Raw genomic sequence first — 114,875 nt, 5'->3', positions numbered from 1 at the left:
CATCGAGGCATGGCCGCGCGTCCCGCACGGCCAGGACTGGAAGACGGGCGTGTGCCGGGCCCTCGGCTGGCCCACGGACAACACGGGCGCCGTGTGGCAGGCGATCCTGGCCCGGGTGGGCTCCTACAAGGACCTCGAACCGGAACTGCTGGGCCGGGTGGAGGAACTGATCGACTTCGTGACGGCCCCGTAGCCGGGCACCCCCGCCCCCGGTCCGGTCCCGTCCCCTCAGTCCACCAGGTCCCTGACCACCGCGTCCGCCAGCAACCGCCCCCGCAGCGTCAGCACGGCCCGGCCGTCCTCGTACGGGCCGGTCTCCAGCAGCCCCTCCCCCAGCGCCCGCCGCGCGGCCGCCAGCCCCTGCTCCTTCAGCAGCGACAGCGGCACCCCCTCCCGCAGCCGCAGCTCCAGCAGGATCCGCTCCACCCGGCGGTCCTCGTCCGTCAGGACCTCACGCCCTGCCCCCGGGGAGCGTCCCGACGCCAGCGCCGCCGCGTACGCCCCCGGATGCTTGACGTTCCACCAGCGCACGCCGCCCACGTGCGCGTGCGCGCCCGGTCCCGCACCCCACCAGTCGGCGCCCCGCCAGTACAGCTCGTTGTGCAGGCAGCGGGCGGCCTCGGAGGTGGCCCAGTTGGACACCTCGTACCAGTCGAAGCCCGCCGCGGACAGCATCTCCTCGGCGATCAGATAGCGGTCCGCGTGAACGTCGTCGTCGGTCATCGGGACCTCGCCCCGGCGGATCCGGCGGGCCAGCTGCGTGCCCTCCTCGACGATCAGCGCGTACGCCGACACATGGTCGGGGCCGGCCCCGAGCGCCGCGTCCAGCGAGGCCCGCCAGTCGTCGTCGGACTCGCCCGGCGTGCCGTAGATCAGATCCAGGTTGACGTGCTCGAAGCCGGCCGCGCGGGCCTCCGCGACACACGCCTCGGGGCGCCCCGGGGTGTGCGTGCGGTCCAGGACGCGCAGTACGTGCTGCCGGGCGCTCTGCATGCCGAAGGAGACCCGGTTGAAGCCGCCCTCACGCAGGGCCGCCAGATACGCCGGGTCGACGGACTCCGGGTTCGCCTCCGTCGTGACCTCCGCGTCGGCGGCCAGACCGAACTCGTCGCGGATCGCGCCCAGCATCCGTACCAGATCACCAGCGGCCAGCAGCGTCGGCGTGCCCCCGCCCACGAACACCGTGCGGACCTCGCGCGGATCGTCGCCCAGGACCTTGCGGGCCAGCCGGATCTCGTCGATCAGGGTGTCCGCGTAGTTGTCGCGGGAGGCGAGGACACCGCCGGTGCCGCGCAGCTCGGTCGCCGTGTACGTGTTGAAGTCGCAGTAGCCGCAGCGGGTGGCGCAGTAGGGGACGTGCAGATAGAACCCGAGAGGGCGGCCGGCGGCACCGGCCAGCGCGTGCGCCGGGAGCGCGCCGTCGTCGGGGACCGGCTCGCCGTCGGGAAGTGCGGAAGGCATGTCCTCCATTGTCCCGTACGGCGCCGGTTACTCCGCCTGGAGGACCAGCAGCGCCAGATCGTCCTCCGGCTGCCCGCCGCCGAACTCGTGCACGAGCCGTCTGATCCGCTCGGCGATCAGCTCTGCGCTCAGGCCCGTGCAGCCCGCGAGGGCCCGCGCGAGCCCGTCGCCGTCGTCGAACTGCCGGGAGCCCGAGCGGCGCTCGGTGACCCCGTCGGTCACGCACAGCAGGCTGTCGCCGGGCCCGAGCTCGATGGTCTCGCTGGTGTACGTCTCGTCCTCCACGACCCCGAGCAGGGTCTGCGGCCGGGCGGCGGTGCGGACCGCGCCGTCGGGGCCGAGGAGCAGCGGCAGCGGATGCCCGGCGGAGGCGAGGGTGCAGCGGACGCCGCCCGCTTCGAGGGGGGTGAGTTCGCCGTAGAGGAGCGAGAGGAAACGGGTCTGCGGGCCGTCGCCGGGCGGCACACGGCCGCCGGCGGCGACCAGGGCGCGGGCGGCGGCGTCGGCGGCCTCGGTGGCGTCGTCGAGGAGGAGCTGGTTGAGCCGGTCGAGGACGTCGGCGACCCGGTACCCCTCCCGGGCCAGCAGCCGCAGCCAGGGCCGGGCCAGGCCGATGACCACGGCGGCCTCGGGGCCCTTGCCCTGGACGTCGCCGACGGCGAAGCACCAGCGGCCGTCACCGGCCGGGAACAGGTCGTAGAAGTCACCGCTGGGGCCGCCCTTGTCACAGGGCTCGTAGACGAGCGCGCTGCGCACGCCCGGGATCTCGGCGACCGCACCCGGCAGCAGCCCCCGCTGCAGGACGGCGCTGATGGTGGCCTGGCGGGCGTACTGGCGGGCCGCGCCGATCGCGAGGGCGACCCGGCGGCCGAAGTCCTCGACCAGGCCGGTGATCTCGTCGGGGAAACCGGCCGGGCCGGAGCGTCCGATCACCAGCGTGCCGAGCGGGCGGCCGCCCGCGATCAGCCGGTAGGAGAGCGCCGAGCCGCAAGCGCCCTGCGGGCCGAGCGCCTCCCCGGGCCAGGGATACGGCTCGGGCCCGGACCGTAAGCCGTCCTTCACGCACGGCGGGTCCTTCTCCAGGGCGCGGCGCAGTTCCTCGATGCGGTTCTCACTGCCGTGCCAGACCCGGGCCAGCCGCGGCCCGCCCGCGCCGTTCGCGTCGCCCCAGCCGCCGGACCGCACGGTCGACTCGTCCTCCAGCCACACCGCGCACCAGTCGGCCAGCCGCGGCACGATCAGCTGGCCGGCGAGCGCGGCCACCAGGTTCTCGTCGAGCTGCCCGGCGAGCAGGTCGGAGGCCTCGGCGAGGAAGGACAGCACGCCTCTGTCCAGCCAGTCCCGGTCCCGGTCGGGGCGCTGGGGCTCGGGCGCGAGGATCTCGGCCACCTTCAGCTCCTGCTCGTCGGGGAGCGTGCCGCCGTGCCCGGTCAGACGCGCCCACACCGTCTTCGCGCCGATCCGGTAGGTGACCCCCCAGGACTCGGCGAGCGAGGCGACCAGACGCAGCCCACGCCCGTACTCCGGGGTCTCGTACGGCGTCTCGCCCGGGTGGTCGCGCGGGGCGCGGGAGGGATGGCGGTCGGTGACCTCGACGACGAACGCCGTCTCCTCCCGTGCCTCCTCCAGCCACCAGTCGACCTCGACGTCGGTGCCGGCGTGCACGACGGCGTTGGTGACGAGTTCACTGACGACCACCATGGCGTCCTCGGCGACCCGCTGTCCCGGCTCCAGCAGGCCGCAGTCGGTCCACTCGTCGAGGCAGGCGCGCACCAGCGCGCGGGCGGAACCCGGCGCGAGGGGGCTCCCGGGCAGGGTCGCGCGCCCCTGCGCGTACGCGCCCGCGCTCTCGTGCGCGGACGCCTCGTCGCGCGCAGGCGCCTCACGGACCCGGGAGACGGTCTCCCGTTGCGTGGGTATGGCCCCCATGTCCAGCTCCCCGAGCAGTTCGGACGAATACATCCCGATCGATGCGGACAGAGTGACAGACTGGCTGCGCCCATAAGCACCGAGTTACCGAAGTGGGCCGCCATGAGTGAGAACAGTGCTACGCGTGTGCTCGAAGACGGACAGAAACCGGAACAACTCCGAGCATCCGAACTGCGCCCTCTGCTCGCCGCGATGACCGCCGCCCGCGACGGCGACTTCACCAAAGTGCCCGAGACCGGCGAGGGGATGGTCGCCGAACTCACCGCGGTCTTCAACCAGATCATGGACCGCGGCGTTCACTTCAACACCGAAGTGCAGCGCGTGAAACGCGATCTGGTGCGCCACGGCCGCCTCGACGAACGGCTGTCGGCCAGCCCCGGCCAGGGCGCCTGGACGTCCCGCGTCGACGACGTCAACCAGGTACTCGACGCCCTGGTCGCCCCCGCGGCGAACGCCACACGCGTCCTGGACGCGGTGGCCGGCGGCGATCTCACCCAACGGGTCGATCTGCACGACGGCAGCCGCCAGTTGCGCGGCGATCTGCGCAGACTGGGCCGCGCGGTGAACAAGATGGTCGACCAGCTGTCCCTGTTCACCGGCGAGGTGACCCGGGTCGCGCGCGAGGTCGGCACCGAGGGGCGGCTCGGCGGCCGGGCCAAGGTGCAGCGCCTGTCCGGCAGCTGGCGGGACGTGACCGAGGCCGTCAACACCATGGCGTCCCGGCTGACCGCCCAGGTCCGCGACATCGCCCTGGTGACGACGGCCGTGGCCCGGGGTGACCTGACCCGCACGGTGACCGTCGAGGCGACCGGTGAACTGCTGGAACTGAAGCTCACCGTCAACACCATGGTCGACCAGCTGTCCGCGTTCGCGGACGAGGTGACCAGGGTCGCGCGCGAGGTCGGCACGGAGGGCCAGCTGGGCGGCCGGGCCCAGGTGCGGGGCGTCTCCGGCGTCTGGAAGGGCCTCACCGACAACGTCAACTTCATGGCGTCGAACCTGACCTCACAGGTCCGCAACATCGCCCAGGTGACGACAGCCGTCGCCAACGGCGACCTCTCGCAGAAGATCACGGTCGACGCCAAGGGCGAGATTCTCGAACTGAAGTCGACGATCAACACGATGGTCGACCAGCTGTCGGCGTTCGCCGACGAAGTCACCCGCGTCGCCCGCGAAGTCGGCACCGAAGGAAACCTCGGCGGCCGGGCGCAGGTCAGAGGCGTGTCCGGCGTCTGGAAAGACCTCACCGACAACGTCAACTTCATGGCGGACAACCTGACGAGCCAGGTCCGCAACATCGCACTCGTCTCCACGGCCGTCGCCCAGGGCGACCTCGGCAAGAAAATCACCGTGGAGGCGAAAGGCGAGATCCTCGAACTGAAATCAACCATCAACACGATGGTCGACCAGCTGTCGGCGTTCGCCGACGAAGTCACCCGCGTCGCCCGCGAAGTCGGCACTGAAGGAAACCTCGGCGGTCAGGCACAGGTCAGAGGCGTCTCCGGCGTCTGGAAAGACCTCACCGACAACGTCAACTTCATGGCGCTCAACCTGACCTCACAGGTCCGCAACATCGCCCAGGTGACGACAGCCGTCGCCAACGGCGACCTCTCCAAGAAAATCACCGTCGACGCACGCGGCGAGATCCTCGAGCTGAAGGACACCGTCAACACGATGGTGGAGCAGCTGCGGGCCTTCGCCGACGAGGTGACCCGGGTGGCCCGCGAGGTCGGCACCGACGGCCGGCTCGGCGGCCGCGCCCAGGTGCTCGGCGTCTCCGGCGTCTGGCGGGACCTGACCGACAACGTCAACTACATGGCCGACAACCTCACCTCACAGGTGCGCAACATCGCCCAGGTGGCGACGGCCGTGGCCCAGGGCGACCTGTCGAAGAAGATCGACGTGGACGCGCGCGGCGAGATCCTCGAACTGAAGACGACGATCAACACGATGGTCGACACCCTGTCGTCGTTCTCGTCCGAGGTGACCCGCGTGGCCCGCGAGGTGGGCTCCGAAGGACAACTCGGCGGCCAGGCGCGCGTGGAGGGCGTGTACGGCACCTGGAAGCGCCTGACGACCAACGTCAACGAACTCGCCCTCAACCTCACCACCCAGGTCCGCGCGATCGCCGAGGTCGCCTCGGCCGTCGCACAGGGCGACATGTCCCGGTCGATCACCGTGGAGACGCAGGGCGAGGTCGCCGAGCTGAAGGACAACATCAACCTGATGGTGGCCAACCTGCGCGAGACGACCCGCGCGAAGGACTGGCTGGAGTCCAATCTGGCCCGGCTCGCCGCGCTGATGCAGGGCCACCGGGACCTGATGGAGGTCGCCGACCTGATCCTGCGCGAACTGACCCCGCTGGTGAACGCCCAGTACGGCGCGTTCTTCCTGGCCGACCCGGACGAGGACGGCGCGGCCGTGCGCACGGCCGTAGCGGCGAAAGGCATGGCGTTCATCGCCGGCTACGGCTCCGCACAGGGCGCGATCGTGGAGACCGGCGGCCTGCCGGTGCACGGCCTGGTCCGCCAGGCGGCCCGCGAGAAGACACGGATCCTCGTCGAGGAGGCACCGCCGGACTACATCAAGATCAACAGCGGTCTCGGCGAAGCGGCGCCGACGACGATCGTCATCATCCCGATCCTCTTCGAGGACAAACTCCTCGGCGTGATCGAACTGGCCTCCTTCTCCCGCTTCTCCGACGTCCACCTGGCCTTCTTCGACCAGTTCGTCAACACCATCGGCGTGGCCATCAACACGATCATCGCCAACTCCCGCACGGAATCCCTGCTCGGCGAGTCACAACGGCTGGCGATGCAGCTCCAGGAACGTTCGGACGAACTTCAGAAACAACAGGCGGAACTTCAGCGCTCGAACGCGGAACTGGAGGAAAAAGCCGCTCTCCTGGCGACTTCTTCCCAGTACAAGTCGGAGTTCCTGGCCAACATGTCCCACGAACTGCGCACTCCGCTGAACTCCTTGCTGATCCTGGCCCGGCTGCTGTCCGACAACCCTGACGGCCGTCTCTCCGACCAGGAGGTCCAGTTCGCGACGACGATCCACCGCTCGGGCTCCGACCTCCTCCAGCTCATCAACGACATCCTGGACCTGTCGAAGATCGAGGCCGGCCGGATGGACGTACGCCCCAAACGCCTGCCTCTGATCAAACTCCTCGACTACGTCCACGCCACCTTCCGCCCGCTGACCCTGGACCGGGGTCTGGCCTTCGAGGTCGCGGTCGGCGAGGACGTACCGCGCGAGATGTACTCCGACGAACAGCGCCTCCAGCAGATCCTGCGCAACCTGCTCTCCAACGCGATCAAGTTCACCGCCAAGGGACGGGTGGAACTGCGGGTCGACCGGGTGAAGGACCCCGACCAGCACTACGTCCGCGGCAGCGACGAGGTGATCGCCTTCGAGGTGACGGACACCGGCATCGGCATCGCCGCCGAGAAACTCCCGGTGATCTTCGAGGCGTTCCAGCAGGCCGACGGCACCACGAACCGCAAGTACGGCGGCACCGGCCTCGGCCTGTCCATCAGCCGCGAGATCGCGGGCCTGCTCGGCGGCCGTATCGTCGCGGCGAGCGAACAGGGCAAGGGCTCGACGTTCACGCTGTACGTCCCCGTCGTCAGCCCCGGCCACACGGCGGCCGGTCCCACCCCGGAGGACCACGCCCTGCCGGTCCCCGGCCCCGCCCCGGCCACCACCCCCGACACCGACGACTCCTGGCCGGCTCCGGCCAAGCTGGAGGCGTGGCAGTCCGGCCGCGCCGGCCAGATCCTGCCCGGCCGGCGCGTCCTGATCATCGACGACGACATCCGCAACGTCTTCGCGCTCACCCACGTTCTGGGCCGCGTCGGCATGCCCGTGCTCTACGCGGAGAACGGCCGGGAAGGCATCGAGACCCTCGAACGCAACCCGGACGTCGAACTGGTCCTGATGGACATCATGATGCCGGAGATGGACGGCTACGAGACCATCGCAGCCATCCGCCGCGCCCCCCGCTGGACCGGCCTGCCGATCGTCGCGCTGACGGCGAAGGTGATGCCCGGCGACCGTGAGAAGTCCATCGCACGCGGCGCCAACGACTACGTACCCAAACCCGTGGACGTCGACCGGCTGCTCACCGTCGTCTGCGCACTCCTGGACCCCGACAGCACGGAAGGCGGCGAGCCCGCCGACAAGGAACGGACGGGGCGATGATCGCTGACGAGCGGGCCGGCATCCTCCTGGTCGACGACATGGAGGACAACCTGATCGCGCTGGAGGCCGTGCTGGGATCCCTGAACGAGCCGATAGTACGCGCGCGTTCCGGCGAGGAGGCGATGAAGGCCCTGCTGCGCCGCCGCTTCGCCGTGGTCCTCCTCGACATCCGCATGCCGGGCATGGACGGCTTCGAAACAGCCGCGAACATCAAACGCCTCGACCAGACGAAGGACGTCCCGATCATCTTCCTGACGGGAGCGGAGGAGGACGCCGGGTACGCGTTCCGCGGCTACGCGACAGGCGCGGCGGACTATCTGACGAAGCCCTTCGACCCGTGGGTGCTGCGGGCGAAGGTCAACGTGTTTTTGGAGCTGCACCGGAAAAACCAGCAGTTGCAGGCTCTGCTGACGCGAGAACAGGCGGATTTCAGCGAGTTGAGCAAGCGACTGGCCGTCCTGGAGGACCACTTGTCGGGAGACGGTCCGCTGGACACGGCGGCGCTGCGGGCCGAAGTCGGTGAGCTACGTCAGCTGATCCGGCCGCAGGGGCGCGGGGGACCGCGCGAGCAGTCCCCACGCACCAGCACCTGACGACGAAACCCCTACGCCTCGCGCGTCCCCGCGTACATGTCGTCGATCAAGTGCTTGTACTCCCGCTCCACAACCGGCCTCTTCACCTTCAGGCTCGGCGTGATCTCCCCGTGCTCCACATCCAGGTCCCGGGGCAGCAGCCGGAACTTCTTGATGGTCTGCCAGCGCTGCAGCCCCTCGTTGAGCTCCTTGACGTATCCGTCGACCATCTCGACGGTCGCCGGCGCGGCCACCACCTCGGCGTAGGACCTGCCGTCCAGGCCGTTCTCCTTGGCCCATTCCAGGACCGCGACCTCGTCGAGGGCGATCAGGGCCGTGCAGTAGTTCCGGTCGGCGCCGTGGACGAGGATGTTGGAGACGTACGGGCAGACCGCCTTGAACTGTCCCTCGACCTCGGCGGGCGCGATGTACTTGCCGCCGGACGTCTTGATGAGGTCCTTCTTGCGGTCGGTGATCCGCAGATAGCCGTCGGGGGACAGCTCACCGATGTCACCGGTGTGGAACCACCCGTCGGCTTCGAGGACCTCCGCGGTCTTCTCGGGCAGCCCGTGGTAGCCCTGCATGATGCCGGGGCCGCGGAGCAGGATCTCCCCGTCGTCGGCGATCCGCACCTCGCAGCCGGGCAGCGGCTTGCCGACCGTACCGGTGCGATAGGCCTCGCCGGGGTTCACGAAGGACGCGGCGGAGGACTCCGTCAGACCGTAGCCCTCGAGGATGTGCACACCGGCGCCGGCGAAGAAGTAGCCGATCTCGGGGGCCAGCGCGGCGGACCCGGAGACACAGGCCCGCAGCCGCCCGCCGAAGGCCTCCCGCAGCTTGGAGTAGACGAGCCCGTCGGCGACCTTGTGCTTGGCGGTGAGCGCGAAGGGCGCGGTGGCGGAGCCGGTGCGGCGGAAGTTGTCCTGGGTGGCCTTGGCGTACTCGCGGGCGACGTCGGCCGCCCACTGGAAGATCTTGTACTTGGCCGCACCGCCGGCACGGGCCTTCGCGGCGACACCGTTGTAGACCTTCTCGAAGATGCGCGGCACGGCAGCCATGTACGTCGGCTGCACGACCGGCAGATTCTCGATGATCTTGTCGACGCGGCCGTCGACGGCGGTGACATGGCCGACCTCGATCTGCCCGGAGGTGAGCACCTTGCCGAAGACATGGGCGAGCGGCAGCCACAGGTACTGCACGTCGTCGGCGCTGATCAGCCCGGTCGCGGCGATCGCCTTCGCCATGTACGACCAGTTGTCCTGCGGCAGCCGTACGCCCTTGGGGCGGCCGGTGGTGCCGGAGGTGTAGATGAGCGTGGCGAGCTGGTCCTTGGTGATCGCGCCGACGCGTTCCTTGATCAGCTCGGGGTGCTTCTCCAGGTACTTGGCACCGCGCTCCTCCAGCTCGGCGAGGGTGAGAACCCAGTCGCCCGTCTCCACGCCGGCCGGGTCGATGACGACGACATGGGTGAGTTCGGGCAGCTCGGCGCGCTTCTCGACGGCCTTGGCGACCTGTGCCGCGTCCTCCGCGATCAGCACCCGGCTGCCGGAGTCGGAGAGGATGAACGCCGATTCCTCGGCATTGGTCTGCGGATAGACGGTCGTGGTGGCCGCTCCGGCGCACAGGATGCCGAGGTCGGCGAGGATCCACTCGACGCGGGTGGAGGCGGCGAGGGCGACCCGCTGCTCGGGCTGGATGCCGAGTTCGATGAGACCGGCCGCGATCGCGTAGACGCGTTCGGCCGCCTGCGCCCAGCTCAGCGACTTCCAGTCGTCCGGGCCCTGACCGGAGGCGGCGGGCACCGGGTACCGGTAGGCCTCGGCGTCCGGTGTGGCCGCCACACGCTCCAGGAAGAGGGCCGCCACGGACGGCGGACGGTTCTCGATCAGTGTCTGCGTGTCGCTCACGACATCCTCCGGGGGCCCGCGACGGTGCGGCTGGCTCAGTGCGGCTGGGTTTACTCACGGTGCGGTTCGCACTACTTGTTTAACTCGCGAGTAACTATCGAGCAGGGATCAGAGTAAGCCGCGACCGGCCTGTACGTAAGGGGCTTCGGCCTGTCTGTTTCCCCGCATGTTCCACACAGAGCGACCCTACGCACGCGTAGGGGTCCGCCGCGCTTTCGCACGGCAGACCCCTGTTGCACCCGTTTTGCGGCCATAGCCGACTGTTACCGGCGGTTACTTCTTGCTCTTGGTCGATCCCGCGCTGTCATCACTGCTGAGGACGGCGATGAAGGCCTCCTGCGGAACCTCCACGGAACCCACCATCTTCATGCGCTTCTTGCCTTCCTTCTGCTTCTCCAGCAGCTTGCGCTTACGGGAGATGTCACCGCCGTAGCACTTGGCCAGGACGTCCTTGCGGATGGCGCGGATGGTCTCGCGGGCGATCACCCGGGAGCCGATGGCGGCCTGGATGGGCACCTCGAAGGCCTGCCTGGGGATGAGCTCGCGCAGCTTGGCGACGAGCCGCACCCCGTACGCGTACGCCGCGTCCTTGTGCGTGATCGCCGAGAAGGCGTCCACCTTGTCGCCGTGCAGCAGGATGTCGACCTTGACCAGGCTGGACGTCTGCTCGCCGGTGGGCTCGTAGTCCAGCGACGCGTAACCACGCGTCTTCGACTTCAACTGGTCGAAGAAGTCGAAGACGATCTCCGCGAGCGGCAGCGTGTACCGGATCTCGACGCGGTCCTCGGACAGGTAGTCCATGCCGAGCAGGGTGCCGCGCCGGGTCTGGCACAGCTCCATGATCGAGCCGATGAACTCGCTGGGCGCCAGGATGGTGGCGCGCACGACCGGCTCGTACACCTCGCCGATCTTCCCCTCGGGGAACTCGCTCGGGTTGGTGACCGTGTGCTCGCTGCCGTCCTCCATGACGACGCGGTAGACCACGTTCGGGGCCGTCGCGATCAGGTCGAGCCCGAACTCGCGCTCCAGCCGCTCCCGGATCACGTCCAGGTGCAGCAGGCCGAGGAAGCCGACACGGAAACCGAAGCCGAGGGCGGCGGAGGTCTCCGGCTCGTAGACGAGCGCGGCGTCGTTGAGCTGCAGCTTGTCGAGGGCCTCGCGCAGCTCGGGATAGTCGGAGCCGTCCAGCGGATACAGACCGGAGAAGACCATCGGCTTCGGGTCCTTGTAGCCGCCGAGCGCCTCCGTGGCGCCCTTGTGCTGGCTGGTGACGGTGTCACCGACCTTGGACTGCCGGACGTCCTTCACACCGGTGATCAGATAGCCCACCTCGCCGACGCCGAGGCCGTCGGCGCCCAGCATCTCGGGCGAGTTCGTACCGATCTCCAGCAGCTCGTGGGTGGCGCCCGTCGACATCATCTTGATGCGCTCGCGCTTGTTGAGCTGGCCGTCGATGACACGGACGTAGGTGACGACACCACGGTAGGAGTCGTAGACCGAGTCGAAGATCATCGCGCGGGCGGGCGCGTCGGCGACGCCGACCGGCGCCGGGATCTCCTCGACGACCTTGTTCAGCAGGGCGTCGACGCCCACACCGGTCTTGGCGGAGACCCGCAGCACGTCGTCCGGTTCGCAGCCGACCAGGTTCGCCAGTTCCTCGGCGAACTTCTCCGGCTGTGCGGCCGGCAGGTCGATCTTGTTGAGCACGGGGATGATCGCGAGGTCGTTCTCCATCGCCAGGTAGAGGTTGGCGAGGGTCTGCGCCTCGATGCCCTGGGCGGCGTCGACGAGGAGGACGGTCCCCTCGCAGGCCGCCAGCGACCGCGAGACCTCGTAGGTGAAGTCGACGTGCCCCGGGGTGTCGATCATGTTGAGGATGTGCGTGCTGCCCTGGTCGGGGCCCTCGGTGGGGGCCCAGGGCAGACGCACCGCCTGGGACTTGATCGTGATGCCGCGTTCGCGCTCGATGTCCATCCGGTCGAGGTACTGAGCACGCATCTGCCGCTGCTCGACCACACCGGTCAGCTGGAGCATCCGGTCGGCGAGCGTGGACTTGCCGTGGTCGATGTGCGCGATGATGCAGAAATTGCGGATCAGAGCCGGGGCGGTACGGCTCGGCTCGGGCACATTGTTAGGGGTCGCGGGCACGCAGGGTCCTGTCTCTTGAGGCGCCTTATGCCTCGGGTCGGATCGATACGTAGCCTCCATGGTCCCATGGCGGGGGACCGGGGACCGGTTTGGGCGGTTCCCCGCCCCGCTGCTAGTCTGGGCAGCTGTGTCTCATGCCCTCTCAGCGCGAGGCACGTCTTCGAGAAATCATCGGTACGGGATCTGCACGGTCCCGCACCAGAACCTGAAAAGGCTCTTTCGTGGCGAACATCAAGTCCCAGATCAAGCGGATCAAGACCAACGAGAAGGCTCGTCAGCGCAACAAGGCTGTCAAGTCCTCCCTCAAGACCGCGATCCGCAAGGCCCGCGAGGCCGCTGCCGCGGGTGACGTCGAGAAGGCCACCGAGTACCAGCGCGCCGCGTCGCGTGCACTCGACAAGGCCGTCTCGAAGGGCGTCATCCACAAGAACCAAGCCGCCAACAAGAAGTCGGCGCTCGCTTCCAAGGTCGCGTCTCTCCAGGGCTGACACTTGATACGACGCCGGAAGGATCCGGGCGGGCCCTCTCTCATCCGCCCCCGACCGGCCCCCAGAGCCTGTTCGCGGCCTGCGTTCGCCACGCGGGAACGGGCTCGAAAAGCTTGAACCGAGGCCCCGGCATTCCACCCTTCCCCAGGGCGGCCGCCGGGGCTTTCGGCATTCCGGGCCAACCCGTCCTCCAGCGGCTGGCCCGGCCTGTTACCCCCGGCCTTTACCCCCGGCCTCGCGACCGCGCCGCCCGCGCGATGGTCACCACGGCCTTCTCCAGGGCGTACTCGGGATCGTCCCCGCCGCCCTTGACGCCCGCATCGGCCTCGGCGACCGCCCGCAGCGCCACCGCCACCCCGTCGGGCGTCCAGCCCCGCATCTGCTGCCGTACCCGGTCGATCTTCCACGGCGGCATCCCGAGCTCCCGCGCGAGATCCGCGGGCCGGCCGCCCCGCGCCCCCGACAGCTTCCCGATCGCCCGCACCCCCTGCGCGAGCGCACTGGTGATCAGGACCGGGGCGACCCCGGTCGCCAGCGACCAGCGCAACGCCTCCAGCGCCTCCGCCGTACGCCCTTCCACGGCCCGGTCGGCGACGGTGAAGCTCGACGCCTCGGCCCGCCCGGTGTAGTACCGCCCGACGACGGCCTCGTCGATGGTGCCCTCGACGTCGGCGGCGAGCTGGGTCACGGCGGAGGCCAGCTCCCGCAGGTCGCTGCCGATGGCGTCGACGAGCGCCTGGCAGGCCTCGGGGGTGGCCGAGTGTCCCAGCGCACGGAACTCGCTCCGGGTGAACGCGAGCCGGTCCGCCGGCTTGGTCATCTTCGGGCAGGCGACCTCCCGCGCCCCCGCCTTGCGCGCCGCGTCCAGCAGCCCCTTGCCCTTGACCCCGCCCGCGTGCAGCAGCACCAGGGTGATCTCCTCGGCGGGCGCCCCGAGGTACGCCTTCACGTCCTTGATCGTGTCGGCGGACAGGTCCTGCGCGTTGCGTACGACCACGACCTTGCGCTCCGCGAAGAGCGACGGGCTGGTCAGCTCGGCGAGTGTGCCGGGCTGCAACTGGTCCGGGGTCAGATCCCGCACGTCCGTGTCGGCGTCGGCGGCCCGGGCGGCCGCCACCACCTGCTGCACGGCGCGGTCGAGCAGCAGCTCCTCCTGCCCCACGGCGAGCGTCAGCGGGGCGAGCGGATCGTCATCAGCGGTCTTCTTTGCCATCGCGCCAAGCATCCCACGGCCCACTGACAGCGCGGCCGCGCCGCCTGCCGAGGCATCCGCAGCCGCTACGGTTCCTCCCGCCAGCCCTCCCACTCCCCCGCGAACTCGTCCAGCTCCGCCGGGTCCAGCCGCCCCTCCGCGTCCCTCAGCAGCACCAGCCACTGCGCGTCCTCGGCGTCGTCCTCCCCCGCCAGCGCGTCCCGCACCAGCCGCGGCTCCTCACCGGTCCCGAAGCGCTCCCCGAGCGCCTCGGCGGCTTCCTCCGCCGCATCCCGGTCCGGCAGCACCAGCACATGTCTCACATCGCTCACGGCACCATTCTCGGCTACCGCCGCCGGCCCGGACGAGCCGGAGCGGCCCGCTCAGCCCTTGGGCACGATCTGCACGTCGAGGTCGACGCGGATGGTCGGCCCGACGACCGCGATCCCGCGCGCCAGCATCGTCTGCCAGCTCACGGTGAAGTCGTCCCGGTGCAGTTCGGTCGTGGCCCGGCAGGCCGCCCGCACCTCGCCCTCCATGCCGTTGCCGAGCCCGAGGTACTCCGTGTCGAGGGTGACCGTCCGCGTCACGCCGTGCAGGGACAGTGCCCCGGTGACGGCCCATCTGGTGCCGCCCCGGTGCACGAACCGGTCACCGTAGAACTCCAGCGTCGGAAACCGCAGCACGTCCAGGAAGTCCGCCGACCGCAGATGGTCGTCCCGCATCCGCACGCCCGTGTCGATGGTCGCGGCGTCGATCACGACGTGCAGGGCGGACCGCTCCACCGGCTCGGCGATCCGCACCGCGCCCGCGAACGAGTTGAACCGCCCGTGGATCCGGGCCAGTCCGATGTGCCTGGCGGTGAAGGCGATCGAGGAATGCGTCGGCTCGATCGCCCATTCCCCGGGCGCCGGCAGTTCCGGCGGCTGGGCGGCCTGGAGGGTCACGTCTCCGAGCGAGGCGAGGCAGTTCTCGTCGACCCGCGCGGTGGCCCGGTACGGCGTGAACCCCTCGGCGGACACCGCGAGCCGGTACTCCCCGGCCGGCACGGTCGTCACGAACGACCCGTAGGGATCCGCGCCCCCGCTGACCACCGTGCGCCCCATGGTGTCGCTGACCGCGAACTCGGCGTTCGTCACCGGCTCGTTGACCGGATCGAGCACCCGGCAGCTCAGGACCCCTGCGTCGGGCGGCGTCTGCACCGCCGCGAGGGGACTCGTCCGCTGCACCCGGTTCGTTCGGTTTCCCCTCAAGCCGCCGAACATCCACGCCACCCCTGTACGCCTCGCCACCGTCCGTTGCCGAAGAAACATTCGATCACTGATGAGGCTTTCGGGGCAACACAGGCCCACATCGCGGGAATCTGGCAGATGAGCCTGAACTACCCATGAGTAGCATGCTACGCGCCGGTAATAACGTGTTCTCCCGTGACGCCTGAATTAGCCATTCTGGTTGGTGTTCCGCCGATTTCGCACAGCGGGCACACGGTCCAGCGTGATCCCGAACCGCTCCCGGTAGACCCCCAGAACCTCCTCGTCGCGCTCCAACTCCCGTACCTCACGCGCCCCGCCCGCCGCCGTCACCGTCAGCGTCCGCCCGCTGAGCGTGATCCGCCCGCCGTCCTCGGTGACCCGGGAACACACCAGCGACTGCGTGAAGTGGGACGACGGCGAAGTGCTGTGCCACCACGCCCCGGCCGTGAAGTCCCCGAGCACCCGCGGCCGGACCTCCAGCCGGTACTGCGGCCTCCCGTCCCGCAGCACGTCCAGGTCCCCGGCCGCCGCACCCGTTCGTCCCCCGGCACCCGCCGCGTCCGGCCCGGCCCCGGTGATCCGGAACGTGCCGCCCGGGTCCACCTGCTCACCCCGCTCCGCGAACGCCAGCGGGTAGTGGCTGTGCGTCCCGAACCCGACGTCGGCGAGCCACTCGCCCCCGTCCACCGTCCCGACCCGCAGCGCGAGATGGTCGTACGGGATCCCCAGCCGCCCCTGATCCCCGTACACCCGCCCCGCCAGCAGCGTCACCTCGAAACCGAGCGCGGCCAGCAACGCCGAGAAGGCGCCGTTGAGTTCGTAGCAGAACCCGCCCCGGCCCGCGCCCACCACCTTGTCCACCAGCCGCTTCTCCTCCAGCACGATCTCCTCGCCGAGGTGGATCGACAGGTTCTCGAAGGGCACGGCCCGCAGATGCCTCAGCTGCAGATCCCGCAGGGCCTCAGCGGTGGGCCGGGCCGGGCGGGCGGCCCCGAGCCGGTGGAGGTAGGCGTCGGTCTGCGTGGAGTTCACCGAGTTCATGCCCTCAGTCTCGCGCCACCGCCAGCTCTCCCGCCTCCCGTCCCGTACGGCCGCCGGTCACGGCGAGCGCCCCGTCCCGGTCGGTCCGCAGCACCACCGCCCCGGCAGCCCTGAGCCGCGCCACCGTGTCCGGCGCCGGGTGCCCGTACGGGTTGTCCGCCCCGCACGAGATGAGCGCGACCCTGGGCGCCACCAGTCGCAACAGTTGCGGATCCTGATACGCGGAGCCGTGATGAGCCACTTTCAGAACGTCCACCCGGCCCAGTCCGGCGGCCGCCGGTGATCTCAGCAGCTCCTGCTGGGCCGGGGGTTCGAGGTCTCCGAGCAGCAGCATCCGCAGTCCGGCCGAGCGGACCAGCAGGGCGACACTGGCGTCGTTCGGGCCGTCCGGTTCCGGTGCCGGGTCCGGGGGCGGCCACAGCACCTGCCAGTCCAGCCCGCCGGTGCTGCGCCGCTCCCCGGCGACCGCGCGCGTGACCGGGATCCGGTGTTCGGCCGCCTCCCTCCGTACGAACTCGGCCTGTTCCGCCGGTTCCTCGAACCCGGTCGTCTCGATCTGCGCGACGGTCCGCCCGCGCAGCACCCCGGGCAGCCCGCCGACATGGTCGGCATGGAAGTGGGTCAGGACGACGAGCGGGACCCGGGTGATGCCGAGTTCCCGCAGGCAGTGGTCGACCAGCGTCGGGTCGGGCCCGGCGTCCACCACCACGCCCGTGCCCGCGCCCGCCGCGAGCACCGTCGCGTCGCCCTGCCCGACGTCGCACATCGCCAGTCGCCAGCCGGGCGGCGGCCAGCCCGTGATCACCCGGGTCAGCGGTGCCGGCCGTACCACCAGCAGCACGAGCAGCACCCCGAGCGCCCCGCACCACCACGGATGCCGCAGCAACCGCCGCCCCAGCGGTACGACGACCACCGTGAATCCGGCCAGCAGCAGCGCCCCCGCCCAGCTCCCGGGCCAGTCCACGCCCGCGCCCGGCAGCGCGGCCCCGGTCCGGGCGATCCCCGCGATCCACCCGGCCGGCCAGCCCGCGCACCACGCCAGCACCTTGGCCAACGGCATCGCCACCGGGGCCGCCGCGAGCGCCGCGAACCCCAGCACCGTGGCCGGCGCGACGGCGATCTCGGCCAGCAGATTGCACGGCACCGCCACCAGACTCACCCGCGCCGACAGCACCGCGACCACCGGCGCGCACACCGCCTGCGCGGCGGCAGCGGCGCCCAGGCCCTCGGCCAGCCGCTCCGGCACCCCGCGCCGTCGCAGCGCCTCGCTCCAGCCGGGCGCCAGCACCAGCAGCGCCCCGGTGGCCAGCACGGACAGCAGGAAGCCGTAACTGCGTGCCAGCCACGGGTCGTACAGCACCAGCAGCAGAACCGCCGTCGCCAGCGCCGGGATCAGGGACCTGCGGCGGCCGGTCGCCAGGGCGAGCAGGGCGACGGCTCCGCAGGCCGCGGCCCGCAGCACGCTGGGGTCCGGCCGGCACACGACGACGAAGCCGAGGGTGAGCGCTGACGCGAACAGCGCGGTCGATCGCAGCGACAGCCCCAGGCGCGGGGCGAGGCCCCGCCGCTCGACCTGCTGGGCCAGTCCCGGCGGTCCGACGAGCAGGGCGAGCAGGATGGTGAGGTTGCTGCCCGAGACCGCGAGGGTGTGCGCCAGATCGGTCTCCTCGAAGGCCTCGTCCAGTTCGGGCGTGATCCGCGAGGTGTCCCCGACGACCAGTCCGGGCAGCAGTGCCCGCGCGTCCTCGGGCAGCCCCTCGGTCGCCTCCCGCAGTCCGGCCCGCAACCGCCCGGCCAGCCGCTGCGGCCCACTCGCCTCGCCCACCACCACCGGCGCGGGACGCTCCCGCACCCGCAGCATCGCCGCGGTCCGGTCCCCGCCGGCCGTCGCCGGCGCCAGCCGCCCGCTCACCCGCAGCCGCGTGGAGGGCAGCAGCCCGAGCCACTGCGCGCGGCCGCCGCCACCGGGCGCCCGCACCCCCGGGTCGACGGCCATCAGCACCGGCGAGCGCGTCGTCACCGCCGTCCCGTCACCGCTCTCCACCCGCCGTACCTCGCCGCGCACCAGCACGGCGGCCGGCGTGGCGTGGTCCCCCTGCACGCGCGGCCTGCTGACCCACGGGTCGCCCGTGAGCTCCACCTCGACCGTCACGGTCGCGTAGGCGCGGGCCAGCCCGGGCACCGGCCCCCGGCGCACATCCGCCCCGTGCAGCCCCGCGGAGGCGGCGGCCCCGGCGACACAGAGAAGCAGCGCACCGACGGAGGCGTTCCGCCAAGTCGGCCGCAGCGGCGGGGAGTTGCTGGTCACCGTCGCCGGCCGGAGGGCCGGGGAGGTGTCGGTCACCGTCCCTGGCCGGCGGCCCGCGCGGCTGCGCCAGAGCAGGATCAGGCCGGCGACCAGGCAGGCGACGGCGGTCCCGGCCGTCCACCCCGGCGGTGCGTCCAGGGTCAGTGCCGCCGTCGCCCAGGCGGCCAGCGCGGGCGGCACCAGCCGCAGGTCGGCCGCCGTGTCCTGCCGGGGGTGCGCGGTCCCCAGCCGCCTGCCCGAGCCGGCATGCACGGACCGGCGTACGGGCGCGGATCCCGGCGGGCCCTGGCCGGTCGCGGGGCTCATGGCCGTACCAGATCCCGCAGGTCGGAGAAGCGGCGGTCGCCGATGCCCTTGACCTGGCGGAGTTCGTCGACCGAGCGGAAACCGACGTGCTCGGTCCGGTAGTCGACGATGTGCTGCGCCAGCACCGGGCCGACTCCGGGCAGGGCGTCGAGCTGCTCCACGGTCGCCGTGTTCAGGGAGACCGGTGCGGCCGGGCCGGTGCCCGTCGCGGCACCCTCCGCGACCTGTCCCGGGGCGGCCGGCGGGGCGGGGCCCCCGACGACGATCTGTTCGCCGTCCACCAGGAAACGGGCGCGGTTGAGTCCGCCGGTGTCCGTACCGGGCCGAACCCCGCCCGCCGCCCGCAGCGCGTCGGTCACCCGGGACCCGGCCGGCAGGGAGTGGACCCCCGGCTCACGCACCTTCCCGGTGACGTCCACGACGATCTCGCCGCCCGGCCCCGCCGGCCCGGCGGGCGCCGCTGCGGTACCGGTGCCCGCGGCCGGAACCTTCTCCTCGCCCCCCTCGTACGGCGCCTCGGCACGCACCACCTCCGGCGCGCTCACCGATTCGGTCCGGCCCGTCCAGAAGTGCTGCACGGCCAGGGCCCCGGCCACGACGAGGACCACCCCGAGGGCCACCGCGCCCCGGCGTTCCAACCCGCAGCGGGTCGCCAGCCACACCGGCATCCGCTCCCGCACGGCGAGCCCGACCCGGGCCCGCAGCCTGGGGAGCGCGGGTTCGCGCAGGGCCGTGGTCTCGCCGGCGAGCGCACGGGCCGAGGACACCACGGCCGCCGCCGTGGACAGTGCGGCCGCGGCGGTACGCACCCCGGACGCGGCGGCGCGCACCCCGGAGGTGGCCGCCGTCAGTCCGGAGGTGGCCGCCGTCGGTCCTGAGGTGGCCGCGGTCAGTCCGGCCGCCGCACCGGTGCCGGTCACCGTTCCGGCGTGCGGGGGTCCGTGTCCCGGCTCCGGCCTGGTGACTCCCCGTTCGCCGAAGAGGAGTTCCGCCCGGCGGCGCAGTTCTTCCGCCGGGGCCGGGCGGTGGCGGGTGCGGACCCGGACCGGGGACCGGCGGTGCCGGGTACGGCCGTCGGAAGTGGGGCCCCGGCCCGGGCCACTGGTCGCGTGTGTCTCGTGTGAGCGTGATCGAAGTGCCATGCGACGAGGATGGGGCTTTCCGCCGACTCGCGATGATCTTGCTCAAGTTCCGTGGATCACGGCCCGGTTGTGGATAACTTCGCCACCCACACGAGTGAAACCGGCGGGGCTGCCGCCCGCGGATCCACAGGTCACCGCGGTGAGACGACCGCCCCGAGCAGCCCGGGTCCGGTGTGCGCGCCGATGACCGCACCGACCTCGCTCACATGCAGCTCGACCAGCCCCGGGACCCGCGCCCGCAGCCGGTCGGCGAGGGCCGCGGCCCGTTCGGGGGCGGCGAGATGGTGAACGGCGATGTCCACCTCGGCACCGCCCGCCCGGTCGGCGGCGAGTTCCTCAAGGCGGGCGATGGCGCGGGACGCCGTCCGCACCTTCTCCAGGGGCTCGACGCGGCCGCCGTCCAGCTGGAGCAGGGGCTTCACGGCGAGCGCGGAGCCCAGCAGGGCCTGCGCCGCTCCGATGCGGCCGCCGCGGCGCAGATAGTCGAGGGTGTCGACGTAGAAGTACGCGGTCGTGCCGGCGGCCCGTTTCTCCGCCGCCGTGACGGCCTCGTCTGCGGTGCCGCCCGCCTCGGCGGCCTCGGCCGCCGCGAGCGCGCAGAAACCGAGCGCCATCGCGACCATCCCGGTGTCCACCACCCGCACCGGGACGGGTGCTTCGCGGGCCGCGATGACCGCCGCGTCGTAGGTGCCCGACAGTTCGGCGGACAGGTGGAGCGAGACGATACCGGTGGCACCGGACTCGGCGACCTTGCGGTACGTTTCGGCGAACTCCTCGGGGCTGGGCCGCGACGTGGTGACCGAGCGCCGCTTCTGCAGAGCCTGGGCCAGGGAACGGGTCGAGATCTCGGTGCCCTCTTCGAACACCCGGTCGCCGAGGACCACGGTCAGGGGCACCGCGGTGATGCCGTGGCGCTCCATCGTCCGCGGCGGCAGGTAGGCCGTTGAATCGGTGACGATCGCGACATGGCGGGACATGAGCTGGAGGTTACCTGGCGTAGCCCAGGGGCGGCAGCCCGCCCCCGCCCGCCCCGACCAGGACCGGCCGTATCAAGTGGTGCTCTCCGGCCGGGGCTTCTTCTGCCAGGGGTAAACCTGACGCCGCCCGGGCGGGGTGATCGCGGGCTGCGCCGGGTCTCCGTCCGGGGCGGACCGGGGTGCCTCGGGCCAGGTCTGGCGGTCGCCCCGACCGGCGGCGGCCTCGGGCCACGGCGGGGTTTCGGGCGCGGGGGCAGGACGCGACCAGTGCCGCAGGGCGTCGGCCTCGACGCCGATCTGCGTGCTCAAGGTGTCCAGATCGTCGTCGGCGAACCGGTGGGCGCGGTCACGCGCTGCCCACCGCAACGCGTCCGCGGACTCGGTGATGCGCGTGGTGCGCCGGCGCAGTTCGGGCAGCCGCGCGGCGAGCGTGGTCCGGTCCGGCTCGGACTCCAGGCGCCGGAGCTCGCCGTCCAGTTCGTGTCCGTGCGCACTGAGCCGCTGGAAGAGGCCGAGGGACTCCTTCAGCGACTCGTCCTCGGCGACGCCCGCGTCCAGCGCGTCCTGGGTGGCCCGCATCGAGGTGCGCAGGGTGAGCCGCAGCTGGGCGAGCTCGGCCGCCGGGCCGATCTGGACCATGGACTTGGCGCGCAGCGTGTGGTCCTCGACCGTCCGCCGGGCCTGCGTGATCGTACGGTCCACACCGCGCTTGGCGGCGCCGACCGCCTTGAACGTGACGTACGCCCCGCCCGCGACGAAGAGCAGGAAGAGCACGGCGAATACGGCGATCACAGCTTCCACGGTGCTCCTCCTCCGCTGACGGCCACCCGACCGCCTCCGAGCACGGCAGGGGGCGGCCGCCCTCTTCAACGGTAAACGCAAAGGGCAGGCCCGGAGTTCCAGAAAGACCCCGAACCTGCCCTTAGGGGACCGCCCGGAGGCGGCCCGTGGCCGTTACGCCGTGACGATGTTCACCAGCTTCGGCGCGCGGACGATCACCTTGCGGATGCCCGCGCCGTCCAGCGCCGCCACGACCTTCTCGTCGGCCAGCGCCGCCTTCTCCAGCTCCTCGTCGGAGATCGCCGGCGGCACCTCCAGACGGGCCTTGACCTTGCCCTTGATCTGCACGACGCAGGTCACGGTCTCGTCCACGACGTAGTCCGGGTCGGCGACCGGGAAGTCCCGGTGCACGACCGAGTCGCTGTGCCCCAGCTTGCGCCACAGCTCCTCGGCGACGTGCGGGGCCAGCGGCGCGATCATCAGCACCAGAGGCTCGGCGACCGTACGCGGCACCGAGCCGCCCGCCTTGGTCAGGTGGTTGTTCAGCTCGGTGACCTTGGCGATGGCGGTGTTGAAGCGCAGGCCCTCCAGGTCCTGGCGGACGCCGTCGATCGCCTTGTGCAGAGCACGCAGCGTGGCCTCGTCGGCATCGGCGTCGGTGACGGTGGCCTCACCGGTCGCCTCGTCGACGATGACGCGCCACAGCCGCTGCAGCAGCCGGAACTGGCCGACCACCGCGCGCGTGTCCCACGGCCGGGAGACGTCCAGCGGACCCATCGCCATCTCGTACAGGCGCAGCGTGTCGGCACCGTACTCGGCGCAGATCTCGTCCGGAGTCACCGCGTTCTTCAGGGACTTGCCCATCTTGCCCAGCAGCCGGGTGACCTTCTCGCCCTGGTAGTAGTAGGCACCGTCCTGCTCCTCGACCTCGGCTGCGGGCACCGGGAAGCCGCGGCCGTCGCGGTAGACGTAGGCCTGGATCATGCCCTGGTTGAACAGCTTGTGGAACGGCTCAACGGACGAGACGTGCCCCAGGTCGTACAGGACCTTCGACCAGAAACGGGCGTACAGCAGGTGCAGCACCGCGTGCTCGGCGCCGCCGACGTACAGGTCGACACCGCCGTGCGGCATGCCCTGGCGGGGACCCATCCAGTACCGCTCGATCTCCGGATCGACCAGCTGCTGGTCGTTGTGCGGGTCCAGGTAGCGCAGCTCGTACCAGCAGGAACCGGCCCAGTTGGGCATGGTGTTGGTCTCGCGGCGGTACTTCCTCGGCCCGTCGCCCAGGTCCAGGGTGACGTTGACCCATTCCTCGTTGCGCGACAGCGGCGTCTCGGGCTGGGTGTCCGCGTCCTCCGGGTCGAAGGTGCGCGGCGAGTAGTCCTCGACCTCCGGCAGCTCCAGCGGCAGCATCGACTCGGGCAGCGCGTGGGCGACGCCGTCCTCGTCGTAGACGATCGGGAAGGGCTCGCCCCAGTAGCGCTGGCGGCTGAACAGCCAGTCGCGCAGCCGGAAGTTGACGGTGCCCTCGCCGATGCCCTTGCGGGCCAGCCACTCGGTGATGCGGGCCTTGGCCTCGGCGACCGGCAGACCGTCCAGCTTGATGTCGTCGTTGGAAGAGTTGATGATCTCCGCGTCGTAGGAGCCGAAGGCGTCCTCCCACGTCGAGGTGTCGGTGCCGCGGCCGTCGGTCGGTTCGACGATGCAGACGATCGGCAGCTCGAAGGCGCGCGCGAACTCGAAGTCGCGCTGGTCACCGGCCGGGACGGCCATGATCGCGCCGGTGCCGTAGCCCATCAGCACGTAGTCGGCGACGAACACCGGGATCTTGTCGCCGTTGACCGGGTTGGTCGCGTACGCGCCCGTGAAAACGCCGGTCTTGTCCTTGGCCTCGGCCTGCCGCTCCACATCGGACTTGGCGCCGGCCTGCGCGCGGTACGCGGCCACGGCCTCGGCGGGCGTCGCGTGGCCGCCGGTCCACACGCCGTGGGTGCCCTCGGGCCAGGCGGCCGGGACGAACTTGTCGACCAGCGGGTGCTCGGGTGCCAGCACCATGTAGGTCGCGCCGAACAGGGTGTCGGGGCGCGTGGTGAAGACGGTGATCTTCTCGCCGTCGATCGGGAAGTCGACGCGGGCGCCCTCGCTGCGGCCGATCCAGTTGCGCTGCTGCAGCTTGATGGCCTCGGGCCAGTCCAGCTCGTTCAGGTCGTCCAGCAGCCGGTCGGCGTAGGCGGTGATGCGCATGTTCCACTGGCGCAGCTTGGCCTTGAAGACGGGGAAGTTGCCGCGCTCGGAGCGTCCGTCGGCGGTGACCTCCTCGTTGGCCAGCACGGTGCCCAGCCCAGGGCACCAGTTGACCGGCGCGTCCGAGGCGTAGGCCAGGCGGAACTCGCCCAGCACGTCGCCGCGCTCGGTTGCGGTCAGTTCGTTCCACGCGCGCGTGTGGCCCGGTACGGCTCGCTCACCGGACTCGAACTGGGCGATCAGCTCGGAGATCGGGCGGGCCTTGTTCGCCTCGTCGTCGTACCAGGAGTTGAAGATCTGCAGGAAGATCCACTGGGTCCACTTGTAGTAGTCCGGGTCGATCGTGGCGAACGACCGGCGCTTGTCGTGGCCCAGGCCCAGCCGGCGCAGCTGGGCCTTCATGTTCTCGATGTTGGACTCGGTGGACACCCGCGGGTGCGTGCCGGTCTGCACGGCGTACTGCTCGGCGGGCAGGCCGAAGGCGTCGAAGCCCAGGGTGTGCAGGACGTTGTGGCCGTTCATCCGCTGGAAGCGGGCGAACACGTCCGTGGCGATGTAGCCCAGGGGGTGGCCGACGTGCAGTCCCGCCCCGGACGGGTACGGGAACATGTCCATGATGAACTTCTTGGGCCTGGCGACCACCTCGGGGTCGCCGGCCAGGTCGCCCTTGGGATTCGGCGCCGCGTACGTGCCGTCGGCGTCCCAGAAGTCCTGCCAGCGTGCCTCGATCTCGGCCGCCAGGGCGGCCGTGTAGCGGTGCGGCGCGGCCTCCGCCGACGTGGCGGCGGCAGCGGGGTTCGTCTCGCTCATGATCCTCAAAGCTCCATCGATCGTCTCTGCCTGCGGCTGTGACTTGCTAGAAACGAAAAATCCCCTCGCACAGGAGGGGACGCCGCGCCGATGCCGACCGGCCGTTTGTTCCGGCGGTCGGGACTGATCAGCGCGGCCCGCTAAGCAGAAGGCGTACGGCACGCATGGCGTCAGGGTACCGCAGCACTTGAGCAAGCCGCGACGCGCTTACGTATCAACGGTTGACACGTACGTCTAAGGCGACAACCGGGACGAGAGTTGAACCAGGTTCAAAACTTACTTCGCGTAACAACCACTAAGGGACACCACAAGGCCCGCATTGCCCTTTGATAACAACGCAATAACTCAAACCTCGTACTGATCGGTATGGCGCCACTTAGGCTGCGGCACCGGGACCGCTTTCCCGAACTGCTCGGAGTTGCCCCCATGAACCCTCGTCGTAGTAACAGCTCGCTCCCCAAGCCAGGCCGCTCGGCCTGGGGGGTGGCGTCCGCTGTCGTTCTGTTGCTCATACCCGTGGTCGTGCTGACCGGAGGCAGCCAGTTCCAATCGTTCCTGAACTTCGGCGCGGGCGTGCTCTCGCTCGTCTCGCTGAGCTGCTCGGTGATCTGGGGCCTGGTCGCACAGGACCGCATCTTCCTCAACACCCGCCAGCGGATCGTCGGCCAGGCGGTGCACCGGACGACCGCAGTCGCCTCGATCGCGTTCCTGCTGGTGCACATCGTCACGAAGATCGCTCTCGATCACACCGTGGTGATCGCCGCGATCATCCCGTTCTCGCTCGGCGTCACCGGAAGCGCCGGACTGATCGGGCTCGGTTCGCTGGCCGGACTGCTGATGATCTTCGTGGGTGTCACCGGCGCCCTGCGGAGCAATTTCGCCGCCCCGGCCGTGGTGGCGGCCCGCTGGCGGGCCATGCACATGCTGGCCTACCCGGCCTGGTGCGCCGCGCTGATCCACGGCCTGTTCGCGGGCCGCGCGGCGAAGCCCTTCTTCATGATCTCGTACGAGCTGTGCCTGGTCGGCGTTATGGGCGCGCTGGCGCTGCGCGCCGCCCCGCGCCCGTTCAAGCGCAAGGTCGCCGACCGTCTCGTCTCCATCCTGGGCAGCTCGGAGCGCCCCGACCTGGACGAGCTGGACGCCAGCCGCGCCCGGGTGGGCGAGTCCGGCCTGCCGGGCTACGACGGCGGGCGTGAACGCGAACGCGAGCCGAGGCCCTCGCGAGCCGACGCCGGGGCCACGCAGTCCAACCCGCTGTTCCCGACCGGGATGCCGACCCCCGAGCCGGCCTCCGGCTTCGCGGCCGCCTACCGGGCCACCTCCACGCCCGGACAGCCCCAGCCCCAGTCGCAGTCGCCGTTCGCGGCAGGTCAGACCGCACGCATGGAGCGGCTGGACCTCCAGGCCACCGAAGCCTTCCCGCGCGTGGACGGCCCCGGCAGCACCTCGGGCACCTGGCCGGTCCCGTCCCCGCCGCCGGTCGGCGAAGCGCCCCCCTCGGCGTACGACCCACTCCAGGACACCGGATACAACATCCCGGTCTATGGCAATCCGGGCGTCGGCGGACCGGGCGGACGTGATGTGTACGACACGGGTGAGACGAACCCCGGCTACGGCACGTACAACTCGAACGACACGTACAACAGCGGTCCCGCCAACGAACCAGCGCCCGGCGCGTCCTTCGACGCACCGGGTTCGGGCGAACCTTGGAACACGCCTTCCGGAGGCTATAGGTGAACGAGGCCCTGCCCGACGTCCCAGAAGTCCGCGTGGTCGGCCTTCCGCAGCTCACGTCGGGCTTCGACCTTGTCGAAAGACTCGATCTGCCCATGCACCTCAAGGTGCACGGGCCGCTTGAGCCCTTGGGCGGGGAGCAGCTCGCGCAGCTCTCCGAACGCATCAACCTGAAGGGCCGCGGCGGCGCGGGCTTCCCCTTCCACAAAAAGCTGCGCTCGGTCGCCGAAGCGGCGATCAAGCGCGGTGTCCGGCCGGTGGTCGTCGTCAACGGCAGCGAGGACGAGCCGGCCTGCCGCAAGGACACGGTGCTGATCAACCGTGCCCCGCATCTGATCCTCGACGGCGCGCTGCTGTGCGCCGAGGCGCTGGGTGCCCGCACGCTCGTGGTGGGGGTCACCCGGGAGTCCACACAGCGCTCCATGGAGCAGGCGCTCGCCGAACGCGGTCTGAGCACCGGCCGCCGTTCGGCCCTGAAGGCGTTCGTCCAGCGCAACCCGGTGCGGATGGTCACCGGCGCGGCGGCGTCGCTGGTCCGCTCGATCGACGGCGGCCCGGCGATCCCGCCCGGCCGCAAGACCAGCGCCTCCCAGAACGGCGTCGGAGGCGCGCCCACGCTGCTGTCGAACGCGGAGACGTTCGCGCAGCTGGCGATCGCCGCCCGTATCGGCCCGGAGCGTTACGGCAACACCGGTCTGTACGACGAGCCGGGCACCGTCATGCTGACGGTCTCCGGCGCGGTCGCCCGTCCCATGGTGATCGAGGTGCCCACGGGTGTGCCGCTGCGCTACGTCCTGCAGTTGGCCGGCGCCCCGCCGGTGCCGCAGGGTGTGCTGACCGGCGGCTACCACGGCAAGTGGATCGACGCGGCGACGGTCAACGAGGCGATCGTCTCCCGCAACTCCCTGGACGCGGTGGGAGGTGCGCTGGGCGCCGGCGCGATCCTGCCGATCACGCAGGACACCTGTCCGCTGGGCGAGTCGCTGCGGGTCGCCCAGTGGCTGGCGGAGGAGAGCGCGGGACAGTGCGGTCCCTGCTACCTCGGCCTGCCGGCGGCCGCGCGCGGCATGGAGGACATCCTCAACGGCGGCGGACCGGCCGCTCTGGAGGCGCTCAAGCAGGTCGCGAAGAACGTGAAGCGGCGCGGCGCGTGCTCGCACCCGGACGGCTCCGCGATGTTCCTGGAGTCGACGATCAAGGCGTTCACCGACGACCTGGCCGCGCATGTCCTCGGAAACGGCTGCGGACGGCCCGTGGAAGGCGTTCTGCCGCTCTTCGAGGACGGCAAGCTCCCCACCGGCATCCCGGGCGGCGGAGAGCCCGAGGAGACCAGTGGCAGCCGTCAGAAGATCTACGTCGACTGGACGCTGTGCCGGGGCCACGGTCTGTGCGCGGACATCCTCCCGGAGGTCTTCGAACTGGGCGCGGACGGTTTCCCGACGGTGGCTCAGGCGAAGGTGCCGCGGTTCGCGGAGGCCAAGGCGCTGCGCGCGGTGCGCCGCTGCCCGGCGCTCGCGCTGCGTCTCGAGGAGGACACCCGCTCCCAGGCGCCGGCCAAGAACCTTCCGGTTCTCTCGCAGGGCCGCGGCCGCCGGGCCCTCGGCCGCTGACCGCACCAGCATCACGTGTAAGGCGGGCCACCCGGTCGGGTGGCCCGCCTTACACGTGGCACGAGTTTTCCCGGCGCCCGTCTCCGATGTTTCCGAATGTTTCCCAACAACGTCGAAGGCGGACCATCCATCCGGACGGTCCGCCTTCGACTTCTGTGGAGCTAAGGAGAATTGAACTCCTGACCTCCTGCATGCCATGCAGGCGCTCTACCAACTGAGCTATAGCCCCGCGTTTCGCTCCGCCGGGTTTCCCTGGCGGCGACGCCAACATTACACGGTCGACAGGGTGCACCACCAAATCGTTTCCGTTCTGTACGGATACGGACGCTAGTGTCGGACTTCGTGACCGTGATCGTGTTCTCCGAGACCCGGCGCCGGGTGCCGGCGGCCCTGGGGACGTGCCTCTTGTCGTTCACGGCATTCTGGGCGGCTCAGCGGGCCGCTCACGTGTCGATGATCGACCTGATGGTCTACCGGGCGGAGGGGGCGACCGTCCTCGCGGGCGGCGACCTCTACGCGCTGCGTACGACGGCCGCTCATCTGCCGTCCACCTACCCGCCGTTCGCGGCGCTGCTGTTCACCCCGCTGACGCTGCCGGACGTCCCGACCATGCGGACGCTGGCGACGGCCGGGAACCTCGTTCTCCTGGTGGTGTTCGTCGCGCTTTCGCTGCGGCTCGCCGGGCACGCGCGCGTGGAGGGCGTGCTGTGGGTCGCGGCGGCGGCGGTGTGGTGCGAGCCGGTGTGGACGACCGTGCGCTACGGGCAGGTCAATCTGCTGCTGGCCGTGCTGGTCCTGTGGGATCTGTCACGTCCTCCGGCCGAACGGCCGGGCCGCTGGGCGGGGGTGGGCGTCGGGCTCGCGGCCGCGGTCAAGCTGACGCCCGCCCTGTTCGCGGTGTTCCTGCTCGCCACGGGCCTGATGGCACGCCGCAGCGGCCGGGACGGGGGGCCGTGGCTGCGGCACGCGCGCGGGGCGGCCGCCGCCTTCGCGGGGGCGACCCTGCTGGCGGCGGCCGTCCTGCCGTACGACTCGTGGCGGTTCTGGACCGGCATGGTGTTCCGGACGGGGCGGGTGGGGCGGGCCGAGGAGACCGCGAATCAGGCCCTGCGCGGCGTTCTGGCGCGCTTGCTGCACACTCCTGAGCCGGGAGCGCTCTGGACCGCCGCAGCGGCCCTGACGGCCGTCCTGGGGCTCTCGGTGGCGGTCGCCGCGGAGCTGCGCGGCAGGCGGGGCTGGGCGGTGGCCGGGTGCGCGGTGACCGCGCTGCTGATCAGTCCTGTGTCCTGGTCGCACCACTGGGTGTGGTGCGTGCCCGTGGTGCTGCTGCTGTGGACGCGCGGGCACCGGGCGGCGGCCGCCGGCACCCTGCTGGTCTTCTGCTCGTACGCCCTGTGGTGGGTGCCACACCGGCACGGACGGCCCGAACTGCATCAGAACGCCGTCGACTTGACGTTGTCGGCGCTCTACGCGGTCAGCGGACTGCTGTTCCTGGCGCTCGCCCGGACATCGTTGCCGAAGCCGGGCGCCGCTCAGGCCGTGACGAACGAGTAGAACCGCTTGAGCGTGCAGTGCTCCTCGAGAAGACGGCCGTAGATCGGCTCGCCCTCCAGTTCACGGTAGGTCTCGATCGGGTCGCCTTTTATGATCAGCGCCCGAGCGCATTCCTCGCACCAGTACTGGTAGTCGGGGTTGATCGGCTCCATGTCGCGGACGATCGGGGTACCGCTCCCGCACCAGTCGCACTTTCGCCTGTGTGCACCCATCGATCAGCTCCAGCTGTGGCCGCAGGCCGTGCACACGTAGGAGATCCCGCCGTTGTCGCCCAGCACTTGGGCCACATGTACGGAACCGCAGGAAGGGCAGAGCAGCCGGGTGATCGTATCCCGTATCAACGCCGCACCGAGGAGGTGGCCGCCCTCCTCAAGGATGCTCGCAGGCATCGCTACTCCCTCCCGTCGGGCCGCGCCCCCTTCCGGCCGTTTGATTCTGCCACGGCCGGACCAATACGGTCAGCGACGCCTCAGTACCAGTCCGGACACGGCACCCGCGGCCGCCGTCGCGGCGAGCGTCCATGCGCAGGCTGACAGCGCCTCCGCAGAGGTATACGCCCCCGGCGCCCCAAGTGACTCAAGCCGGTTCAAGAACAGTGTGCCGAATGCGGCGACGCCGATGAGCTGGCCGAGCTGGGTGACGGTCGCCAGGAGGCCACTGGCGTCCGCCGCGTCCTCGGGGCGCACGGTTGCGAGCGCGCCCGTGAGTGTCGGACTGAAGGCGAGCGCGAGCCCCACACCCACGCCGGCGTACGCCGCGTAGAGCTGCGCGCCCCCGTCGCCGCCGTCGTGGAAGGCCAGCCCGACGCCGGCGACGGACAGCGCCGTCAGCGCGAAACCGGCCGGGGTCAGCGCCCGCTGCCAGGAGGCGGGCCACCTGCGCCAGGTCAGAGCGACCGCACCGAAGACGACGGCGGTCGGCGCGAAGGTGAGTCCGGCACGCAGCGCGCCGTAGCCGAGGCCGCCCTGAACGTGCAGGGTGAGGGCGAAGAGGAGTCCGGCGTTGACGGCCATCACGGCGAGGATGCGGAAGACGGCCAGGCCCATGCCGGGGTGGCGCAGCACCCGGGGTGCGACGATCGGGGCGCCCCCGCGCCGGGCGAGCCGGGACTCGTAACCGCAGAACAGTGCGAACAGGAGCACGGCGGCCGCCAGGGACAGCCAGGACCACAGCGGCCAGTCCTCCTCCTGGCCGAGCACCAGCGGAACCGTCAGCAGCGACACGGCGGCCCCCAGCAGGACCAGGCCGGGCAGGTCCAGGCCGCGCGCCCGCTCCGGTCCGGATCCGGCGCCCGCCGGCAGGACGCGCCTGCCGAGGACGAGGAGTACGGCGCCGACCGGCACGTTGACGAGGAACACCGGCCGCCAGCCGGTGCCGAACATGTCCGCGCTGACCAGGACGCCGCCGATGGTCTGGCCGGCCGCGGCGCCGACCGCGAGGACCGCCGAGTAGGCGCCGAGCGCCCGGATGCGGGCCTCGCCGGTGAAGGTGCGCTGGATGATGCTGAGGACCTGCGGGATCATCAGCGCCGAACCGGCGCCCTGCACCAGCCGGAACACGATCAGCTCGGTGGCCCCCTGCGCCAGGCCGCAGGCCAGGGAGGCCGTCGTGAACAGCGCGAGTCCGGCGAGGTGGACCCGGCCGTGGCCGAGCCGGTCGCCGAGGCGGGCGCCGGTGATCAGCAGCACGGAGTAGGTGATGGCGTAGCCGGCCACGACCAGTTGCAGGTCGGCGCCGGAGGCGTGCAGTTCGGAACCGATGGTGGGGGCCGCGACGTTCACGATGAAGACGTCCAGCACGGCCATGAACAGAGCCGCGAGAACGACCGCGAGGAGCAGCCGGGGCCGGTTGTCAGTGCCGGGTGCTTCACTTTTCGCAGGGGTTCGAGCGGGTGCGGGACCGGATCCCGTCCGGGATGTCGTCGTCATGCGTCCGAGCGTGGCCAGGGGCCGGTACGGGTGCCGAGAGCCCGCCGATGCTGGTACTGGCAGCACCTGGCAGAGGGCGGGTGCGGCGCCCACGATGGAGGACGTGACGACGGGGGACGTGACGATGAGGACGACAGCACACCGCCGCAGGCCGGAGCTGGCGGCGTTCCTGCGCAGCAGGCGGGCCCGGGTGACACCGGCCGACGTGGGGATGGCGCCGGGGCTGCGGCGGCGTACTCCGGGGCTGCGCCGGGAGGAGGTCGCCCAGCTCTCGGGCGTGGGGGTGACCTGGTACACGTGGCTGGAGCAGGGCCGGCCGATCAACGCGTCGCCGCAGGTGCTGGACGCGGTGGCGCGGACGCTGCGGCTGGATGCTCCGGAGCGGGAGCATCTGTACCGGCTGGCGGAGGTGCCGTACGCGGCGGCGCCGGAGGGTCTGTCCCAGTCGGTCGGCGCGGAGGTGCAGGGCATCATCGACGCCCTCGATCCGCTGCCCGCGGTGGTGTACACGTCGCGGTACGACGTGCTGGCCACCAATCCCGCCTACCGGGACCTGTTCCTGGTGCCGGAGACGGTGCGGATCGGTGTGCCGAATGTTCTGTGGACGTTGTTCACGGTGTCGGAGGAGGCCTGCCCGGTGGTGCACCTGGAGCGTGAACTGCCGGTGATGGTGGCGACCCTGCGCTCCTGTTACGGCAGACATGTCGGCGAGCCGGCCTGGGAGGAGTTCATACGGGCGTTGTCCGGGGCGAGTGCGTACTTCGCCCGGTTGTGGGCGAGCGGTGCGGTGGCGCAGCCGGGGCCGCGGGTGAAGACGTTCCGTCATGAGGCGGTGGGCGAGCTGCGGATGACGTCGCAGTCGCTGTCGATCGACGGGATACCGGAGTCCCGGATCGTCGTCTACACGCCGGAGGACGAAAGGACGCGGGAGCAGGTCGCGTTGCTGCGGGAGCGCAGGCAGCGGCTGTGGCCGGTGTCCGGCCCCGAGGCCGCCGAGATCATCCGGGAGTGGAACACACGAAATCCCGCCCTCTGAAAAGAGGACGGGATTCTCTCACCGATCTTTGACAACTCGACAGTGTCTGGAGTGTCGATCTGTGGAGCTAAGGAGAATTGAACTCCTGACCTCCTGCATGCCATGCAGGCGCTCTACCAACTGAGCTATAGCCCCTCGTGTTCTTCCCGTCTTTCCGCTCGGCGGGGCGAACAAGAAGAACTTTAGCCTGCGACCTGCCGGAAAGTGAAATCCGGGTCCGGGGGCGGGACGGGCGGCCGCAGGACCGTCGGCCGACGGCCGATAAGGGCTCTCAGTCGTCGTCGCCGAGGACGGGCTCCGGGAGGGTGCCCGCGTTGTGCTCCAGGAGCCGCCAGCCGCGGGCGCCTTCGCCGAGCACGGACCAGCAGCAGTTGGTGAGGCCGCCGAGGCTCTCCCAGTGCTGGGACTCCAGGCCGAGGAGGCGGCCGATGGTGGTGCGGATGGTCCCACCGTGGCTGACCACCACGAGGGTGCCGTCCTCGGGGAGCTTCTCGGCGTGCCGGAGCACGACGGGAGCGGCCCGGTCGGCGACCTCGGTCTCCAGTTCGCCGCCGCCGCGGCGGACCGGCTCGCCGCGCTTCCAGGCGGCGTACTCGTCGCCGTGGCGGGCGATGATCTCCTCGTGGGTGAGGCCCTGCCACACGCCCGCGTAGGTCTCGCGCAGCGCCTCGTCGCGGATCACGTCGAGGCCGGTGAGCTCGGCGAGCTGGGCGGCCGTGTCGGCGGCCCGCCGCAGGTCGGAGGAGACGATCGTGTCGGGACTCAGGGAGGCGAGCAGGCGGGCCGCGCGGCGGGCCTGGCCGATGCCGGTCTCGGTGAGCTCGACGTCGGTGGAGCCCTGGAAGCGGCGCTCCACGTTCCAGAGGGTCTGGCCGTGCCGCCACAGGATGATGCGGCGGCCGCGGCCCGTGCGGTCGGTGACCTCGCCCGTGGCGCTCATCACCACTCCCCGCCCGGTTCGCCGGCGTCGTCGGCGGCCTGCAGCTCTGCGTGGGCCGCGGCCTTGCCGCGGGTGGCCTTGGCGTCGGCGGGCAGCTCGATCTCGGGGCAGTCCTTCCACAGCCGCTCCAGGGCGTAGAAGACGCGCTCCTCGCTGTGCTGGACGTGGACGACGATGTCGACGTAGTCGAGCAGGATCCAGCGGGCGTCGCGGTCGCCCTCGCGGCGTACCGGCTTGGCGCCGAGTTCCTTCTGGAGGCGCTCCTCGATCTCGTCGACGATCGACTTGACCTGGCGGTCGTTGGGCGCGGAGGCCAGCAGGAAGGCGTCCGTGATCGACAGGACGTCGCTGACGTCGTAGGCGATGACGTCGTGGGCGAGCTTGTCGGCGGCCGCCTGGGCGGCGGCGGTGATGAGCTCGAGGGAACGGTCGGTGGCGGTCACTACTTGGCTTTCCGTCGGCGGTCGTTTGACCTCAAGGGTCTCACGGACCGCCGGGCGCACCCCACGTGATTACCGCGTCACGTGGGGTGCGGGGGCTCAGGACGAGGACGGCTTGTAGTCCTGGCCGAGGACGACCGAGACGTCGGCGCCCGAGCCGACCGTGCCCTTGGCGACGGCTCCGGTGCCCAGGCCGAGGGTCTTGGCGACCTCGGTGGCGTTCTCCTTGTCGGCGGCGTCGGAGTACAGCACCTTGGAGGTGGCCTGGGTGCCGGAGGCCGTACCGCCTTCCAGGAAGGTGTAGCCGCCGTTGACGAGGACCACGCGGGCCTTGTCGGTGTTGTCCTTGGCGCCGCTGGCGTTCTGGACGGAGACCCGGACCGCGGCGTCCGCGGAGGGGCTCTTGGCGGTGCCGCCGAGGATGTCCTTGACCACGCTGGAGCTGGTCTGGGCGCTGAGGGTGCCGTCGCTCTGCACGGGCAGCAGGGCGGTCTTGTAGTCGCCGCCCTTGGCGAGGTCGGCGAGCTTGGCGAGGAAGGTGCCGAGGTCCTTGTCGGTCAGCGAGGGGTCGAGGATCTGCGCGAGGGTCTGCACGGTGACCGTGGCCGCCGAGGAGTCGGAGGACATCTTGCGCAGCACGCCCTGCATGACCTGCCCGAACCGCTCCAGCTGGGCGTTCTGGGCCTCGCCGGAGGCGCGGTAGGTGGCGTAGGCGACGGCGGCCTTGCCGCTGAGGGTCTGGTCCTTGCCCTTGCGGACCAGGGGCGCCTCGCTCTTCTTCTTGGCGTCCGGGTCGGGGACGTCGGCGTTGGTGTCGATGTCGATGTTGCCGACGAGTTCGACGAGGTTCTGCAGGTAGGGGGTGTCCAGGCGCCAGGTGCCCTCGATGTTGGTGCCGAGGACGGTGTCGAGCTGGTCGCGGGTCCCGGAGGAGCCGTCGTCGCCGACGGACTTGGCGAGGGTCGTGGTGGTGCCGTCGTCGTCGGTCATGGCGAGCGAGTTGGGCAGCAGGACGGTGGTGCCCTGCTTGGTGGTGGTGTTGTCGACGAGAAGCGCGGTCGAGGTGCCGCCGCCGCTGGTGTTGTGCAGGTGGACGACGACCACGTCGCGTTTCTGGGCGGCCGCGGACGTCGTCGTGCCGCCCTTGGAGCCGGAGGAGGACAGACCCGGCAGCTTTCCGGCGTACCAGAGGTAGCCGGCGCCGCCGACGGCGACCAGAACGAGGACGACGACCAGGGCGATCGTGCGGCTGCGGGCGCGACGCTTGGCCTCTTCGCGGCGCTCGGTGCGGTTCTCGGTGAAGTTCAGCCAGTCGATGACGTCCTCGGAGTCACCGTCCGGGACCTCGACGAACGCGAACTGCTCGGTGTGGTAGTCCCGTTCGTCCCCCGGGGCCTGCCGGGGCCCGGCGGGTTCCCCGACAGGCCCGGCCTGCTGCGGGATGTGCGCGGTCTGCTCGGCGACCCGGGGCTGCCTGCCGCTGGTGGCGGCCTGCCCGTAGGGGTCGTAGGCGGCCTGGCCGCCGGTGCCGTACGGGTCGTAGGCGGGCGTGACCGGCTGCTGCCCGGTGTCGTGAACGGGGGGGACGGGGGCCTGCTGCCCGGTCTCGTACGACGGCGGGCCCTGCCGGCCGGGGTCGTACGGCTGCGTGCCCTGCCGGCCGTCTCCGGCGTACGGGTCGTAGCCGTAGCCCTGTCCGGCGTACGGGTCGTACGTCTGCTGTTGTTGTGCCGGGATCTGGCGGTACACCGGCTGCCCGTACTCGTCGTAGCCGACGAGTTCGTACTGGTCGCTTCCGTAGCCCGCGTCGTATCGGTCGTTCACCGGTGCCCCTCTCGGCTCACTCGCCGCGGTACAGCTCGCGCTTGTCGATGTAGCGCACGACTCCGTCCGGCACCATGTACCAGATGGGGTCGCTCTTGGCGACTCTCGCACGGCAGTCTGTGGAGGAGATGGCGAGCGCGGGAACCTCCACCAGCGAGACGCCGCCCTCCGGGAGACCGCGGTCGGTCAGCTGGTGGCCTGGCCGGGTGCAGCCGATGAAGTGGGCCAGGGAGAAGAGTTCCTCCGAGTCCCGCCAGGTGAGGATCTGGCCCAGGGCGTCGGCGCCGGTGATGAAGAAGAGGTCGGCGTCGGGGTTGAGGGCGCGCAGGTCGCGCAGGGTGTCGACGGTGTAGGTGGGGCCGCCGCGGTCGATGTCGATACGGCTGACGGAGAACTGCGGGTTCTCCGCGGTCGCGATCACCGTCATCAGGTAGCGGTCCTCGGCCGGTGAGACCTTGCGGTGGGTCTTCTGCCACGGCTGCCCGGTCGGCACGAACACCACCTCGTCGAGGTGGAACTGGGCGGCGACCTCGCTGGCCGCCACGAGGTGCCCGTGGTGGATCGGGTCGAACGTCCCGCCCATCACACCGAGCCGGCGTTTGCCGGTGTGCGCGGGGCCCGCCGGGGTGTACCGCGGGGTCGTCACCGTGTCCTCGGCGGCATCGGCCGCGTCATTCGCCGGACCGGTAGGCATGTCCTGCTCTCCCATGCGTGCAGACCCTACCGGCCCGGCCCGTGGGCCCCGTCCCGAGGACGGGTGCCGGGCTCGGCCGCCGGCTCAGCGGTCGCGGTTGAAACGGGTGGTGATCCACAGCAGGAGCAGCAGGATGATGAACGCGCTGCCACCGGTGACGAGCGGGTTGAGGCTGTTGTGGTTGCCGCCGTGCTCCTCGCCCTCGGCGGCGAGGGTGACCAACTGGGCAGCGGCGCTGTGAAGATTCATCATCTGCGGCAGGACCTATCGCGTGTGGACGGGATAAAGACGTCGGCCCATCGTATGCGGGCGGCCCGGCGACGATCACGCCGACTCCTCCGTTGAGCCGACTCCTCGGGTCCGCCGGGCCGGCTCCTCGGTCACGCCGGCTCCGTCGGCCGCACCGGGCGGGGAACGATCCCGGCGGCTCAGTCGTCCTTCTGTCTGTACCCGCGCAGCAGGAACCAGGCGGTCAGCGCGCAGCCCAGGAACATGACGATCAGAACGACCCGCAGCAGGTCGCCCGAGCCCTGTTGCTGGGCGGCGGTCGCGGCCTGGGTGAGCCAGGCGGCTCGGGGGTTGTGCTCCATGAGGCACTCCTTCGGCTGTACTGCCCGTCCACGGTATCTCCGCCTAGGCTGGGCCCTGCTTCGGGGGCACGGTGGGCACACTCACGCACATGGGGGATGACATGTCCGACGACGGCCACGAGCGGAACGGGCACGAGCGGGTGCCGAGCAGGCAGCGCAGGCGGTTCCCGGGGATCTCCTCGCGCGCGTACGAGCATCCGGCCGACCGTTCGGCCCTGGTGGCGCTGCGCAAGCTGAGCGGCTTCGACACGGTCTTCAAGGCGCTCAGCGGGCTGCTTCCGGAGCGGAGCCTGAGGCTGCTGTTCCTGTCCGACTCGGTCCGTGTGTCGGACCAGCAGTTCGCACACCTGAACGACATGTTGCGGGACGCCTGTTACGTCCTGGACCTGGAGAAGGTCCCGCCGATGTACGTCAACCAGGACCCGCAGCCCAACGCGATGTGCATCGGCCTGGACGAGCCGATCATCGTCGTCACCACCGGGCTCGTCGAGCTGCTCGACGAGGAGGAGATGCGTGCGGTCGTCGGGCACGAGGTGGGGCACGCGCTGTCCGGGCATTCGGTGTACCGCACGATCCTGCTGTTCCTGACAACCCTGGCGCTGCGGGTCGCCTGGATCCCGCTGGGCAATCTCGCGATCATGGCGATCGTGACGGCGCTGCGGGAGTGGTTCCGCAAGTCGGAGCTGTCCGCCGACCGGGCGGGGCTGCTGGTGGGGCAGGATCCGCGGGCCTCGATGCGCGGCCTGATGAAGATCGCGGGCGGCAACCATCTGCACGAGATGAACGTGGACGCGTTCCTGCAGCAGGCCGAGGAGTACGAGGCCGGGGGCGATCTGCGCGACTCGGTGCTGAAGATCCTGAACGTGCTGCCGCGCTCGCACCCGTTCACCGCGGTCCGTGCGGCCGAGCTGAAGAAGTGGGCCGAGTCCCGCGACTACCAGCGGATCATGGACGGTCACTATCCGCGGCGGGACGGGGACAAGGACACCTCGGTCAGCGACTCGTTCAAGGAGTCGGCGGCGAGCTACGCGAGCGATGTGAAGAGCTCCAAGGACCCGCTGATGAAGCTGGTCTCGGACATAGCGGGCGGGGCCGGCGGCCTGGGCGGCCGGGTCAAGCGCGGCTTCGACGGGTTCACGAGCCCGGCGCCCCGCAAGGACGCTGCTTCTAAGGACGCTCCCCCGCAGGACACCCCGCCGCAGGACGGTCCCGCGCAGGAGACTCCCCCGCGGGACGAGGAGTAGCGGGGGCTCGTCAGACCTTGGGTTCGGCCCCGGCGGCCAGCGTCCCGCACAGGGCGGTGGCGCTGTCCGTGGCGTACGGGTTGGTGCCCGCCGGGCCGCCCGCCCTGGCGCTCTCGCCGGCCAGCAGCGGGTGCAGGTGGTCGGCGGAGTCCCCGGAGCAGGACAGCGGGCCGGCCTGGACGTAGGAGACGACCAGCTGGGCCTGGCGCAGGCGCAGGTCGTCCCGGTCGAAGCGGAAGGTCAGCTCGCGGCGGACGGTGAACAGGGAGACCTGGGAGCCGGCCGGGGCGCCGGTGGCGCGCAGCGCGTAGACGACGGTGTGGTCGGCGGTGACCTCCAGGGTGGCCGAGTCGGTCTCGGTGGCCTGCATGCTGCCCTGGATGCGGATCTTCGGATCGGCGAGCTCGGTGCGGGTGGGGTCGAAGCGGACCAGCCATCCGGTGGGCGCGTGCCGGCCGTCCGCCGCGGGGTGGTCGAGGCTCTGGTCGAACTGGTCGAGCTGCCCGGGGTCGAGCAGCACCCGCGCGGGCCGCACCTCGCTGCTGTCGAGGACCTCGGGGTAGAGCGCGGAGCGGACGATGTAGTCCTTGGCCGTGGTCAGGGCGGTGACGACCTGGCTGTCGGAGAAGTGCGCGGTGCTGCGGGCAGGCGGCAGCGGTATCCCCTCGGCGCCGACCTCGTACTGTGCGGCGGGGCTGTGCGCGAACAGGGTCTCGGCATCCGCGGCGCCGGGCACCTTGCCCTGCGGGGCGAGCGGGACGACGGTCATCCGCAGGGGTTCGACGGGCCGCTGGGCCTCCTGGGTGCCGTAGGGGTGGCGGACGCCCATGTAGATCGCGGTGCCGAAGGCGACGAGGATCAGCAGGACGAGGATCAGGGCCTGCCGGGTGAGGCCCCGGCGCAGGGGCGGGCGGCGGCGTACGGCGGGCGCGTGGTCGGCCATGCGTTCGCGCGCGGAGGATTCCTGGAGGCGGGCAGCGCGAACGAACGATTCGTCGAAGACGACGGATCGGTATTCGTCCTCTCCACCCACGGGGCCGCCCTCGGGTGTCCCCTCAGGTGGGTCCACAGGCCCGCCCATACTCTCAGAGTAGGTCTCGGAAGCCTCAGGTAAACGCCCAGCTACACGACAACTTCTGACAGGTTCTCACCAGAACGGGCAATCGCCGCTCAAGGGGTGCGCGGGACCGCGGAGACCGCCGACTGGGCGGGCTGGGAGTACTCGGCGGACGCGGAGGGTGCCGCCGCGGTGCCCTGTTCCAGGCCGGTGGAGGGGGGCCTGGGCACCTGGTCGCGGCTGCCGCCCGAGGAGGCGCCGCGGTAGACCGCCGCGAAGGCCAGCGCGACCATGCCGATGCCCATGACGACGGCGAGCACCCAGGCGACGGGACGGTGCCAGCGGACGTGCTTGCCGTACGTCCCCGCAGCGCCGTACCGGTCTTCGAGTGTGTCGGGGTCGTCCAGGTCGTCGAGGTCGGCGCCGTGGCCGAAATCGGGGCCGTCGGGACCATAGCCGTCGTCGTAGCGCTCGCCTCTGCCATGGGCGCGGCGGGCCTCGGCCTCGGAGGCCTCGGCTCTGGCCTGTGCGGCGGCAAGGAGGCGTTCGACCGCGGTCGGCTCGTGGATCACGGCCGCCTTCACGAAGGCCTCGTCGAAGACCACGGCGTCGAACTCTTCGTCCGACATCCCGCGGTCATGGTCGTCGTCGGGCTCCCAGCCGTCAGGGAACGGCGTGCCCCCCACGTCCTCCGGCACGGATCCAGAGTAGACCTGGGGGGTCAATTTGGGCAGACGGTATGGAAATTCATAGGCCCTGTGAGACGCCTCTCACGCCTGCGCGGGGCCCCTGTACGCCCTTCCGCGCGCCCCCACGCCGTGGGGCGTGCGCGGCTGGGCCGTACGGGTGTCAGCGGCGGATGTGCCCGTCACCGGTGACGATGTACTTGGTGCTGGTCAGCTCCGGCAGGCCCATGGGGCCGCGGGCGTGCAGCTTCTGGGTGGAGATGCCGATCTCGGCGCCGAAGCCGAACTGGCCGCCGTCGGTGAAGCGGGTGGAGGCGTTCACGGCGACCGTGGTGGAGTCGACCAGCTGCGTGAAGCGGCGGGCGGCCTGCTGGGAGGTGGTGACGATCGCCTCGGTGTGCCCCGAGGTCCACAGCCGGATGTGCTCGACGGCCCGGTCGAGGGAGTCGACGACGGCGGCGGCGATGTCGTACGACAGGTACTCGGTCTCCCAGTCCTCCGGGACGGCCTCGACGACGGTCGCCTTGGAGTCCTTGGCGTAGGCCAGCACGCGTTCGTCGGCGTGGACGGTGACGCCGGCCCCGGCGAGGGCGTCCAGGGCGCGCGGCAGGAACTCGGGGGCGATGTCCTGGTGGACGAGGAGGGTCTCGGCGGAGTTGCAGACGCTGACCCGCTGCGCCTTGGAGTTGATCAGGATGTCGATCGCCATGTCGATGTCCGCGTGCGCATCGACGTAGACATGGCAGTTTCCGGTGCCGGTCTCGATGACGGGGACCTTGGACTCCATGACGACGGTCTGGATGAGGGAGGCGCCGCCGCGCGGGATGAGGACGTCGACGAGGCCGCGGGCACGCATCAGCTCGTGGACGGACTCGCGCCCTTCGCCGGGCACCAGCTGGACGGCGTCGGCGGGCAGCCCGGCGCCGCCGACGGCGTCGCGCAGGACGCGGACGAGGGCGATGTTGGACTCGTAGGCGGACGCGGAGCCGCGCAGCAGGACGGCGTTTCCGGACTTCAGACAGAGGGCGGCCGCGTCGACCGTGACGTTCGGGCGGGCCTCGTAGATGATGCCGACGACGCCGAGCGGGACACGGACCTGGCGCAGGTCGATGCCGTTGGGGAGGGTGGAGCCGCGGACCACCTCGCCGACCGGATCGGGCAGCTTCGCGACGTCACGGACGTCGGAGGCGATGGCACGGACCCGCTCCGGGGTGAGGGTGAGGCGGTCGACGACGGATTCGCTGGTGCCGTTCTCGCGGGCCTTGGCGACGTCCTTGGCGTTGGCCTCGACGATCTCGCTCGTACGGACCTCCAGGGCGTCCGCGATGGCGAGCAGCGCGTCGTCCTTCACGGCACGCGGCAGCGGCGCGAGGTCGGCGGCGGCTGCCTTGGCACGGTAGGCGGCCTGGGTGACCGGGGACATGGCGTCGTACGGCGAAAGCGTGGTCATGGGGGAAGGGTAGTGCGCGCCGGCGTCCCGTCCAGGCGTCATCCCATACCGCGAGACGGGATCAAAAGGGGGCAATAGCGGTCATGGTCAGAACGGGTGGATACCGACCGGTGTCGCCGGTGGCGGACCGTAGCCCTCGGCGATCCGCTGGTGGTAGGTGGTGCGGTCGATGACCTCCAGGCCGACGATCTCCCAGGCGGGCAGGCCGGCGGTCTGGCGGTGCTCGCCCCACAGGCGCAGCGCGACGGCGGCGGCGTCGTGGAGGTCGCGGGCCTCTTCCCAGTAGCGGATCTCGGCGTGGTCGCAGGCGTAGCGGCTGGTGAGGAGGAACGGGTGGTCGTGGGCCAGTTGTTCGAGTCCGCGGCGCAGTTCCGGCAGGGGGACCTCGGCACCGCAGACGCTGAGGGTGACGTGCCACAGACGGGGCAGGTCCTTCGGCTCCTCGTAGGTGTCCCCGGCCGCGACGCTCGTCAGAGCACCGCGGGACGCCGCAGCCCCAGGGCGCACTCGTCTCACGACGGCCTCCTTCAGCTGTGCTCGTGCGGAACGTGGTCCTGAGACAAAGTTGAGCAGGCCGCAAGGGTTCGTGTGGCGGTTTTACGGAACGTCCCCCACCGGGGGCCGTCGTTACGCCCCGTTTTTACGGGTGCAGGATCACCAGGTCGTCCCTGTGTACGACCTCGCGTTCGTACGCCGGGCCCAGCTCGCGCGCCAGCTCCCTGGTCGAACGCCCGATCAGCTGGGGGATCTCCTTGGCGTCGAAGCTGACGAGTCCGCGGGCGACCGCGCGTCCTTCGGTGTCGCGCAGCTCGACCGGGTCGCCCGCGGCGAACTCGCCCTCGACGGCGGCGATCCCGGCGGGCAGCAGCGATTTCCGGCCTTCGACGACGGCACGGACGGCGCCGTCGTCGAGGGTGAGCGAGCCCTGCGGGGTGGAGGCGTGCTGGAGCCACAGGAGGCGCTCTGCGGACCGTTTGCCGGTGGGGTGGAAGTAGGTGCCGGTGTCGCCGCCGGAGAGCGCGTCGGCGGCGCGCACGGCGCTGGTGAGGACGACGGGGATGCCCGCGGCGGCGGCGATCCGGGCGGCCTCCACTTTGGTGACCATGCCGCCGGTGCCGACGCCGGCCTTCCCGGCGCTGCCGATCTCGACGCCCGCGAGGTCCTCCGGGCCCTTCACCTCCGCTATCCGCGAGGTGCCGGGCCTGCCGGGGTCGCCGTCGTAGACGCCGTCGACGTCGGAGAGCAGGACCAGGAGGTCGGCGTGGACGAGGTGGGCGACGAGGGCGGCAAGGCGGTCGTTGTCGCCGAAACGGATCTCGTCGGTGGCGACGGTGTCGTTCTCGTTGACGACCGGCAGGGCGCCCATCGCGAGGAGTTTGTCGAGGGTGCGGGAGGCGTTGCGGTGGTGGGCGCGGCGGCTCATGTCGTCGGAGGTGAGCAGGACCTGGCCGACGCGGACGCCGTAGCGGGCGAAGGAGGCGGTGTAGCGGGCGACGAGCAGGCCCTGGCCGACGCTGGCGGCGGCCTGCTGGCGGGCGAGGTCCCTGGGGCGGCGGCGCAGCCCGAGCGGGGCGAGTCCGGCGGCGATCGCTCCCGAGGAGACGAGGACGACCTCCTTCTCTCCTCCGCTGCGGCTCTTGGCAAGGACGTCGACGAGCGCGTCGACCCGGTCGGCGTCCAGGCCGCCGGAGGCGGTGGTCAGTGAGGAGGAACCCACCTTGACGACGATCCTGCGGGCCTCGCTCACGGCCTGCCTTGCGCTTGCCACGTCCTGTCCCCACTTCCTTGCGCGTGGCAGCAATCTACGCGAAGCGGATGTGCCGGGGACGCGGCCGTCCAGCCCCCGGACAGGAGCACGCGCGGGCGTTGCGTAACTGCTCCCTCACGCCCCGCTCACGGCAAAAAGGTTGCACTGACTGCTTATAGAAATTGAAGCAAACGCAAAGTTAATTTGAAGTTTGTGTCATCTAAAGTTCGCAGCGTGAAGCGCATCCTCCTCAGATCGGGCAAGAGTCCCTACGACGTCGTCACCGTCGAGGAGGCCCTGCACCGGGACGTCATAGCCACCAACTCCGGCAACCTGATCTTCAGTGATGCCGCGCACAAGATTCTCGAGACACCGGACACCGAGGTCGTCTCGAACGGCATGCCCTCCGACGTCTCCGCCGCCGCACGCATCAACGACGAGTACGACGCCTTCGTCATCCCGCTCGCCAACGCCTTCCGCCCGTCCTTCGAAAGCGCGTTGAAGCGGATGACCCGGCTGATCTCGAAGCTGAGAATCCCGGTTGTCGTGCTCGGTGTCGGCGCGCAGACCGGAGTCGGCTACAACCCGGACCGGCTGAAGCGCATCGAGCCGACCGTGCGGGAGTTCTGCGCGGCGGTGCTGGAGCGCAGTGCGTCGATCGGTGTCCGGGGCGAGTTCACCGAGCAGTACCTGAGAAACATGGGCTTCAAGGACATCGAGGTCATCGGCTGTCCTTCGCTGTTCCTGTACGGCGACCGGCTCCCGGTGCACAAGAGGGCGCTGGAGTTGACGCCGGATTCGCGGATCGCGATCAACGGTTCGCACAGCGCGGTACGCACGCAGGGCCTGGACCGGATCATCACGCGCACCCACGAGCGCTACCCGCATCTGCGGTTCGTCGGCCAGAACCTGAGTGACGCGCGGCAGTTGCACTGGCGGGACCTGTCGGACCCGAACGCCGCGGTGACCGCGATGCCGACCCACCCGGACCATCCGATGTTCCGTGAGGACAAGGTGCGGGTCTACGTCGACCCGGTCACCTGGATCGATGATCTGCGGTCTTTCGACTTCTCCTTCGGTTCACGCATCCACGGCAACATCGCGGCGCTGCTCGCCGGCACGCCGGCCACCGTGCTGTGCGGTGACTCGCGGACGCTGGAGCTGTGCCGTTACTTCGAGATCCCGCACCTGCGGCTGGACCAGGCGGTCGAGGATCCCGATTCGGCGGACCCGGCGAAGCTGTACGCGGAGGCGGACTTCGGCGGGCTGGTCGGCGGCCACCGGGAGCGCTTCGAGCGGTTCACCGGGTTCCTCGACCGGAACGGTCTGGAGAACACCTTCACACACGGCGACGGCGGTGCGGCCTTCGAGGAGCGGATGCGCGCGCTGGCGTTCCCGGCGGGCATCCGCCCCTGGAACGAGGCGGATCTCGCCTCGCTCACCTCACGGTTCGGCTGGCTGCACAGCCGTATCGACGAACTGGCGCTGGACAACGTCAGGCTGCAGAAGGAACTGGCGCGCGCGGGGACCCGCGCCAAGGCGACGGTCGTCGTGCCGCCGCCCTCGGTCTACCGGCGGGCCCGGCGCGCCGTGGGCAAGCCGATCCGGCGGGCGCTGGGGACGGGCCAGTAGGCCGGCCGGCCTGACGGGGCGCCCGGCGCCCGGTCAGGCCGCCGCCGCTTTGACTTCCCGTGTCGGCAGCGATCTGCGGAGCCTGCGCAGGGCGCGCCGCAGGAAGGTGTTGGCCGCGTCCTCCCGGTAGCCCGCGACGGCGCGGGCCTCGCGGGCCTCGGCGAGGTAGATCCAGTCGGGAACGCCTGCCGTCCTGGAGCGGAAGTGCGGGTAGGAGAAATAGACGCGGGTGCCGCGCTTCTCCAGGAGGGCCCCGGCCTGCTTCTTGGCGCGTACGAACTCGACGACGTCCAGGAGGAGGTCGGGGCGCTGTACGGCTACCAGGTGGAGTCGCAGCCGTTCGTGGACCCTGAGGCGGCGGGCGATCTCCGGATTCCAGTGGGCGTCCATCAGCGGCTTGGCCAGCTCCAGCTTCTTCCGGCGCACTTCGTCGCTGTCCTTGAGGAACTTGGGACCGAACTGCGGGAGCAGGGTGACCAGGAACGGCCGGACCATGAGCGTGTCGCGACGCGGTCCGGCCGGGACCATGTCGGCGATCAGGTTCATCAGGGCGCGTGCGGAGTCGAAGCGGAGGGTGTAGCTGCCGCTCTTGGTGACGTGTTTGCCGTCCTCGCGGCCGACCAGGTAGTAGCAGGGGTAGTCGGCGACCACGGAGACGCCGTCTGCGCGCAGATAGGCCTCCATGGTGAACAGCGCGTCCTCGCCGGTCCACAGGGACTCGTCGAAACGCATGCCGTGCTGTTCGAGAAGTGCGCGGCGGAACAGCTTCTGCGCGCTGAGCGTGAACTTGATGTTGGACGAGAAGACGTCGGTGCGGTCGAGCGTCCGGCCCCACATGGACCGCGGGGGTGTGCGGTTGATCCCCTCGACCTTGCCGAGGACGACGTCCGTGTTGTTCTCGTCGGCCATGGCGACCATGCGGGCGAGGGCCTCGGGGCCGAGCCGGTCGTCGGCGTCCAGGAAGAAGACATAGCGGCCGGCGGCCTTGGCGAGGCCGACGTTACGGGGGCCGCTGGGGCCGCCCGAGTTCTCCTGGCGGATCACGGTGACCGGCATGGCCGCACGGTCCGCGAACTCCTCCAGGCACTCCCCCGTGCCGTCGGTGGACCCGTCGTCGACGGCGATGACCTCCATGCGTGCCGGGTCGAGGGTCTGGCGCTCCACGGAGGCCAGGCATTCGACGAGATACGGCATCGCTTCGTACGCCCCGATGATCACAGTCACATCAGGCTGCGCAACGACGGTCACGTTTCCCCCTAGTCAATGGTGCGTTCCCCCTGCGTCACCTCGATCGCAACGTGTTAGATGACCGGTCGGCACAACCGGTTGCCTTGGGGCACACTTCGAGTGGCGCATGTCACATGACGAGCAGCAAGCCGTGCGGTGTACAGCGGGTTACATCGGACAGTACGGACGTGCGGTAAGAGCTGCTCACCGGAAACCGCGAAGTATCGGTAAGAAGAAACGGCATAAATGGCTAAGCAGAGGTAAGAAGTCGCGCCCCGGGGGAACGTGGAGGGGGCTCGGTCCCGGGAGAACTTCCCGGGACCGAGCCCCCTCGACGTCGTGGTGCGAGCGGTCAGCCGGTGATGGTGCCCTCGGCCTCGCCGGCGGCCTTCAGCGGGTCTCCGGGCAGCACCTCGGCGAGTTCGGCCGCCTCGGGGTCACCGGCCGCGATCCGGGCCTCCTGGCCCAGGTTGCGGACCTCGGCCTTGCGGGCGAGCGCGGCGACCGCGGCGTTGAACTGCTCGATGGAGGTCGGCTCGTCCGGTCCCAGCAGATACTGCTTGAGCTCGTCCCGTTCCAGGGCCAGCGGATCGGCCGACGGATCGCGTACGGCGTCCAGCAGGGCGTCCAGTTCCTTGGCGCTGTTGGAGAGGATCACCGCGGCGCGTACGGCGGTGTTCGCCCGCTTGAACTCCTCCACGCCGACTTCGGCGGAGTCGGTGACGGCGTACGGCTTGCCGCTCGCGATGAAGTCGGAGACGACGCTGGAGATGTCGGAGACCATCGCGTCGGAGACGTTGAAGCAGTCGTACAGGCGTGGTTCGGCGCCGGTGACGACCCGGTGCTCGTGGTCGGGGAAGGACCGCCAGTGGGCGTCGTTCCACTCGGCGCGCAGCCGGGCGATCTCCTCGTGCTTCTTCAGGTCGACGACGTCGTCCCGGCTGGCCTCGGCCTCGTCGCGCTTCTCGCCGCCGGTGCCGGTCAGCTCGGCCAGGCGGGTCTCGATACGGGTCAGCTCGGCCCGCGCCGCCGTCTGGGCGGCCGTCTCGGCGGTGAAACGGGGGTCGGCGGCCCGCTGGGCGGCGGCCTTCTCGACGAGGGCGATGACGCGCCGGTGGGCGGCGCCGGCCTCGGCGCTGACGGTGCCGGTGAAGGGGTGCGGCTTGTAGAGGACGCGGACCGGCGGGTCGGCCTTGACCAGCTTCTTCACGATGTTCTCGCCGGCGAGCACGAGGGAGGTGTTGCCGGGGTTGCCGTCCCAGCCCTCCCAGGTGGGCGCGTAGAGGACGGTGGGGCAGCCTTCCTCGGCGGCGGCGCCCGGCCGGCTCTGGATGGGGGCCAGCTGCGGGCGGCCGACCTCGACGATGTCGTCGTCGCGGACACCGACGTCGGCGATGGCGTAACGGTCGCGGCCCGCGCGGCCGGCGGTCCACACCTCGTCGTAGACCTTGCTGAAGGGGTTGACGCTGGCCAGCTTGTCGCTGTCGCCGTGGCCGATGAAGACGTGCTTCATGGTGGGGACGCGCAGCAGGTGGATGTTCTTGCCGACGTTGGCCGCGTAGAGGGCGACACGGACCGTGGAGAGGTCGAGGTTCATCAGGTGCACACCGCCGGGCACACAGATGACGGGGGCGGTGGTCGGGGCGAGGTTCTGCAGGATGACCCGCTCGCGCAGCAGGACCAGCGGACGGGAGTCCAGCTGTTCCATGGTCTCCAGCCACATGTTGACCTGGTAGGCGGAGTCCTTGGAGCCGGAGAAGTACAGCACGGTCTCGGGCTTGTAGCGGCCCAGCCAGTCGTCGACGGCGGCCAGCACGGTGTCCGCGTTCGGCGGGGTCTTGCGGCCGCGTACGTACGGCATCAGCACCAGTACGTACCCGCAGCCCAGGGCGAGAGTGATCCCGATGCCGACGAAGCCGGCGACGGCGTCGTCCGTCATCGCCGAGACCAGCAGGCCCACGACGGCCGCGAGGTCGAGGTGGAGCATCTTCTCGGCGGAGCGGTCGAGCAGACCGCGCGGCGGGGCGTCCGGGATGCGGATGCGGGACTTCAGGTCGACGTTGCGGGTGGCGACGGGCATCCGGCGGCGGTTGCGGATCAGGGTGACCAGTGCGCCGTGCGGGGCCTGCAGGCCGTAGAAGGCGATGAAGCAGGCGATCGCGCCGTAGAAGATCAGGTCGTTCGACAGGGACATCCGGGCCAGCAGCAGGATCAGCAGCAGCTGCCGGATCAGGAAGCGGATCGACAGACCGGCCCGGACCTTGCTCAGGCGGTTGATGAGGTAACTGCCCTTGCGGTGCAGGTAGTGGTCCGCCAGGTACGTGACGGCGGCCGCGGCCGCGAAGGCGTAAACGCTCGGGACGAGCGCGGCGATCATGAGTACGGGGAAGCCCAGCATCATGAGTGCCGCCGCGGCCAGCTCGGCCGCGCTGCCCACCCGGGCGACGCGAATAGCGGTGGATATCACGGAGAACCTTTTGCTGACAAAAAGGCCGGAATTAGACCTTGCGGACGATCTGGGGAGGTTGTCGACAGGGAGTTTTTACGGTTCAGGCCCCTGTGATTGCTCCGCGAACGCGCAGCCACAGAGGCCTGAATTACAGATGACTAATGAAGGTCGATTATGCCACGCCGGCCTGTCGGTCCAGGACACTGGCCAGCGCCTGCTCGAAGCCGGTGGCCAGGCCTGCGGGGGCCGTCGGGTCCTGCTGGCGGACGTCGATGACATGGCCGGTGAGTTCGGACAGCAGCACGTCGAGGGAGGTGCGGGCGACGGCCTCGGAGGAGAGCAGCGAGCCCGTCGGCTCCTGGCCGAACGCCTTGGTGCGCATCGGGGTGGCGGTGCGCTCGGGGTTGACGCAGTTGACGCGGATGGCGTCGCCGGCCCACTCGTCGGACAGGGCCTGGGTGAGGTTCACCATGGCGGCCTTGGTCGAGGAGTAGAGGCTGTACTCGGCGCGGCCGCGGGTGTAGCTGCTGGAGGTGTAGAGCAGCAGCTGGCCGTTGGTCTCGGCGAGGTACTTGTAGCTGGAGCGGGCGATCTGCACCGGGGCCAGGTAGTTGACCTTCAGCGCCTCCTCGATGGTGGCGTTGTCGGTCTCGGCGAGCTTGCCGATGCGCAGCACGCCGGCCGTGTTGACGACGTAGTCGATCCGGCCGGTCTCGGCGTACGCCTTGGAGAGCGCGTCGTCGACCTCCTCCGGGTTCTCCACGTGGGTGCCGGTGGTGGAGCGGCCCAGCGCGTAAACGTTCGCGCCGTAGGACTCGGCGAGTTCGGCGATGTCCTTGCCGATGCCGTAGGAACCGCCGAAGATCACCGCGGTCTTGCCGGTGAGCAGTTCGCGGTAGGCGTCCTCGTCCTTCTGCTCGGGTGCGGCCGTGGAGCCGAGCTGGAAGAGCTTGTCGGCGATGAAGACGTCGACGGGCTGGGTGACCTTCATGTTGTACTCGTCGCCGGCGACCACGTGGATCGGGACGTCCGGCAGGTACTTGAGGACGACGGAGCAGTCGTCGGTGGCCTGGAAGTTGGGGTCGCCGTCGGCGACCTCGTAGGCCCGCTTGATCGTGGACAGCTTGAACGCCTGCGGGGTCTGGCCGCGGCGCAGCCGGGAGCGGTCCGGGATCTCGGTGATGAACTCGCCGTCCTCGCCGTGCGTCCGCGTGACGATGATGGTGTCGGCGGACGGGATGGCGACGTCGACGGCCTGGTAGCGCTCCAGGGCGGTCACGCAGTCGTCGATGACGCGCCGGGACAGCAGGGGGCGTACGGCGTCGTGGAAGAGGACGTTGAGGTCCTCGCCGTCGGCCAGGCCCTCGCCGAGCGCCTCGATGGCACGCTCGGTGGTCTCGTTCCGCGTGTTGCCGCCCTCGATGATCTTCTTGACCTTTGTGAACCCGGCCTTGGCGACGATCTTCTCGACGTCCGAAACATAGCCCGGCGCCATCAGCACGATGATGTCGTCGATCGAGACGGCCTTCTCGAAGGTGGTCAGGGTGTGCTCGATGACTGCCTTGCCGGCGATCTTCAGCAACTGCTTGGGGATCGACAGACCCACCCGCTGGCCGGTGCCACCGGCCAGGATGACTGCGGTGGTTCGGGGCTTGGCTATGTGCTGGGACACAGGTGACCTACCTTGGGGCATCAGGGAACTTGGAAATGGTCCCACTTCCGGTAACCGCAGTGCAAGGTGAGTGCCGCCCACTGCATATGTGCCCGCAACCTTTCATTCACCTTGCATCGCTGGTGATGGGCGTCGCCTGTCGGATGTCCAAGGAAGTTCCGTGAATTTGCTGTGAGTAACTACACAGGACATTCCGATTGCTGTGCGTGACCGCATGACACGTCTCAGCAGGCCTAAGCCGTGCCACACGGACGGCTTAGCACAGCTAAGCCGTCCACACGCAGGACGGCTCAGCGCCGTCGCAGCTTCTTGAGGCATCGGTGCCCCAGTACCCGTACGAGTTCCTTCGACGATGTCTGGTGCACTGTGCGGGCTTTGGCCTCGGCGGTGTGACGCACTGGTGCCGCGGCCGCCGCGGCGAGTGCGCCGTAGAGGGCCTGGGCGGCGACCTCCGGTGCGATGCGGGCCTCGGTGGCGGCCGGGCCGGGGGCCGGTTCGCGCTGCTTGGGTATGGCGGAGAGCAGGGACGCGTCGCCGATGACGCGGACGCCCATGGCGCCGATGCGTTCCACCATCTCGGCGCCGATGCGGCCGGCGGCCTCGACGGCCCAGTCGGGGGTAGAGATCTTCACGTCCTCGGCGGTGGGGCTGCACGTGTTCTTCATATGCATGACGGCGCCGTTGCGGACGAGCTTGGAATAGAGCTCGTCGGGCAGTCCATTGCCGCGGAATTCCACGTTGAGCTTTCGCAGCATTTCGGTCTCGGCGAGGGTGAGGGAGCGGTTCGCCGCGTCCGGGACGGGCCGCAGGAGGTTTTCGGGCAGTCCGAGCAGCGCTTCGAAGGTGCGCATCAGGCTGTCGCGGTCCCGGTCGTCGGCCACGACGACGGTGATCCGGTCGGCGCCGACCGCGCGGATCCAGCGTTCGACGAGCCGGTCGTGCCGGTGCCGGCGCCAGAAGCTGGGGTTGGGCTTCTCGTAGGGGGCCTTGCGCAGCATGTGATCCAGCCACTCCTCGTACCCCATGCGCAGCCCGTTCTGCACGTACTGCTGCCACTGCGAGGGCATGATCCGGGCGATCGGGCGCAGGGTGACGAGGACGTGCACGCGGTCGCCGCCGAGCTGCTCGACGATGCGGGCGACGGTCTCGTCGTCAGGGGCGTCGGCGAAGAACTCGCTGCTGATCACCGAGGTCCGGGATCCGGTGGCCTCGACCTGCTTGAGCAGCCGTGTCCAGTGCTTCTCGGTGGGCACGGTGTCGCCCATCATCGCGGGCCGGGCGCAGGCGGCGAGGGCGGCTTCCATGGGGTGCCGGCTGGTCGCCGGGAACTCCACGCCGTGCTCGGGCAGCTTGTCCTTCGCGGCGAAGAGGGCGCCCTGGATGGCCGTGGTGCCGGTTTTGTGCGGCCCGATGTGCAGCAGGCGGGTGCCGGCGGGCAGGGCGGCAAGGGGACCAGTGGGGCCCATGGGGCTCATGGGGGCCTTGTCCACCGGGGCTTCGCTTTTCGTACAGTCCGTCTCCATGGTTAATGGAAGGTAAGACGTTTACCTTAGGTTCACCTGAGAGGAGCCTGGGACACAGATGAGTCCCAGGCTCCTGTCACACAGACTTCACTCTCACACGACCTGTACGCCGGCTTCGTCCGCCTCGACGCGCAGGGTCGCGAAGGTGCTGGCGGTGGCCTGCGGCTTGACGACGGTGTCGACGATCCGCACGCGCGCGTCGATGCCGTCGCGGCGGATGTCGAAGAGGTGGTAGCCGCGGTGGGCGTCGATGACCTTCCAGTGCGGGTTGTCGGGCTTCAGCGGGTCGAACTGGGCGTGGAAGGCGGCCTGGTCCTGGTCGCCGTTGCTGGAGATGGAGGTGCCGACGAACTCGGCGCCGACCACGTCCGACGACGGGTCGGCGAAGTCCTGTTTCAGGTCGCTGATCATCGTGAGGTGCCGGTCGCCGCTGAGCACGACGGGGTTGCGGATCGAGGCGAACTCGTCCAGCAGGGCGTTGCGTTCGGCCTGGTAGCCGTCCCAGGCGTCGTAGTACCAGAGTTTTCCGTCGCCGGGCAGGATGTCGGTCTCGGCCATCATGATCTGCGAGGCGATCAGGTTCCAGCGGGCCGGTGAGCGGTGCAGTCCGTCGAGGAGCCACCGCTTCTGCCCGGCGCCGAGCATGGTGAGGGAGGGGTCCTCGGCGGCCGCCTGGCTGGTGACCTGGTCGCTGCGGAACTGCCGGGTGTCGAGGACGTTGAGCCGGGCCAGCCGGCCGAAGTCCAGGCGGCGGTACATCTGGATGTGCGGTCCGTCCGGGATCGCGGTGGCCCGGACCGGCATGTGCTCGTAGGAGGCCTGGAAGGCGGCGGTCAGCCGGGCGACGAACGCGTCGTGGGACTGCTTGTCGGGGTCCTGCGGGACCTGGCCGGCCCAGTCGTTGTCGACCTCGTGGTCGTCGAAGGTGACCACCCAGGGCGCGTTCGCGTGCATCGCGGCGAGGTCGGGGTCGCTGCGGTACTGGGCGTAGCGGTTGCGGTACTGCGCCAGGGTGTACGGCTCTCCGGTGCCTTCGTGGCGGCGGGGGCCGGCCGAGGAGGGCGTGGACTCGTAGATGTAGTCGCCGACGAAGAGGACGACGTCGGGGTCCTGGGCGAGCATGTCGGCGTACGGGGTGAAGTAGCCGTGCTGCCAGTTCTGGCAGGAGGCCAGGGCCACGCGCAGGGAGCCGCCCCTGGCGTGCGGGTGGGGCGCGGTGCGGGTGCGGCCCGTCGGGGAGATCCGGCCGCCGGCGCGGAAGCGGTACCAGTAGGAGCGGCCGGGGCGCAGTCCTCGTACATCCACGTGAACGCTGTGCCCGTACTCGGGCCGGGCGTGGGCGGTGCCGCGGCGGACGGTCTTGCGGAAGCGTTCGTCCTCGGCGATCTCCCAGGCGACGGGGACGACGGCGTCGGGCATGCCGCCGCCGTCGAGGGGAGCCGGGGCGAGTCGGGTCCAGAGCACGATGCCGTCGGGAAGCGGGTCGCCGGAGGCGACACCGAGGCTGAACACACCGTCCGGCAACGGGGTTTCGGCCGCCTGGGCGGAGGCCGGCAGCCAGAGCTGGGCGGAGGCGGCGGCACCGAGGACGGCGGCACCGGCGGTCAGAAAGCGGCGTCGGTCGGGCGATGGTGCTCCGGTCATGCGCGGACTCCCTTGCCACAGTGGCCTCTTGAACGGTCTGACCTTCGGAAACTCCCACGGTCGGACGGTCCGCGCGCTGAACGAGAGCATTCGTGCGCATGACAACTAGGCAGACAACGGGCGACCCCCGGCGTCACAGGAACAGACCACTGAAGCCCCGCACTTGACGCTGCCTCAGTCACATCAGCCGTGCGGCGGGGCGGCTTCCGCGGACCCGGCCTCCGCGGACCCGGTGACCGTGGGAGCTGTGCCCGTGGGAGCTGCGACCGCGGAAGCCGTGACCGCCGCCGCCAGCCGGTCGCGGAACCAGCGGTGGCCCGGGGCGGCCAAGTTGGCGAGGCCGGGGGCGGCCGACCGGCCCCGCGGGACCTCGCCGCGCTCCACGACGACGAAGGGCACGTACGTGTACGTCATCACCGCACCCACCAGCACCATCGGCCGTCTGATCGTCGACGACCTGCTCGGCCGCGGGGAGAAACCGCGGCTGGTCACCCGGGACGCCTCGCGGCTCGCCCCCGGGGTCCGGGAGCGGGCCGAGATCGTCGAGGGCTCGCACGGTGACGAGGCCGTGGTCGACCGGGCCTGTGCGGACGCCGAGGCCGTCATCTGGCTGGCGCCGGACGACGGGGACGCGCCGAGCACCGACGCCGCCTATGTGGACTTCACGCGTCCCGCGGCGCGGGCGTTCGCCCGGCACGGCGTCCGGCGGGTCGTCGCCGTCACGGCGCTGGGCCGTGGCACGCGGCTCGCGGAGCACGCCGGTGCGGTGACCTCGTCCCGGGCGATGTGCGACCTGATCGCCGCGTCAGGGGTGAACTTCCGGGCGGTGGCCTGTCCGTCGTTCATGCACAACCTGCTCAACCACGTCCGGTCGATCAGGGAGCAGGGCCTGTTCTCCATGATGGCCGACCCGGATCTGAAGGCTCCGGCCGTGGCCGCCCGGGACATCGCCGCGACCGCCGTACGACTGCTGCTCGACGGCACCTGGACGAGGTCCGGCGAGGTCGCCTGCCTCGGTCCCGAGGATCTGTCGCCGAAGGACATGGCCCGGATCGTCTCCGAGGTGCTCGGCACCGAGGTCGGCTACCGGCAGATCACCGGCGCGGCGCTGAAGGAGCGCATGACCGGCTTCGGGATGAGCGAGGGGATGGCGCAGGGGCTGGTCGACATGTTCGAGGCGAAGAACAGGGGCCTGGACAACGCCGAGCCGCGCACCGCCGGGTCGACGACGCCGACGACGTTCCGGCAGTGGTGCGAGGAGGTGCTCAAGCCGGCCGTGACGGGCTGAGCACCCTCACGGCCGCCCCGGCGCCCGCGTCGGTCACTCCTTGAACGGGTCGAAGTCGCCGTACTCGCGCAGCGACTCGTCGCGCTCCGCCTCGCGGTCGCGGCGGCGCTGTACGGCGGGGCGCTGTTCCTCGAAGCGGTGGTCCTCGCCGCGGCGGCCGAGCATCTCGGCGCCGGACATCATGGTCGGCTCCCAGTCGAAGACGACGGCGTTGTCCTCGGGGCCGATGGCGACGCCGTCGCCGCTGCGGGCGCCCGCCTTCATCAGTTCCTGCTCCACACCGAGGCGGTTGAGGCGGTCGGCGAGGTAGCCGACGGCCTCGTCGTTGTTGAAGTCGGTCTGCCGGACCCAGCGTTCGGGCTTCTCGCCGCGCACCCGGAAGAGGCCGTCCTCCTCCTGGGTGACGGTGAAGCCGGCGTCGTCCACGGCCTTGGGCCGGATGACGATCCGGGTCGCCTCCTCCTTGGGCTTGGCGGCGCGGGACTGGGCGACCAGGTCGCCGAGCGCGAACGACAGCTCGCGCAGGCCGAGGTGGGCGACCGCCGACACCTCGAAGACACGGTAGCCGCGGGCCTCCAGGTCGGGGCGGACCAGTTCGGCGAGGTCCTTGCCGTCGGGGACGTCGGTCTTGTTGAGGACGACGATCCGGGGCCGGTTGTCGAGGCCGCCGTACTGCCTGAGCTCCTCCTCGATGATGTCGAGGTCGGAGACGGGGTCGCGGTCGGACTCCAGGGTGGCGGTGTCCAGGACGTGCACGAGGACGCTGCAGCGCTCGACGTGCCGCAGGAACTCCAGGCCGAGGCCCTTGCCCTGGCTGGCGCCGGGGATGAGTCCGGGGACGTCGGCGATGGTGTAGACGGTCGAACCGGCCGTCACCACGCCGAGGTTGGGGACGAGGGTGGTGAACGGGTAGTCGGCGATCTTCGGCTTGGCGGCCGACAGCACCGAGATCAGCGAGGACTTGCCGGCGCTGGGGTAGCCGACCAGGGCCACGTCGGCGACGGTCTTCAGCTCCAGGACGATGTCCCCGAGGTCGCCGGGCTCGCCGAGCAGGGCGAAGCCGGGGGCCTTGCGGCGGGCGCTGGCGAGGGCCGCGTTGCCGAGGCCGCCGCGGCCGCCCTGGGCGGCGATGTAGGAGGTGCCGTGGCCGACGAGGTCGGCGAGGACGTTGCCCGCCCCGTCCAGCACCACGGTGCCGTCGGGCACCGGCAGGACGAGGTCCTGGCCGTCCTTGCCGGCCCGGTTGCCGCCCTCGCCGGGCTTGCCGTTGGTGGCCTTGCGGTGCGGCGAGTGGTGGTAGTCGAGGAGGGTCGTCACGGACTGGTCGACGGTCAGGATGATGTCGCCGCCGCGGCCGCCGTTGCCGCCGTCGGGGCCGCCGAGCGGCTTGAACTTCTCCCGGTGTACGGAGGCACAGCCGTGGCCTCCGTTACCCGCGGCGACGTGCAGCTCGACGCGGTCCACGAAGGTGGTCATGGGATGTGCCTCCAGTTACGTACGGGTGTTACTAGGTCAACACGCGAAAGGCGGACCCGCTTCCCCGCAGGGAAGTGAGGTCCGCCTCGCGAAAAGCTTCCGATCAGTTACCTGAGTCAGTTACCTGATGCTTCAGGCGACCGGAACGATGTTCACGACCTTGCGGCCACGGTGGGTGCCGAACTCCACCGCACCGGGCTGCAGCGCGAACAGCGTGTCGTCGCCGCCGCGGCCGACGCCGGCACCGGGGTGGAAGTGGGTGCCGCGCTGGCGGACCAGGATCTCGCCCGCGTTGACGACCTGACCGCCGAAGCGCTTCACGCCGAGGCGCTGAGCGTTGGAGTCACGACCGTTACGGGTGGACGATGCGCCCTTCTTGTGTGCCATCTCTCCTCAGTCCCTTACTTCGCAGCCGCGGGGATCTCAGTGACCTTGATCGCCGTGTACTGCTGGCGGTGGCCCTGGCGACGGCGGTAACCGGTCTTGTTCTTGTAGCGCAGAATGTCGATCTTCTGGCCCTTGTGGTGGTCCACGACCTCGGCCTGGACCTTGATGCCGGCCAGGACCCACGGGTCGCTGGTCACGGCCTCGCCGTCGACAACGAGCAGGGTCGAGAGCTCGACCGTGTCGCCAACCTTGGCAGTGGAAATCTTGTCAACCTCAACGATGTCGCCGACAGCAACCTTGTGCTGGCGACCACCGCTGCGCACGATGGCGTACACGCGGATCTCACTCTCTCGCTCGGAACCGGCACCCCGCAGTCCAGCCGTCCGGCACGCGGGCGGCCTCTCCGGAACACCGTGTGCTCCGGAGGAAGAGGTTTACGGGGATGTGGCACGTCCTCATATTCATGGACACGCCGACGGTCAAGGTTACGGGGCGGTGGCCGAGGGGGTCAAACCGGGCCCCGGGGGTGTGGGGCCGGTCACTCGGAACGGGCCCCACGGAATGCGGGACCGGTCACTCGGACCGGTCCCGCAGCCGGACGTCAGCCCTCGTCGGAGGCGGTGGCGACCGTGGTGGTCTTCTTCGCCGTCGACTTGGCGGCGGCCGTCTTGGCGGTCTTGGCCGCCTTCTTGGCCGTCGTCTTCTTCGCCGCCGTCTTCTTGGCCGCGGTCTTCTTCGCGGCCGTCTTCTTCGCGGCGGTCTTCTTGGCAGCCGTCTTACGGGCCGTCTTCTTGGCCGGAGCGGCCTCCTCGACGCCAGCCTCGGCGGTCTCGTCCGCGGCCGGCGCCCCGGCGGCGGAAGCCTCCGGCTGCTCGGCGCCCTCCGTCGACGGTACGACCACGACGGCCGTCTCCTCCGACGCGGTCGGCGCGGTGGCCTTGCGCACCGCGCGGCGGCGCGGACGGGCCGGGGCGGCGCTCTCGGCGGGCGCGGCCGCCTCGGGCTGCGCCGCCGGTTCCACCACCGGTTCCACCACCGGCTCCAGTACCGCTTCGGCCGCGGGGGCGGTCTCGGCGACGACGGTCACCGCGGCCGTCTCGGACCCTGCCGGGGAACCGGCGGGCGCCGACACCTTCCGGGTGGCCCGGCGACGGGTACGGCCCTTGGACACGGCCTCCTCGGCGGCCGGGGCCTCGGGGGCCTGGACGACCGGGTCCTCCACGGCGACCGGCTCGGCGTGCGCCTCGGCGGCCGGCTCCGGCAGCACCTCACGCTCCGCCTCCGCGGCGGCCGGTACGGCCTCGGCCGGGGTTTCGGCCTCCGCGCCCCGGTTGCGGCCCGCACGCTCCCTGGGCGCACCGGCCGGAGCCGAGGCCCGGCGGCTCGCCCGGCGGCGGCTACGGCCGCGGCCGGCCGCAGCCTCCGCCTCGGCGACGCTGCTGTACAGCTCCTCGTCCGGCGCGAAGTCGGGGGCGGCCAGCGCGACGGGCGTGGCGGCCTCGGCCGCTACCTCCGCCGCCGTCTCGACCGCGTGGACGGCCTCGGCGTGCTCGACGGCCCCGTCGGCCGCGACCTCGTGCGTCTCGTGCACGTCATGGTCGTGCTCGTGCCCGTCGCCGCCGCGGCCGCGCTTCTTGCGCTTGCCGCCGCCACCGCCGCCGGAGCTGGGCTGCTCCATGTGGACGATGACACCGCGGCCGTTGCAGTGCACGCAGGTCTCGGAGAAGGACTCCAGCAGGCCCTGCCCGACCCGCTTGCGGGTCATCTGGACGAGCCCCAGCGAGGTCACCTCGGCCACCTGGTGCTTCGTACGGTCCCGCCCGAGGCATTCGAGCAGGCGCCGCAGCACCAGGTCCCGGTTGGACTCCAGGACCATGTCGATGAAGTCGATGACGATGATGCCGCCGAGGTCGCGCAGCCGCAGCTGGCGGACGATCTCCTCGGCCGCCTCCAGGTTGTTCCTGGTGACCGTCTCCTCGAGGTTGCCGCCCTGGCCGGTGAACTTGCCGGTGTTGACGTCGATGACGACCATCGCCTCGGTCCGGTCGATCACCAGCGAACCGCCGCTGGGCAGCCAGACCTTGCGGTCCAGGGCCTTGGCGAGCTGCTCGTCGATCCGGTAGGTGGCGAAGACGTCGACCTCGGAGGTCCACTTCGACAGCCGGCCCGCGAGGTCGGGGGCGACGTGCGAGACGTAGCCGTGGACGGTCTCCCAGGCCTCGTCACCGCTGACGACGACCTTGGAGAAGTCCTCGTTGAAGATGTCGCGGACGACCCGGACGGTCATGTCCGGCTCGCCGTACAGGAGCGTCGGCGCGTTCGAGCTGCCGCCGTTCTTCGACTTCTTCTGGATGTCCTCCCACTGACCCTGCAGCCGCTCGACGTCGCGGCGCAGCTCGTCCTCGCTCGCGCCCTCGGCGGCGGTGCGCACGATGACGCCCGCGTCCTCGGGGACGATCTTCTTGAGGATGGTCTTCAGCCGGGCCCGCTCGGTGTCGGGCAGCTTGCGGCTGATGCCGGTCATCGAGCCCTCGGGGACGTACACGAGGTAGCGCCCGGGGAGGGAGACCTGGCTGGTCAGACGGGCGCCCTTGTGGCCGATCGGGTCCTTCGTCACCTGGACGAGCACGGACTGGCCGGACTTCAGGGCGGCCTCGATGCGGCGCGGCCCGTTGGCCATGCCGAGCGCCTCGAAGTTGACCTCACCGGCGTAGAGCACCGCGTTGCGGCCCTTGCCGATGTCGATGAAGGCGGCCTCCATCGAGGGCAGCACGTTCTGGACCTTGCCCAGGTAGACGTTGCCGACGTACGAGGTGGCCTGCTCCTTGTTGACGTAGTGCTCGACGAGCACGCCGTCCTCCAGGACGCCGATCTGGGTGCGGTCGCCGTACTGGCGGACCACCATCACGCGCTCGACGGCCTCGCGGCGGGCCAGGAACTCGGCCTCGGTGATGATCGGGACGCGCCGGCGGCCCTGCTCGCGGCCTTCCCGGCGGCGCTGCTTCTTGGCCTCCAGACGGGTCGAGCCCTTGATGGACTGCACCTCGTCGGACGGCTCGGACGGCTTGCGGGGCTCGCGGACCTTGACGACCGTGCGCTCCGGGTCGCCGTCGCCGGGCTCGGCGTCGGTGGAGCTGTCCCCGGCGCGCCGCCTGCGGCGACGGCGGCGACGGCTGCTGGAGGAGGAGCCGCCGGCCTCGTCGTGGGCCTCCTCGTCGTCCTCTTCCTCCTGCTCGGCGGTGTCCTCGGCGTCCTGCTCGGCCTGCTCCGCGGCCAGCTCGTCGCCCTCGCCCTCACCGTCACCGGCGTCACCACGGCGGCGACGACGGCCACCGCGGCGGCGACGACGGCGGGAACCGGCCTCCTCGGCCTCGTCCTCGGCGTCGGCGGCGTCCTCGATGTCCTCGGCGGTCTCGGCGGTCTCGGCGGGCTCCTCCGGCTCATCGGTCTCGTCCTCGGCGGCGGGCCGGGCGGCCGGGGTGTCCTCGGCGGCACCCCGGCGCCGGCGCCGACGGCGTGAACCGGTCTCGGCCTGCTCGACCTGCTCGGCCGTCTCGGCCGGCTCCGGCTGGTGCGGGGCGAGGTCCTCGGGCTCCTCCGCGACGGCGGCCACGGCGGCCGCTTCGGCGGCGGCCCGCTCCGGGGTCTGGAACTTCGGCTCGGTGAAAACCGGCGCCTGGAACACGGCGACGGCGGGCCGGGCGGGACGGCGCTGCGACTCGTCCTCGGCGGACGTGGCCGCGGCGGCGGGCTCGGAGAACCCGATGGCGGCCTGCCGTACGACACGGCGCCGGCGCCGCGGGGACTCGGTCTCCGGCTCCTCGACGGCGGGGGCCTCGGTGGTGGAGGTGACGGCCGGGGCCTCGACGGCCTGCGGCTGGGCCGCGGCGGGGGCCTCGGGGGCGGCCTCGGGCGCACCGGCGGGCGCGGCGACCCGGCGGGTGGCTCGGCGCCGGGTACGCGGGGCGGGCGCGGTGGGCTCGGCCTCGGGGGCGGGGGTGTCCCCGTGGGTCTCGCCGGTCTCGGCGGCGGGCGCGGGCTCGTCGACGGCCTCGGCGGTGTCCGCGACGGCGGCCGTGGGTGCGGTTTCCGCGGCGGTCTCGGCCGTCACCGGGGCACCGGTGGGCGCGGACGCCCGGCGGGTCGCCCGGCGGCGGGTACGGGGAGCGGGCACGGTCTCCTCGGCGGCTTCGGCAGCCGGAGCGGCCTCGGTGACCTCAGCGGTCTCGGTGACCTCAGGGGCCTCGGAAACCGCGGAAGCCTCGACAGCCGCTTCCTGCTCGGCCGCCTCGGTGGGCGCGGAGACGCGACGCGTGGCACGCCGGCGCGTCCGGCGCGGCGCGGCCTCCTCGTCGCTCTGTACGGCGGTCTCGACGGCCTCGGCCACCACAGGGGCGGCCTCGGCGGGCTCGGTGGCGGTCGCGGGAAGCACGGTCTCGGCCGTCTCGACGGCCTCGGCTCCCGCCGGGGCACCGGCGGGTGCCGACGCCCGGCGGGAGGCCCGGCGGCGGGTACGCGCGGCGGGCACGGCCTCCTCGGCGACCGCGGCAGCCTCGGATGCCTCCAGGGTCTCTGTCGTCTCCTCGTCGGCCTCTGCGGGCTCGGAGGGGAACGACTCCGCGGCCGGTATGGCCGGCGTGGTGATCTCGGCCTCGCCCGCCGCGGTCGCGACAGGCGGTCCCGCGGGGCGGGACGCGGCACGGCGACGCCTGCGCGGCGGCAGGGTGTCGCTCGGGGTGTTCGGTTCGGAGCCCTCGATGGGCTCGGTCGGTTCGAGCATGCGGGCGGTTCTCCCGTCAGGCTCCCGGGCGCCGCGCCTGGTCCGGCGTCGTTCGCTTCGAGCGACCGCCGGTGACGTCCGCGGCTCGCGCGATGCGCGGTGCCGCCGTGTGGGGCGCGGGCGCCGCACAGGAGCTCTCTGTGTCCTGTCTCGCCGGTTCCGTACGCCTTGTCGCGGACGGCCTGGCGAAAGTCTTCTGGTCGGTGCGCTGCCCGACCCAGGTGGCTCCCGAGTACGAGGGCTGCGCGTACGACGTCCGTCCTTCGCGGGACCTTCCCTACGCCGGCGCTGTCGCGGCGGCAGCGGGTTCGGCCTTCGAAAGGGCCTCAACTGCCTCGCGGTCGGGCGCGAGCGGGTCGGTCACCGTGCCGGTCTCTTCATCGAGCAGCCCCTGCGCCAGCCTGGTCACCGCTGCGGGGACCGGCGGCGCCAGGTCGGCCACGGCGCGGAGACCGGACAGGACGTCGTCGGGTCGTACGGCAGGCGTCACGTGCCGAACAACCAGCCGCAGTATCGCACAGGGCTGGTCGCTCGGCCTATCAGCCGTTTCATTGTGCGTTTCAAGTTGTACGACCGCGGGGCGGGCGTCGAAGGTCCGTACGCCGTTCTTGGTCGTGCGCTGGACCTCGACGGCGTCGGCCGCGTTGAACGCGGCGACGGCCTGTGCGGCCTGTTCCGGGTCCTGGCCGGCCAGCCGCAGCTCCCACACGGAGGCGGTGAGCCGGTCGGCCAGTCCGGACGTGCGGGCCTCGACCGCGTCGACGATGTCGAGCCCGGTGGGCAGGGACTCGTCGAGGAGGACGCGCAGTCGCTCCGGGTCGCGGACCGCGGTGAGCGCGATCTCCAGGTACTCGGCCTCGCTGCCGGTGCCGGTGGGTGCGGCATTGGCGTACGACACCTTCGGGTGCGGTGTGAACCCCGCCGAGTAGGCCATCGGCACCTCGGCGCGGCGCAGCGCACGCTCGAAGGCGCGCTGGAAGTCACGGTGGCTGGTGAACCGGAGGCGGCCGCGCTTGGTGTAGCGCAGTCGGATGCGCTGCACCGCCGGTGCGGGCGGCGGGCCTTCGGGCTGTCGCTTGCCCAGTGTCGTCAGTCCTTCGTGATTCTGGTGAGAGCAGCCGTACCGCGGGGGCCGTGCTGCCGGGTCCTGCTATCCATCAAGAGTACGTGTGTCGCGGCCCGCGGGTTCCCGCCGGTCGATGGGCACCGGCGGGGCAGGCTCGCCGAACAGGGCGCGGCGCAGGTCGGCGCGGGCCTGCCGGACGGCCCGGCCGACGGCCCGTGCGACCTGGGCGGCGGGGCGCAGCACGAGGTCGCGTACGACGTGTCCGACCGGGGTGAGGACGGTCCGGTAGAGCCGGCGCACCGGCTCCAGGAAGATCCACCGGAAGAGGGTCCCGAGAATCCGTCCGACGGCGCGTGCGACGTGTCCGGCGGCCCGCCAGGCGTGGCCGAGGGCCTCCCAGATCTCCCTGAGGACGACGCCGAGGACATGGCCGACGGGGGTGAGGATCCAGCGCCACAGGGCGACGGCGGGCAGCACGAGGAGCACGCGCGCGATCCAGTACAGGGCGGTGGCGAGCTGCTCGAACACCCAGGCGACGGCTTGGGCGACGGGCGTGAGGAGCCAGAGCACCGCGTGGCCGATCGGGGTGAGCACGCGCGCGTAGAGCCACACGAGGGCGTGGCCGAGGGGAGTGAGCAGGTAGCGGTACAGCCAGCCCAGCGGGACGACGACGAGCACGTGCAGGAGCCAGGCGACGGCGCGGCCGACGGGGGCGAGGACGTACCGCCAGAGGAATCGCCCCACGGGGACGACCAGGTACCGCCACAGGAACCCTGCGACGGCGGCGAGGGCGTCCCAGAGCAGCCGTACCGGCAGGACCACCAGGAACACGAAGATGCGGACGGGGATCCTGATCGCGACGACGAGACACCCCTCGGGGTGATGTGTCTGCGAATGCGTCTGCGGTTGCCGCTGCGGCTGCTTCTGCATGTCCATGGCCACAGAGACGCTATCGCGTGCCGTGCGGATGCGATCGGCCACCCTTGATCACCGATCGGCGGCGACACGGTAACGGTTGTCCCGCACACGCCAATCTGGATGGAACCGGCCACGGCGGCTTGATTTGCTGGGCGCCAGCCAAATCTTGAACCTTTCTTGGGTCCTTGGGGGACGAGCAATGAACTGGTACGTGGACGTACTGAAGAAGTACGCGGTGTTCAGCGGCCGTGCGCGCCGGCAGGAATACTGGATGTTCTTCCTGTTCAACCTGATCATCAGCATCGTGCTGGCGGTCATCGGGCGGGTCATCGGGTTCGCGGCCCTGGGCGCGATCTACAGCCTGGCGGTCCTCCTGCCCGGCCTGGGCGTCGCGGTCCGCCGGCTGCACGACACCGGCCGTTCGGGCTGGACGATCCTGGTCAGCATCATCCCGCTGGTCGGCTGGATCATCGTGCTGGTCTGGCTCGCCTCCGAGGGCAAGCCGGAGCAGAACCAGTACGGCGACAACCCGAAGTACGCGGCCGCCGTCTGACCTGTCATCACCTCGAAGGCCCGCCGGATCCGTCCGGCGGGCCTTCGCGCGTCTACGAGGCCGCGGACGATCTCTTGTTGCGTTCGGCCTGCAGGTGCAGGACCAGGAAGAGGACCCGGAGGAGGTCGTCCGGGAGGGTGGGCAGGGCCTTGGGGAGGGTGATGCGGCGGGGGCGGGTGCCGAGGGCGTCGTACGACAGGGCGAGCGGGCCGATCGCCCTCGCCCGGCCGCTGAACCTGGGGTGTTCCACGGGGTACGGCCCGATGCGGCGCGGGATCCCGGACCAGGCGGCGCAGTCGACGTCCCAGGTCCCGAACGTCCTCGGGACGCTGCCGAGGCGGCCGTACCCGATCTCGATGTCGCCGATCCACCGCAGCCGGCTGCCGAGCATGTCGTACTCCAGCGGATGCGGTCCGAGCGCGTGGGGTCTGCCGCCCCAGCGGCCGTAGGTGAGGTGGACGTCCCCGATGGAGCGGAGCCTGCTGCCCAGCAGGTCGTAGCCCAGTTCCAGTTCCATGCCCGCCAACTCCCCCGTGTCTCAGCGGTCTTCGCTCTCCCCGATTGTGCGGCCGGACCGCCGCGCCTTCCATGGCGGTCGTGTCACGGTTTCGCCCCCGGCCACGAAGGCATGGGAGCCGGCGGGTCCTGGAAGGCCTGGATCACCAGCGTGGCGAAGCGCCGGGAGGCCGCGACCCGGCCGGCCGGCGACGCGGTGCGGATGCCCCGCTGGGCCATGAGCATGAGGACCAGGTCGTCCATGACGAAGTCGGGGCGCAGCCGGCCGGTGCCCTTGGCGCGGTCGGCGAGCCTGGCGACCGACCTCAGTGTGGCGGCGCGGTCCGCGGCGAAGTCCATCGCGTCGGGGAAGGCCGACCTGAAAGCCTCGGTGAAACCGCGGTCGTGTGCGTGCAGTTCGCAGACCTTCTCGATCACGCGACGGAAGCCGTGCCACGGGTCCGGATCGGCGAGCCCCTCGTCGACGATGGCGTGACAGGCCCGCGCCTGGTCCCGGAAGACCTCGGTGACCAGGGTCTGCTTGGTCGGGAACCGGCGGTACAGGGTGGCGGGGCCGACCCCGGCGCGCCGGGCGATCGTGCGCATCGGCACGTTCAGCCCCTCGGTGGCGAAGAGCGCGCGGGCGGCGTCGAGCACGCGGGCGCGGTTGTCCCGGGCGTCGGAACGCAGCGAGTGAGACAAACGGTCGGTCACCGCTCTCACATTAGCCAAGCCGGGGCAGGGCGCCCCTTAGCGTCCGGGAGCACCGGGAGCAACGGACACCCCGGTTCCGCTCGATCCCGTACGCAGGAGGCCCATGTGAAAGCAGTGACGATCCGGAGGTTCGGCGGCCCCGAGGGCCTGGCGGTCGTCGATCTCCCGGCGCCGGTTCCGGCCGGCGGACAGGTGCTGATCACCACCGATGCGATCGGGGTCGGCGGCGTCGACACCCTGATCCGCAGCGGTGCGCTCGCGGGCTACGGCTTCCGGGAGGGCCATGTTCCCGGCAGCGAGGTGGCGGGCGCGGTGAGCGCCGTCGGCGAGGGCGTCGACACGGCGTGGCTCGGCCGGCGGGTGTGGGCGTTCACGGGCACCGGCGGCGGCTATGTGGAACAGGCGGTCGTCCCGGTCGAGGAGGTCCTCGCCCTCCCCGCGGACCTGTCCGCCGCCGACGCGGTGACCCTCGGGAGCTCCGGAGTGGTGGCCCACTTCGCGCTCGGCCATGCCCGTTTCCGGCCCGGCGAGTCGGTGCTGGTGCGGGGCGCGGCCGGGAGCATCGGGATCGCGGCGGTCCAGCTCGCGGCCCGGGGCGGTGCCGCGGCGGTCGCGGTGACGACGTCGTCGGCTTGGCGCGGCGAACGGCTGCGCGGGCTCGGCGCGACCCATGTGCTGGACCGCTCCGGAGAGGGCGGCGGGGACTCGCCGGCCGGCTATGACGTGATCATCGACATCGTGGCCGGTGCGGACCTGCCGTCGTTCTTCGGCAGGCTCGGTCCCAACGGCCGTCTGGTGGCCGTCGGTATGGTCGCCGGACCGCCGCCGGCCGACTTCGGCATGAGTATGGTCGCGGCGTTCCGCAGGTCCCTGTCGTTCGCGACCTTCAGCGCCGACACCGTGCCCGCGGCCGACCGGCGCGCGGTCCGGACCGGCCAGTTCGCCGACGCGGGCCGCGGCGAGCTGGAGACGGTGGTGCACGAGTCGCTGCCGTTGGCCGAGGCCGTGCTGGCGCACCGGAAGATGGCCGCCGGGGAGGTGTTCGGCCGGATCGTGCTGACGCCGTAGCGGCACGGTGCCCCGGGGACATGTCCCGGGGGCGGGAGTCAGCGTCGGGGCAGCACCCCGGCCGCGACGAGCGAGTCGTACAGCCGCTGCTGTTCCTCGTCGAGCCCGGAGTACAGCATGTCGTACGCCTCCTGCTCGCCCCGCGCCGTCTCGACGGGGTCCCAGGCGTCGCCGAGCGCCGCCATGACGTGGGCGCGCCGGGTCATCTCGTGACCGGTGAGATCGACGGCGAAGTCGACCGGTTCGGCGGGAAGGGAGGCATCAGAATTGGACATATGACCGAATTTAGGCAGGTGAGCCGGTCCGCGACAAGAGCCCGTGGGACACATCACAGCAGGTCATCGAGGCCGCTGGACTCTGTAGGGTGACCGCGAACGGCCACCGGCCGCGGATTGGCCCGCGACCCGGTCCCGGCCTCCTGAGAAAATCGCCCCCCTTGCCGTGCTTCGAGGAGACGCCATGCAGGTAGCCGTGCTCACCTTCGACGGATTCAACGAACTCGACAGCTTCATCGCCGCCGCGCTGATCAACCGGTGCCGGAAGGACGGCCTGGAGGCCTTCATCACGACACCGACGCCGGTGGTCACGTCGATGAACGGCGTCGAGGTGACCGGGCAGCGCCCGATGGAGTTCGTGACCGAAGCGGACGTGGTCCTGGTCGGCAGCGGGGTGAAGGCACGGGAGGTGGTCGCCGACGACCGGCTGATCTCCCGGCTGCGGCTCGACCCCTCCCGGCAGCTGGTCGGCGCGCAGTGCTCGGGCGCGCTGGTGCTCGCCCGGCTCGGGCTGCTGGACTCCATGCCCGTCTGCACGGACCGCAAGAGCCGGCCCTTCGTCGAGGCCGCCGGGGTCACCGTCCTGGACGCGCCGTTCCACGCGGAGGGGAACATCGCCACGGCCGGTGGCTGCCTGGCGTCCCAGTACCTCGCCACGTGGGTGATCACCCGGACCGTCGGTGAGGACGCGGCACGCGGGGTCCTCGACTACGTGGCCCCGGTCGGCGAGCACCAGGAGACCGTCGACCGCGCCCTGCGTGCCGTCCGCACGGCCACGGCGGAGACCGCACTGCGCTGACGGGCGGGGCCGGACCGGACGGCTCGCCCACGGTCACGCGGGCGGCTGCGTCCCGGCCTGCTCGCTCACCATGTACCGCGCGTACCAGTCCGGCCAGCCGGGGTCCTCCACGCCGGTGCGCGCCTCGTGCTCGCCGTGTGCGGCCGCGGCCCGCCGCAGCGCGCCCGCCAGGTCGTCGGCCGAGGCGAACGAGGTGGCCGCGGGATCCAGCCGTCCCGGGAGCCGCTCGGTGACCTCCTGGAGGAGCCAGCCGTTGCCGTCCGGGTCGCTGAACGACAGGAAGGAGCCGTAGCTGCCGTGCCGCGGTTCGGGACCGGGCACCCGGGCGTCGCCGTCGGCGTGGTGGAAGACACCGCCGGCGTCGTGGAACACCTCGCTGGGGTGGGCGCCGTGCCGTGCCAGCTCGTCGTGGGCGGTGTCGATGTCGTCGACGACCAGGTGCAGCCCCCGGGCCGAGCCGGGCGTCTGCTCGGTGACCGACTCGCCGAAGATGACCGACGCCGGAGAACCCGGTGGGGTCACCTGCACCACCCGGAACTCCCCGTCGGTGGCGACGTCCGCGTCCAGCCGCCAGCCCAGCGCCGTGTAGAAGTCCTTGGCCCGGTCCACGTCGGACACCGGCACCACGACGACCTCTAGTTTCATGTCCATGGCTTGCACTTCCCGTCTCGGAGGGAACACCGGCGACGGCCCGACCCGCGACCAGGCCGGGCAGGGGCTCAGTGCGCGAGGAGCTGCTGGCCGCCGTCGATGTCGTAGGTGGCGCCGGTGAGGGCGTCGTTGACCATGAGGTGCACCGCGAGGGCGGCGACGTCGGCCGGACCGACCACCCGCCCGATGGGCAGCGTCTTCCGCAACGCCTCACGCCGCGCCTCGAGTTGGTCGCCCAGCAGGGCGGCCGACAGCGGTGTGTCCACGAACCCGGCCGCGATGAGGTTGACCCGGACCGGGGCGACCTCCAGCGCCAGGTTGGCGACCAGCGCCGGCAGCGCCGCGGTGAGGGCGCCCGTCACCGCCATCCCGGGCGCGGGCCGACGGCCGCCGGTGCCGCCGATGAACAGCAGCGCCCCGCCGGCCCTGACCTTCCCCCGGCTCGCCCGCGCCACCGCCAGCACCATCGCGAGACGCCCGCCGAAGTCCCGTCCGGCGTCGGTCAGGTCGAGGTCGTCGAGCGGCGTGTACGACGGGCTGCCCGCCGTGACCAGCACATGGTCGACCCGCCCGGGCAGCTCCCCGAGGAAGCGCTCCATCCGTTCGGTGTCGAAGGCGTCGAACACGGCCGCGCTCAGCGGGCGCAGTTCGTCCGCGGCCCGCCGGAGACGCTCGGCGTTGCGCGCCACGAGCACCAGCTCGCCGCCGGCCGCCCGCACCTGCCGCGCGGTCTCCAGACCGATGCCCGCGCTGCCGCCCACCACCACGACCGTCTGACCGGCCAGTTCGCCGCGCGCACCGCTCCGCTCGGCACCAGCACTGTCACCGTCACCGCTCATGACCGCCGCCTCCGCTCTCCACGGCGCCCGCACCGGCCGCGCCGTCCGCCATGGCGACGAACTCCTCGGTGGTGAGGACCGCGTGGGCGTACAGGGGCGCGTTGAGGTCGAAGGTCGCGGTCATCTCCTCCCAGCTGAAGGAGGCGATGGCATCACGGACCAGGGTCACGTGGTACCCGAGCTCCTGGCCGTAGCGCGCGGTGGTGTCCACACAGGTGTTGGCCCGCATCCCGATCAGCACGATCTTCCGGATGTGGTGCTGCTTCAGCAGGAAGTCGAGGTCGGTGTTGGCGAACCCGCTGGACGCCCAGTGCTGCCGTACGACGATCTCGTCCTCCCGCGGCCGGAAGTCGGGGTGCCACTCGGCCCCCCAGCTGCCCTCGGCGAACGTCTGCTGGGCGAGGACGCGCCGCTGGGTCGGGGACAGGTGGTCCCAGGTGAGGTAGTCGCTCGGGGTCGTCCGGTGGTGGGGCACGACGAAGACGCGAAAGTCCTCGGCGCGGGCGGTGGCGAGAAGGGTCCGCATGTGGTCGAGCAGGTCCACGCCCTCCGCCACCTCCTTCGCCCGGGGCCACAACTTGCCGCCCTCGGAAAGGAAGTCGTTGTAGGGGTCGACGATCAGCAGAGCGGTTTCGTCCGGGGGGTACGGGTCGTACGGGGGTTTCCGCGCTTCGGAGGTCTCAGCAGTCATGGACGGTTCCCAACTGGTCAGCGACCGGATCGCTCGCTGCCGGGACACGGCTCGGGAGCGCTGCCCGGGCCACGCCACCGGAGACAACAGCCGACGGCCGCCCCCGAACCCACCGCGCCCCAGGCCCTCCGTAACACTCCGTCACAGGCCCGCCGGCTCAGAAACCCCAGTCTGTCACTCCCCCGGCCTAACGGCATCCGGGCCGCACACCGGGCCGCAGCCCGGGCCGATCCTGGGAACGCGTCCCGCTCCGGTCAGCCCGGCGAGGACGAAGAGGGCGACGAGGACGACGAGGACGACGGCGTGACCGGTTCCAGAAGCCGCCGAGGCCTGTTGATCGCCTCGGACACGGAATCGTCGCCGGAGTCCGCCGGCTCGAATCCGGGCCCGGGTTCGAGCACGGTCTCCTGGACCGGAACGACCGCGCCGCACTCCTCGCACCGACCCTCGCGGCCGATCAGCCCGCCGTCCCGCTCGTGCCGGAAGGCGCGCCTGACCCCCGACGGGGAGTAGAAGGCGTCTCCCCAGTTCATCAGGGCGCGCAGGACGGGCCACAGCTCGACGCCCTTGGCGGTCAGCCGGTACTCGACCGCTCCGCGTGCCTCGTCGTCCCGGGTGAGCACGCCCTCCCGGACGAGGGACTTCAGCCGGTCGGTCAGCACCGCGCGCGGGATCTTGAGCTGGGTGGCGAAGTCCCCGAACCGACGCACCCCGAAGAACGCGTCGCGGACGATCAGGAGCGTCCACCGCTCCCCCACGACTTCCAGGGTGCGCACCAAAGAGCAGTTGCGGTCCGCGTAGGTACTGGGGAGTGTCATGCGCCCACTTTACCTCCCCCAGTTCACTCACTGAACTGACCTATGCTACGGTCCCCACCAGGGGCAGTTCAGTGACTGAACCGCCCCGCTCGAGTCGAGGAGACCGACCATGTACCAGTTCCTTGTGTCCTTCACCGTCCAGCCGGAACACCGCGACGACTTCGTCCGGGCGGCCGGAAAGACCGCCCGTGACTCCCTGGCGAACGAACCCGGATCCCACCGGTTCGAGGTCATCGCGGACGACGAGAACGCGGACGTCTTCTACCTGAACGAGGTCTACGCGGACGCGGCCGCGTTCGAGACCCATGCCGGCGGCCCCTACTTCGCCGCGTTCTTCGCCGAGGCGAGCGCCTACGCCGACGGCCCGACATGGCTGATGCGGGGAAACGTCATCGACGACCGGCACCCGGCACCGAACACCTCCTCCCTGTCCTGAAAGACGAGGTCGCCATGGAATCCGTGCTCATCACCGGCGCCTCCAGAGGCATCGGCCGGGCCATCGCCGTCGAGCTGGCGGCCCGCGGCCACCGGGTGATCGCCACCGCACGCGATCCACAGACCCTGGCCGGCCTCCCCGTCGACCAGCGCCTGCGCCTCGACGTCACCGACCAGGACACCGTCGACCAGGCCATTCGCCAGGCAGGCGAGATCGACGTACTGGTCAGCAACGCCGGCGCCACCGTCCGGGCGCCGCTGGAGAGCGTTCCGCTCCCGGAGGTCGACCAGCTCTTCCAGCTCAACACCCTGGGCGCGCTGCGCGTGGCACAGGCCGTGCTCCCCGCGATGCGGGAGAGAGGAGCGGGCCGCCTGGTCTTCGTCTCCAGCATCCAGGGCCGCCTGGTGCTCCCGCTGATAGGCCCCTACGGCGCCAGCAAATGGGCGCTGGAAGCCCTCGCCGAGACCCTCGCCATCGAGACGGGCCACTTCGGCGTCAAGGTGAGCATCGTCCAGCCCGGCGCGGTCTCCTCGGGCGGCGCCGAACGCGCCAAGGTCTTCCCGGACGAGAACGGCCCCTACGCCCCGCTGTACGCGGCACTCGGCGCCCTGCGCGGCGAGGCGGTCACGCCACAGGACGTGGCCGTCACGGTGGCGCAGACGATCGAGCGGCCCGATCCGCCACTGCGCGTACCGGTGGGCCCACCCGCCGAACAAGCCCTACGGGCCCGCAAGGAGGCCCCGGAGGACAGGCCCTTCCTGCTGACCGACATCAACTGGTAGCCCTCCCAGGTCCGCGACGGGCGCCTGCCGTCCTTGCCGACGCCCCCGCCATCCGGCGCAGCAGTACATGCCCGGGGCAGGCCGGCCGATGAGTTTCCGAGCCCTGGGCAGTCTGCCTCCGCACAGGCCGAAACCGCGCACGAGATCTGTGAGGACACCATGACCGACCACGCGCTACCACCCGTCGTCGACGCCGCGACCTGGGAACACCGGCTCGAGGCACTGCGTGCCCGGGAGAAGGCCGCGACGCGGGAGCTCGACGCCATCGCCGCCGAGCGTCGCCGCCTGCCGATGGTCGAGCTGCCCGACTACACACTCGAGGGCGAGGACGGCCCCGTTCGGCTGGCAGACGTCTTTGAGGGCAAGAGGCAGCTGATCGTCTACAACCACATGTGGTTCACCGGCAAGGAATGGCAGTGCCCGGGCTGTACAGGGTTCACCTCGCAGTACACCCGCCTGGAGTTCCTGGACAACTACGACGCCCGATTCGTCATCGTCACCCAGGGCCCGATCAAGGAGGCGCTCGCCTATAAGGAGCGGGTCGGGAACCGGATGGCGTGGTACTCGACCGCGAACAGTCCGTTCGGGTCAGACGTCGGCGCACCGCCCGGTGGAGGATTCGCAGTCAACGTGTTCCTGCGTGACGGCGACACCGTCTACCGCACCTGGCACACCGACGGCCGGGGCACCGAGCAGCTCAGCCACAGCTTCGCGCTGATCGACCTCCTGCCGTACGGACGCCAGGAGGAATGGCAGGACTCGCCCGAGGGCTGGCCCCAGTCCCCCACCTACAGCCGGTGGGCGACGTCCGAGAACATCGCCGCGCTCTACGGCCCGGGTTCCGGCTGAACTCGTCACGGACGACGAGCGGGTGAACCCGACGACGTGTCACGATCGACCGCCTGGCTCACCTCAGTGGGCGTGCCCGCCCGGTGCCGACGCGCCGTTCGTGACCGTCAACGGCAGCAGCTTCTTGCCCGTCGGCCCCACCTGGATGCTCGTGTCCATGGCCGGGCACACCCCGCAGTCGAAGCAAGGTGTCCAGCGGCAGTCCTCGACCTCTGTTTCGTCGAGGGAGTCCTGCCAGTCCTCCCAGAGCCAGTCCTTGTCGAGGCCGGAGTCGAGGTGGTCCCAGGGGAGGACCTCCTCGTAGGTGCGCTCGCGGGTGGTGTACCAGTCGACGTCCACGCCGTAGGCCGGCAGCGTCTTGTCGGCGCAGGTCATCCAGCGGTCGTAGGAGAAATGCTCGCGCCAGCCGTCGAAGCGGCCGCCGTCCTCGTAGACCGCGCGGATCACGGCGCCGATGCGGCGGTCGCCGCGGGAGAGCAGGCCCTCGACGATGCCGGGCTTGCCGTCGTGGTAGCGGAAGCCGATCGAGCGGCCGTACTTCTTGTCGCCGCGGATCTTGTCGCGGAGCTTCTCCAGGCGGGCGTCCGTCTCCTCTGCCGAGAGCTGCGGGGCCCACTGGAAGGGCGTGTGGGGCTTCGGGACGAAGCCGCCGATCGAGACCGTGCAGCGGATGTCGCCCTGGCCGGATACCTCGCGGCCCTTCTGGATGACGTTCATGGCCATGTCGGCGATCTGGAGGACGTCCTCGTCGGTCTCCGTGGGCAGGCCGCACATGAAGTACAGCTTCACCTGGCGCCAGCCGTTGCCGTAGGCGGTGGCGACCGTGCGGATCAGGTCCTCCTCCGAGACCATCTTGTTGATGACCTTGCGCATGCGTTCCGAGCCGCCCTCGGGGGCGAAGGTCAGGCCGGAGCGGCGGCCGTTCCTCGTCAGCTCGTTCGCCAGGTCGACGTTGAAGGCGTCGACGCGGGTGGAGGGGAGGGAGAGGCCGATCTTGTCCTCCGTGTAGCGGTCGGCCAGGCCCTTGGCGATGTCGCCGATCTCCGAGTGGTCAGCGGAGGAGAGGGAGAGGAGGCCGACCTCCTCGAAGCCGGTCGCCTTGAGGCCCTTGTCGACCATCTCGCCGATACCGGTGATGGAGCGCTCGCGCACCGGGCGGGTGATCATGCCGGCCTGGCAGAAGCGGCAGCCGCGGGTGCAGCCGCGGAAGATCTCGACGGACATGCGCTCGTGGACCGTCTCCGCCAGGGGGACGAGCGGCTGCTTGGGGTACGGCCATTCGTCCAGGTCCATGACCGTGTGCTTGGAGACGCGCCACGGGACGCCCGACTTGTTGGGGACCACGCGGGCGATACGGCCGTCGGCGAGGTACTCCACGTCGTAGAAGGCCGGGATGTAGACGGAACCCGTCTTCGCCAGGCGGAAGAGGACCTCCTCGCGGCCGCCGGGGCGGCCCTCCGCCTTCCACTCGCGGATGATCTTCGTCATGTCGAGGACGGCCTGCTCGCCGTCGCCGATGATCGCCGCGTCGATGAAGTCCGCGATCGGTTCGGGGTTGAAGGCCGCGTGGCCGCCCGCCAGGACGATCGGGTCGTCCAGGCCGCGGTCCTTCGACTCCAGGGGGATCCCGGCCAGGTCGAGGGCGGTGAGCATGTTGGTGTAGCCCAGCTCCGTGGAGAAGGACAGGCCGAACACGTCGAAGGCGCCCACCGGCCGGTGGCTGTCCACCGTGAACTGCGGGAGGCGGTGCTCGCGCATCAGCGCCTCCAGGTCCGGCCACACGCTGTACGTGCGCTCGGCGAGGACGCCCTCCTGCTCGTTGAGGACCTCGTAGAGGATCATGACGCCCTGGTTGGGCAGGCCGACCTCGTAGGCGTCCGGGTACATCAGCGCCCAGCGGACGTCGCAGTCCTCCCACGGCTTGACCGTGGAGTTGAGCTCACCGCCGACGTACTGGATCGGCTTCTGCACATGCGGGAGCAGAGCTTCGAGCTGCGGGAACACAGACTCGGCGACCTGGGCGGCGGCTTCGGCAGGCATCTCGCGGACCTTTGTGAGCTGACTGGGGGCACCCCCGGCCGGAGGCTGGGGGAGGGTGGTCATCCAGCGTAGCGCGCCCGGCGGTGTCCCCCGTACGCCCGCTCAGGCGGGCGCATCCTTCCCGGTCTCCTTCCCGGTCTCCTTCCCGGTCTCCTACCCGGTCTCCTACCCGACGTTCTTCTTGATCTTCTTCCAGGCGGCCGGTGTCTCCGCCTCCACCGCCGCCGCCCGCCGCTCCTCGCGGCCGTACAGCAGCCCGTAGGTGAACGCGCTCTCGCCGGCCGCGTGGGCCACCGCGGACAGTTCGCGCAGGGTCTCGCGGGCCATCACGCTGTCCTGGTGCTCGCCGAGCAGGGACTGGAGCGACTTCATGGACTTGACGAGGGACTTCGCCGGGCCGCCGAGGGCGGGGTGGGCCGCCTCGGCCGCGTAGCGGGTGCGCTTGGCCTTCTTGCGGGCCTCGTGCAGGCCCAGGTCGCGGTCGTGGCCGGCGGGCTGTGCCATCGCCGTCTCGATCAGGTCGGTCACCTTCGCGAGGTCCTTGTGCACGGCCTTGGCGAGGACCTTCTCCGGGTTCCCGGCGGCCGCCTTGCGCAGCGGCGGGTCGGCGACCAGGCGGTCCAGGGTGTCCAGCAGGGCGAGGTAGCGCTTGGAGTCGAGGACACCGAGCAGCCGGCCCCGGGAGCCGCGCTCGCCGGCCTCGGCCCAGGCCTGCAGACGGTCGTGGACGGGGCCGGAGACGAGGGGGCCGGGGACCTCGTCCAGGGCGGTCATCAGGCGTTCGGCGAGGACCTCCTGGTCGCGGCCCACGCCGAGTTCCCCGGCCAGCCACTTCAGCTCGTCCGCGACGGGGTCGGTGACCTGCCGGTCGAGGACCTTGCCGAAGGTGCGGAAGGTGCTGCGCATTCGGCGGGTGGCCACCCGCATGTCGTGGACGCCTTCCTCGGTGTCCAGGCGTACGGCGGGGTCGAGTTCGACGATCGCGTCCCGCTGGGCGCGGACGTAGGCCAGGACGTGGTCGCCGGCCGTGACGGGTGCGCCGGAGTCCGGCTTCGGCGGGTGCGGTTTGCCGCCCTTGGTCTCGGCCAGTGCCCGGGCCAGTTTGGAGGCGGACTCCGACGGTCGTACGCCCGCCTTGCGCAACCGTTTCTCCACCTTGTCGAGGAAGGCCGGGTCGCCGCCGTCGGCGAGTTCCACCTCGATCTCGGTCCACTGGGCCTTGCCCTCGCCGCCGAAGAGCCGTTCGGCCCGGACGCGGTCCACGCTCACCTCGGCGAGCAGGGTGCCGTCCGCGTCGACGAGGTGGCGGACGTCGCGGGTGGTGCGCAGCCGGATCACCGGGACCAGCTGGCCCTCGCGGACCCGGGAGCGGGTCAGGCCGGCCAGTTCGTCGGGGATCGTGTCGGAGAGCGGGGCGTGGATCTCGTCGCGGACGCCGGGGGCCACCGGGAGTTTGAGGTGCCAGCCTGCGTCGGCGCCTCCGGTGCGATGGCGGAGGGTGACGCTGGCCGAGGCCAGGCGCAGGTCGGAGGTGTCGTGGTAGGTCGCGTCGAGTTCGGCGGTGCCCTTGTCCACGATGTCGGCCACGCCGGCGACGCCGGTCAGGTCGGGGAGTCCGCTGTCGTCGGATGCGTACTTGCGCTCGATCTCACGCTTCGTATCCGCCATGAACCGAATCTAATGGCCCCGGCGCCGCGAGGACAGCGGGCGCAGTAGGTAAATCAGAGGTGGCACAAAAACGAGGGTGAGGTGAACAAGCGGCAAACGGCTTTTTTGCCGCATACGGCGTGTTCAGCTCACCCTCGTGACGTCCCGGTCAGGCGGACATCGGGCGCTGCACCCTGATCGACTGCAACAGCCCCACCGCCACCCACACGGCGAACATCGACGAGCCGCCGTACGACACGAAGGGCAGCGGCAGGCCGGTGACCGGCATGATGCCGAGGGTCATGCCGATGTTCTCGAACGCCTGGAACGCGAACCAGGCCACGATCCCCGCCGCCACGACCGTGCCGTACAGCTCGGTCGTCTCGCGGGCGATCCGGCAGGCCCGCCACAGGACGACGCCGAGGAGCACGATGATCAGGCCCGCGCCGGCGAAGCCCAGCTCCTCCCCCGCCACCGTGAAGACGAAGTCGGTCTGCTGCTCGGGGACGAACTGGCCGGTGGTCTGCGAGCCGTGGAACAGGCCCGCACCGGTCAGGCCGCCGGAGCCGATGGCGATCCGGGCCTGGTTGGTGTTGTAGCCGACGCCCGCGGGGTCGAGGTCGGGGTTGGCGAAGGCCGCGAAGCGGTTGATCTGGTACTCGTCCAGGATGTGCAGCTGCCACACCGCGATCGCGCCCAGCAGGCCGGTCGCGAGCAGGCCGAAGATCCAGCGGTTGGAGGCGCCGGAGGCGAGCAGCACGGCCAGGATGATGATGACCATGACCATGACCGAGCCGAGGTCGGGCATCAGGAGCACGATCAGGATCGGTACCGAGGCCAGGCCCAGGGCCTGCAGGACCGTGCGGTGGTCGGGGTACTTCTTGTCGCCGGCGTCGACCCGGGCCGCCAGTATCATCGCCATCCCCAGGATGATGGTGATCTTGACGAACTCGGACGGCTGGAGCGAGAAGCCGCCGCCGAGCACGATCCAGGAGTGCGCGCCGTTGACGGTGGAGCCCAGCGGGGTCAGCACCGCGAGGAGGCCGAGCAGCGACAGGCCGTAGAGGATCGGCACCGCGTTGCGCAGCTGGCGGTGGCCGATCCAGACCGTGGCGATCATCAGGGCGAGCCCGATGCCGGTGTTCATCAGGTGCCGGAACAGGAAGTAGTACTGGTCGCCCTGGTTGATCTCGGTGCGGTTGCGGGTCGCCGAGAACACCAGGAGCGAGCCCAGCAGGGACAGCGCCAGGGCCGCCATCAGCATCGGCCAGTCCAGGCGGCGGGCCAGCGAGTCCCGGGCGAACATCCGGGTCCAGCCGGCCCGCGCGGGACCGTAGCCGGAGACGGAGAAGCTGTTGACTCCGGTCATGCCGAAAACCTCCCGCCAGAAACGCTGCTCACGTCGGCATCCTCCGGCTTCCCCTCTTCCGCGCCCGCCTTCGGGTGTCGCGGTTGCCCGTCGACGGCGAGGACGTGGTGGCCGGGGTCTGCTGGCCGTCGTCGCCCTTGTCGCCCTGCTGGCTCGCCTGGAAGTCCTTCACCGGGTCCTTGGAGATCTTCGGGGAGGCGATGGTGCCGTCCGTGCGGACCTTCGGCAGACCCTGCTGCGGGGTGTAGAGCAGCGCCTTCGACTTGTCGACGGAGCCGTCGGCGCCGACGCCGTACAGCGCGCTGTAGATGTTGCGGACCGCCTCGCCGGAGGCACCGGAACCGGTACCGGCCTGGGCGATGGTCATGATGACCGTGTAGTCCTTGCTGTAGGTGGCCAGCCACGACGTGGTCTGCTTGCCGTAGACCTCGGCGGTACCGGTCTTGCCGTGCAGGGCGATCTTGTCCTGCGGCCAGCCGCCGAACTTCCAGGCGGCCGTACCGCGGGTGATGACGCCCGCGAAGGCCTCGTCCATGCCCTTGAGGGCGGCCTGGCTGACGGGCAGCTTGCGCAGCGCCTTGGGCTTGATCTCCTGGACGGACTTGCCGTCGGCGCTGACGATGGCCTTGCCGATGGTCGGCTGGTACTCGGTGCCGCCGTTGGCCACCGCGCCGTAGATCATCGCCTCCTGGATCGGCGTGACGAGGGTGTCGCCCTGGCCGATCGAGTAGTTGATCTCGTCGCCCTCGCGCATCTTGTTGCCTTCGAGGCAGTTCTCGTACTCGATCTTCTCGACGTAGGTGCCGTCCTTCTTGCCGGACTTGCACCAGGCGTCCTTGTTGGCCTTCCAGTAGTCGAGCTTCCACTGGCGGTCGGGGACCCGGCCGGTGACCTCGTTGGGGAGGTCGACGCCGGTCTCCTTGCCGAGGCCGAACTGGTGGGCGGTCTTGAAGAACCAGTCCTTGGGCTCGCCCTTCTTCGGGTTGATGCCGCCGTCCTTCTTCCACTCGCGGTCGGCGAGTCCGTAGAAGACGGTGTCGCAGGACACCTCCAGGGCGCGGCCGAGCGAGATCGGGCCGAAGTTCTCGCCCTCGAAGTTCTTGAAGACCTGGCCGCCCACCGAGTACGAACTCGTGCAGGGGTAGCCGCCGTCCCACACGTAGCCGGCCTGGACCGCGGCGGCCGTGGAGACCACCTTGAACGTCGAACCGGGCGCCGCCTGACCCTGTATGGCCCTGTTGAGCAGCGGGTAGTCGGAGTTCTTGCCGGTGAGGGCCTTGTAGTCCTTGGCGGAGATGCCGCCGACCCAGACGTTCGGGTCGTAGGTCGGCGCGGAGGCCATGGCGACGATCCGGCCGGTCTTGGCCTCCATCACGACGACGGCGCCGGAGTCGGCCTTGTAGTTCTCCTGGGTGATCTTGTCGTACTGCTTGCGGGCGACCTTCATCGCGTTGTCCAGCTCGTACTCGGCGACCCGCTGGACGCGGGAGTCGATGCTGGTGACCAGGTTGGAACCGGGCTCGGCGGCATCCGACTTGGCCTTGCCGATGACCCGGCCGAGGTTGTCCACCTCGTAGCGGGTGACGCCGGCCTTGCCGCGCAGTTCCTTGTCGTACTGGCGCTCCAGGCCGGAGCGGCCGACCATGTCCGAACGCAGGTAGGGCGAGCTGGTGTTCTGGGCCTGCTGGATCTCGTCGTCGGTGACCGGGGAGAGGTAGCCGAGGACCTGCGAGGTGTTGGCCTTGCCGGGGGCCGGGTAGCGGCGTACGGCCTCGGGCTCGGCGGTGATGCCGGGGAAGTCCTCGGCGCGCTCGCGGATCTGCAGGGCCTGCTTGGCGGTGGCCTCGTCGGTGATCGGGATCGGCTGGTAGGGGGAGCCGTTCCAGCAGGGCTGCGGGGTCTTGGCGTCGCAGAGGCGGACCTTCTGCATGACCTCGGTGGGGCTCATCCCCAGGACGCCGGCGAGCTTGGTGAGGACCGCCTTGCCGTCGTCCGCCTGCTTGAGCAGGTCGGTACGGGAGGCGGAGACGACCAGCCGGGTCTCGTTGTCCGCGATGGGGACTCCGCGCGCGTCCAGGATCGAGCCGCGCACGGCGGGCTCGACGACCTGCTGGACGTGGTTGCCGGAGGCTTCCTTCTGGTACTCGGCGCCCTCACGGATCTGCAGGTACCACAGGCGGCCGCCGAGGGTGCCGAGCAGGGAGAGGACCAGGATCTGGATGACGACGAGACGGATCTGGACCCGTGGGGTCCGTCCGGTCTCGGGAATGTTGGTCACTGGGTTGCCTCCCCCTCTCAGTGCTGTACGTATGTGTCATATACGACGAAGCTGTGGGCGGCGCCGCCGGGTCGCCGGGTGAACTCCGGTGCGCTCACAGGCGCTTGACCCCCTTGATGCGGCCGACGCGGACGTTGCGGGTGCGCGCCCTGGCCTTCAGGGAGCCGAAGCCGCCGCGCTGGCCGCCGATGCGCAGTCCGGTGCCGGAGGAGAGCCAGCCGGAGGAGATGTCGCCCGTTCTGGTGCCGGAGTTGGCCTCCGTCAGCGGGTCGCTGTCGGCGCGGCGGGCCAGCCACATGATGCCGGGGACCACGAAGGGGGCGAGCAGCAGGTCGTAGAGGGCGGCGCTGACCAGCAGGCTGGTCATGCCGACGTGGCGGGCGGCGGTGTCGCCGACGAGGGCGCCGACGCCCGCGTACAGCAGGGTGGAGCCGATGGCGGCGGCGACCACGACGAGCATCGGCCCGGTCGCGGACTTCAGCCGGCCGTTCTCCGGCTTGATCAGGCCCGCGAAGTAGCCGACGACGCACAGCACCAGGGCGTAGCGCCCGGCCGCGTGGTCGGCGGGCGGGGCGAGGTCGGCGAGGAGTCCGGCGCCGAAGCCGACGAGGGCGCCGCCGACATGGCCGTACACCATGGCGAGGCCGAGGACGGTGAGCAGCATCAGGTCGGGGACGGCACCGGGGAGGTGGAGACGGGCGAGGACGCTCACCTGGATCACCAGGGCGACGACGACCAGGGCGGAGGAGAGCAGGATCCGGTTGACACGCATGAAGGGATTCAGCTCCTACCGCTGCTGCTGGTCGTTGGTGTCGGTCTCGTCCGTGCCCGAGTTCGTGCCCGAGTCCGATCCCGTGTTCGCGTCCGTGTTCGCGCTCGCGGACGGGGTGACCGTGACGGTCACCGTCGGGATCGGCGTCGGCTTCGGCTTGGCCGGGAGCACCTCGTCACGCGGGTCCTTCTTCGGCGCCTCGACGACCACGCCGACGATGTCGAGCTTGGTGAAGGACACGAACGGCGTGACGTACAGGGTGCGGGTGAGGCCGCCGTTGGACGGGTCGACGCTGGAGACCGTGCCGACCGGGACGCCGGGTACGAAGGGCCGGTCGGCCTGGGAGCCGAAGGTGACGAGCCGGTCGCCCTTCTTCACCTCGGCCTTGCCGTTGAGGAGTTCGACGCGCAGCGGGCGGTCGCCCTGCCCGGAGGCGAAGCCGAGTTCGTCGCTGCCCTCCATGCGGGTGCCGACGGTGAAGTCGGGGTCGTTGGCGAGCAGGACGGTGGAGGCGTCCGGGCCGACGGTGGTCACGCGGCCGACCAGGCCGTTGCCGTTCAGCACGGTCATGTCCCGTTTGATGCCGTCGTTGGCGCCGACGTCGATGGTGATGGTCCAGGAGAAGCCCTGCGCCGACCCTATGGCGATGACCTGGGCGCCCTTGATGCCGTACTGGCCCTCGCCGGCCATCTTCAGCATCTTGTCGAGCTGGTTGAGGCGGCTGCGGTTGCGGTCGTCGCTGCCGAGCTTCGCCTTGAGGGTCGCGTTCTGCTTCTCCAGCCGGGCCAGCCGGTCGTGCCGTGCACCGGAGTCACGGACGGCGGAGACGGCGTTGCCCACCGGGTCCACCACCGTCGACATGCCGTTCTCGATCGGGCCGAAGACCGCGGCCGCGGCCTGCCGGGCGCCGTCGACCGGGGAGTTCCTGCCACCTCGGATGTCCACCGTGATCAGCGCGAACGCGATGGCGATCAGCAGCACCAGGAGCAGCCGGCTCTCTTTCGTGTCCCTCACGTGCGGCGGCCGTGCCTTCCTCGATAGGAACTTGCGGGAACTTGTGGGGTGAGTCGGGGAAAGTCAGGGGGGAGGAAGCTCGTTCGTGTGAGCCTATGCCTCCATATCAACGATCCGCCGCACGAGAGGGGATCATCTCGTACGGCGGAATCGAAGAGTTACGTCATCTGCGCGGCTGGGCGTCCAGGACCTGCTGGAGCGCCTCGAATTCCTCGACGCACTTGCCGGAGCCGAGCGCCACGCTGTCCAGCGGGTCCTCGGCGATGTGGATCGGCATGCCGGTCTCCCGGCGCAGCCGCTCGTCCAGACCGCGCAGCAGCGCTCCGCCGCCGGTCAGAACGATTCCCCTGTCCATGATGTCGCCGGACAGCTCCGGCGGGCACTTGTCCAGCGTGGTCTTGACGGCGTCCACGATCGCGTTGACGGGTTCCTCGATCGCCTTGCGGACCTCGGCGGCCGAGATGACGACGGTCTTCGGCAGCCCCGACACCAGGTCCCGGCCGCGGATTTCGGTGTGCTGGTCGTCGTCGAGGTCGTACGCCGAACCGATCGTGATCTTGATCTGCTCGGCCGTCCGCTCACCGAGAAGAAGGCTGTACTCCTTCTTGATGTGCTGGATGATCGCGTTGTCCAACTCGTCGCCCGCGACACGGATCGACTGGGCGGTGACGATGCCGCCCAGCGAGATGACCGCGACCTCCGTGGTGCCGCCGCCGATGTCCACCACCATGTTGCCCGTGGCCTCGTGGACCGGCAGGCCGGAACCGATGGCGGCCGCCATGGGCTCCTCGATGATGTGCACCTGGCGGGCACCGGCCTGCGACGACGCCTCGATCACCGCGCGGCGCTCGACACCGGTGATACCGGAGGGCACGCACACGACGACCCGCGGCCGCGCCAGGTAGCGCCGCTTGTGGATCTTCAGGATGAAGTAGCGGAGCATCCGCTCGGTGATCTCGAAGTCGGCGATCACACCGTCCTTCAGCGGACGTACGGCGACGATGTTGCCGGGCGTGCGCCCGATCATCTTCTTCGCTTCCGCGCCGACCGCCAGGATTCCACCGGTGTTCGTGTTGATCGCGACGACGGACGGCTCGTTGAGTACGATCCCGCGACCCCTGACGTACACCAGCGTGTTGGCGGTCCCGAGGTCGACAGCCATGTCACGGCCGATGAACGACATTGAGTTCCCCATCAGGATTCGTCTGGCCTTCCCGGGAGCTTTTGAGGGCATTTCAGGTCGGCGAAGTTGGTGCTGTGACGTGAAGGCTTCCATCGTAGACGCGCCTGCACGAACACCGCGCGAGGGTCTTCGCCATTGTCAGCACGTGCAGGGCCGTCTCGCTTGTGGAGACGGTCCGACGGGGGCACTCGTTCCCCCGAACGGCACGCATATGCCGAGGGACGGCCGAAATCATTCGACCGTCCCAGGCCAGACGGAGTAGTGGACTGACGTTCAGTCAGAAAAATCTACGGAAACTCTACGGGGCCCGCCCCGGGGAGTCAGGCGCGGCCCGGGAAGAAGATCTTGATCTCGCGCTCGGCGGACTCCTCGGAGTCGGACGCGTGGATCAGGTTCTCGCGGACGATCACGCCGAAGTCGCCGCGGATGGAGCCCGGCGCGGCGGCGATCGGGTCGGTGGGACCGGCCAGCGCGCGGATGCCCTCGATGACCCGCTCGCCCTCGACGATCAGGACGACGACCGGGCCGGAGGCCATGAACTCGACCAGCGGCTCGTAGAACGGCTTGCCGACGTGCTCGGCGTAGTGCTGCTCCAGCGTCGCCCGCTCCAGGGAGCGCAGCTCCAGCGCGGTGATCCGCCAGTCGGCCTTGCGCTCGATACGGCCGATGATCTCGCCGGTCAGGCCGCGACGGACGGCGTCGGGCTTGAGCAGGACGAGGGTGCGCTGAGTCACGTGAGGGCTCCTTCGCGGTACTTACGTGTGCGGTGAGGAGAGGCTACAGGGCTGGTCCGGACGCCCGTCACGCAGTGTCAGCTCCCGGGGCCGAAGACCGGTCCGCCCGGTCCGCCTGGGCGGCGAAGCGGGCCTTCGCCTCGTCGATCTTCCTGCCGTAGTGCACCGACGCCCACCACAGGGCCGCGAAGACCACGCCCAGGAAGTACATCGTCGGCACGAAGACGCCGGAGGCGATCAGGACGATCTGCAGGGCCCAGCCGAGGGCGATGCCGCCGGGACGGGTGATCACCCCGCACAGGGCCACGCAGAGGACCATCGCGATGCCGCTGACCAGCCACACCGTGGCGGTGGACAGGTCGGGGTCCTTCATGGCGACCAGCGCGGCGAAGCCGATGACGAAGAACTCGCCGATCAGGGTGGAGGAGCAGAGCGTCCGCATGGTCAGGCCCTCCCCAGCAGCAGCCGGGCCTCGCCGACCGTGATGACCGAGCCGGTGACCAGCACCCCCGCGCCCGCGAACTCGCCCTCTTCCTCGGCCAGCGTGATCGCGGCCTCCAGGGCGTCGGGCAGCTGCGGCTCGACCTGGACGCGGTCCTCGCCGAACACCTCGACGGCGGCCGCGGCCAGTTCGTCCGCGTCCATCGCGCGATGGCTGGAGTTCTGGGTGATCACGACCTCGGCGAAGATCGGCTCGAAGGCCTCCAGGAGGCCCCGGACGTTCTTGTCGGCGCTGGCCCCGACCACGCCGATCAGCCGGCTGAAGTCGAAGGCCTCGCCGACCGCCTCGGCGGTGGCGCGGGCGCCGGCCGGGTTGTGCGCGGCGTCCAGGACGACGGTGGGAGAGCGCCGTACGACTTCGAGGCGGCCCGGCGAGGTGACCGCGGCGAACGCCTTGCGGACCGTGTCGATGGCGAGGGGCTCGGGGCGCTGCGCGCCGACGCCGAAGAACGCCTCCACGGCCGCCAGCGCGACGGCCGCGTTGTGGGCCTGGTAGGGGCCGTGCAGCGGGAGGAAGACCTGGTCGTACTCGCCGCCGAGGCCGCGCAGGGTGAGCAGTTGGCCGCCGACGGCGACCTGGCGGGCGACCACGCCGAACTCCAGGCCCTCCCGGGCCACCGTGGCGTCCACCTCGACGGCCTTCTTCAGCAGCACCTGGGCCGCGTCCACCGGCTGCTGGGCCAGGATCACGGTGGCGTCCTGCTTGATGATCCCGGCCTTCTCGCCGGCGATCGCGGCGGTGGTCTCGCCGAGCCGGTCGGTGTGGTCGAGGTCGATGGGGGTCACGACGGCGACGTCCCCGTCGATGACGTTGGTGGCGTCCCAGGAGCCGCCCATGCCGACCTCGACGACGGCCACGTCGACGGGGGCGTCCGCGAAGGCCGCGTACGCCATGCCGGTGAGCACCTCGAAGAAGGAGAGCCGGTACTCCTGCCGGGAGTCGACCATCTCGACGTACGGCTTGATGTCCTGGTAGGTCTCGATGAACCGCTCGGCGGAGATCGGGGCGCCGTCGAGGCTGATGCGCTCGGTGACCGACTGCACGTGAGGGCTGGTGTAGCGGCCGGTGCGCAGGTCGAAGGCGCCGAGCAGGGCCTCGACCATGCGAGCGGTGGAGGTCTTGCCGTTGGTGCCGGTGATGTGGATCGAGGGGTACGACCGCTGGGGCTCGCCCAGGACGTCCATGAGGGCGGTGATCCGGGTGACCGACGGCTCCAGCTTGGTCTCGCCCCAGCGGGTCGCCAGCTCCGCCTCGACCTCGCGCAGGGCCCGGTCGACCTCGGGGTCCTCGGGGCGGCCCGGGACGTCGGCCTGCGCCGGACCGCCCTGGGTACGCAGGGTCCGGCTGCCGGCCTCGATCACCGCGAGATCGGGGTCACGGTCCGTCTCGGCCTCGACGATGTCGTCGAAGTCGCCTTCGAAGTCGCCTTCGAAGCTGTCATGGGGGTCGCGCGGAGGCAGATCACTCACGGCACCAGTCTACGGAGCCCGACACCCGCCCGGCGGCCCAGGAGGGCTAGGGCCTGTCCGGCGGATCAAGTCGCAGGAAGGCAACGGCGCCTCATCAACCCAGGTGAGCGGGGCCTGGTGCGTCCAACTGCAAGGCGGAGGAGGGCGTCGACGCGGTGGGGGCACCCCCGGCCGAAGGCTGGGGGACGTCGGCAACCGACGACAACGCCGCAGATGGGCGTGCCAGGCCCCGCGTCTGCGGCATGATCCGCCGGACAGGCCCTAGCTAGGCGGGCTCGGCGGTGGGCAGGGCCTGCTCGCACCAGATGGTCTTGCCGACGGAGGTCTGCCGGGTGCCCCAGCGCTGGGTGAGCTGGGCGACCAGCAGCAGGCCGCGGCCGCCCTCGTCGAAGACGCGGGCCCGCCGCAGGTGGGGGGCGGTGCTGCTGCCGTCGGAGACCTCGCAGATCAGCATCGTGGTGTCTCGGATGAGCCGTAGCTGGATCGGGGAGCCGCCGTAGCGGATGGCGTTGGTGACCAGCTCGCTGACCACCAGTTCGGTGGTGTACGACAGGTCGTCCAGCTGCCAGGCGCCGAGCTGGCCGGAGGTCAGGGTCCGGGCCCGGGCGACGTGCTCGGGATCCGCGGGGACCTCCCAGGTGGCCACCTGGTCGCAGGGCAGGACGTGGGTGCGGGCCAGCAGCAGCGCGACGTCGTCGGCGGGTTCGCCGTTGCGCAGCGCGGCCACCACCTGGTCGCAGGTGGCCTCCAGCGACTCACCGGGCGTCGCCAGCGCACGGCGGAGCCGGTCGAGGCCCTGGCTCAGGTCGAGGTTCCGGGAGTGCACCAGCCCGTTGCTGAACAGCGCGAGGGTGGTGCCTCCGGCGAGGTCCAGCTCGGTCGTCTCGAACGGCAGCCCGCCGAGCCCGAGCGGCGGTCCGGCCTGGCCGGGGGCCTTCTCCACCACACCCTGCGGGGTGATCACGAAGGGCAGCGGATGACCCGCGCTGGCGAGCGAGCAGCGCCGCGAGACCGGGTCGTAGACGGCGTACAGGCAGGTCGAGCCCATCTCTCCGGCCGGTTCCAGGGCGCCGTCGTCGAGGTGCAGGACGAGGTCGTCGAGGTGGGTGAGGAGTTCCTCGGGCGGCAGGTCGACGTCGGCGAGGGTGCGGACCGCCGTGCGCAGCCGGCCCATGGTGGCCGAGGCCTGGATGCCGTGGCCGACGACGTCTCCGACGACCAGGGCCACCCGGGTGCCCGACAGCGGGATCACGTCGAGCCAGTCGCCGCCGACTCCGGCCCGGGTGCCGGTCGGGAGGTAGCGGTAGGCGATGTCGACGGCCGGGCGGGCGGGCAGGCTGTGCGGCAGCAGGCTGTGCTGGAGGGCCAGCGCGGTCTCGCGCTCCCGGGTGTAGCGCCGCGCGTTGTCGATGGCGGCCGCGGTCCTCGCGGCCAGTTCCTCGGCGTCGGACAGGTCGTCCTTCTCGAACGGCGGGGAGTCCCGGGTCCGCCAGAAGGCGATCACCCCCATCGGGACGCCCTGTGCCGACAGCGGCGCGGTGATCAGCGAGCCCATGCCGTAGGCGAGGAGCCGGTCCGCGCACCGGCTGTCGGTGGCCCAGCCCGCCGGGGCGGTGCGCAGGTCGGAGTGGAGGGCGGCGCCGGCGCCGGGGGCGGCCCGGCTGGGGGCGGCCGGTGCGCCGACCGGGTCCAGCGGCGACCCGTCGCGGATGCCGCCCCGGGCGACCCGGCGCAGGCCCGCGCCGTCGTCGTCCGCCGGCTCCCCGCCGGTCAGGACGGCTGCCACCAGGTCGACGGTGACGTGGTCGGCGAAGCGGGGCACGGCGACCCGGACGAGTTCGTCGGCGGTCCGCCGCACGTCGAGGGTGGTGCCCACGGCCGTACCGGCGTCGTAGAGCAGTCGGAGCCGGCGGTGGCTCTTCTCCTGGGAGGCGGCCATGCTGTTGAACGCCGTCTCCAGCTGCCCGATCTCCCGTCTGCCGGAGGGCGGCACCCGTGCGCCGAGGTCACCGGCGGCGAGCCGGGTGGCGGTGACGGCCATCCTGCGCACCGGCCAGACGATCACCCGGGTCACGTAGGCCCCGAAGCCGACGATCAGCAGGACCGCCCCGGCGACACCGATGGATGCCGCGAAGGTCAGCCGGTCCATCCGGTGCTCGAGGGCGTGCTCCTGCTTGTCGATGACGACCCGCTCGTCGGCGAGGTAGTCGCTGAGCTGGCCGCGGAGCGCCTCGACGAGCTGTCTGCCCTCCCGCGTGCGTGCACTGCTGGTTGCATCGGGATCGCCGCGCCGGGTCGCGTCGACGAGCGGGACCGAGTAGTCGTCGATGAAGGACTGCCCGGACTCCTGGATCTGCCGGGCCAGCCGCCGCTGGGAGGGGGAGGGGCTCATGTCCACGAGCCGCTGTGCCTCGACGGGGAACGCGGCCCGTCCCGCCCGCCACGGCTTGAGGAACTCGTCCTGCTGGGTGATGACGTAGCTCAGCTGACCGCCCTCCATGTCGACCACGGCCTTCTCGACGGCCAGGGCCTGGGTGAGGGCCGGCCGGCCGCCCCGAGCGGTCACCAGGGAGCCGCGCGCGTCCTGGATCGCCCACAGCAGCATCAGGAAGACGAGGCCGATGAGCACGGCGAGCAGGGCGCCCGTGACGGCCGTCAGGGGGACCAGTCCCCCTTGCGGAGGTGTCTTCGTTCGGCCCCTGCGCTGCATGCGGGCGTTCCCTCCGCCACGAAGCATCAAAACGGAACATTAAGGTCATGTTCCTACTTTTGGATTGTAGGGCGGTGGCCGGTCCGCGCTTGGTGACGGAGAAATACGCGCAGGCGCCCGGCGGCCCGGGGAACGGGCTGCCGGACGCCTGCGGGGACGTACGGGGGCGTGCGGGTCAGGCCTGCGGAAGGCGGTCCAGCTGGGCCTGGATGCGGGCGATGTCCTCGTCCGCCTTGGCCAGCCGGCCGCGGATCTTGTCCACCACGTTGTCCGGGGCCTTCGCCAGGAACGCCTCGTTGCCCAGCTTGGCCGTCGCCTGGGCCTTCTCCTTCTCGGCGGTCGCGAGGTCCTTGGCGAGACGCTTGCGCTCCGCCGCCACGTCGATCGTGCCGGAGAGGTCGAGGGCGACCGTGGCGCCGGCGACCGGGAGGGTGGCCGTGGCCGCGAAGGCGTCGCCCTCGGGCTGGAGGCGCAGCAGCTGACGGATGGCCGCCTCGTGGGGCGCCAGGGCCGTGCCGTCCAGCGTCAGCCGGGCGGGGACCCGCTGGCCGGGCTGGAGGCCCTGGTCGGCACGGAAGCGGCGGACCTCGGTGATGACCTGCTGAAGCGCCTCGATCTCACGCTCGGCGCCCGCGTCACGGAAACCGGAGTCGGTCGGCCATTCGGCGATGACGACCGACTCGCCGCCGGTCAGCGTCGTCCACAGCGTCTCGGTGACGAAGGGGACGATCGGGTGCAGGAGGCGCAGGGTGACGTCGAGGACCTCGCCCAGGACCCGCCCGGAGACCTTCGCCGGCTCGCCGCCCGCCATGAACGTCGTCTTGGACAGTTCGACGTACCAGTCGAAGACCTCGTCCCACGCGAAGTGGAACAGGACATCCGAGAGCTTGGCGAACTGGAAGTCGTCGTAGAGCGCGTCGACCTCGGCGACCGTCGCGTTGAGACGGGAGAGGATCCAGCGGTCGGTCGCCGACATCTCCGAGGCGTCCGGCAGCGGGCCCCGCACCGTCGCGCCGTTCATCAGCGCGAAGCGGGTGGCGTTCCAGATCTTGTTGGCGAAGTTGCGCGAACCCTGGACCCAGTCCTCGCCGATCGGGACGTCGACGCCGGGGTTGGCGCCGCGCGCGAGCGTGAACCGGAGCGCGTCCGAGCCGTACTTGTCCATCCAGTCCAGCGGGTTGACCGCGTTGCCGAAGGACTTCGACATCTTCTTGCCGAACTGGTCGCGGACCATGCCGTGCAGGGCGATGGTGTGGAACGGCGGGGTGCCGTCCATCGCGTACAGGCCGAACATCATCATCCGGGCGACCCAGAAGAAGAGGATGTCGTAGCCGGTGACCAGCACGGAGTTCGGGTAGAACTTCGCGAGCGACTCGGTCTGTTCGGGCCAGCCGAGGGTCGAGAAGGGCCAGAGGCCGGAGGAGAACCAGGTGTCGAGGACGTCGGTGTCCTGGTGCCAGCCCTCGCCGGCCGGGGCCTCGTCGTCGGGGCCGACGCAGACGACCTCGCCGTTCGGGCCGTACCAGACCGGAATGCGGTGGCCCCACCACAACTGCCGCGAGATGCACCAGTCGTGGAGGTTGTCGACCCAGTCGAAGTACCGCTTCTCCATCTCCTGCGGGTGGATCTTGACCCGGCCGTCGCGGACCGCGTCACCGGCGGCCTGGGCGAGCGGGCCGACCTTGACCCACCACTGCATGGACAGCCGCGGCTCGATGGTGGTCTTGCAACGCGAGCAGTGGCCGACCGAGTGGACGTACGGCCGCTTCTCGGCGACGATCCGGCCCTCGGCGCGCAGCGCGGCGACGATGGCGGAGCGGGCCTCCAGCCGGTCCAGGCCCTGGAACGGACCCGGGACCGTGATGACCGCGTGCTCGTCCATCACGGCGATGTTCGGCAGGTTGTGGCGCTGGCCGATCTCGAAGTCGTTCGGGTCGTGGGCCGGGGTGACCTTGACCGCGCCCGTGCCGAACTCCGGATCGACGTGGGTGTCCGCGACGACCGGGATGAAACGCTCGGTGAGCGGGAGGCGGATGTTCTTGCCGACGAGGTGCCTGTAGCGCTCGTCGTCGGGGTGGACGGCGACGGCGGTGTCACCGAGCATCGTCTCGGCACGGGTGGTGGCGACGACGATCGTGTCGTCGCCCTCCCCGTACTTCATGGAGACCAGCTCGCCGTCGTCGTCCTGGTACTCGACCTCGATGTCCGAGATGGCCGTGAGGCAGCGCGGACACCAGTTGATGATGCGCTCGGCGCGGTAGATCAGCTCGTCGTCGTAGAGCTTCTTGAAGATGGTCTGGACGGCCTGGGACAGCCCCTCGTCCATGGTGAAACGCTCACGGGACCAGGCGACGCCGTCACCGAGGCGGCGCATCTGGCCGGAGATCTGTCCGCCGGACTCGGCCTTCCACTGCCAGACGCGCTCGACGAAGGCCTCCCGGCCCAGGTCGTGGCGGGACTTGCCCTCCTTGCCCAGCTCCCGCTCGACGACGTTCTGCGTGGCGATGCCGGCGTGGTCCATGCCGGGCTGCCACAGCGTCTCGTAGCCCTGCATGCGCTTGCGGCGGGTGAGGGCGTCGATGAGGGTGTGCTCGAAGGCGTGCCCGAGGTGCAGGCTGCCCGTGACGTTCGGCGGCGGGATGACGACGGTGTAGGGCGGCTTGTCGCTCTTCGCGTCCGCCTCGAAGTAACCGCGCTCTACCCAGCGCTCGTACAGCGTCCCCTCTACGTCGGCCGGCGCGTACTGGGTCGGCAGTTCGGTGCTGGGCGCTGTGGGCTGCTGCTGAGCATTCTCGGTCACGGGGCTCAGTTTAGAGGTGTCACGGGGCAGTCCCGAAACGCGTTTGTTCTGTAACGGTGAGCACCCCCGTGCCATGAGCCCCCTGTGACTGAGCCAGGATGTCGGGAACACATAAGTATCTGGAGGGGAACCCAGAGATGAGCTACCACCAGCCGGGTCCGTACGGAGGGCCGCCGCAGCAGCAGCCTGGACCGTACGGAGGGCCGCCGCCGCAGCAGCAGCCGGGTCCGTACGGCCAGCCGCCGCAGGCGCCCCAGCCCGGCTACGGCTACCCCCAGCAGGCCCCGCCGCAGCCGGGGCCCTACGGCCAGCAGCCCGGTTACGGCTACCCGCCCCAGGGTGTTCCCCCGCAGCAGAACCCGTACGGCCAGCAGCCGCCGTACGGTCAGCCTCCCTACGGCGTTCCGCAGCCGCCGGCTCCGGGCGGCGGGAAGAAGAAGACGGGCCTGGTCATCGGCGCGGTGGCGGTGGTGGCCGCCGTGGCGGTCGGCGCGTACTTCGTGCTCGCCGGGGGCGGGAGCGGCGGGCTCAAGGACGACGGGCCGCACAAGCTGAGCGCGCCGGCCTCGGTCCTGTCCGCCAAGTACAAGCGGGTGGGTGACTCCAGCGAGCAGAAGACGAGCTCGAGCGACGCCGAGGACCTCGCCAAGTCCGGTGTCACCGACGCCACTTCGGTCACCGCGATCTACTCGACCGTCGACCTGGAGTCCCTGGACACCAGCAACCCGGCGGACGTGGCGAAGGCGCAGACCGCCGAGAACGTCACCCTCTTCGGCGTGTACGGGTCGGTGAAGGACCCGCAGGCGGCGCTGGACGCCACCTTCGCCAACATGAAGAAGGACAGCAGCTCGGACGACGACGTGCAGTTCGTCGGCGACGCCCGGTCCGTCTCGCCCGACGGGCTGGACGGCGCGGTGATGAAGTGCCAGCAGGCGAAGGGCAAGAACCAGCTCACCGGCAAGGCCCAGACGGCCTACCTGTGCATCTGGGCGGACTACAGCACCATCGGCATGGTGGAGCCGACGGCGGCGGTGAAGTCGTACAGCATCGACGAGTCGGCGAAGATCGCGGCCGATGTACGCGGTGAAGTGCGCGTCGCCAAGTAGCCACCGCCGACCCACACGAAAGCGCCGGGCCCTCCTCCGAGGAGGGCCCGGCGCTTCGGTGCTGACGTGGTTACGCCGACTTCTGCTCCCCCGCGCCCCGGCCGCGCGCGTCGCGCGGGATCAGGGTCGGGTTGACGTTGGAGTGGACGACGTCGGCCGTGATGACCACGCGGGCCACGTCCTTGCGGGACGGCACCTCGTACATCACGGACATGAGGACTTCCTCCATGATGGCGCGCAGGCCGCGCGCGCCGGTCTGGCGGAGGATGGCCTGGTCGGCGATGGCCTCCAGGGCCTCGCGCTCGAAGTCCAGCTCCACGCCGTCGAGTTCGAAGAGGCGCTGGTACTGCTTCACCAGCGCGTTGCGCGGCTCGATCAGGATCTGGAGCAGGGCCTCGCGGTCCAGGTTGTGCACCGAGGTGATGACGGGCAGCCGGCCGATGAACTCGGGGATCATGCCGAACTTCACCAGGTCCTCGGGCATGACGTCCTCGAACTGGTCCTTGGACTGCAGCTCCCGCTTGGAGCGGATCGTCGCGCCGAAGCCGATGCCCTTGGCACCCGCCCGGGACTCGATGATCTTCTCCAGGCCGGCGAACGCACCGCCCACGATGAACAGCACGTTCGTCGTGTCGATCTGGATGAACTCCTGGTGCGGGTGTTTGCGGCCGCCCTGCGGCGGGACCGACGCGGTGGTGCCCTCCAGGATCTTCAGCAGGGCCTGCTGCACGCCCTCGCCGCTGACGTCCCGGGTGATCGACGGATTTTCACTCTTCCGCGCGACCTTGTCGATCTCGTCGATGTAGATGATCCCGGTCTCGGCCTTCTTGACGTCGTAGTCGGCCGCCTGGATCAGCTTGAGGAGGATGTTCTCGACGTCCTCGCCCACATAGCCCGCCTCCGTCAGCGCGGTCGCGTCGGCGATCGCGAACGGGACGTTCAGCATGCGGGCCAGGGTCTGCGCCAGGAGCGTCTTGCCGGAGCCCGTGGGGCCCAGCAGCAGGATGTTGGACTTCGCCAACTCGATGGCGTCCTCGCGGCTTTGGCCGCCGCCGTTCTCACCGGCCTGAACCCGCTTGTAGTGGTTGTACACCGCGACCGAGAGAGCCTTCTTGGCCGGCTCCTGGCCGACCACGTAGCCCTCCAGGAACTCGTAGATCTCGCGGGGCTTGGGGAGTTCCTCCCAGCGCACCTCGCTCGTCTCGGCGAGTTCCTCCTCGATGATCTCGTTGCAGAGGTCGATGCACTCGTCGCAGATGTACACACCGGGCCCTGCGATGAGCTTCTTGACCTGCTTCTGGCTCTTGCCGCAGAACGAGCACTTGAGCAGATCGCCGCCGTCACCGATGCGTGCCACGGTGTGCTTCCCCTTCGCCTGGGAGACGCCTGGACTCTTTCGAATCCAGCGGCTCCTGGTGCTGCCTTATGTCGACGGTACCTTGCCGGGCCCCCCGTACGGGCCCCCCTTGGCACGGTTCACTTTGACGTGCACCTTGCCGAGCCCGCGGTCAAACCGGGCCAAGGGCGGCAGAGACTACATCCTCTGTCAGCGGACGTCAGCGTTGTTCATCTTCCGGGTGGAGATGATCTGGTCCACGATGCCGTACTCCAGCGCTTCCTCGGCCGTGAGGATCTTGTCGCGCTCGATGTCCTCGCGGATCTTCTCGATCGGCCGCTTGGTGTGCTTGGCCAGCATGTCCTCCAGCTGCTCGCGCATCCGGGTGAACTCGTTGGCGATGATCTCCAGGTCGGAGAGCTGGCCGCGGCCGGTGGAACCGGCCGGCTGGTGGATCAGCACACGGGAGTTCGGCAGCGCCATGCGCTTGCCGGGCGTGCCGGCGGCCAGCAGGATCGCGGCGGCGGAGGCCGCCTGGCCCATGCAGACCGTCTGGATGTCGGGCTTCACGAACTGCATCGTGTCGTAGATCGCCGTGAGGGCGGTCATGTCGCCGCCCGGGCTGTTGATGTAGATCGAGATGTCCCGGTCGGGGTCCATCGACTCCAGGCACAGCAGCTGCGCCATGACGTCGTTGGCGGAGGCGTCGTCGATCTGGACGCCGAGGAAGATCACGCGCTCCTCGAAGAGCTTCGCGTACGGGTCGTACTCGCGGATGCCCTGGGAGGTGCGCTCGACGAAGCGCGGGATGACGTAGCGGGCGTCGGGCCGGGGCCCGTCGTAGCGGGCGTCAGCAGCGCCGGGGATGTTGCTCATGAGGGTGTTCACCGTCCTGGTGGCGTTCGGGGGGCTGGAGTCTCGGCGGAGCGTGGCGTGGCCGGGCTCAGGAGGCGCCGGTACCGCCGCCTCCCGGAACACCGGAGGCATGCGTGATGATCCCGTCAATGAGACCGTACTCCTTGGCCTCTTCCGGGGTGAACCAGCGGTCGCGGTCGCCGTCGCGGACGATCGTCTCGACGGTCTGGCCGGAGTGCAGGGCGGTCAACTCGGACATGGTCTTCTTGGTGCGCAGCAGGTACTGGGCCTGGATCTTGATGTCCGAGACCGTACCGCCCAGGCCCGCGGAGCCCTGGTGCATCATGATGTCGGTGTGCGGCAGGGCGAAGCGCTTGCCGGCGGTGCCGCCGGTGAGCAGGAACTGACCCATCGAGGCCGCCATGCCCATCGCGATGGTGACCACGTCGTTCGGGATGAACTGCATGGTGTCGTAGATCGCCATACCGGCCGTCACCGAGCCGCCGGGGCTGTTGATGTAGAGGAAGACGTCCTTGTTGGGCTCGGCCGCGAGCAGCAGCAGCTGCGCGGTGATCTTGTTGGCGATGTCGTCGTCCACCTGCTGGCCCAGGAAGATGATCCGCTCGCCGAGCAGCCGGTTGTAGACCTGGTCGCCGAGGCCACCACCGAAGGAAGGCTCGCCGGCGGCGGAGGGCATCAGATTCGTCACGTATCCACCTGCTCGTCTTACGACGGCGCCGGGCCGTCTCACGTTTCCGTAGCCGGGGGCTTGGCTGCCCTCGTACTCATGGACCCTAACGCGATGGTCCCTTCCGGGAATCCCGGTAACAGCGCTGTTCGCCGGGGGCGTAGCGGCTACGCCGGTGCGCCGACGGCTACTCGGCGTGGTTGTGCGGGTGCGTGGGCGCGTGCGGGAGCACCGTGGATTGTCGCGCCCACGCGGCGGTAGCCGCCTGGCGAATGCAGCCCCGCGCCCCTTTGGGGCGCGCCGCAGCCCAGGGGATGGCAAAGGGGCCCCCGGGACAGTGCCCCAGGAGCCCCCTGTACGCCGTTACGGGCGCCGTAGGGCTCAGCCCTCGGTCTTCTCCTCGGCGGGGGTGTCCGTGGCGTCCGTGGCCTCGGCGGCGGCCTCGGTGGTCTCCGCCTCGGTCTCGTCCTCGTCGTCCAGGTCGACGAGCTCGCCGTTGGTGTCCTTGACCGTGGCGGCCTCGACCACGACGGCCAGGGCCTTGCCACGGGCCACCTCGCCGACCAGGAGCGGGACCTGACCGCCCTCGACGACGGCCTGGGCGAACTGGTCCGGGGACATGCCGGAGGAGGCCGCGCGCCGCATGAGGTGCTCGGTGAGCTCCTCCTGGTTGACGTTCAGCTTCTCGACCTTGACCAGCTCGTCGAGAACGAACTGGGTCTTGATGCCCTTGACCGCGGCTTCCTTGGTCTCGGCCTCGAACTCCTCGGCGGTCTTGCCCTGGATCTCGAGGTATTTCTCGAGGTCGAGGCCCATCTGGCCGAGCTGGTGGTGCTCCAGGTTGTGCTTGCGGGTGTTGATCTCGTCCTCGAGCAGCTTCTCGGGGACGGGCACCTCGACGAGCTCCAGGAGCTTCTCCAGGACGCGCTCCTGGGCCTGCGTGGCCTGGTCGTACGTCTTCATGTCGGCCAGCCGCTTGCGGCTGTCGGCCTTCAGCTCGTCCAGGGTGTCGAACTCGGAGGCGAGCTGCGCGAACTCGTCGTCCAGCTCGGGGAGTTCACGCGCGGCGACCTGGGTGACCTTGACGGTGACCTCGGCCTCCCGGCCGGCCGCGGAGCCGCCCTTGAGCTCGGAGGTGAAGGTGGCCTCGCCACCGGCCTCCAGGCCCTTCACGGCGTCGTCGATGCCGTCGAGCAGCTCGCCGGAGCCGATGGTGTAGGACACACCGCTGGCGATGCCGTCCTCCAGCACCTCGCCGTCGACCTTGGCCTCCAGGTCGATGGTGACGACGTCACCCTCCTCGGCGGCCCGCTCGACCGGAGAGGTGGACGCGAAGCGCTCGCGGAGCTGCTCCACGGACTTCTCGATGTCCTCGTCGGTCACCTCGACGGCGTCGACCTCGACCTCGATACCGGAGTAGTCCGGGATCTCCAGGGCGGGGCGGATGTCGACCTCGGCGGTGAAGTTCAGCGTCTCGCCGTCCTTCAGCTCGGTGATGTCGACCTCGGGCTGGCCCAGCGGGTTGAGCTCGGCCTCGTTGACCGCCTCGGTGTAGAACTTCGGAAGCGCGTCGTTGACGGCCTCCTCCAGCACCGCACCGCGGCCGAACCGCTGGTCGATGACGCGGGCCGGGATCTTGCCCTTGCGGAAGCCCTTCACCGTGACCTGCTGGTTGATCTTCTTGTACGCCGCGTCGAGGCTGTCCTTGAGCTCCTCGAAGGGCACCTCGACAGTGAGCCGAACCCGAGTCGGGTTCAGGGTCTCCACGGCGCTCTTCACGGTTCGGTCTCCTTGTGGCTGACTGCTTGGGTTCTGCCGGGACCAGAGAGGCCCGGCGGAGTTTCGCCGCCCGGAGGAGTTCGTAGGCCGCCGAGTGGGGGCCGGGACACGCGGGCGCGCAGCTTGCATAGTAACCGCAGCCGCTCAGCGCCCCAAAAGGCGATCAAGACGGACGCCGTCATTCGGTGGTCGGGGTGGCGGGATTTGAACCCACGGCCTTCCGCTCCCAAAGCGGACGCGCTACCAAGCTGCGCCACACCCCGTTTCGGTGCGACACGTAGGGTACATGCCCGGGCCGCCCACGTCGGCCGCTTTGTTCACCCGCGTCGGACTCACATCCGCGAGGACCAACACGTTGGCCTACGCGCTGTACGACCCGCTACGATGCACTCTGTGCCGCGGTCACGGACCTGCGGCGCGTGTTGTGCGGGCGTAGCTCAATGGTAGAGCTTCAGTCTTCCAAACTGACTACGCGGGTTCGATTCCCGTCGCCCGCTCCGCGTGGCGAAGGCCCAGGCGAGAGGTTCCGACCTCCTGCCTGGGCCTTCGGTGCGTCCAGGGCCGGGCCGCCCCTCACCGTCGTGGGCCGGGCAAGCCGACCGCGCGGACGGAGAAGCGGACGCCGTACAGGGCGTACGGAATCTACGTCTGGCGTTCCGTTGTCCACGTCTGTCCACGTCTATCCACGTCTGCCCACGCCTCGAGCTCCGTCGCGCCGGTTCGGGCGCGCGCCCGCGCGCGCCCCCGCGGTCAGAAGCTGATCGAGTTGATGGTCTGCGCTATCGAGTCGAGGAAGCGCTGGATGGAGGGGGCCATCCCGGTCGACGCGAGGAAGAAGCCGAAGAGGACGGCGACGATCGCGGGGCCGGCCTTGATGTTCCCCCCTCTGATCAGCACTACCAGGATGATCGCCAACAGCAGCACCACAGACAGTGAAATGGCCACAACTGATCACGCCCTCGGTCGGTTCCGCTCTCCCGGCCCGGGGGTACGACCCCGCACCCCCGCCAGAACCATCGTGCCACCAACCCGGCCGCACTATGCGGCCCGTGACACAACGTCGACAACTCACCGCCCACCGACCCCCGCCCGCACAGTAATTCGAGGCTCCACCCGGCCGTAGATCCAAGGCAATTGGCGGACATGGTTTCGGTGTCCACACAACGCGCGCGCAGCCAATTCGAATTGTTGACACAGGCATCACAAAGCAGGGTCGCGCGCAGGCGTTATGCACCAATTAGTCAGGATGAATAGGGACATCGTGGGTGTAAGTGCCGCATGAAACTGCATGGGTACAGGAGTCGACCTCGGTAAATCGACCGGCGGTTCACAGGCGATCACGGCGGATATCCAGCATTCACGCCTGCGGTTTTACGAAATCCCACAGGCGCCGCTAGGGTGCCTCAGATGTTTGCCGCCGCCACGTCCCCCGGCCAGAACCCAGCACCGCGTCCCCCCGCCCGGCCGCCGGCGGACAGACAGCGCGACGCGTTCTTCGACAACGCCAAGTACCTGGCGATCGTGCTCGTCGCGATGGGTCACTCCTGGGAGCCGCTGAAGGGCGACAGCCGCGTCCTGACGGCGCTGTACTGCGTCGTGTACGCCTTCCACATGCCGGCGTTCATCATCATCTCCGGCTACTTCTCCCGGAACTTCGACATGCGCCCGGACCGGCTGAAGCGGCTGGTCACCGGTGTCGTCGTGCCGTACGTCCTGTTCGAGACCGCCTATTCGCTGTTCCAGCGGTACGTCGCCGACTCCCCCGGTCAGGACATCAGCCTGCTCGACCCCTGGTACCTGACCTGGTTCCTGTGCGCGCTGTTCGTCTGGCGGCTGACCACGCCGATCTGGCGGGCGGTCCGCCACCCGCTGCCCGTCGCCTTCCTGGTCGCGATGCTGGCGTCCGTGTCCCCCAGCATCGGTGACGACCTGGACCTCCAGCGGGTCCTGCAGTTCCTGCCGTACTTCGTGCTCGGCCTGTGCCTGCGGCCCGAGCACTTCCGGCTGGTACGCCGGTGGCCGGTGCGGATCGCCGCGGTGCCGGTGTTCGCGGTCGCGCTGGCGTTCGCCTGGTGGTCGGTGCCGCGGATGAACACCGCGTGGTTCTACCACCGGGACTCCGCGCAGGAGCTGGGTGCGCCGTGGTGGTGCGGGCCGGTGATGGTGCTCGCGATGTTCGGCTGCTCGATGCTGCTGACGGCCTGCTTCCTGTCCTGGGTACCGGGCCGGCGGATGTGGTTCACGGCACTGGGCGCGGGCACGCTGTACGGCTATCTGCTGCACGGGTTCGTCGTGAAGTACGGCGACCACGCGGGCTGGTTCGACCCGAGGTGGCTGCACGGCCCGCTCGGCGAGATCCTCGTCACCGCGATCGCCGGCGTCACCGTCACGCTGCTGTGCTCCCGGCCCGTCCAGCGGGTGTTCCGGTTCGCCATGGAGCCGAGGATGGCCTGGGCGTTCCGGCAGGACCCGGCGGAACTGGCGCGGGGCCGGCAGAGCCGGGAGGACCGGGAGGACCGGGAGATGGCCAACGCGTGAGTCCGCTTACGCGGACAGACCGAGGAGGGCGCGCATCCGGGCGTACTTCTCGGTCAGCCGTTTCCGGGTGTCCTCGTCGAGTACGGCGAGACGGTCGGGGTCGGCGTTGTGCGCGAGGTCGGCCTGTTTGACGAGGAGCGCGCCCGGGGTGTCGAGGATGCGGCGGGCGTACGCCTCGGGGGGCTCGCCGGGGCGTTTGGTGACGGCGAGGACGATGGCCCTGGTGCGGGCGGTGAGGGGGGCCGCCGCCAGCCAGTCCGCCGTGAGGGCGTGGTCCTCGACGGCGTCGTGCAGCCAGGCGGCGGCGATCTGCTCCGGGTCACCGCCGCGCGCGCGGACGCCTTCGGCGACGGCGGCGAGGTGCTCGGCGTAGGGGCGGCCGGCCTTGTCGGTCTGCGCCGCGTGAGCGGCTCGGGCGAGCGCCTCTACTTCGGAGAGGGAGAGCGGGGTCGGGGTCACCGTGCGAGTATCCCGTGGCGGGGGGTGAGGCACGACTGCCCGCGACTGAAGCGCCCTGAAGGGGCGCGGGGCCGTTATTCGATGTGCGGCTACCGCCGCGTGGGCGCGACCAGCCCCCACCGGCCCGCAGCCGACCGTCGGCCACCCGCCCGCTATCTCACCGCGCCGCCTCCCGGCAGATCAGCAGCAGCGCCCGGTCGTCGTTCACGTCCTTCGCCACCGCCTCGATCAGGTGCCAGGCCGCCCCGTGGAAGCCGCCGGCGACATAGCGGTCGGCCTCTCCCGTGAGGCGGTCGATACCCTCCACGATGTCCCGGTCCGACGTCTCCACCAGGCCGTCCGTGAAGAGCATCAGGACGTCCCCCGGGCGCAGCGAGCCCTTGACCGAGTCGAACTGCGCGCCGTCGTACACGCCCAGGAGAGGCCCCTCCGCGGCCTTCTCCTCCCAGCGGCCGCTGCCCGCGCTGAGCTGGAGGCCCGGGGGGTGGCCCGCGGAGTAGAGCTCGTAGTCGCCGGAGTCCAGGTCGAGGACCAGGTGGATCGAGGTGGCGAAGCCCTCGTCCCAGTCCTGGCGCAGGAGGTACCCGTTGGCGGCGGTGAGGAAGGCATGCGGGGGCAGGGACCCCAGGAGGCCGCCGAACGCGCCGGACAACAGCAGGGCGCGGGACGCCGCGTCCATGCCCTTGCCGGAGACGTCCGTGAGGACGACCTCCATCGTGCGGCCGTTGTTCGTGCGGGCCGCGACCACGAAGTCGCCGGAGAAGGACTGCCCGCCGGCCGGTCGCAGGGCCATCTCGCGGTGCCAGCCCGGCGGCAGCTTCGGCAGCTTGCTCTGCACCCGGATGCGTTCGCGCAGGTCGAAGAGCATGGTGCCGCCGCGCCGCCAGGGCACGCCGACCCGGCTGCGGAACTGGGCGGTGAGCAGACCGAAGAAGCCGCAGGCGGCGACGACGAGGACCACGCCCGGGGTGACCCGGGAGGGGCCCTCGGTGTAGGGGCCGAGCCGTACCGACTCCACGATCAGTGCCGTGGCCGCCGCCGCGTACAGGCCGAGCAGGCTTGCCGGGCGCAGCAGCAGGCCGCCCGCGATGATCGGCAGGACCAGGGAGGCCGGGGAGAACCACACCGAGTTGGCGAGGGTCATGGCCGCCAGCACCGGGACGGTCAGCAGCAGTCCGACGAGCGCGATCCAGTCGGAGCCGTCGCCGCGGAAGTAGTCCACGGCGCTTCTGCGCAGGCCGACGCGGGCCCGGTGCCACTGCATCTTCCACCGGGCCGTGAACGTCTCGGCCTTTCCGCGCCGATCTCCGTCTACTGCCATTAGTTCGGGACCCTATCCATCGGACCAGCTGCTTGGCACGGGAGGTCCCACTTGTCCCCCGTCCGAGGTTCACCGTCGACTGCGACTTCACAGTGAACTTCACCGGAAGCCCCCGCGTCGCCGTCCGGGAGAAATTCGCTGGCTCGTCCCGCATTGCCCCTGATAGGCATGGCGTATGGCGAGTGACCGTACGACCGAGTTGAAGGTGTTGCGTGCCGAGGAGTTCGACGGCTGGTGGGACCACCTGGTACGGGCTTTCGGGGCCGGCCCGGCGTCGGCCGAGGAGCGCGAGCTGGACCGGTCGCTGACGGAGGTCGAGCGTTCGCTGGCCGTCTGGGACGGGGGCGAACTCGTCGGGACGGGCGGGGCGTTCAGCTTCCGGATGACCGTGCCGGGCGGTGCCGTGCTGCCCGTGGCCGGCGTCACCATGGTGAGCGTGTCCGCGACGCACCGGCGGCGCGGGGTGCTGACCGCGATGATGCGGCGCCAGCTGGACGACGTACGGGAGCGGGGCGAGGCGCTCGCCGCGCTGACCGCCTCCGAGCCGGCGATCTACGGCCGCTTCGGGTACGACGCGGCGACCTACCAGCTGCACGCCGAGATCGACACGAGCCGGGTGACGCTGGACGTACCGGCCGGCACCGACGACGTACGACTGCGGTACGCGGCGCCGGCCGACGTGCTCGACGCGTGCGAGGCGGTGTACGCGGAGCTGGTACCGCTGCGGCCCGGGATGCTGGCCCGGCAGCCCGGCTGGGAGCGGGCGGGGCTGCTGGACCCGGAGAGCGAGCGGGACGGCGCGTCGGCGCTGCAGTGCGTGGTCGCCGAGCGGGACGGGCGGGTCACCGGGTACGCGCGGTTCCGCACCAAGCTGGGCTGGTCGCCGAGCGGGCACGACGGCACGGTGACGCTGGAGGACCTGGCCGCGCTGGACGCGGCGAGCGACGCGGCGCTGTGGCGGTTCCTGTTCGGCATCGACCTGATGTCGAAGCTGACGGTACGGGGGCGGCCGGTCGACGACGCCTGGCAGTACCTGGTCTCCGACGTCCGGCGCTGTCTGACGCGGGTGCGGGACATGGGGTACGTCCGTCTCGTCGACGTCGGTGCGGCGCTCGCGGCGCGGACCTACCAGGCGCCGGTGGACGTGGTGCTGGAGGTGGCCGACGCCTTCTGCCCGTGGAACGCGGGGCGCTGGCGGCTGACCGGCGACGCCAAGGGCGCGTCCTGCGACCGTACGACCGACACGGCCGAACTCGCCCTGTCCGTACGGGAGCTGGGGGCGGCGTACCTCGGTGGTGTCTCCCTGCAGTCGCTGGCCCGCGCCGGCCGGGTGCGGGAGCTGCGGCCGGGGGCGCTGGCGGAGGCGTCGACGGCGCTCGGGTCACCGGCGCTGCCGTGGCTGCCGCACGGTTTCTAGTGCGCGCCGCTCAGCGTTCCTGGCAGCGGGGGCACCAGAAGAGGTTGCGGGCGGCGAGGTCGGCGGTGCGGATCCCGGTGCCGCAGACGTGGCAGAGCAGGGTGGCCCGGCGGTAGACGTACACCTCACCGCCGTGGTCGTCGACGCGCGGTGGGCGTCCCATCGCCTCCGGGGTGTGCTCGGGGCGGACGGTGTCGATGCGGTTGTTCCGCACGCCTTCGTGCATGAGTTCGACGAGATCGGCCCAGACGGCGTCCCACTCGGCCGGGCTGATCTCCTTTCCGGCGCGGTAGGGATCGATTCCGTGCCGGAACAGCACCTCGGCGCGGTAGACGTTGCCCACCCCCGCGATGACCTTCTGGTCCATCAGCAGCGCGGCGACGGTCGTACGGCTGCGGGAGATCCTCCGGTACGCGACGCCCGGGTCGGCGTCGGCACGGAGCGGATCCGGGCCGAGGCGGGCGTGTATCGCGCTCTTCTCGCCATCGGTGATCAGGGCGCAGGTGGTGGGGCCGCGCAGGTCGACGTAGGAGGTGGCGTCGGCGAGGCGGAGCCGGACGGTGTCGGTGGCGGGGGGTGCGGGGGCGTCGCCGAAGGTGACCTTGCCGAAGAGGCCGAGGTGGATGTGGACCCAGTCGCTGTCGCGGAAGGCGAGGAAGAGGTGCTTGCCGTGGGCCTCGGTACGGGTGAGGGGGGCGCCGTCGATCAGCTGGGCGGCGTCGGAGAACTTGCCCTGCGGGCTGCTGACCCGCACGGGTCCGCTGAGGCGGCGGTAGTCCAGCGCCAGCCGGTGGATCGTGTGCCCTTCCGGCACGAAAGCCATTCCTTTCCCACCCACCCGACTCGGTCGGTGGAGAGGTGAACGTCGAGGGCCAAGGGCCCGGCCGCCCGCAGCCGAACGACTACCGGGCCGCCCCTGGTCAGAGACACGGCCCCCGCTACGGCTGGGGGTGGTGCCCCGGGATCGGCGGGAGGTCGCCCGTCGTCTCGTACTCCGTCAGCATGTCGATGCGGCGGATGTGGCGTTCACCCTCGGAGAACGGCGTGTTCAGGAAGGTCTCGACGAACTTCGTCGCCTCCTCCTGCGTGTGCATCCGCGACCCCACCGCGACGACGTTCGCGTTGTTGTGCTGCCGGCCGAGCGACGCGGTCTCCTCGCTCCAGGCGAGGGCCGCACGGACGCCCTTCACCTTGTTCGCGGCGATCTGCTCACCGTTGCCGGAGCCGCCGATGACGATGCCGAGGGACTCGGGGTCCGCCGCCGTCCGCTCGGCCGCGCGGAGGCAGAAAGGCGGGTAGTCGTCCTGGGCGTCGTAGATGTGGGGGCCGCAGTCGACGGGGTCGTGACCCGCTTCCTTCAGCCACTCGACGAGGTGGTTCTTGAGTTCGAAGCCCGCATGGTCGGAGCCGAGATACACGCGCATGGGACGAGTGTGACATGCCCGTTAACGCACGGCAGCGTCGGGGCTGGGCCCCGGAAAGTGTGAGTAACACTACAGAACCTCAGGAAAACCTCAAGTAACGATCTGGAATCAAAGGTTCAGGAATTCGCCTGCCTCCGTTTCACTGGACCAACTCGTACGCCGCTCGTACGGGACCCCCGCTCACCTCCGCTCAACGGCGCAAAGGAATTCCCCCCATGACTTCGCAGCCGACCACGACTGCCCCGCCCCCGGCCGGCGATCCCGGCAACGGCAACGGTCTGCACGCAGGACTCAAGAACCGTCATCTGTCGATGATCGCCATCGGCGGTGTCATCGGCGCCGGTCTCTTCGTCGGTTCCAGTTCTGGCATCGCCACCGCAGGGCCCGGCATCCTGCTGTCGTACGCCCTCGTCGGCACCCTCGTCGTCCTGGTGATGCGGATGCTCGGCGAGATGTCCGCCGCCAATCCGACCTCCGGTTCGTTCTCCGCGCACGCGGACCGCGCGCTCGGCCGCTGGGCCGGGTTCTCCATCGGCTGGCTGTACTGGTTCTTCTGGGTCGTGGTGCTGGCGGTGGAGGCCACCGCCGGTGCCAAGATCCTGGAGGGCTGGATCCCGGCCGTGCCCCAGTGGGGCTGGGCGCTCATCGTGATGGTGGTCCTCACCGCCACCAACCTGATCTCGGTCGGCTCCTACGGCGAGTTCGAGTTCTGGTTCGCCGGGATCAAGGTCGTCGCGATCGGCGCGTTCATCGTCGTCGGACTGCTGGCCGTCTTCGGCGTGCTGCCCGGCGTGCACGCCGACAAGGCGAGCTTCGCCAACCTCACCGACCACGGCGGATTCCTGCCCCACGGGCCCGGCGCGATCCTCACCGGTGTGCTGCTGGTCGTCTTCTCCTTCATGGGCAGCGAGATCGCCACCCTGGCCGCCGGTGAGTCCGAGGACCCGCAGCGGGCCGTCACCAAGTCCACCAACAGCATCATCTGGCGGATCGGCGTCTTCTACCTCGGCTCGATCCTCATCGTCGTCGCGCTGCTGCCCTGGAACGACCCGTCGATCAAGGAGAAGGGCTCGTACGTCGCCGCCCTCGACTCCCTCGGTATCGCGCACGCCGGCGAGATCATGAACTTCATCGTGCTGACCTCGGTGCTGTCCTGTCTCAACTCCGGTCTGTACACGGCCTCCCGGATGGCGTTCTCGCTCGGCCGGCGCGGCGACGCGCCGAAGGCGTTCGCCCGGACCACCTCCCGTGGTGTGCCGCTGGCCGCGATCGTCGCGTCCGTCGTCTTCGGGTTCGTCGCCGTCTTCTTCAACTACCGGTTCCCGGACTCCGTCTTCCTCTTCCTGGTCAACTCCTCCGGCGCGGTCGCCCTGTTCGTCTGGCTGGTCATCTGCTTCTCGCAGCTGCGCATGCGGAAGATCATCCAGGCCGAGGCGCCGGAGAAGCTCGTCGTGAAGATGTGGCTGTACCCGTATCTGACCTGGGCGACGGCCGGTCTGATCGTGTTCGTCCTGGGCTACATGCTGACCGACACGGAGGGCGAGAGCAGCGGTCGTACGACCGTGCTGCTGTCGCTGCTCGTGGCGGCGCTCGTGATCGCCGTCGCCGTGGTGAAGCAGAAGCTCACGGGGAGCCGCGGGGCGGCGGCCGCCGCGGAGGCGGGCGAGCCCGCCGACAAGGTGTCCGTCGGCTGAGGCGGCCGCCGGTCAGAGCGCCGGTCAGAGCAGGGTGAAGCCCTCCTTGACCCGCTCGTACGTCCGCACGGCCTGGGTTTCGATCGCCGGCTGGTACCAGGTGTTGATCTGGTACGACTTGCCGTCGGCGTCGAAGCCCAGCAGCCGTGCGTGCCAGCGGACGCCCTTGAGGGTGAAGGTGTACTCCCAGATCACCGCCGGGTGGCCGCGGAACGTTGTCTCGACCAGCCGGATCTTGCTGTAGTCCTGGCCCTGGTGGGCGCTGCGTTCGGAGGCGCTCCAGCTGTCCATGAGGTCGCCGCGGGCCAGGGAGGACTTCGCGACGAGTTCCTGGCTGCCGTCGGGGGAGGTGTAGTGCACCTCGGCGCCGGTCTTCACGTCCCTCCGCCAGCCCTTCGGGGTCACCCAGGCGAATCCGCCGGCCTCCTCGTGGGCGCCGGGCGGGAGGCTGCGGGGGCGGGCGGTGCCGGCCACGGTGGCCGACGGGGAGGTTGTCGCCGAGGGGGTTGGGGAGGTACCGGCTGCTGTGTCGTTGTCGCCGCCGCCTGTTGTGGTGGTGAGGAGGATGGCGAGGGCGGTGGCTACCGCCGCGGTTCCCAGTACGGCCAGGAGAGTTGTGCGTTTGGGGGTTTTGCGCGGGTGGGTCGCTGCGGGTTCGTGGTGGCTGGGCGCGCCGTTCCCCGCGCCCCTTTCGGGGCGCTGCAAGGTGGGGCCCGCTGAATTGCTGGGCGGAGTTTCCGAGCGGACCTCTGAGCGTTGTGTCGCCGCCTCCGTCGATGCGCTGACCGGCGATGGTGACGGTGGGCGTTCGTCCTCGGGCTCCGGAATGCGCGGCTTCGTCAGGTCCACGTACGCCGGTGTCGGGCGCTCCACGGACACCGGAGCCGGAGCCGGGTACGTCTCCGTCGGGGTCTGGGGTGGATATGCCACCGGGCGCAGGGTCTGTTCCACCTCCGCCAGGCCGGGCCGCGCCGTCGGTTCCTTCGCCAGCAGCGCTGCCAGCAGGTCGTGCAACGGGCCTGCCTCGGCGGGGAGTTCGGGCTCCTCGTAGAGGACCGCGTGCAGGGTGGCCAGGGTCGTGTCGCGGGAGAAGGGGGAGCGGCCGCCGAGGGCCGCGCACAGGGTCGCGCCGAGCGACCAGACGTCGGACGGCGGGCCCTGCGGTCGCCCTGAGATCCGCTCGGGTGCCATGTAGTCGGGGGAGCCGACGAGCATGCCGACCATGGTGAGCGCCTTGGCGTCCTGGATCGCCGCGATGCCGAAGTCGGTGAGGACGACCCGGCCGGCGGTGTTCTCGACGAGGACGTTCCCGGGTTTGATGTCGCGGTGCAGCACTCCCCCGGCGTGCACCTGGCGCAGCGCGGCGACCAGGCCGAGGCCGATCCGGGCCGCCGCGCGCGGGCTCAGCGCCCCCTCCTCGGCCATGATCCACTCCAGGGAGCGGCCGTTGACCAGCTCCATGACGATCCACAGGCGTTCGCCCTCGTCGACGACGTCGTAGACCCGTACGACGTTGGGGTGGTCGATCCGGGCGGTGGCCCTGGCCTCGCGCAGGGTGCGTTCGCGGCGGGTGCGGGTGTCCTCGGCGTCGAGGCCGTCGATCCGCATCTCCTTGACGGCGACCTGCCGGTCGAGCGTCTCGTCGGCGGCCCGCCACACCCGCCCCATTCCCCCCTGCCCGATACTCTCGGCCAGCCGGTAGCGACCGGTCACCAGCAGCCCGGGGACACCACCGTGCCCTGCGCTCTCCGCGTTCCCTGGACCAACCGAATTCCCCGGACTACCGGAATTCCCTGAGATCCCTGAACTCCCTGAATTCTCCGGCAATTCGCTGCACCCCCTCAACGACCGCCCCTGCTGACACACAATGGTCACACTTACGGCTGTACCAGCATAGTGCGGAGAAATCTTGTGGTACCTCTTCAAGTGACCGCGAATTCAGGCGCGGTCCAGGGGGTCGCAAGGGGGACGAACATGAGTTCTCGTCGTATGGCAGTCGTCGCGGGATCGCTGGTCACGGCATCTTTCTCGGCCGTGATGATCCTCCCGTTCACGGCTGCCGCCGATGACCAGGGACCGGCAAGCGACAAGGGGGGAAAGGCGGTTGACCAGGCACCGGCGGGTGTGAAGCTGACGACGACGCTGCCGGGGAAGATCTCGGTCGACAACAGTTCGCAGAAAACGGCGATTACCGCCACCGTCAAGAACGAAGGAACCAAGGACAGCGCCGACATCAGGCTTTTGGTGGTCGGTTTCGACGGCCTGAAGGTCACGAACGTGCAGGGCTGCGACGCCATCGCGGCGAAGGACCTGCCGGCCGGTTCGAACAGCGGTTTCAGTTGCCCGGTCGGCGCGCTCGGCGCGGGCAGGTCGAAGTCGTACCCGGTGGACGCCACGTTCGACCTGGGCAAGACCGGGAAGATCTGTCTGCCCGTGCAGAGCGCGGACGGGAAGAAGACCTTCTGGCAGCAGGGCCCGGTGCCGTTCGGTACGACGAACCCGTCGCCGAACGCCCCGGCCACCCCGCTGCTGCTCGGCACCGACAACAAGCCGGTCGGGCCGAGCGGCGACCAGTTGCCGAAGACCGGCGCGGGCAGTGACGTGCTGCCGCTCGGCGCGGCCGGCGCGGCACTGATCGCGGCCGGGGCGGCGGGCGTGTGGTGGTCGCAGCGGCGGACGAACTGAGGACACACCCATGGGAAGGGGCCCGGGGCGCTGACGCGCCCCGGGCCCCTTCCCGGCTTCGGTCCCGTCAGCTCTTGCCGGCGAGCTTCCAGGCGGCCGGCATCGCACCCATCGCCAGGGCCGCCTTCACCGCGTCGCCGATCAGGAACGGGGTGAGGCCGGCGGCGATCGCCGCGGACGCGGACAGGTGGGCGGCGTAGGCGAGGTAGGGCACACCGATCGCGTAGATGATCGCCTCGCCGAGCAGCATCGTGCCCGCCATCCGCAGCACACCGCGGTCGGCGCCGCGCCGGGCCAGGGAGCCCACGACGGCGGAGGCGAGCATCATGCCGAGGATGTAGCCGAAGGAGACGGAGAGCCCGGAGGTGCCGCTCGCGAACCACGGCACGCCCGCGAGGCCCGCCAGCGCGTACAGGGCGAGGGAGAGCAGACCGCGGCGGGCGCCGAGGGCGGTGCCGACGAGCAGGGCCGCGAAGGTCTGGCCGGTGACCGGGACCGGGGAGCCCGGCACCGGGACGGCGATCTGGGCGGCGAGGCCGGTGAGCGCGGCGCCGCCGGCCACGAGGGCCACGTCGCGAACCCGGGACGCGGGCAGGAGGTCGGCGAGGACGGTGCCGGTGCGGGGCGACGCGGCTGCGGTGGCGGTGCTCATGGGGACTCCGCGAGGTGAGGGTGGGCAGACAAGCAGGGAACACCGTGACGCTATCCCGGCCCGCCTGAGCCGAACACGTCAGCGGTCGACAAAGGCCGGAACGGGCGCTTGGTGGGCTCCCCACAAAGGGTGCGGGCTACACACGGTTCGAGGTGACGCCGATCACTGAGGCAGAGATGTTTCAGTCACGTCAACGGCGTTGAACAGGCCTGTGGAGTTCCACCAATCGAATCCCAGTGGTCTGGTGGGATTCCGGGTCGCTGGCCTACGCTTTCGGACATGGTCGCCCAGTCCCGGAACTTCACGTCGCGTCGCTATGTCGACCTGCGACGGCAAGGGGCTGCCACCTGTCGCCGTCCGGTCTGAGGCCGCGTGGCAGGGACCGGACCCGGCGCGCCTCACCCTCCGAGACGTGTCGGCCCCCGTTCCCGAGGACGGTTCCCATGCCCCGTACCGCGGCACCCCCGCTCATCTCTCCCCCCGGCGACCGGCGGCGGACCAGCGCCAGCGTGGTGCTGCGGTCGGTGCTGGAGCACGGGCCGGTGGCCCGCTCCACCATCGCCCGGCTGACCGGTCTTTCCCCGGCCTCCGTCACCGACTACTGCGCCCGGTTCACCGAACTCGGCCTGATCCGGGAGGCGCGGGCGCCGCGTCGGCCCGGCGGGGTGGGCCGGCCGCATGTTCCCGTCGACCTGGACGACTCGCGGTTCGTGGTCGGCGGGGTGCACGTGGCCGTGCCGTACACCACGGTCGCGCTGCTCGACCTGCGCGGACGGGTGGTCGTGCGGCGGGAGTTGAAGCACCGGGACACCGAGCCGCGCGGGGTGCTGGAGCGGGCCGCCGCCGGGCTGGCCGCGCTGCTCGACGGAGTGCCGGGCAGCCGGCCGCTGGGTGTCGGGGTCGCGGTCGGCGGCTGGGTGGACCGGGACTCCGGGACCGTCGTCGAACACCCGCTGCTGGGCTGGCGCGAGGTGCCGGTGCGCGAGCTGCTCGGCGCGGGGACCGGGCTGCCGGTCCATGTGGACGGGCACGCCCGGGCGTTGGTCAACGGGGAGCGGCTCTTCGGGCGGGCCCGGGGCAGCCGGAGCGTGCTGCATCTGTTCGTCGGGAACGTGGTCGACGCGGCCTTCGCCACCGGCGACGAGGTGCACCACGGCCCGCGCTCCCAGGCCGGCACGATCGCCCATCTCCCGGTGCCGGGCGGCACCGAGCCGTGCGGCTGCGGGCGCACCGGCTGTCTCCAGGTGGAGCTGAGCGAGCGGACGCTGGTGCGGCGGGCCCGGGCGGCCGGGGTCGTCGACGGTGTCAATCCGATGGACGTCCTCGCGGCGGCCGGCGCCGGTGACCCGGTGGCGGTGCGGCTGCTGGTGGAGCGGGCGCGGCTGACCGGGCGGGCGGCGGGGCTGCTGCTGGACGTGCTCAACCCGGAGAGCGTGGTGGTCACCGAGGTGGGCGTACTGAACCGCGAGGACTGCCTGGCCGCGCTGCGGGAGGCGGTCGGACCGGAGCGGGCCGCGGTGGTGGCGCCGACCAGTTTCGGGGACTCCGTGCTGGCGGTGGCGGGCGGTTCGGTGGTCCTGGACGTGCTGTACCGGGACCCGTTGAGCGCGTCACCACGGCTTATTTAATTCAGAAACTCGGAATATTGACAGCCGTCGACCACGGCAAGGAACATCCATCTCATGACCTGTCGCACCCTCTGTTGCTGACGTCTTGACGCGCCCCGGGCGCGCATTTCCCTCTGCGTGAGATCTCTCTTTCCGGCCTTCCGTCGCCGGGAATTCGCCCTGCCTTTCTGCTGCTTTTCTCCCCGGAGCACTCCCATGCCTTCTGCGTCCTCCTCCGGCATCGACCGCCGGCTCTTCCTCACCTCACTGCTCGGCGCCTCGGCGGCCGTGGCCGGGCTGAGCGGCTGCGCGGGCGGCAGTGCCGCCGCCGACACCGCGGGCGCCTCGACCGCTCCGCTGGCCGACAAGGTGCCGTCCGGCACCAGCCTGAAGATCGCCTCGTATCTGAACACCCAGCAGTTGCAGTTCAAGCTGGCGAAGCTGCCGGCACTGCCGTTCACGGTGTCGAGCTGGGTGAACATCGGGGCCGGTCCCGATGTCATCAACGCGTTCCGTGCCAAGTCCCTGGACCTCGCGAACAACGCGGGAATTCCGCCGATCCAGGCGCAGTATCAAGGGTTCGCCACAAAAATCGTGGCGATCAACATCACCCGCAAGCCGAACTACCTGTTCGCCACCAAGCCCGGCAGCGATATCCGCACCGTCGCCGATTTCAAGGGCAGGAAGCTCGCCTTCTCGCAGGGGCAGGCCCAGGGTGTCGTGCTGCTGCGGGCCCTCAAGGAGGCCGGGCTCGCCTACGGCGACGTGAAGCTGGTCCCGCTGACCAGCAACCAGTTCTTCACCGCCCTGCAGTCCGGCCAGGTGGACGTCGCCCCGCTGCCCAACACCCAGGCGCCGGCCTACTTCCAGCAGTACGGCTCCAAGGGTGCCCACGCCATCACCACCGACGTCGTCGACCTGCTCAACCTGCTGTGGGCGCCGCAGGCGGTGCTGAACGACAAGGCGAAGGCGGCCGCGGTCGCCGCGTACATCCCGCAGTGGGCCAAGGGCCTGGTCTGGCAGTGGGAGAACCCGGACACCTGGAACGAGGAGTTCTACGTGAAGACCCAGAACCTGACCCTCGCCCAGGCCCAGGGCATCACGAAACTCGCCAACAAGCCGTTGTTCCCGCCGAGCTGGGACGAGGCGGTCAAGTGGGAGCAGGAGACCGCCGACCTCCTGGCGGAGGGCGGCTTCGTGAAGAAGACCGACGTCTCCTCGCTCTTCGACCACCGCTTCGAGTCCATCGCCGCGAAGGCCGTACCGGCGGAGTACCGGAAATGACCGCCGTGGCCACCGGCACCGTGCCGGTTCCCGTCGAGGAGGAGGCCCGCCGGGTCCGCCCGCGCCGCCGCCTCTCCCCCGGCCGCCGGCTGCCCGCCGCCCGGCTGGCCGGGCCCCTGGTCTTCCTCGCGGCCTGGGCGATCGCGTCCGCCGCCGGGCAGCTCGACCCGGGTGCCATCCCGGCGCCCTGGAGGGTCCTCGACACCGCCTACCACCTGTGGACCGAGGGGACGCTGCGCACCGACGTCCTGACCTCCGTGGAGCGGGCCGGGTACGGCTTCGCGATCGGGCTGACCGCCGGAGTGCTGCTGGCCCTGGCCGCCGGGCTCACCCGGACCGGGGAGGCGCTGATCGACGGGACCGTGCAGATCAACCGGGCGATCCCGACCCTCGGCCTGATCCCGCTGTTCATCCTCTGGCTGGGCATCGGCGAGACCTTCAAGATCGCCATCATCGCGATCGTCGTCTACATCCCGGTCTACCTGAACACACATGCCGCGCTGTCCGCCATCGACAGCCGGTACGTCGAACTCGCCGAGGTGCTGGACCTGTCGAAGCTCCAGTTCATCCGGCAGATCGTGATCCCCGGCGCGCTGCCCGGATTCTTCGTGGGACTCCGGCTCGGTGTCACCGGATCCTGGCTCGGCCTGGTCGTCCTGGAGCAGATCAACGCCACCAGCGGCCTCGGCTACATGATGTTCCAGGCCCAGAACTACGGCCGCAGCGACATCATCCTGGTCGGCCTGCTGATCTACGGCGTCTTCGGCCTCGTCTCCGACACCGTGGTCCGTGGCATCGAACGGAGGGTGCTGTCATGGCGCCGCACACTGAGCAGCTGACCCGCCCCGCCGTCCGGCTCCGGGGGCTGACCCGGTCGTTCGGCGGCCGTACGGTCCTCGACGGCGTCGACCTGGACCTGCCCGCCGGGCAGTTCACCGCCCTGCTCGGGCACAGCGGCTCCGGCAAGAGCACCCTGCTGCGGGCGGTCGCCGGACTCGACCACGGGGTCACCGGCAGAGGGGAACTCACCGCCCCGGAACGGGTGTCGGTGGTCTTCCAGGACTCCCGGCTGCTGCCCTGGCGCCGGGTGCTGGACAACGTGGTGCTGGGACTGGACGGCAAGGACGCCCACGCGAAGGGCCGCTCCGCGCTCGACGAGGTCGGTCTCGGCGGCCGGGAGCGGGCCTGGCCGGGCGAGCTGTCCGGCGGCGAGGCACAGCGTGCCGCGCTCGCCCGCTCCCTGGTCCGCGAGCCCGAACTGCTCCTCGCCGACGAGCCGTTCGGGGCGCTCGACGCCCTCACCCGCATCAAGATGCACCACCTGCTGCGCGAGCTGTGGAAGCGGCACCGGCCGTCCGTGCTGCTCGTCACCCACGACGTCGACGAGGCGATCGTCCTCGCCGACCGCGTCCTGGTCCTGGAGAACGGCCGGATCGGCCTGGACCTGACCGTCGACCGCACCCAGCCCGGCGCCCTCTATCGGAAGCGGCTGCTGGCCGCCCTGGGTGTCACGGAGGACCCCGCATGACCCGCCCGCTCCACCTCAACGCCTTCCTCATGAACACCGGTCACCACGAGGCCTCCTGGCGCCTCCCGGAGAGCGATCCCTACGCGCACACCGACCTCGCGCACTACGTGCGGCTGGCCCGCACCGCCGAGCGCGGCACCTTCGACTCGCTCTTCCTCGCCGACGGCCCGCACCTGTGGGGCAGTGTCGAGCAGCGGCCCTCCGGGGCGCTCGAACCCCTCACCCTGCTCACCGCGCTGGCCACCGCCACCGAGCACATCGGCCTGATCGCCACCGCCTCCACCTCCTACAACTCCCCCTACAACCTGGCCCGCAGGTTCGCCTCCCTGGACATCGTCAGCGGCGGCCGGGCCGGCTGGAACATCGTCACCACCGCGGGGGCGGAGGCGGCCCGCAACTTCGGTCTGGACGCGGAGCCCGCGCACGCCGAGCGGTACGCCCGGGCCGCCGACTTCCTCGACGTGGCCCTGAAGCTCTGGGACAGCTGGGAGGACGACGCGATCGTCGCCGACAAGGCGGCCGGCGTCTGGGGCGACGACGCGAAGATCCACCCGCCCCGGCACCAGGGGCCGTACTTCAGCGTCGAGGGCGCCCTCAACGTGCCGCGCTCCCCGCAGGGTTACCCCCTTCTGGTGCAGGCGGGCTCCAGCGAGGACGGCAAGGCGTTCGCGGCCCGGTACGCCGAGGCGGTGTTCACCGCGCAGCAGACCATCGAGGACGCCCGCGCCTTCTACGCCGACCTCAAGGCACGTACGGCCGCGGCCGGCCGGGACCCGGACCACATCAAGGTGCTGCCGGGCATCGTCCCGGTGATCGGCTCGACGGAGGCCGAGGCCCGGGCCAACGAGCGGCTCCTCGAGGACCACATCGTGCACCGGCACGGCGTCGACCGCCTGGAGCGGCTCCTGCAGCTGGCCCCCGGCACCCTGGAGCTGGACGCGCCGCTGCCGGCCGACCTGCCGTCCGAGGACGCCGTCGAAGGTGCCAAGAGCCGCTACACGCTGGTCGTCGAACTCGCCCGCCGCGACCGGCTCACCGTACGGCAGCTGATCGGCCGGCTCGGCGGCGGCCGCGGCCATCTGACCTTCGCCGGGACGCCCGAGCAGATCGCCGACGCGATCGGGACCTGGTTCACCCAGGGCGCCGCCGACGGCTTCAACATCATGCCGCCGGTGCTGCCCTCCGGCCTGGAGGCGTTCGTCAACCACGTCGTACCGATCCTGCGCGCCCGCGGCCTGCTGCGCACGGAATACGGCCCGCGCCGGACCCTGCGGGAGCGCTACGGCCTGCCCCGCCCCGCCAACCAGTACGCCCCCGCACTCGTCTGAAAGGAATCACCATGTCCCTGGAGATCACCAAGATCACCGCGAACATCGGCGCCCGGGTCTCCGGCGTCGACATCTCCCGGCCGCTCGGCGCTGAGACCGCCGCCGCGATCCGCGAGGCCCTCAGCACGCACAAGGCGCTCGTCTTCGACGACGTGAACCTCGACGACGACGCCCAGCAGGCCTTCGTCCGGCACTTCGGCGAGGTCACCACCGCCCATCCGACGGTCTCCTCGATCGCCGGCGTCCCGAACGTCCTCCCGGTCGACAGCGAGCGCGGCCGGGCCGCCAACCACTGGCACACGGACGTGACCTTCGTCCTCAACCCG

Annotated in this window: 97 protein-coding genes and 4 tRNA genes (2 of these 101 only partly in view); 29 read left to right on the top strand and 72 right to left on the bottom strand. The window is 70.6% G+C overall.

The genetic code is table 11. The annotated features are described in order from the left end of the window. Positions 1–193: the final stretch of a DUF3097 domain-containing protein gene (locus tag ACGFZQ_RS03090; RefSeq protein ID WP_393838894.1), read on the top strand. The gene continues 614 nt to the left of window position 1, outside the view; only the last 193 of its 807 coding nucleotides appear in the window; its start codon lies beyond the left edge, outside the window; its stop codon occupies positions 191–193. Positions 194–228: 35 nt separating this feature from the next. Here ACGFZQ_RS03090 and hemW read toward each other — a convergent pair whose 3' ends face one another. Continuing rightward, entirely contained in the window at positions 229–1,461 is a 1,233-nt protein-coding gene (hemW, locus tag ACGFZQ_RS03085) for a radical SAM family heme chaperone HemW (RefSeq protein WP_351748338.1), read from the bottom strand. A 27-nt stretch (positions 1,462–1,488) separates the two neighbouring features. Continuing rightward, complete coding sequence (locus tag ACGFZQ_RS03080; protein WP_393838893.1) at positions 1,489–3,390, bottom strand: SpoIIE family protein phosphatase; 1,902 nt, start codon at positions 3,388–3,390, stop codon at positions 1,489–1,491. 102 nt (positions 3,391–3,492) lie between these two features. Between ACGFZQ_RS03080 and ACGFZQ_RS03075 the strand changes: the two genes are divergently transcribed. Continuing rightward, positions 3,493–7,596, top strand: coding sequence for a HAMP domain-containing protein (locus tag ACGFZQ_RS03075; RefSeq protein WP_393838892.1), 4,104 nt, complete (start codon positions 3,493–3,495; stop codon positions 7,594–7,596). Further along, the gene (locus ACGFZQ_RS03070) at positions 7,593–8,189 is read left to right on the top strand and encodes a two-component system response regulator (RefSeq protein ID WP_393838891.1); all 597 of its coding nucleotides are present in this window, start codon (positions 7,593–7,595) and stop codon (positions 8,187–8,189) included. Before ACGFZQ_RS03075 ends, ACGFZQ_RS03070 begins: the two co-directional genes overlap by 4 nt. Positions 8,190–8,200: 11 nt before the next feature. Here the strand turns inward: ACGFZQ_RS03070 and ACGFZQ_RS03065 are convergent, their stop codons facing one another. Together ACGFZQ_RS03065 and lepA are read right to left on the bottom strand one after the other, a co-directional pair. Further along, complete coding sequence (locus ACGFZQ_RS03065; protein WP_393838890.1) at positions 8,201–10,075, bottom strand: AMP-dependent synthetase/ligase; 1,875 nt, start codon at positions 10,073–10,075, stop codon at positions 8,201–8,203. Between the two features lie 273 nt (positions 10,076–10,348). Continuing rightward, positions 10,349–12,223 (bottom strand): translation elongation factor 4, encoded by a 1,875-nt coding sequence (lepA, locus tag ACGFZQ_RS03060; RefSeq protein WP_393838889.1) that lies wholly within the window; start codon positions 12,221–12,223, stop codon positions 10,349–10,351. Positions 12,224–12,444: 221 nt separating this feature from the next. Between lepA and rpsT the strand changes: the two genes are divergently transcribed. Then, entirely contained in the window at positions 12,445–12,711 is a 267-nt protein-coding gene (gene rpsT / locus ACGFZQ_RS03055; RefSeq protein WP_351691285.1) for a 30S ribosomal protein S20, read from the top strand. A 223-nt stretch (positions 12,712–12,934) separates the two neighbouring features. Here rpsT and holA read toward each other — a convergent pair whose 3' ends face one another. From holA to leuS, 9 genes are all read right to left on the bottom strand, one after another. Further along, positions 12,935–13,924 (bottom strand): DNA polymerase III subunit delta, encoded by a 990-nt coding sequence (gene holA / locus ACGFZQ_RS03050; RefSeq protein ID WP_393838888.1) that lies wholly within the window; start codon positions 13,922–13,924, stop codon positions 12,935–12,937. A 65-nt stretch (positions 13,925–13,989) separates the two neighbouring features. Beyond that, positions 13,990–14,235, bottom strand: a complete 246-nt coding sequence (locus ACGFZQ_RS03045; RefSeq protein ID WP_351691279.1) for a hypothetical protein — start codon at positions 14,233–14,235, stop codon at positions 13,990–13,992. 51 nt (positions 14,236–14,286) lie between these two features. Then, positions 14,287–15,168 (bottom strand): YceI family protein, encoded by an 882-nt coding sequence (locus ACGFZQ_RS03040; protein WP_393838887.1) that lies wholly within the window; start codon positions 15,166–15,168, stop codon positions 14,287–14,289. A 174-nt stretch (positions 15,169–15,342) separates the two neighbouring features. Next, positions 15,343–16,188, bottom strand: a complete 846-nt coding sequence (locus ACGFZQ_RS03035; protein WP_393839231.1) for an arylamine N-acetyltransferase — start codon at positions 16,186–16,188, stop codon at positions 15,343–15,345. A 13-nt stretch (positions 16,189–16,201) separates the two neighbouring features. Further along, the gene (locus ACGFZQ_RS03030; RefSeq protein WP_393838886.1) at positions 16,202–18,811 is read right to left on the bottom strand and encodes a ComEC/Rec2 family competence protein; all 2,610 of its coding nucleotides are present in this window, start codon (positions 18,809–18,811) and stop codon (positions 16,202–16,204) included. Beyond that, entirely contained in the window at positions 18,808–19,953 is a 1,146-nt protein-coding gene (locus ACGFZQ_RS03025) for a helix-hairpin-helix domain-containing protein (RefSeq protein ID WP_393838885.1), read from the bottom strand. Before ACGFZQ_RS03025 ends, ACGFZQ_RS03030 begins: the two co-directional genes overlap by 4 nt. A gap of 131 nt (positions 19,954–20,084) precedes the next feature. Next, positions 20,085–20,930 (bottom strand): DegV family protein, encoded by an 846-nt coding sequence (locus ACGFZQ_RS03020; protein ID WP_393838884.1) that lies wholly within the window; start codon positions 20,928–20,930, stop codon positions 20,085–20,087. Between the two features lie 72 nt (positions 20,931–21,002). Then, positions 21,003–21,731, bottom strand: coding sequence for a hypothetical protein (locus ACGFZQ_RS03015; protein ID WP_393838883.1), 729 nt, complete (start codon positions 21,729–21,731; stop codon positions 21,003–21,005). 153 nt (positions 21,732–21,884) lie between these two features. Beyond that, complete coding sequence (gene leuS, locus ACGFZQ_RS03010) at positions 21,885–24,764, bottom strand: leucine--tRNA ligase (protein WP_393838882.1); 2,880 nt, start codon at positions 24,762–24,764, stop codon at positions 21,885–21,887. Positions 24,765–25,190: 426 nt separating this feature from the next. Here leuS and ACGFZQ_RS03005 point away from each other — a divergent pair, with 426 nt between their 5' ends. Both ACGFZQ_RS03005 and ACGFZQ_RS03000 read left to right on the top strand, forming a co-directional pair. Further along, positions 25,191–26,501: a cytochrome b/b6 domain-containing protein gene (locus ACGFZQ_RS03005; RefSeq protein WP_393838881.1), complete on the top strand. Its 1,311-nt coding sequence runs from the start codon at positions 25,191–25,193 to the stop codon at positions 26,499–26,501. Next, positions 26,498–28,108 (top strand): NADH-ubiquinone oxidoreductase-F iron-sulfur binding region domain-containing protein, encoded by a 1,611-nt coding sequence (locus ACGFZQ_RS03000; protein WP_351691257.1) that lies wholly within the window; start codon positions 26,498–26,500, stop codon positions 28,106–28,108. The genes ACGFZQ_RS03005 and ACGFZQ_RS03000 overlap by 4 nt, the downstream gene beginning before the upstream one ends. Before the next feature lie 156 nt (positions 28,109–28,264). Here ACGFZQ_RS03000 and ACGFZQ_RS02995 read toward each other — a convergent pair. Next, positions 28,265–28,337: transfer RNA gene (locus tag ACGFZQ_RS02995), tRNA-Ala, on the bottom strand. Positions 28,338–28,450: 113 nt separating this feature from the next. Here ACGFZQ_RS02995 and ACGFZQ_RS02990 point away from each other — a divergent pair. Next, complete coding sequence (locus tag ACGFZQ_RS02990) at positions 28,451–29,662, top strand: glycosyltransferase 87 family protein (RefSeq protein ID WP_393838880.1); 1,212 nt, start codon at positions 28,451–28,453, stop codon at positions 29,660–29,662. Here the strand turns inward: ACGFZQ_RS02990 and ACGFZQ_RS02985 are convergent. The 3 genes from ACGFZQ_RS02985 to ACGFZQ_RS02975 form a co-directional block, all read right to left on the bottom strand. Then, positions 29,641–29,874, bottom strand: a complete 234-nt coding sequence (locus ACGFZQ_RS02985; RefSeq protein WP_006136074.1) for a hypothetical protein — start codon at positions 29,872–29,874, stop codon at positions 29,641–29,643. The genes ACGFZQ_RS02990 and ACGFZQ_RS02985 overlap by 22 nt on opposite strands. 3 nt (positions 29,875–29,877) lie before the next feature. Further along, positions 29,878–30,051, bottom strand: a complete 174-nt coding sequence (locus ACGFZQ_RS02980; RefSeq protein WP_107483215.1) for a hypothetical protein — start codon at positions 30,049–30,051, stop codon at positions 29,878–29,880. Positions 30,052–30,120: 69 nt separating this feature from the next. Further along, positions 30,121–31,590 (bottom strand): MFS transporter, encoded by a 1,470-nt coding sequence (locus ACGFZQ_RS02975; protein WP_393838879.1) that lies wholly within the window; start codon positions 31,588–31,590, stop codon positions 30,121–30,123. Positions 31,591–31,714: 124 nt separating this feature from the next. On the opposite strand from ACGFZQ_RS02975, the gene ACGFZQ_RS02970 reads away from it, so the two are divergent. Continuing rightward, the gene (locus ACGFZQ_RS02970) at positions 31,715–32,626 is read left to right on the top strand and encodes a helix-turn-helix transcriptional regulator (RefSeq protein WP_393838878.1); all 912 of its coding nucleotides are present in this window, start codon (positions 31,715–31,717) and stop codon (positions 32,624–32,626) included. Positions 32,627–32,688: 62 nt separating this feature from the next. Here ACGFZQ_RS02970 and ACGFZQ_RS02965 read toward each other — a convergent pair. The 7 genes from ACGFZQ_RS02965 to ACGFZQ_RS02935 form a co-directional block, all read right to left on the bottom strand. After that, a tRNA-Ala gene (locus ACGFZQ_RS02965) sits at positions 32,689–32,761 on the bottom strand. 136 nt (positions 32,762–32,897) lie between these two features. Continuing rightward, on the bottom strand, positions 32,898–33,566 hold the full coding sequence (locus ACGFZQ_RS02960) for a histidine phosphatase family protein (protein ID WP_393838877.1): 669 nt from the start codon (positions 33,564–33,566) through the stop codon (positions 32,898–32,900). Next, a complete protein-coding gene (gene rsfS / locus ACGFZQ_RS02955; protein WP_351748969.1) occupies positions 33,566–34,009 on the bottom strand; it encodes a ribosome silencing factor in 444 nt (147 codons plus the stop codon). The genes ACGFZQ_RS02960 and rsfS overlap by 1 nt, the downstream gene beginning before the upstream one ends. A 96-nt stretch (positions 34,010–34,105) precedes the next feature. Continuing rightward, positions 34,106–35,830: a LytR C-terminal domain-containing protein gene (locus tag ACGFZQ_RS02950; RefSeq protein WP_393838876.1), complete on the bottom strand. Its 1,725-nt coding sequence runs from the start codon at positions 35,828–35,830 to the stop codon at positions 34,106–34,108. A gap of 16 nt (positions 35,831–35,846) precedes the next feature. Then, positions 35,847–36,539, bottom strand: a complete 693-nt coding sequence (nadD, locus tag ACGFZQ_RS02945; RefSeq protein ID WP_351748965.1) for a nicotinate-nucleotide adenylyltransferase — start codon at positions 36,537–36,539, stop codon at positions 35,847–35,849. Positions 36,540–36,608: 69 nt separating this feature from the next. Next, positions 36,609–36,776 (bottom strand): hypothetical protein, encoded by a 168-nt coding sequence (locus tag ACGFZQ_RS02940; protein ID WP_351692895.1) that lies wholly within the window; start codon positions 36,774–36,776, stop codon positions 36,609–36,611. A 176-nt stretch (positions 36,777–36,952) separates the two neighbouring features. Continuing rightward, complete coding sequence (locus ACGFZQ_RS02935; RefSeq protein ID WP_393838875.1) at positions 36,953–37,114, bottom strand: hypothetical protein; 162 nt, start codon at positions 37,112–37,114, stop codon at positions 36,953–36,955. A 101-nt stretch (positions 37,115–37,215) separates the two neighbouring features. On the opposite strand from ACGFZQ_RS02935, the gene ACGFZQ_RS02930 reads away from it, so the two are divergent. Beyond that, positions 37,216–38,358: a M48 family metallopeptidase gene (locus tag ACGFZQ_RS02930; RefSeq protein ID WP_393839230.1), complete on the top strand. Its 1,143-nt coding sequence runs from the start codon at positions 37,216–37,218 to the stop codon at positions 38,356–38,358. Between the two features lie 10 nt (positions 38,359–38,368). Here ACGFZQ_RS02930 and ACGFZQ_RS02925 read toward each other — a convergent pair whose 3' ends face one another. The 5 genes from ACGFZQ_RS02925 to proB form a co-directional block, all read right to left on the bottom strand. Next, on the bottom strand, positions 38,369–39,439 hold the full coding sequence (locus ACGFZQ_RS02925; RefSeq protein ID WP_393838874.1) for a hypothetical protein: 1,071 nt from the start codon (positions 39,437–39,439) through the stop codon (positions 38,369–38,371). Between the two features lie 89 nt (positions 39,440–39,528). Next, positions 39,529–40,140, bottom strand: coding sequence for a hypothetical protein (locus ACGFZQ_RS02920; RefSeq protein WP_393838873.1), 612 nt, complete (start codon positions 40,138–40,140; stop codon positions 39,529–39,531). A 124-nt stretch (positions 40,141–40,264) separates the two neighbouring features. After that, positions 40,265–41,551: a glutamate-5-semialdehyde dehydrogenase gene (locus ACGFZQ_RS02915; protein ID WP_393838872.1), complete on the bottom strand. Its 1,287-nt coding sequence runs from the start codon at positions 41,549–41,551 to the stop codon at positions 40,265–40,267. A gap of 87 nt (positions 41,552–41,638) precedes the next feature. Further along, entirely contained in the window at positions 41,639–42,067 is a 429-nt protein-coding gene (locus ACGFZQ_RS02910) for a hypothetical protein (RefSeq protein ID WP_189261483.1), read from the bottom strand. A 124-nt stretch (positions 42,068–42,191) separates the two neighbouring features. Then, positions 42,192–43,298, bottom strand: a complete 1,107-nt coding sequence (gene proB, locus ACGFZQ_RS02905) for a glutamate 5-kinase (RefSeq protein ID WP_393839229.1) — start codon at positions 43,296–43,298, stop codon at positions 42,192–42,194. Positions 43,299–43,532: 234 nt separating this feature from the next. On the opposite strand from proB, the gene ACGFZQ_RS02900 reads away from it, so the two are divergent. Beyond that, positions 43,533–44,930, top strand: a complete 1,398-nt coding sequence (locus ACGFZQ_RS02900; protein WP_393838871.1) for a polysaccharide pyruvyl transferase family protein — start codon at positions 43,533–43,535, stop codon at positions 44,928–44,930. A 33-nt stretch (positions 44,931–44,963) separates the two neighbouring features. Here the strand turns inward: ACGFZQ_RS02900 and ACGFZQ_RS02895 are convergent, their stop codons facing one another. From ACGFZQ_RS02895 to ACGFZQ_RS02870, 6 genes are all read right to left on the bottom strand, one after another. Then, on the bottom strand, positions 44,964–46,124 hold the full coding sequence (locus ACGFZQ_RS02895) for a glycosyltransferase family 2 protein (RefSeq protein ID WP_393839228.1): 1,161 nt from the start codon (positions 46,122–46,124) through the stop codon (positions 44,964–44,966). A gap of 385 nt (positions 46,125–46,509) precedes the next feature. Next, positions 46,510–48,594 (bottom strand): hypothetical protein, encoded by a 2,085-nt coding sequence (locus ACGFZQ_RS02890; RefSeq protein ID WP_393839227.1) that lies wholly within the window; start codon positions 48,592–48,594, stop codon positions 46,510–46,512. A 184-nt stretch (positions 48,595–48,778) separates the two neighbouring features. Further along, positions 48,779–50,278 carry a D-ribitol-5-phosphate cytidylyltransferase gene (locus ACGFZQ_RS02885; protein WP_393838870.1) on the bottom strand — a complete coding sequence of 500 codons (1,500 nt, stop codon included), beginning with the start codon at positions 50,276–50,278 and terminating at the stop codon, positions 48,779–48,781. Between the two features lie 290 nt (positions 50,279–50,568). Continuing rightward, positions 50,569–51,801 carry a hypothetical protein gene (locus tag ACGFZQ_RS02880; RefSeq protein ID WP_393838869.1) on the bottom strand — a complete coding sequence of 411 codons (1,233 nt, stop codon included), beginning with the start codon at positions 51,799–51,801 and terminating at the stop codon, positions 50,569–50,571. Positions 51,802–51,894: 93 nt separating this feature from the next. Beyond that, positions 51,895–53,445 (bottom strand): alkaline phosphatase D family protein, encoded by a 1,551-nt coding sequence (locus tag ACGFZQ_RS02875; RefSeq protein ID WP_393838868.1) that lies wholly within the window; start codon positions 53,443–53,445, stop codon positions 51,895–51,897. Positions 53,446–53,628: 183 nt separating this feature from the next. Continuing rightward, positions 53,629–53,859: a hypothetical protein gene (locus tag ACGFZQ_RS02870; protein WP_393838867.1), complete on the bottom strand. Its 231-nt coding sequence runs from the start codon at positions 53,857–53,859 to the stop codon at positions 53,629–53,631. Between ACGFZQ_RS02870 and ACGFZQ_RS02865 the strand changes: the two genes are divergently transcribed. Further along, positions 53,849–54,733 (top strand): NAD(P)H-binding protein, encoded by an 885-nt coding sequence (locus tag ACGFZQ_RS02865; protein ID WP_393838866.1) that lies wholly within the window; start codon positions 53,849–53,851, stop codon positions 54,731–54,733. The two genes, ACGFZQ_RS02870 and ACGFZQ_RS02865, sit on opposite strands and share 11 nt — an antisense overlap. 33 nt (positions 54,734–54,766) lie before the next feature. Here ACGFZQ_RS02865 and obgE read toward each other — a convergent pair whose 3' ends face one another. The 6 genes from obgE to ACGFZQ_RS02835 form a co-directional block, all read right to left on the bottom strand. Next, positions 54,767–56,209 carry a GTPase ObgE gene (gene obgE, locus ACGFZQ_RS02860; protein WP_351735400.1) on the bottom strand — a complete coding sequence of 481 codons (1,443 nt, stop codon included), beginning with the start codon at positions 56,207–56,209 and terminating at the stop codon, positions 54,767–54,769. 132 nt (positions 56,210–56,341) lie between these two features. Next, positions 56,342–56,596, bottom strand: a complete 255-nt coding sequence (gene rpmA, locus ACGFZQ_RS02855; RefSeq protein ID WP_020940020.1) for a 50S ribosomal protein L27 — start codon at positions 56,594–56,596, stop codon at positions 56,342–56,344. Positions 56,597–56,610: 14 nt separating this feature from the next. Further along, positions 56,611–56,931, bottom strand: coding sequence for a 50S ribosomal protein L21 (gene rplU, locus ACGFZQ_RS02850; protein WP_030217740.1), 321 nt, complete (start codon positions 56,929–56,931; stop codon positions 56,611–56,613). Between the two features lie 266 nt (positions 56,932–57,197). After that, on the bottom strand, positions 57,198–61,376 hold the full coding sequence (locus tag ACGFZQ_RS02845; RefSeq protein ID WP_393838865.1) for a ribonuclease E/G: 4,179 nt from the start codon (positions 61,374–61,376) through the stop codon (positions 57,198–57,200). 277 nt (positions 61,377–61,653) lie between these two features. Continuing rightward, positions 61,654–62,418 (bottom strand): TIGR03936 family radical SAM-associated protein, encoded by a 765-nt coding sequence (locus ACGFZQ_RS02840; protein WP_351735395.1) that lies wholly within the window; start codon positions 62,416–62,418, stop codon positions 61,654–61,656. A 108-nt stretch (positions 62,419–62,526) separates the two neighbouring features. After that, complete coding sequence (locus ACGFZQ_RS02835) at positions 62,527–63,378, bottom strand: hypothetical protein (protein WP_393838864.1); 852 nt, start codon at positions 63,376–63,378, stop codon at positions 62,527–62,529. 181 nt (positions 63,379–63,559) lie between these two features. Here ACGFZQ_RS02835 and ACGFZQ_RS02830 point away from each other — a divergent pair, with 181 nt between their 5' ends. Beyond that, positions 63,560–63,913, top strand: coding sequence for a DUF805 domain-containing protein (locus tag ACGFZQ_RS02830; protein ID WP_393838863.1), 354 nt, complete (start codon positions 63,560–63,562; stop codon positions 63,911–63,913). Between the two features lie 52 nt (positions 63,914–63,965). Here ACGFZQ_RS02830 and ACGFZQ_RS02825 read toward each other — a convergent pair whose 3' ends face one another. Both ACGFZQ_RS02825 and ACGFZQ_RS02820 read right to left on the bottom strand, forming a co-directional pair. Then, positions 63,966–64,430: a hypothetical protein gene (locus ACGFZQ_RS02825; protein WP_393838862.1), complete on the bottom strand. Its 465-nt coding sequence runs from the start codon at positions 64,428–64,430 to the stop codon at positions 63,966–63,968. A gap of 83 nt (positions 64,431–64,513) precedes the next feature. Then, positions 64,514–65,122, bottom strand: a complete 609-nt coding sequence (locus ACGFZQ_RS02820) for a TetR/AcrR family transcriptional regulator (RefSeq protein WP_393838861.1) — start codon at positions 65,120–65,122, stop codon at positions 64,514–64,516. A gap of 105 nt (positions 65,123–65,227) precedes the next feature. Between ACGFZQ_RS02820 and ACGFZQ_RS02815 the strand changes: the two genes are divergently transcribed. Further along, positions 65,228–66,190, top strand: coding sequence for a zinc-binding dehydrogenase (locus tag ACGFZQ_RS02815; protein WP_393838860.1), 963 nt, complete (start codon positions 65,228–65,230; stop codon positions 66,188–66,190). A gap of 38 nt (positions 66,191–66,228) precedes the next feature. On the opposite strand, the gene ACGFZQ_RS02810 is transcribed toward ACGFZQ_RS02815, so the two are convergent. Continuing rightward, entirely contained in the window at positions 66,229–66,465 is a 237-nt protein-coding gene (locus tag ACGFZQ_RS02810) for a DUF6400 family protein (RefSeq protein ID WP_393838859.1), read from the bottom strand. Between the two features lie 184 nt (positions 66,466–66,649). Here ACGFZQ_RS02810 and ACGFZQ_RS02805 point away from each other — a divergent pair, with 184 nt between their 5' ends. Further along, complete coding sequence (locus ACGFZQ_RS02805; protein WP_393838858.1) at positions 66,650–67,264, top strand: DJ-1/PfpI family protein; 615 nt, start codon at positions 66,650–66,652, stop codon at positions 67,262–67,264. A 33-nt stretch (positions 67,265–67,297) separates the two neighbouring features. On the opposite strand, the gene ACGFZQ_RS02800 is transcribed toward ACGFZQ_RS02805, so the two are convergent. From ACGFZQ_RS02800 to ACGFZQ_RS02785, 4 genes are all read right to left on the bottom strand, one after another. Further along, a complete protein-coding gene (locus ACGFZQ_RS02800) occupies positions 67,298–67,915 on the bottom strand; it encodes a VOC family protein (RefSeq protein WP_393838857.1) in 618 nt (205 codons plus the stop codon). Positions 67,916–67,983: 68 nt separating this feature from the next. Continuing rightward, positions 67,984–68,754 carry an SDR family oxidoreductase gene (locus ACGFZQ_RS02795; protein WP_393838856.1) on the bottom strand — a complete coding sequence of 257 codons (771 nt, stop codon included), beginning with the start codon at positions 68,752–68,754 and terminating at the stop codon, positions 67,984–67,986. Beyond that, positions 68,744–69,445: a cysteine hydrolase family protein gene (locus tag ACGFZQ_RS02790; RefSeq protein ID WP_393838855.1), complete on the bottom strand. Its 702-nt coding sequence runs from the start codon at positions 69,443–69,445 to the stop codon at positions 68,744–68,746. Before ACGFZQ_RS02790 ends, ACGFZQ_RS02795 begins: the two co-directional genes overlap by 11 nt. A gap of 254 nt (positions 69,446–69,699) precedes the next feature. After that, positions 69,700–70,263 carry a winged helix-turn-helix transcriptional regulator gene (locus ACGFZQ_RS02785; protein ID WP_393838854.1) on the bottom strand — a complete coding sequence of 188 codons (564 nt, stop codon included), beginning with the start codon at positions 70,261–70,263 and terminating at the stop codon, positions 69,700–69,702. Between the two features lie 109 nt (positions 70,264–70,372). Here ACGFZQ_RS02785 and ACGFZQ_RS02780 point away from each other — a divergent pair, with 109 nt between their 5' ends. From ACGFZQ_RS02780 to ACGFZQ_RS02770, 3 genes are all read left to right on the top strand, one after another. Next, complete coding sequence (locus ACGFZQ_RS02780) at positions 70,373–70,699, top strand: putative quinol monooxygenase (RefSeq protein WP_382543698.1); 327 nt, start codon at positions 70,373–70,375, stop codon at positions 70,697–70,699. 14 nt (positions 70,700–70,713) lie between these two features. Further along, entirely contained in the window at positions 70,714–71,481 is a 768-nt protein-coding gene (locus ACGFZQ_RS02775) for an SDR family oxidoreductase (protein ID WP_393838853.1), read from the top strand. 159 nt (positions 71,482–71,640) lie between these two features. Continuing rightward, positions 71,641–72,330 carry a DUF899 domain-containing protein gene (locus ACGFZQ_RS02770; protein ID WP_393838852.1) on the top strand — a complete coding sequence of 230 codons (690 nt, stop codon included), beginning with the start codon at positions 71,641–71,643 and terminating at the stop codon, positions 72,328–72,330. Between the two features lie 63 nt (positions 72,331–72,393). Here the strand turns inward: ACGFZQ_RS02770 and ACGFZQ_RS02765 are convergent, their stop codons facing one another. The 12 genes from ACGFZQ_RS02765 to ACGFZQ_RS02710 all read right to left on the bottom strand — a co-directional run bounded on the left by ACGFZQ_RS02765 (position 72,394) and on the right by ACGFZQ_RS02710 (position 90,848). Then, entirely contained in the window at positions 72,394–74,370 is a 1,977-nt protein-coding gene (locus tag ACGFZQ_RS02765) for a TIGR03960 family B12-binding radical SAM protein (protein WP_393838851.1), read from the bottom strand. A gap of 165 nt (positions 74,371–74,535) precedes the next feature. Further along, entirely contained in the window at positions 74,536–76,038 is a 1,503-nt protein-coding gene (locus tag ACGFZQ_RS02760; RefSeq protein ID WP_393838850.1) for a CHAD domain-containing protein, read from the bottom strand. A 148-nt stretch (positions 76,039–76,186) separates the two neighbouring features. After that, positions 76,187–77,386, bottom strand: a complete 1,200-nt coding sequence (gene rodA, locus ACGFZQ_RS02755; protein WP_393838849.1) for a rod shape-determining protein RodA — start codon at positions 77,384–77,386, stop codon at positions 76,187–76,189. Between the two features lie 28 nt (positions 77,387–77,414). Next, positions 77,415–79,664: a penicillin-binding protein 2 gene (gene mrdA, locus ACGFZQ_RS02750; RefSeq protein ID WP_382543661.1), complete on the bottom strand. Its 2,250-nt coding sequence runs from the start codon at positions 79,662–79,664 to the stop codon at positions 77,415–77,417. 94 nt (positions 79,665–79,758) lie between these two features. Further along, on the bottom strand, positions 79,759–80,436 hold the full coding sequence (gene mreD / locus ACGFZQ_RS02745; protein WP_393838848.1) for a rod shape-determining protein MreD: 678 nt from the start codon (positions 80,434–80,436) through the stop codon (positions 79,759–79,761). Positions 80,437–80,451: 15 nt separating this feature from the next. Next, entirely contained in the window at positions 80,452–81,450 is a 999-nt protein-coding gene (mreC, locus tag ACGFZQ_RS02740) for a rod shape-determining protein MreC (protein ID WP_393838847.1), read from the bottom strand. Between the two features lie 163 nt (positions 81,451–81,613). Further along, a complete protein-coding gene (locus tag ACGFZQ_RS02735; protein ID WP_099928866.1) occupies positions 81,614–82,633 on the bottom strand; it encodes a rod shape-determining protein in 1,020 nt (339 codons plus the stop codon). 320 nt (positions 82,634–82,953) lie between these two features. Then, positions 82,954–83,367: a nucleoside-diphosphate kinase gene (gene ndk / locus ACGFZQ_RS02730; protein WP_382543651.1), complete on the bottom strand. Its 414-nt coding sequence runs from the start codon at positions 83,365–83,367 to the stop codon at positions 82,954–82,956. A 67-nt stretch (positions 83,368–83,434) separates the two neighbouring features. Continuing rightward, positions 83,435–83,809, bottom strand: a complete 375-nt coding sequence (locus ACGFZQ_RS02725) for a DUF4233 domain-containing protein (protein WP_351735340.1) — start codon at positions 83,807–83,809, stop codon at positions 83,435–83,437. 2 nt (positions 83,810–83,811) lie between these two features. Next, positions 83,812–85,338 carry a bifunctional folylpolyglutamate synthase/dihydrofolate synthase gene (locus ACGFZQ_RS02720; protein ID WP_393838846.1) on the bottom strand — a complete coding sequence of 509 codons (1,527 nt, stop codon included), beginning with the start codon at positions 85,336–85,338 and terminating at the stop codon, positions 83,812–83,814. 265 nt (positions 85,339–85,603) lie between these two features. Continuing rightward, entirely contained in the window at positions 85,604–88,048 is a 2,445-nt protein-coding gene (locus ACGFZQ_RS02715; protein ID WP_393838845.1) for a SpoIIE family protein phosphatase, read from the bottom strand. A 175-nt stretch (positions 88,049–88,223) separates the two neighbouring features. Further along, positions 88,224–90,848, bottom strand: coding sequence for a valine--tRNA ligase (locus ACGFZQ_RS02710; RefSeq protein ID WP_393838844.1), 2,625 nt, complete (start codon positions 90,846–90,848; stop codon positions 88,224–88,226). A gap of 137 nt (positions 90,849–90,985) precedes the next feature. On the opposite strand from ACGFZQ_RS02710, the gene ACGFZQ_RS02705 reads away from it, so the two are divergent. Then, complete coding sequence (locus tag ACGFZQ_RS02705; protein ID WP_393838843.1) at positions 90,986–91,954, top strand: hypothetical protein; 969 nt, start codon at positions 90,986–90,988, stop codon at positions 91,952–91,954. A 70-nt stretch (positions 91,955–92,024) separates the two neighbouring features. Here ACGFZQ_RS02705 and clpX read toward each other — a convergent pair whose 3' ends face one another. The 5 genes from clpX to ACGFZQ_RS02680 all read right to left on the bottom strand — a co-directional run bounded on the left by clpX (position 92,025) and on the right by ACGFZQ_RS02680 (position 96,875). After that, positions 92,025–93,311 carry an ATP-dependent Clp protease ATP-binding subunit ClpX gene (gene clpX / locus ACGFZQ_RS02700; protein WP_351691081.1) on the bottom strand — a complete coding sequence of 429 codons (1,287 nt, stop codon included), beginning with the start codon at positions 93,309–93,311 and terminating at the stop codon, positions 92,025–92,027. Between the two features lie 189 nt (positions 93,312–93,500). Beyond that, the gene (locus ACGFZQ_RS02695; RefSeq protein ID WP_217549465.1) at positions 93,501–94,166 is read right to left on the bottom strand and encodes an ATP-dependent Clp protease proteolytic subunit; all 666 of its coding nucleotides are present in this window, start codon (positions 94,164–94,166) and stop codon (positions 93,501–93,503) included. Between the two features lie 67 nt (positions 94,167–94,233). Further along, positions 94,234–94,842, bottom strand: coding sequence for an ATP-dependent Clp protease proteolytic subunit (locus tag ACGFZQ_RS02690; RefSeq protein WP_351735432.1), 609 nt, complete (start codon positions 94,840–94,842; stop codon positions 94,234–94,236). A 372-nt stretch (positions 94,843–95,214) separates the two neighbouring features. Then, positions 95,215–96,612 (bottom strand): trigger factor, encoded by a 1,398-nt coding sequence (gene tig, locus ACGFZQ_RS02685; RefSeq protein WP_351735331.1) that lies wholly within the window; start codon positions 96,610–96,612, stop codon positions 95,215–95,217. 186 nt (positions 96,613–96,798) lie between these two features. Continuing rightward, positions 96,799–96,875: transfer RNA gene (locus ACGFZQ_RS02680), tRNA-Pro, on the bottom strand. 163 nt (positions 96,876–97,038) lie between these two features. Here ACGFZQ_RS02680 and ACGFZQ_RS02675 point away from each other — a divergent pair. Further along, positions 97,039–97,109, top strand: a tRNA-Gly gene (locus ACGFZQ_RS02675). A gap of 253 nt (positions 97,110–97,362) precedes the next feature. On the opposite strand, the gene ACGFZQ_RS02670 is transcribed toward ACGFZQ_RS02675, so the two are convergent. Beyond that, a complete protein-coding gene (locus ACGFZQ_RS02670; protein ID WP_123976981.1) occupies positions 97,363–97,557 on the bottom strand; it encodes a hypothetical protein in 195 nt (64 codons plus the stop codon). A 462-nt stretch (positions 97,558–98,019) separates the two neighbouring features. Between ACGFZQ_RS02670 and ACGFZQ_RS02665 the strand changes: the two genes are divergently transcribed. After that, positions 98,020–99,150 carry an acyltransferase family protein gene (locus ACGFZQ_RS02665; protein WP_393838842.1) on the top strand — a complete coding sequence of 377 codons (1,131 nt, stop codon included), beginning with the start codon at positions 98,020–98,022 and terminating at the stop codon, positions 99,148–99,150. 6 nt (positions 99,151–99,156) lie between these two features. On the opposite strand, the gene ACGFZQ_RS02660 is transcribed toward ACGFZQ_RS02665, so the two are convergent. After that, positions 99,157–99,609, bottom strand: coding sequence for an HD domain-containing protein (locus ACGFZQ_RS02660; RefSeq protein ID WP_393838841.1), 453 nt, complete (start codon positions 99,607–99,609; stop codon positions 99,157–99,159). A 157-nt stretch (positions 99,610–99,766) separates the two neighbouring features. Further along, entirely contained in the window at positions 99,767–100,930 is a 1,164-nt protein-coding gene (locus ACGFZQ_RS02655) for a PP2C family protein-serine/threonine phosphatase (protein ID WP_351735325.1), read from the bottom strand. 175 nt (positions 100,931–101,105) lie between these two features. Between ACGFZQ_RS02655 and ACGFZQ_RS02650 the strand changes: the two genes are divergently transcribed. Next, positions 101,106–102,347, top strand: a complete 1,242-nt coding sequence (locus ACGFZQ_RS02650) for a GNAT family N-acetyltransferase (RefSeq protein WP_393838840.1) — start codon at positions 101,106–101,108, stop codon at positions 102,345–102,347. A 10-nt stretch (positions 102,348–102,357) separates the two neighbouring features. On the opposite strand, the gene ACGFZQ_RS02645 is transcribed toward ACGFZQ_RS02650, so the two are convergent. Together ACGFZQ_RS02645 and ACGFZQ_RS02640 are read right to left on the bottom strand one after the other, a co-directional pair. After that, on the bottom strand, positions 102,358–103,161 hold the full coding sequence (locus ACGFZQ_RS02645; RefSeq protein WP_393838839.1) for an Fpg/Nei family DNA glycosylase: 804 nt from the start codon (positions 103,159–103,161) through the stop codon (positions 102,358–102,360). A 124-nt stretch (positions 103,162–103,285) separates the two neighbouring features. Continuing rightward, complete coding sequence (locus ACGFZQ_RS02640; RefSeq protein WP_393838838.1) at positions 103,286–103,771, bottom strand: ribose-5-phosphate isomerase; 486 nt, start codon at positions 103,769–103,771, stop codon at positions 103,286–103,288. Positions 103,772–103,986: 215 nt separating this feature from the next. On the opposite strand from ACGFZQ_RS02640, the gene ACGFZQ_RS02635 reads away from it, so the two are divergent. Further along, the gene (locus ACGFZQ_RS02635) at positions 103,987–105,465 is read left to right on the top strand and encodes an amino acid permease (protein ID WP_351735318.1); all 1,479 of its coding nucleotides are present in this window, start codon (positions 103,987–103,989) and stop codon (positions 105,463–105,465) included. A gap of 24 nt (positions 105,466–105,489) precedes the next feature. Here the strand turns inward: ACGFZQ_RS02635 and ACGFZQ_RS02630 are convergent, their stop codons facing one another. Further along, on the bottom strand, positions 105,490–107,133 hold the full coding sequence (locus ACGFZQ_RS02630) for a protein kinase (protein ID WP_393839226.1): 1,644 nt from the start codon (positions 107,131–107,133) through the stop codon (positions 105,490–105,492). A 306-nt stretch (positions 107,134–107,439) separates the two neighbouring features. On the opposite strand from ACGFZQ_RS02630, the gene ACGFZQ_RS02625 reads away from it, so the two are divergent. Continuing rightward, the gene (locus ACGFZQ_RS02625; protein WP_393838837.1) at positions 107,440–108,150 is read left to right on the top strand and encodes an LPXTG cell wall anchor domain-containing protein; all 711 of its coding nucleotides are present in this window, start codon (positions 107,440–107,442) and stop codon (positions 108,148–108,150) included. Positions 108,151–108,217: 67 nt separating this feature from the next. Here ACGFZQ_RS02625 and ACGFZQ_RS02620 read toward each other — a convergent pair whose 3' ends face one another. Next, entirely contained in the window at positions 108,218–108,802 is a 585-nt protein-coding gene (locus ACGFZQ_RS02620) for a biotin transporter BioY (protein WP_393838836.1), read from the bottom strand. Between the two features lie 443 nt (positions 108,803–109,245). On the opposite strand from ACGFZQ_RS02620, the gene ACGFZQ_RS02615 reads away from it, so the two are divergent. From ACGFZQ_RS02615 to ACGFZQ_RS02590, 6 genes are all read left to right on the top strand, one after another. Next, on the top strand, positions 109,246–110,430 hold the full coding sequence (locus ACGFZQ_RS02615) for an ROK family protein (protein ID WP_393838835.1): 1,185 nt from the start codon (positions 109,246–109,248) through the stop codon (positions 110,428–110,430). A gap of 195 nt (positions 110,431–110,625) precedes the next feature. Then, a complete protein-coding gene (locus tag ACGFZQ_RS02610; RefSeq protein ID WP_393838834.1) occupies positions 110,626–111,693 on the top strand; it encodes an ABC transporter substrate-binding protein in 1,068 nt (355 codons plus the stop codon). Further along, positions 111,690–112,532: an ABC transporter permease gene (locus ACGFZQ_RS02605; RefSeq protein WP_393838833.1), complete on the top strand. Its 843-nt coding sequence runs from the start codon at positions 111,690–111,692 to the stop codon at positions 112,530–112,532. The genes ACGFZQ_RS02610 and ACGFZQ_RS02605 overlap by 4 nt, the downstream gene beginning before the upstream one ends. Beyond that, positions 112,508–113,221, top strand: coding sequence for an ABC transporter ATP-binding protein (locus ACGFZQ_RS02600; protein WP_393838832.1), 714 nt, complete (start codon positions 112,508–112,510; stop codon positions 113,219–113,221). Before ACGFZQ_RS02605 ends, ACGFZQ_RS02600 begins: the two co-directional genes overlap by 25 nt. After that, positions 113,218–114,549, top strand: a complete 1,332-nt coding sequence (locus ACGFZQ_RS02595) for an LLM class flavin-dependent oxidoreductase (protein ID WP_393838831.1) — start codon at positions 113,218–113,220, stop codon at positions 114,547–114,549. Before ACGFZQ_RS02600 ends, ACGFZQ_RS02595 begins: the two co-directional genes overlap by 4 nt. Positions 114,550–114,560: 11 nt before the next feature. After that, positions 114,561–114,875 carry the start of a TauD/TfdA family dioxygenase gene (locus ACGFZQ_RS02590; protein WP_351735302.1) on the top strand. It continues 579 nt past the right edge of the window, so 315 of the gene's 894 nt are visible here — the first part of the coding sequence; it begins with the start codon at positions 114,561–114,563; its stop codon lies off the right edge, out of view.

This window comes from Streptomyces sp. NPDC048254, assembly GCF_043201895.1.
GTDB lineage: Bacteria > Actinomycetota > Actinomycetes > Streptomycetales > Streptomycetaceae > Streptomyces.
This window is presented reverse-complemented; position numbering and strand designations above follow the sequence as displayed.

Bases quoted from the DNA above. Each gene is read 5' to 3' on its own strand.
- hemW (WP_351748338.1), bottom strand. From the start codon at position 1,461: ATGCCTTCCGCACTTCCCGACGGCGAGCCGGTCCCCGACGACGGCGCG.
- ACGFZQ_RS03080 (WP_393838893.1), bottom strand. From the start codon at position 3,390: ATGGGGGCCATACCCACGCAACGGGAGACCGTCTCCCGGGTCCGTGAG.
- ACGFZQ_RS03075 (WP_393838892.1), top strand. From the start codon at position 3,493: ATGAGTGAGAACAGTGCTACGCGTGTGCTCGAAGACGGACAGAAACCG.
- ACGFZQ_RS03070 (WP_393838891.1), top strand. From the start codon at position 7,593: ATGATCGCTGACGAGCGGGCCGGCATCCTCCTGGTCGACGACATGGAG.
- holA (WP_393838888.1), bottom strand. From the start codon at position 13,924: ATGGCAAAGAAGACCGCTGATGACGATCCGCTCGCCCCGCTGACGCTC.
- ACGFZQ_RS03040 (WP_393838887.1), bottom strand. From the start codon at position 15,168: ATGTTCGGCGGCTTGAGGGGAAACCGAACGAACCGGGTGCAGCGGACG.
- ACGFZQ_RS03030 (WP_393838886.1), bottom strand. From the start codon at position 18,811: ATGAGCCCCGCGACCGGCCAGGGCCCGCCGGGATCCGCGCCCGTACGC.
- ACGFZQ_RS03025 (WP_393838885.1), bottom strand. From the start codon at position 19,953: ATGGCACTTCGATCACGCTCACACGAGACACACGCGACCAGTGGCCCG.
- ACGFZQ_RS03020 (WP_393838884.1), bottom strand. From the start codon at position 20,930: ATGTCCCGCCATGTCGCGATCGTCACCGATTCAACGGCCTACCTGCCG.
- leuS (WP_393838882.1), bottom strand. From the start codon at position 24,764: ATGAGCGAGACGAACCCCGCTGCCGCCGCCACGTCGGCGGAGGCCGCG.
- ACGFZQ_RS03005 (WP_393838881.1), top strand. From the start codon at position 25,191: ATGAACCCTCGTCGTAGTAACAGCTCGCTCCCCAAGCCAGGCCGCTCG.
- ACGFZQ_RS02985 (WP_006136074.1), bottom strand. From the start codon at position 29,874: ATGGGTGCACACAGGCGAAAGTGCGACTGGTGCGGGAGCGGTACCCCG.
- ACGFZQ_RS02980 (WP_107483215.1), bottom strand. From the start codon at position 30,051: ATGCCTGCGAGCATCCTTGAGGAGGGCGGCCACCTCCTCGGTGCGGCG.
- ACGFZQ_RS02975 (WP_393838879.1), bottom strand. From the start codon at position 31,590: ATGACGACGACATCCCGGACGGGATCCGGTCCCGCACCCGCTCGAACC.
- ACGFZQ_RS02970 (WP_393838878.1), top strand. From the start codon at position 31,715: ATGAGGACGACAGCACACCGCCGCAGGCCGGAGCTGGCGGCGTTCCTG.
- ACGFZQ_RS02960 (WP_393838877.1), bottom strand. From the start codon at position 33,566: ATGAGCGCCACGGGCGAGGTCACCGACCGCACGGGCCGCGGCCGCCGC.
- nadD (WP_351748965.1), bottom strand. From the start codon at position 36,539: ATGGGAGAGCAGGACATGCCTACCGGTCCGGCGAATGACGCGGCCGAT.
- ACGFZQ_RS02940 (WP_351692895.1), bottom strand. From the start codon at position 36,776: ATGATGAATCTTCACAGCGCCGCTGCCCAGTTGGTCACCCTCGCCGCC.
- ACGFZQ_RS02935 (WP_393838875.1), bottom strand. From the start codon at position 37,114: ATGGAGCACAACCCCCGAGCCGCCTGGCTCACCCAGGCCGCGACCGCC.
- ACGFZQ_RS02930 (WP_393839230.1), top strand. From the start codon at position 37,216: ATGTCCGACGACGGCCACGAGCGGAACGGGCACGAGCGGGTGCCGAGC.
- ACGFZQ_RS02925 (WP_393838874.1), bottom strand. From the start codon at position 39,439: ATGGGCGGGCCTGTGGACCCACCTGAGGGGACACCCGAGGGCGGCCCC.
- ACGFZQ_RS02915 (WP_393838872.1), bottom strand. From the start codon at position 41,551: ATGACCACGCTTTCGCCGTACGACGCCATGTCCCCGGTCACCCAGGCC.
- ACGFZQ_RS02895 (WP_393839228.1), bottom strand. From the start codon at position 46,124: ATGCCGTATCTCGTCGAATGCCTGGCCTCCGTGGAGCGCCAGACCCTC.
- ACGFZQ_RS02880 (WP_393838869.1), bottom strand. From the start codon at position 51,801: ATGGAGACGGACTGTACGAAAAGCGAAGCCCCGGTGGACAAGGCCCCC.
- ACGFZQ_RS02875 (WP_393838868.1), bottom strand. From the start codon at position 53,445: ATGACCGGAGCACCATCGCCCGACCGACGCCGCTTTCTGACCGCCGGT.
- ACGFZQ_RS02870 (WP_393838867.1), bottom strand. From the start codon at position 53,859: ATGACGTACACGTACGTGCCCTTCGTCGTCGTGGAGCGCGGCGAGGTC.
- obgE (WP_351735400.1), bottom strand. From the start codon at position 56,209: ATGACCACCTTCGTGGACCGCGTCGAGCTGCACGTCGCCGCGGGTAAC.
- rpmA (WP_020940020.1), bottom strand. From the start codon at position 56,596: ATGGCACACAAGAAGGGCGCATCGTCCACCCGTAACGGTCGTGACTCC.
- ACGFZQ_RS02845 (WP_393838865.1), bottom strand. From the start codon at position 61,376: ATGCTCGAACCGACCGAGCCCATCGAGGGCTCCGAACCGAACACCCCG.
- ACGFZQ_RS02835 (WP_393838864.1), bottom strand. From the start codon at position 63,378: ATGGACATGCAGAAGCAGCCGCAGCGGCAACCGCAGACGCATTCGCAG.
- ACGFZQ_RS02830 (WP_393838863.1), top strand. From the start codon at position 63,560: ATGAACTGGTACGTGGACGTACTGAAGAAGTACGCGGTGTTCAGCGGC.
- ACGFZQ_RS02825 (WP_393838862.1), bottom strand. From the start codon at position 64,430: ATGGAACTGGAACTGGGCTACGACCTGCTGGGCAGCAGGCTCCGCTCC.
- ACGFZQ_RS02810 (WP_393838859.1), bottom strand. From the start codon at position 66,465: ATGTCCAATTCTGATGCCTCCCTTCCCGCCGAACCGGTCGACTTCGCC.
- ACGFZQ_RS02805 (WP_393838858.1), top strand. From the start codon at position 66,650: ATGCAGGTAGCCGTGCTCACCTTCGACGGATTCAACGAACTCGACAGC.
- ACGFZQ_RS02800 (WP_393838857.1), bottom strand. From the start codon at position 67,915: ATGGACATGAAACTAGAGGTCGTCGTGGTGCCGGTGTCCGACGTGGAC.
- ACGFZQ_RS02795 (WP_393838856.1), bottom strand. From the start codon at position 68,754: ATGAGCGGTGACGGTGACAGTGCTGGTGCCGAGCGGAGCGGTGCGCGC.
- ACGFZQ_RS02790 (WP_393838855.1), bottom strand. From the start codon at position 69,445: ATGACTGCTGAGACCTCCGAAGCGCGGAAACCCCCGTACGACCCGTAC.
- ACGFZQ_RS02785 (WP_393838854.1), bottom strand. From the start codon at position 70,263: ATGACACTCCCCAGTACCTACGCGGACCGCAACTGCTCTTTGGTGCGC.
- ACGFZQ_RS02780 (WP_382543698.1), top strand. From the start codon at position 70,373: ATGTACCAGTTCCTTGTGTCCTTCACCGTCCAGCCGGAACACCGCGAC.
- ACGFZQ_RS02775 (WP_393838853.1), top strand. From the start codon at position 70,714: ATGGAATCCGTGCTCATCACCGGCGCCTCCAGAGGCATCGGCCGGGCC.
- ACGFZQ_RS02770 (WP_393838852.1), top strand. From the start codon at position 71,641: ATGACCGACCACGCGCTACCACCCGTCGTCGACGCCGCGACCTGGGAA.
- ACGFZQ_RS02765 (WP_393838851.1), bottom strand. From the start codon at position 74,370: ATGCCTGCCGAAGCCGCCGCCCAGGTCGCCGAGTCTGTGTTCCCGCAG.
- ACGFZQ_RS02760 (WP_393838850.1), bottom strand. From the start codon at position 76,038: ATGGCGGATACGAAGCGTGAGATCGAGCGCAAGTACGCATCCGACGAC.
- rodA (WP_393838849.1), bottom strand. From the start codon at position 77,386: ATGACCGGAGTCAACAGCTTCTCCGTCTCCGGCTACGGTCCCGCGCGG.
- mreD (WP_393838848.1), bottom strand. From the start codon at position 80,436: ATGCGTGTCAACCGGATCCTGCTCTCCTCCGCCCTGGTCGTCGTCGCC.
- ACGFZQ_RS02735 (WP_099928866.1), bottom strand. From the start codon at position 82,633: ATGTCGTTCATCGGCCGTGACATGGCTGTCGACCTCGGGACCGCCAAC.
- ACGFZQ_RS02725 (WP_351735340.1), bottom strand. From the start codon at position 83,809: ATGCGGACGCTCTGCTCCTCCACCCTGATCGGCGAGTTCTTCGTCATC.
- ACGFZQ_RS02715 (WP_393838845.1), bottom strand. From the start codon at position 88,048: ATGCAGCGCAGGGGCCGAACGAAGACACCTCCGCAAGGGGGACTGGTC.
- ACGFZQ_RS02705 (WP_393838843.1), top strand. From the start codon at position 90,986: ATGAGCTACCACCAGCCGGGTCCGTACGGAGGGCCGCCGCAGCAGCAG.
- ACGFZQ_RS02695 (WP_217549465.1), bottom strand. From the start codon at position 94,166: ATGAGCAACATCCCCGGCGCTGCTGACGCCCGCTACGACGGGCCCCGG.
- ACGFZQ_RS02690 (WP_351735432.1), bottom strand. From the start codon at position 94,842: ATGCCCTCCGCCGCCGGCGAGCCTTCCTTCGGTGGTGGCCTCGGCGAC.
- ACGFZQ_RS02665 (WP_393838842.1), top strand. From the start codon at position 98,020: ATGTTTGCCGCCGCCACGTCCCCCGGCCAGAACCCAGCACCGCGTCCC.
- ACGFZQ_RS02655 (WP_351735325.1), bottom strand. From the start codon at position 100,930: ATGGCAGTAGACGGAGATCGGCGCGGAAAGGCCGAGACGTTCACGGCC.
- ACGFZQ_RS02650 (WP_393838840.1), top strand. From the start codon at position 101,106: ATGGCGAGTGACCGTACGACCGAGTTGAAGGTGTTGCGTGCCGAGGAG.
- ACGFZQ_RS02640 (WP_393838838.1), bottom strand. From the start codon at position 103,771: ATGCGCGTGTATCTCGGCTCCGACCATGCGGGCTTCGAACTCAAGAAC.
- ACGFZQ_RS02635 (WP_351735318.1), top strand. From the start codon at position 103,987: ATGACTTCGCAGCCGACCACGACTGCCCCGCCCCCGGCCGGCGATCCC.
- ACGFZQ_RS02630 (WP_393839226.1), bottom strand. From the start codon at position 107,133: ATGGGGCGGGTGTGGCGGGCCGCCGACGAGACGCTCGACCGGCAGGTC.
- ACGFZQ_RS02625 (WP_393838837.1), top strand. From the start codon at position 107,440: ATGAGTTCTCGTCGTATGGCAGTCGTCGCGGGATCGCTGGTCACGGCA.
- ACGFZQ_RS02620 (WP_393838836.1), bottom strand. From the start codon at position 108,802: ATGAGCACCGCCACCGCAGCCGCGTCGCCCCGCACCGGCACCGTCCTC.
- ACGFZQ_RS02615 (WP_393838835.1), top strand. From the start codon at position 109,246: ATGCCCCGTACCGCGGCACCCCCGCTCATCTCTCCCCCCGGCGACCGG.
- ACGFZQ_RS02610 (WP_393838834.1), top strand. From the start codon at position 110,626: ATGCCTTCTGCGTCCTCCTCCGGCATCGACCGCCGGCTCTTCCTCACC.
- ACGFZQ_RS02605 (WP_393838833.1), top strand. From the start codon at position 111,690: ATGACCGCCGTGGCCACCGGCACCGTGCCGGTTCCCGTCGAGGAGGAG.
- ACGFZQ_RS02600 (WP_393838832.1), top strand. From the start codon at position 112,508: ATGGCGCCGCACACTGAGCAGCTGACCCGCCCCGCCGTCCGGCTCCGG.
- ACGFZQ_RS02595 (WP_393838831.1), top strand. From the start codon at position 113,218: ATGACCCGCCCGCTCCACCTCAACGCCTTCCTCATGAACACCGGTCAC.